This is a genomic window from Pseudorhodoferax aquiterrae, from assembly GCF_014652235.1.
In the GTDB taxonomy this organism is placed as follows: domain Bacteria; phylum Pseudomonadota; class Gammaproteobacteria; order Burkholderiales; family Burkholderiaceae_C; genus Pseudorhodoferax; species Pseudorhodoferax aquiterrae.
In genome coordinates this window covers 1-111,878 of the sequence record NZ_BMYK01000006.1, presented here as the reverse complement: position 1 = coordinate 111,878, position 111,878 = coordinate 1, and the positions used below count along the sequence as shown (strand labels likewise).

The following is a 111,878-nucleotide window of genomic DNA, read 5'->3' as shown; positions in this document are numbered from 1 at the left end:
CCATGACGAAAGCCGTTGAATCAGGCACCCGCCTGACGCCAGCCCGCGGCGCGCGTGCCGTACCCCGCAGCGTCTGGGCGCTGGGCTTCGTCTCCATGTTCATGGACATCTCCTCCGAGATGGTCCACGCCCTGTTGCCGCTCTACATGGTGGGCGTGCTCGGCACCTCGGTACTGGCCGTCGGCCTGATCGAAGGCATTGCCGAAGCCACCGCTTCCATCGTCAAGGTGTTCTCGGGCGCCATCAGCGACCGCTTCGGCAAGCGCAAGCTGCTGGCCGTGCTCGGCTACGGGCTGGGCGCGTTGACCAAGCCGGTGTTCCCGCTGGCCGGCACGCTGGATTGGCTGGTGGGCGCACGCTTCGTGGACCGCATCGGCAAAGGCATCCGCGGGGCGCCGCGCGATGCGCTCGTGGCCGACGTGACGCCGCCCGAACTGCGTGGCACGGCCTATGGCCTGCGCCAGACGCTGGACACCATCGGCGCCTTCACGGGCCCGCTGCTGGCCATGGGCCTGATGTGGTGGACGGCGAACAACTACCAGCGGGTGTTCTGGCTGGCCGTGCTGCCGGCCTTCGTGGCGGTGGCCGTGCTCGTGGTGTTCGTGCGCGAGCCCAAGCTGCCTGAGGCCACGCGGCCGCGCAAGCTGCCGCTGCGCAGGAGCGAGCTCGTGCGCCTGGGGCGGTCCTACTGGTGGGTGGTCGGCATCGGCCTGGTCTTCACGCTGGCGCGCTTCAGCGAGGCCTTCCTGATCCTGCGTGCCCAGGCGGTCGGCCTGGCGCCGATGTGGGCGCCGGCCGTGCTGGTGCTGATGGGCGTGGCTTACGCGCTGTCGGCCTACCCGGCCGGGGTGCTGTCGGACCGCCGGCCGCGCCAGGACGTGCTGCTCGCCGGCCTGGCGCTGCTGGTCGCTGCCGACCTCGTGCTGGCCTTCGTGCCGGGCCTGTGGGGGCTGGGACTGGGCGTGCTGCTCTGGGGCCTGCACATGGGTTTCACGCAGGGCGTGTTCAACACGCTCATCGCCGACAGCGCGCCGGCCGACCTGCGCGGCACGGCCTTCGGCATGTACAACCTGCTGACGGGCGTGGCCCTGTTGCTGGCCAGCGTGATCGCCGGCGCGCTCTGGGACCTCGTGGGCTTCGAGGGCACCTTCGCCTGCGGCGCGCTGTTCGCCGCGCTGACGGCCGTTGGCCTCGTGCTGCGGCGGCGCCAGACCGCATAGCGCGCGCCCATGAAAAAGCCACCTCGCAAGGTGGCTTCGTTCATCGGGCAACGGTGTCGGCTCAGGCCGCCAGACGCTTTTCGATCTGCTGCTTGATCTCGCCCATCTCCTTGGGCAGGTGGTAGGCCAGCTGCGTGAACAGCTCTTCGTGCAGCTTGAGCTCGGCTTGCCAGGCAGCCTTGTCGATGCTGGTCACGGTCTGGAACTGCTCGGCGCTGAAGTCGAGGCCAGTCCAGTTGAGTTGTTCATAGGACGGGCTCACGCCGAACACGTGCTCCTGGCCACCCTGGGCCTGGCCTTCCAGGCGGTCGATCATCCACTTCAGCACGCGCATGTTCTCGCCGTAGCCGGGCCAGACGAACTTGCCGTCGGCACCCTTGCGGAACCAGTTGGTGGTGTAGATGCGCGGCAGCGTGGCACCGGACTGCTGCAGCTTGGCGCCCAGGTTCAGCCAGTGCTGGAAGTAGTCGCTCATGTTGTAACCCATGAAGGGCAGCATCGCGAACGGGTCGCGGCGCACCACGCCCTGCTGGCCGAAGGCCGCGGCCGTGGTTTCCGAGCCCATGGTGGCGGCCATGTAGACGCCTTCGTTCCAGTTGCGTGCCTCGGTCACGAGCGGCACCGTGGTCGAACGGCGGCCGCCGAAGATGAAGGCGTCGATCTTCACGCCCTTGGGGTCGTCCCAGGCCGGGTCGAGTGCAGGGTTGTTGGTGGCGGCCACCGTGAAACGCGCGTTCGGATGCGCGGCCTTGGCGCCGGTTTCCTTGGCGATCTGCGGCGTCCAGTCCTTGCCCTGCCAGTCGATCAGGTGGGCGGGCAGTTGCTTGCCCGGCACGTCGTCTTCCATGCCTTCCCACCAGACGTCGCCGTCGTCCGTGAGCGCCACGTTCGTGAAGATCACGTTCTTGTCCAGGCTGCGCATGCAGTTGGGGTTGGTCTTGTAGTTCGTGCCCGGGGCCACGCCGAAGTAGCCGGCCTCGGGGTTGATCGCGCGCAGCGAGCCGTCGGCCTGGGGCTTGATCCAGGCGATGTCGTCGCCGATGGTCGTGACCTTCCAGCCTTCGAAGCCCGCGGGCGGCACCAGCATGGAGAAATTGGTCTTGCCGCAGGCACTCGGGAAGGCCGCGGCCACGTGGTACTTCTTGCCGTCGGGCTTGGTCACGCCCAGGATCAGCATGTGCTCGGCCAGCCAGCCCTGGTCGCGTCCCATGGTGGAGGCGATGCGCAGCGCGAAGCACTTCTTGCCCAGCAGCGCGTTGCCGCCGTAGCCCGAGCCGTACGACCAGATCTCGCGCGTGGCGGGGTAGTGCACGATGTACTTGGTCTTGTTGCAGGGCCACTTCACGTCGGCCTGGCCGGGCTCCAGCGGGGCGCCCACGGTGTGCACGCAGGGCACGAAGTCGCCGTCCACGCCCAGCACGTCGTAGACGGCCTTGCCCATGCGCGTCATGGTCTTCATGTTCACGGCCACGTAGGGGCTGTCGGACAGTTCCACGCCGATGTGGGCGATGTCCGAACCCAGCGGGCCCATGCTGAAGGGCACCACGTACATGGTGCGGCCCTTCATGGCGCCCTTGAACAGCGCGTTCTCGCCGGTCTGCAGCAGGGCGCGCATCTCGGCCGGGGCGGTCCAGTTGTTGGTCGGGCCGGCGTCTTCCTTCTTGTCGGTGCAGATGAAGGTGCGGTCTTCCACGCGGGCGACATCCGACGGATCGGACAGGGCCAGGAAAGAGTTCGGGCGCTTGGCCGGGTTGAGCTTCTTGAATGTGCCGGCATCGACCAGCTGCTGGCACAGGCGCTGGTATTCGGCGTCGCTGCCGTCGCACCAGTAGATGTCGGCCGGCTGCGTCAGCGCAGCGATGTCGGCGATCCAGGCGATCAGCTTGGCGTTCTTCACATATGCCGGGGGATTGATGTTCAGTCCCTGCATCGTGGGTGCGTTCATGGGCTAGCTCCTAAGTTGAAAAATCGTCTTTCACAAAGTCGCTCGCGATGCAAGCAGGCCTTGGACTTGGTGGAAGGCGACAGGTGCAGCCCGGCGCATCAGTCCGGCGCCGGTCGGGAGGCCAATTCTAGGGATGGGGTTTGCGCGTGGAGCCGCATTGGAGACAAAAATCATGCAAAACATGCATGGGGTTATGTCGGCGAAAGCACGGCCGTGACAAAGTTGTCGTCGCGCGGAAGCAACAAATGCTTACAGCGGGGCGCGATGGCGGATCGGAAGCGGGGAGTGCGGGGGAAAACGGCGCCGGCAGCGTGCCAACGCGCGGGAAAGCAACAGCAGGCCGCGTTGCACGGCCTGCGTGAGCCGCAAGGCTCAGGCCATCGAGACGGCGATGAAGGCCAGCAGGAACATCATCACGCCGCCGACGATGGGCAGCACGATGGGAATCATGGGCACCACGGCCTCGACCGGGTCCACCTCATGGGCGGCGACCTCGTGCGGGTTGGGGCTGGCGTGGGAGTCGGACATGTCTCTATTCCTCTCTATACCTTCGCTCTGGAAACGCGGGATTGTAGCGACGGGGTTTCAGCGCAATTCCTTGGCCTCGAAGCCGGCCCGGCCCAGCGCCTGCACGAGCTCGTCCAGATGGCTGCGTCCGCGCGTCTGCACCACGAGTTCGATGTCCACATTCTGTGCCGACAGCGCCGTGAACGCACGCTGGTGTTCCACCTGGTCGATGTTGGCGCCGGTGTCGGCCACCACCGTGGCGATGCGCGCCAGCGAGCCAGGGTGGTCGGCCGCGCTCACGCGCAGCCGGCCCAGCCGGCCCGAGCGCACCATGCCACGTTCGATGATGGCCGCCAGCAGCATCGGGTTGATGTTGCCGCCCGACAGCACCAGGCCCACCTTCTTGCCGCGAAAGCGCTCGGGCTCGCGCAGCAGCGCCGCGAGGCCGGCCGCGCCCGCGCCTTCGACCACGGTCTTCTCGATCTCCAGCAGCATCAGGATGGCCTGCTCGATGTCGCCCTCCTGCACCAGCATCAGCGCGTTCACGCTCTCGCGCACGATGGCCTGCGTGATCTGCCCCGGCGAGCCCACCGCAATGCCCTCGGCGATGGTGCTGGTGCCCTGCACATGCGCCGTGCCCTGCACGGCGTTGACCATGGCCGGAAAGCGCGCCGTCTGCACGCCGACGATCTCGATGCCGGGCTTCAGCGCGCGCGCCGCCGTGGCGATGCCGGCGATCAAGCCGCCGCCGCCGACCGAGACGACCAGCGTGTCCAGCGCCGGCACCTGCGCCAGCATCTCCAGGCCCACCGTGCCCTGGCCGGTGACGATGTCTTCGTCGTCGTAGGGGTGCACGAAGGCCAGGCCCTGGGCCTTGGCCAATTGCTGCGCATGGGCGCGCGCCGCGTCCAGCGAATCGCCGTGCAACACGATCTCGGCGCCGAAGCCGCGCGTGCGCTCCACCTTCACGGCCGGCGTGAAGCGCGGCATCACGATCACCGCGCGCAGGCCCAGGCGCTGCGCGTGGTACGCCACGCCCTGGGCGTGGTTGCCGGCGCTCATGGCGATCACGCCCTGCGCCGCACCGCCGGACTCCACCAGCCGCGCCAGCTTGTTGCAGGCGCCACGCTCCTTGAACGAGGCCGTGAACTGCAGGTTCTCGAATTTGAGGAAGACCTGGGCGCCGGTGATGTCCGACAAGGTGCGCGATTCCACGCAGGGCGTTTCCAGCACCTGGCCTTGCAGCCGGGCCGCGGCCTGGCGGATGTCGTCGAGGGTCAGCATGCGCGCATTGTGGGCCGCAACGACAGGCCTGCGCGCGTTTTTCAGGCGCTGTCTTCCAAACCCCCAAAGCCTGCGTTATCGTGGGCCATCCTTTCTTTGCTGATGGGAGATCTGTCCATGGTGAAGCGTTCGGTCCGTGATCCGGTAGCCGCCCAGGTGATTGCTTCGCCCGGGCTGGAGGCTGCGCCGGTCCTGGACTTGATGTGTTCGCACTTCGTGCTCACACTGGTCGCGCGGCAAGGCCCCAAGTTCAACGTGCGGCGCGACCTGAACAGCCTGCTCGCGATGGCCGGGCGCCACCTGGTGTGGCCGCAGCCCGTGCTGTTGCGCCTGCGCGAGTTCCTGGCCCGGCGCTGCAAGGACAACGAGTTCTGGCGCGGCCACACGCAGCTGTCCACGGCGGAGTTCATGGAGCGCCATGCGATCTGGCGCGGCCCCTACGAAGAAGGCACGCTGTTCTTCTACCTGGACGAGTACGCCAAGGACCAGCCCAAGGACCTGCTGGCCGCGCTCAAGGTCACCTGCGACTGGCTCACGCGTGCGCTCAAGAAGCAGTCCACGCTGGTCGAGAAGAACATCGACGCGCTCTCCGGCCTGCTGCAGCTCAACCGCGCCGAGCGCGCGCTGCTGCTGTACGGCACGCTCGCGCGCTACCAGCGCGATTTGCGCACCATCCTCGTGGAGGTGAAGGTCAACAACGCGCCCGAGGCCTATGCCGCCATCGCCGAGGTCGCCGGCGTCAGCGCCACCGAGGTCGGCGAGGCGCTGCGCGCGGGTTCGCGGCTCGAGCGCATCGGCCTCGTGGAGAACCTGATCTCCGAGCACAACATCACCGACCTGGCCGACCTCATGAAGGTCAGCGAGAAGCTGCCGCCCGTGCTCATGCGCGAGTACCGCGACCAGAGCGAACTCATGGCCGTGTTCACGCGGCCGGCCACCAAGAGCGCGCTGTCCATGGCCGACTTCGGCTTCGTCGCCGACGACGCCGAGGTCCTGGTGGCGCTGCTGCGCAACGCGGTGGCGCGCAAGGAGCCCGGCGTCAACATCCTGCTCTACGGCCCGCCCGGCACCGGCAAGACCGAGCTTGCGCGCGTCGTTGCGCAGGCCGCGGGGCTGGACCTGTTCGAGGTCGAGTACGCCGACCGCGACGGCAATTCGCTCTCGGGCCGCGACCGCTACCGCTCGCTGCAGATCGCCCAGGTGTTCCTCAAGGGAAGCGTGCAGGCGGCGCTGCTGTTCGACGAGGTCGAGGACGTGTTCCCGCCGATCAGCACCGAGGCCGCGCAACTCATGGCGCGCGCCGAGCAGATCGCCGCGCCGCCCACCGGTTCGGTCAGCGGCAAGGCCTGGGTCAACCAGATCCTGGAGAGCAACACCGTGCCCACGCTGTGGGTCACCAACCGCATCGAGCAGATCGATCCCGCCTTCCGTCGTCGCTTCGCCTACCACCTGGAGCTCAAGTCGCCGCCACCCGGTGCACGCGAAGGCCTGGTGCGCAAGACCCTCGAAGGCGTGGCCGTGTCCGATGCCTTCGTCGCCCGGCTGACCGAGCGCAAGGGCCTCACGCCCGCGCAGATCCGCACCGCAGTGCGCTTCGCCGGCCTGGCGCGCACCGACGAGGCTGGCACCGAGCAGCTCATCGAACGCCAGCTGCGCAACGCCGACAAGGCCCTGGGCCGGCACAGCGAGGAGCGCGGCGGCATTCCCGCCGCCACCACCTACGACCTGGAGATGCTCAACGTCGAGAGCCGCTTCGAGATCGGCCGCATCGTGCAGGCGCTGCAGGCGCGCGGCCACGGCAGCCTGTGCTTCTACGGTGCGCCCGGCACCGGCAAGACCGCGCTCGCCGAGCACATCGCACGCGCGCTCGACAAGCCGCTGATCGTCAAGCGTGCCAGCGACCTCATGAGCAAGTTCGTCGGCGAGACCGAGCAGCAGATGGCCGCCATGTTCCGCGAAGCCGAGGCCGAAAAGGCCGTGTTGCTGCTCGACGAAGCCGACAGCTTCCTGCAGGACCGGCGCGGCGCACAGCGCACCTACGAGGTCACCGAGGTCAACGAGATGCTGCAGGGCATGGAGCGGCACCGCGGCGTGTTCGTCTGCACCACCAACCTGATGGACCGCATCGACCAGGCCGCGCTGCGCCGCTTCACGTTCAAGATCCGCTTCAAGCCGCTGCTGCCGGCCCAGCGTGAACGCATGTTCGTGGTCGAGGCGCTGGGCGGCGATGCGGCACGGCTGGATGACGCGATGCGCGCGCGCTTGCAGCGGCTCGAGCACCTGTGCCCCGGCGACTTCGCGGCCGTGCGGCGCCAGGTCGACATCCTGGCTGCCGACATGGCGCCCACGGAATTCCTCGAACAGCTCGAGGCCGAGCACCGCATCAAGCCCGAGGTGCGCGAGGCGCGCGGCATCGGCTTCGTGCAGTAGTTCAGAGCAGCGCCAGCGTCTGCGCGTCGGGCTGCCCGCCGTAGTAGCGCGCGAGCACCGCGGCGAATTCGGGCTGTTGCGGCACCGCGGCCTGGAACAGCGTCATGCACGAACGCAGCTTGAGGTCGTCAGGCGAACCGAAGATCGCGTGCGCGCTGCGGCCTTGCACCGCCAGCACGAGGCCCGTGGCCTGCAGCAGTCGCGGCCCCAGCACCGGGTGCGCGGCATAGGCCTGGGCCTGCGCCAGCGAGGCCAGGCCGAAGCGCCGCGCCATGCCGCTGCGGCCCAGCGCCACGTGCTGCGGGAAGACGAACCACATCCAGTGGCTGGTCTTGTGCCCGGCCTGCAGTTCGGCGCAGACCTGCGACCAGACCGGCTCCTGGGCGTCAAGGAAGTGCGCGAAGTCGTCCATGGCGCCCTCAGCCCTGCTGGCACACGCGCAGCACGTCCTCTCCGTACTTCTCGAGCTTGGTCGCGCCCATGCCGCTGATGCCTTGCAGGTCGTCCAGCGTGTGCGGCGCGCGCTGCGCGATGGCGGCCAGCGTGGCGTCGTGGAAGATCACGTAGGCCGGCAGGTTGTGGGCCTTGGCGACCTCGGCACGCCAGCCCTTGAGCGCGGCGAACAGCGCCTGGCCCGGTGCGTCCAACGGCGCGGCGGCGGGCGCCACGCGGTCGCCGCGCGATTTGGACGCGCGCGGCTTGCGGCCGGCGGGTGCGGAAGCCGATTCGCGCAACCGCACCGGCACTTCGCCCTTGAGCACGGCACGCGAACCATCGGTCAGCTGCAGCGTGTTGAACTTCTCGGCATTGACGGCGATGGCGCCCGTGGCCACCAGCTGGCGCAGCACGCTGCGCAGCTGCGCTTCCGACAGCTCCGCGCCGATGCCGAAGGTGCTGACCTTCTCGTGCTGGAACTGCTGGACCTTCTCCGTCAGCTTGCCGCGCAGGATGTCCATGATGTGGCCGGCGCCGAAGCCGATGCCGCTGTGCTGCTGCACGCGGTAGACCGTGGACAGCAGCTTGCGCGCGGCGTCGGTGGCGTCCCAGACCTCCGGTGGCGCCAGGCAGTTGTCGCAGTTGCCGCAGGCGCTGCTGGCCTCGCCGAAGTAGTTGAGCAGCCGCACGCGCCGGCAGTCCGTCGCCTCGGCCAGCGCCAGCAGCGCGTCGAGCTTGCCGCGCATGACCTTCTTGAAGGTCTCGTCGGCCGGGCTCTCGTCGATCATGCGGCGCTGGTTCACCACGTCCTGCAGGCCGTACGCCATCCAGGCGTCGGCGGGCTCGCCGTCGCGGCCGCCGCGCCCGGTCTCCTGGTAGTAGCCCTCGATGTTCTTGGGCATGTCCAGGTGCGCGACGAAACGCACGTCGGGCTTGTCGATGCCCATGCCGAAGGCAATCGTCGCCACGACCACGATGCCGTCCTCGCGCAGGAAGCGGTCTTGGTGCTTCTGGCGCACGGCAGCGTCCAGGCCGGCGTGGTAGGGCAGGGCGTTCACGCCGGCCATGCACAGCGCATCGGCCACCTCTTCCACGCGCTTGCGCGACTGGCAGTACACCACGCCCGCTTCGCCATCGTGGTCGCGCTCGATGAAGCGCAGCAGCTGCGTCACCGGGTCCTTCTTCTCGACGATGGCGTAGCGGATGTTGGGCCGGTCGAAACTGCTGACGAACTGGCGTGCCTCTTCCAGCTGCAGCCGCTCGACGATGTCGGCGCGCGTCAGCGCGTCGGCCGTGGCCGTCAGCGCGATGCGCGGCACGCCGGGGTAGCGCTCGTGCAGCAGCGTGAGCTGGCGGTACTCTGGCCGGAAGTCGTGGCCCCACTGGCTCACGCAGTGCGCCTCGTCGATGGCGAACAGCGCCAGCTTGCCGCGCGCGGCCAGGCCGTCCAGCAGCTCGAGGAAACGCGGCGTCACCACACGCTCGGGCGCGGCGTAGACCAGCGTCACCTCGGCGCGGGCGAGGCGGCGCTCCAGGTCCTGGGTGGCAGCCCAGTCCAGCGTGGAGTTGAGGTAGGCCGCGGCGACGCCGGCTTCCTCCAGCGCGCCGACCTGGTCGTGCATGAGCGCGATCAGCGGCGAGACGACCACGGTCACGCCCAGGCCGGCGTTCTGCCGCGCGATCGCCGGGATCTGGTAGCACAGGGATTTGCCGCCGCCCGTGGGCATCAGCACCAGCGCGTCGCCGCCCTCGGCCACATGGTCGACGACGGCCTGCTGCTGGCCGCGGAACTGCGCATAGCCGAAAGTCTCGCGCAGGATGGAACCGGTCACTTCACGCATCTCGCCACACCTGCCTACATCTGCTCCCAGGGCAGGCCGTCGAAGCGCCAGCCGTTGGTGCGCGAGCGCTGCAAGTCCTCGTTCAGGTCACCCTCGAAACCGTGCACGACGGCCACCACGTCGCCGAAGCCCGCGGCCTCCAGTGCCTGGCCGGCATCGATGGCCCTCTTGCCGCTGCGGCAGATCAGCACCACGGTACGGTGGCGGCTGCCGGCGGCACGGTCGACGGCCGCGACGAACGCGGCCGGGTCCGGCGTCATGTCCGGATACTCGTACCAGGGGATGTTCTGGGCGCCCGGCGGATGGCCGACACAGCGGAACTCGACCTCCATGCGCACGTCCACGAACAGCGGCGGATCGCCGGCGCCCTCGGCCGCGTCCTGCGTGCGTTCCAGCAGCAGGTCCCAGGCCTGCTTGGGAAGGAGTTCTTGCATGGCGCGATTGTCACCCGGCCATGAGGCCGCTGGCGCGCAGCACACGCCGGCCGATGGCCTCGTTCAGCACCGCGCCATGCGCGCGGGCAGAACCCACCAGCGTGAACCAGCGCTTGGCCCGCGTGATGCCGGTGTAGACCAGCTCGCGCGTGAGCACCGGGCTGCCCTGGTCGGGCAGCACGAGCGCGGCGTGCTCGAATTCCGAGCCCTGCGACTTGTGCACCGTCATCGCGAACACGGTCTCCACCGCCTGCAGCCGGGCCGGCAGCACCCAGCGCACGGCGCCGCTGCCGTCGCCGGCCGGGAAGGCCACGCGGCGCACCGGGGCGGCACCCGGCTCGGGCGCAGGCAGGTCCAGCGTGAGGCCCACGTCGCCGTTCATGAGCGACAGGCCGTAGTCGTTGCGCGTGACGAGCACGGGCCGGCCCGCGAACCAGCCCTGCGTGCCCTGCAGCAGGCCGGCCTCACGCAGCAGTTCGGCCACGGTGGCGTTGAGCCCCGTGACACCCCAGGGACCTTCGCGCAGCGCGCAGAGCAGCTGGAAGCGCCCCAGCGCCTGCAGCAAATCTCCCGCCCAGGCATCCCAGGCCGCGGGCGCGGCATCGTCGGCCGGGCGCGTGGCGTGCATGCGGCGCAGGTAATGCGCGTGGCCGTAGGGCGCGGCGCGCTCGGCCAGCACCAGCGCGCGCAGCTTCGCATCTTGCGCGAGCAGCGCGGGTGGCTGGCTCAGTCTGCAGCTGCGCAGGTCGTCCAGCCCGGCGCGCCACAGGGCCTGGGCGGTGCGGCCGTCGCCCGCGTTGACGGCCTGGGCCAGCTGGCCGATGCCGCTGTCGGCCGTGAAGCGGTGGCTCACGCGCAGCATGGCGATCGCCTGGTCCAGCGGCTGGCCGGCGGCGTCCTGCAGCGCTGGCGGCGGCTGTTGGCCGGCGGCCTCCTGCAGCCATTGCGCGGTGGCGGCGTCGTAGTGGCCTTCCTGCGCGCGGCTGCACAGCTCACCGAGCACGGCGCCGGCCTCCACCGAGGCCAGCTGGTCCTTGTCGCCCAGCAACACCAGGCGCGCGCTGGGCGGCAGCGCCTGCAGCAGTCGGGCCATCATTTCGAGGTCGACCATGGAGGCTTCGTCGACGACCAGCACGTCCAGCGCGAGCGGGTTGCCCGCGTGGTGGCGGAAATGCCGGCTCTCGGGCTGGGGGCCCAGCAGCCGGTGCAGCGTGGTGGCGGCGCTGGGCACGTGGGGGCGCAACGCCTCGCCATGCGGCAGCGCGTCCCAGGGCAGACGGTCCAGCGCGCCGCGGATGGATTCGGCCAGCCGCGCCGCGGCCTTGCCGGTGGGCGCGGCCAGGCGGATGCGCAGCGGCTCGCCGCCGCCCTGCAGCGCCATGGACTGCAGCAGCGCGAGCAGGCGCACGACGGTGGTGGTCTTGCCGGTGCCGGGGCCGCCCGTGACGATGGCGAAGCGCTGGCGCAGGGCCAGCGCGCAGGCCAGCTTCTGCCAGTCCGGGGCCGGTGCCGTGAACAGCGCGTCGAGCACGGGCCGGATCTGCGCGGCCGGGGCCACCGGCTCGGGCGCCAGCCGCGCGCCGACCAGGGCACGCACCTCGCGCTCGTGCTGCCAGTAACGGCGCAGGTACAGGCGCGGACCCTGCAACACCAGCGGCGCGTTGCCGGGGCCGGCCTCGCAGAGCCGGCTGGCGCGCAGCGCGGCGCACCAGGCGTCCAGCCGCAGCGCCTGCAGCCACTGGCTGGGCGTGCGCTGCAGCGGCGCGTCGGGTGCGTGGGCGGGCGGCAGCGAGAGGCTGGTGCTGCTGTCGGCCAGTGCGGCCTGCAGGTCCAGGCAGACATGGCCGCGGCCCAGCTGGTGGCTGGCCAGCGCGGCGGCCAGCAGCAGCGGGGCGCCGGCACCGGGGTCGAGCTCCAGCAGGAACAGCGCGAAGCTGCGGTCCAGCTCGCGCAGCCAGCCATGCTCCACCCATTCGCCGAGGTCGGCCAGCAGCGTGGCGCAGTCGTCCAGCGGCGGGGCGGGGGCGTCGAACAGGTCAGGCTGGGTCATGGCGGAACAGGGTGTCGAGCGCTTCGATCAGCGCCCGCGGCGGCTTCGTCGCGAACACGCCCTGCGTGTCGGCTTCGGCGCCGCGCAGGAACAGGTACAGCGCGCCGCCCACATGGCGGTCGTAGTCGTAGTCGGGCAGCCGCGCGCCGAGCAGCCGGTGCAGCGCGAACACGTAGAGCAGCACCTGTACGTCGTAGCGGTGCGTGAGCAGCGCCTGCTGCATGGCGGCGGCGTCGTAGGCGCGCGCGTCGGGGCCGAGCCAGTTGGACTTGTAGTCGGCCACCCAGTAGCGGCCCTCGTGCTCGAACACCAGGTCCATGAAGCCCTTGAGCATGCCGGCCAGCCGCGTGCCGGCCAGGGCCGGGCGCGGCGCGGCGTCGAAGGTGTGGGCCGTGACCAGCGCGTCGATGGCGCGCGTGTCGGCGCGGTGGATGGGGAACCAGAACTCCAGCTCGGTCTGGTACTGGGCCAGGCCGTCCAGCGCCACGGGGGTGGCGTGGCCGGGCAGGGCGAGCGGCAGCTGCAGCCAGCGCGGCACCCAGTCGCACAGCGGGTCGATCCAGGCCTCCCAGCCGCGCACGGCGCAGCGGCGTGCGACAAGGTCGCGCAGCGCCTGCGGCTGCGCCACGACCCGGGCGAAGCCTTGCTGCGCGCACCATTCCAGCAGGCCGTGCAGGAAGCTGCCGGGCTCGGCGCCGCGCGGGAAGGCGTGCCAGCTGCCGGCGGCAGGTGGCCGCGGGCTCTCGGCGTCCTCGCCGGGCTCGGCCTCCTCCATGGCCTGGTCCTGGCGCGCGTCCTCCGGTTCGGCGGCTGCCGCACCGAGCTGCTGCACCAGCGCCGAATAGCTCGCGATCCACCAGGGCGCATGGCCCTGGCGCTGTGGCAGGCGTGCCGGGCCCACGGGCGGTGGTGCGGCGGCCTGCCAGGTGGCGTCGTCGGGTGGGGGTGCGGGTTCCAGCGCGATGTCGTCGCAGCCTGCGGCCAGGGACTGCAGCTGGGCGCGGTAGCTGGCCAGGTCGTCGATGGGCGCGCCGCCCGACAGCACATGGCCCAGCGCGCTGCGGTGCAATTGCGGCTTGCCGGCGTTGCCCGGGGCCAGCGGCGCCACGCCCAGCCACAGGCCGTGGCGCGCGCGCGTGAGCGCCACGTACAACAGGCGCAGGTCCTCGGCCAGCCGCTCTTCCTCCGCGAGGGCCCGGGCCTGGGTGTACTGGCCGTCCAGCTCGAGCACACGCGCATCGGCCGTGGTGTCGTGGAAGCCCAGCGTCTCCTGCTTGCCGCTCTTCGTCTCGCGCCAGGCGCTGATGAAGGGCAGCAGCACCAGCGGGTACTCCAGGCCCTTGGACTTGTGGATGGTGACGACCTTGATCAGCGCGGCATCGCTCTCCAGGCGCAGGATGTCCTCCTCGCCCTCGGGATGGGCCAGGCGCTCGGCCAGCGCACGCAGCAGCGCGTGTTCGCCGTCGAGTTCCACGGCGCGGCGCTGCAGCCATTCCGCCAGGTGCAGCACATTGGTCAGCCGGCGCTCGCCACCGGGCTCGGCGAGCCAGCGCGCGGGCAGGCCGAAGTCGTGCAGCAGCTGGTGCAGCATGGGCAGCACGCCGTGGCGCTGCCACAGCTCGCGCAGCGCGCGAAAGCGCAGCGCCAGGGCTTCCCAGGCCAGCTCGTCCTCGCGCAGGCGGGCCAGCTCGGCCAGCGGCATGTCGATGGTGCGGGTGGCCAGGGCGCTGCGCAGCAGGGCCTCGTCGGCCGGGGCGGCGCAGGCGCGCAGCCAGTGCAGCAGGTCCTGCGCCTCGGGCGTGGCGAACACCGAGGCGCGGTCGGACAGGTAGACGCTGCGCAGCCCGCGCGCCGCGAGCGCGGCACGCACGGCATCGGCCTCGCTGCCGCTGCGCACGAGCACGGCGATGTCGGCCGGGCGCAGCGGCTGCAGTTGGTCGCCGCGCACGAAGCCGGTGTGGCCCGCATCCGCGCCGCGCAGCCAGTGCACGACGGCGCTCGCGCTGGTCTCGGCCATGCGCTGGCGGTATTCGGCGCTGCCCACGCGCGGCTTGTCGGCGTCCGCCGGCGGCTCCAGCGACCACAGCGTGAGCGCCTTGGCCGGCGCGCCGTCGATCTGCAGCCATTCGGGCCGGCCGCGGGCGTGCACGGGCACGAAGGGCACCGGGTTGCCTGCGTCCTGCGCGAAGCGGAAGGCCGCGCGCGGCTGCTGCTCGGCGTGCAGGAACAGGTGGTTGACGGCGCGCACCACGGCTTCGGTGGAACGGTGGTTGGTGTCCAGCGCGTAGAGGGCATCGCCGGTGTCGCGGCTCGCGCGCAGGTAGGTGCGGATGTCGGCGCCGCGAAAGCCGTAGATGGCCTGCTTGGGGTCGCCGATCATGACCAGGCCGCAGCCCTCCACGGCGTAGATGCGGCGGAAGATGCGGTACTGCACCGGGTCCGTGTCCTGGAACTCGTCGATCAGCGCGAGCGGGAACTGCGCGCGGATGCGCGCGGCCAGCGCCGCGCCGCCTTCGCCCTGCAGCGCGCGGTCCAGCTGCTGCAGCAGGTCGTCGAAGCCGAGTTCGGCCCGGCGCTGCTTCTCGGCGGCCAGGGCCGCGCGCAGCGCATGGGCGGCCTGCGCGGCCAGGCGGGCGCGCAGTTCGTCGATGTCAATGCCCTCGCTGGCATGCAGCCATGCGTCGATGGCGTGCAGCGCGGGGTGCTCGGGCAGCTGCTGGTTCTTCTTGAGCCTGGCACCGGCCAGACCGAACAGGGCGATGTTCTTCGGCGCGGGCGCGCCCTGGCTCCAGTCGACCAGGGCCTGCAGCCAGCCGGCGAAGACGGCCTCGTCGTCCTTGTTGCGGTAGCTGGTGCCGCTCAGGTGGGGGCGGGCGGCATGCCACAGGCGTTCGAGGTCTTCGCGCGCGGCGGCCCAGGCGGCGCGCGCCGTTTGTTCCAGCGCATCGGCGCGCTGGCGCGTGGCGCCTGCGGCGTGCAGGGCGGCCAGGGCATCGTCGGACGCGGGCAGCGCGCTGCCTTGCAGTTGCAGCAGCGCATCCTCGCGGCGCAGCAGGGGCTCGACCGCTTTCCACAGCGCCTCGGGGTGGGCGAAGCACTGCAGCAGCATCTGCGCGGCCGGCGCCGCGAGCGGGTAGTAGTGCCGACGCCAATGGTCCTGCAGCACGCGCTGCTGCAGCGCGGCCAGGTCGGTCTGCAGGGTCTGGCGGAACAGGCTGCCGCTGTCGAAGGCGTGCTCGCGCAGCATGCGCCAGGCCCAGCCGTGGATGGTGGCCACGGCGGCTTCGTCCATCCACTGCGCAGCCACGCGCAGGCGGTGCGCGCAGGCCGGCCATTGCGCGGGCGGGTAGTCGGCACGCAACGCGTCCAGCACATCGCCGGGCGGGGCCTCGGCCTCGCCCGCGAACACGCGCGCGGCCTCGTCCAGCCGCGCGCGGATGCGCTCGCGCAGTTCCTGCGTGGCGGCCTCGGTGAAGGTCACGACCAGGATCTCGGGCGGCGTCAGCGCGCGCGCGAAGGCTGTGCCATCCGCGCCATGGCCCAGCACCAAGCGCAGGTACAGCAGCGCGATGGTCCAGGTCTTGCCGGTGCCGGCGCTGGCCTCGATCAGGCGCTGGCCGTGCAGCGGGAAGTGCAGGGGGTCGAGGGCTTGAACGGCGCTCATGCCGCGTCCTCTGCCGGCTGCCCGCGGTGTGCCCCGCCCAGCGCGCGCCACAGTGGCCCGTACAAGGCCTCGCTCCAGTCGCGCAGGCCACGGCCATCGGCCGTTCGCGCGGCCTGCAGCGCGTCGAAATCGGCGAACACGCGTGCGAGCGCCGGGCGCTGGCCTTCTCCGCTGGCATGCTGGCCGCCCTCGTAAAGCGCCTGCGCGGCGCGCAGTTCGCCGGCCAGCACCGCGAACGCGGTCTTGCAGGCCACCGGCAGCGGCTCGGCCAGGCCGGCGGCCCAGGCCTGCACGAGCGCGGACAGCGTGGCCGTGGCGGCCTCGGCATCGAGTGCGGGCAGGCGCAGCAGGCCCGACTCGCTGGCCAGCAGCGTGAGCGTGGGGCCGGCCGCGATCTGCAGCGCCAGGTGCTGGGGCCAGTGCCGCACGATGTGGTGCCAGGCCAGCGTGGGGCCCTTGTGCAGCCGGCCGTTGGCCAGCACCAGGCAGGCCGGCAACTGCTCGGCATCGGCAGGCAGGCGGCGCTGCGGCAGCGGGTCGTCGAAGGCGATGGCCGTGGCCGGATCGGCCCAGCGCAGCGCGTGGCGCTGGTCTTCCAGCGCTGGCCAGCCTTCGAGCGCGTCCAGGTAGTGGCCCAGCGTGCGCAGCAGCGGCTGGGCCAGCGCGCTTGCGGCGATGGGTCCGAAGGCCTGCAGCGGCAGCTGGCCGGCGCGCGCGAGCGCGGTGGTCTGCTCGGCCAGCGCCTCGGCCAGTCCCGCGCGTGCGGCGGCGGGGCTGGGCTGGGCGTCGCACCAGGGCTGCAGCGCGGCGCGCAGGTCGCGCTCCAGCGTCCATTGCTGTAGGCTGTCCAGGCCGAAGGCCTCGTCGTCCTGCGTGTCCTCGGCGTGCAGCGCCAGGCCGGTCTGCAGGCGCTGGCGGAAGAAGGCCTCCACGGGCTGGGCCAGGAAGTCGGCCAGCGGGCGCAGCGGCTGGGCGTTCTCGGGCTGCCAGGGCGGCAGCGGCGTGCCGGGGCCGCTGGCGGCGGGGGTCTCGGCATGGGCGGCCTGCCATTCGCGGCCGTAGCTGTAGAGCCCGTCGATGGCCGGCGCAGCCGGCGCACCGGGCGCGAAGTAGCGCGGACTGAAGGGCTGCAGCGGGTGCTCGGTGGTCAGGGCCTGGAGCAGGTCGGCGCCGCCTGCGGCCTGCCAGCCGGCCGCGAGGTGGTCGCGCAGCTGGCCGACCAGCACGCTGGGCGCGCGCGCGCTGTGGTCGCGCACGTTGCGGCCCACCCAGCTGATGTAGAGCTGCTCGCGCGCCGACAGCAGGGCTTCGAGCAGCAGGTAGCGGTCGTCGTCGCGGCGCGAGCGGTCGCCGGGGCGCCAGTCGCTCTGCATGAGGTCGAAGTCGGCGCGCACCATGGGACGCGGGAAGTCGCCGTCGTTCATGCCCAGCAGGCAGACCACGCGGAACGGGATGGCGCGCATGGGCATCAGCGTGCAAAAGCTCACGCCGCCCGTCATGAAGCGCTGCTGCAGCCCCTGCTGCTCGAGCACGGCCAGCCAGCGCTCGCGCACCACGGCCAGCGGCAGCGGATCGGCAAAGCCGGCGTCCGCGCACTCGTCCAGCCACTGGTCCAGCCCCTGCAGCAGCTGCTGCACGCGCAGCTGCTCGCGTGTGTCCACGGGCGCGAAGAAGCCCTGCAGCAGCGCGCGCAGGCGTTCGGCCCATTGCAGCGGCGGCGCCGGCTGCGTCAGGGTGGCCAGCGTCTCGCCGAGCGCGCGCAGCAGCGCGGCCAGCGGGCCCAGCGCGGCGGCGTCGAGCCCGCCGATCTCGTCGAAGGGCGCGATGCCTTCGAAGGCCTCCCCCTCGCCGACCGCGAAGCCCAGCAGCATGCGCTGCAACCCGAAGCGCCAGCTGTTGACCTCGCCGGCCGCGCCCAGCGATTGCTGCGCGCGCTGGGCGGCGTCCAGCCCCCAGCGCACGCCCGCGCCTTCGATCCAGCGCTTGAGCTGGGGCAGGGCTTCGTCATCGAGGCCGAAACGCACGCGCAATGCGCCGACCTCCAGCAGATCCAGCACGTCGCTGGCGGTAAAGCGGCTGTCGGGCAGCTGCAGCAGCAGTTCCAGCGCCACCAGCAGCGGCTCCTGGCCGCGCCGGCCCTGGTCGGCCACGGTGTAGGGAATGTGGCGGGCGTCGCTGCGCGGCAGCCGGCCGAAGACGGCCTCGATGTGCGGCGCGTACGCATCCACGTCGGGCAGCATCACGATCACGTCGCGCGGCTGCAGCGTGGGGTCGGCGTCGAAGCGGGCCAGCAGCTGGTCGTGCAGCACCTCCACCTCACGCTGGGCCGAGTGCGTGCTGTGAAAGCGCAGCGAGCGGTCCTGCGCCACATCGACCGCGGGCCAGCGCGCGCGCGTTTCGGCCAGCGGGCGCAGGTCCAGGATGTCGTCCTGCAGCTGCTGCAGCAGGCCGGCGGGGGCGGCGTCCTCGCTGAACAGGTCGATGCGGCCGCTGCCGATGCCGCTCCAGGCGGCGCGGTACTGGTCCGGCTGGTCGAAGCTGTCGATCAGGTGCAGGTAGTCGCGCCCCTGCTTGCCCCAGGCCGCCAGCAGCGGGTGGGCATGCTGGTGCAGCGCGGCCTCGTCGAGCTGGGCCGGCATGCCGGCGCGCCGGGCCTGGCGCCGGTAGGGGCCGCGCAGCAGGTCCTGGTCGGCCACGATGTCGGTCCAGTGGTGGCGGCAGGGGTTGTGCACGAACAGCATGACCTGGGCCACGCCCGCGATCGCGGCCAGGGCCTGCAGCGTCTGCGCGGGCAGGGTGGAGATGCCGAACACCACCACGCGGCGCGGCAGGCCGGCCGGGCCGCTGTGTCCTTCGAGAGCCGCGATGAAGCGCTGGTGCACGCCGGCGCGGCTGCCGGCTTGGCCGGCGGCGCCCGCGTCGGCGACCAGCGCGCGCCAGAGCAGGGCCTGCCAGCGCTGGTCGGCGGGCAGGGCGTGTTCGCCGCGGCGCAAATTGCGCACCACGTCGCGACCATCGGCCCAGTCGGCCAGCCAGTCGGCGCGGTAGACCTGGTACTGGTCGAACAGGTCGGCCAGGCGCTGGGCCAGCTGGTGGCGCTTGCGCAGGTCGGCGTCGTCGGCCAGGAAGCGGGCGAGCGGCGCAAAATCGTCCTGGTCCAGCAGCCCGGGCAGCAGGCGCATCAGGCGCCAGGTCAGTGGTGCCTCGTCCAGCGGCGAGCGCTCGGGCACAGTGCCCGGGCCCAGCACGGCGCGGTAGGCGCGCCACAGGAACTGCGCGGGCAGCTGCAGTTGCGTGGCGGCCGTGATGCCCAGGCCGCCGCCCCCGGGGTCGTCCGCGTCGGCCGCCAGCGCGAGCTTGAGCCACTGCGCGATGCCGTTGCTCTGCACCAGCACGACCTCGTTCTCCAGCGGCGCCAGCGGATGGCGGCGCAGCCAGGCCACGAGCAGCTGGCGCAGGTCCTCCGGCCGGTTGCCGTGCAGGACCATGAGGCCGGGTTGGAGGAGAGGCGTCACTTCAAAGGCGTGACGCCTCCGCGTCGCCCAAAGCCGAACGCAACACGGAACACATCCGGCATTTGGACACGTTTTCCCTCCATGCGCTGCACCATTCCGAGGGCTTCAAGATCCAACAAGATGCCGGAAGGGCCTTGTTCTAGATTCTGCGGAGGAAGGTTCACCGCTGCTTTCCCCCTCTTGAGGAGGGCTTCTAGCTGGTCCAACGTTTGATTCGCTTTCCAAAGCTTTTCAATTTCAGCAGCAGTGCAAGGGACTGTCAGGTTGCCGCGCAGTGGTTCCATGACTCGCCCCACCCATGGGTAGTCCTCGGTGATTTCTTGCACGCGAATCTGTGAGGCCTCCTGCACGCCGCGTTGAATACCTCGATAGTCCAGCGGAAGCGCGTAGTCCTCCTCGGTTTCGGACGCCGCCTTACCCAACGCGGCCAGAAAACTGCGTGGGCTGACTTGGTTGAGACCATCCTGCAGATGATTGACGAGCCAGGTGTAAGGTTTGCCGCGCTTCACGCTACTGCCCATAGCTTTGCCAGCAATCCTTTCAAACAACGCTTCCTGACGGTCTTCATCCTTGCGAAGGTTAGACGGAACCGCCCAGTCACCTGCTGCGGCAGTCGACTTTCCGCGCTCTGCCCACGCTGCGAAATGCTTGCGACTTACCGGTGCATTGCCAAGACACTGGTACAGCAGTGCATAGAGATCTGCCCGGTGCCAAACGAGAGACGCTTTGGTTGCTAGTAATTTGGAATAGTCCGCAAAACTCGTTACGGCGGGGTCTTGCAGCAAATCGGGGCGGACAAAGACCTTGCAGCGGATCGAACGCATAGAGCGCATGTTCAGCGCCTCCTGTAACAAACCTTTGGCCAGCTTGTTAATGTGCTGCCAGTCATCTGCCATGCGGTCCAGAGCATCGAACAGTACTAGAAGCGTTTCACCCTTCGCGCCCAACCGTTGATCAGCTGCTTCCAGCCCACGAGCAAATGCTTCTGGGTTCTGCTGCACCCAGTGCACCCGAGCCGTCCACTCCTTCAACTTTGCAAAAGGGCCGTCCACTTGAGCGTGATGCGCGATCACCGCGCGCCAGATGGATCTTTCGCGAAAGTTGTTGTCCATCAGGGCGGCTAAGGTGTCCGCGTCCGGCGCTTGCGCGATTGACAAGCCCATGCCAAATCCTTGCGCCACCTGCACGCTTTGCGGCAGCCGAGCCTCCGGAAAGCTGGCCCGTACAAACGAAAGATGTTTTGGGGACGCCAGCAGCGAGAACCAAAACGACTTACCTGCGCCCCGGATTCCCTCGATCAACGTCGCGTCTAGATCCAACGCTCTGGCATGCGTCGGGGGGACGTAGGTGAAAGCTTCGGGTCTGCTGGATGTGGCTTGATCCTGCGCCAAGACAGCTGCAGCTTGCCTGATCCCACTGCGGATCGCCTGCACGGCTGTCGTCATGCGTCATCTCCCTGGATGCGCTTGGACACCCACTCAATCAGCGCCCCAAAGGTTGCATCCACTTGCGCTTCGCTTGCGCCGCCATGTTCGGGTCGCAAACCAGGATCGAACTCCTGAAAGCGCTCGTCCCAGTCAACCAGAATGGGGAAGTGTGGGGCAGCTTCGTCCGTTTCGATCGGGTGAAAGTAGTCGGCCTCCGACTCCACGACGCCTATGGGAATCGCGTCGTACAGCGTCTCGGCGAACAGTTCATACGCTTTGCGTTGGAAGCGCTTCACGCCTCCTTCACGGTCACTCTTGGGCGTCAGTGCTCGCACGATGGCCAGACTCTCCCGCACCTTGCGCACCACTTTGAGCCGCTTCTGCCAATGACCGAAAAGTTGCCGATAGCCCTGCCACGTCTGCGCACTGTCCGTAGCGAACAGCAGGGTCGTGTCTGCGAGGCCCGTGATGGCGGCTGCCGCTAGGTCGTGCAGGCCCGCGCGGCTATCAATCAGTACCACGTCGGGCTGCTCGCGAACTTCCAATGCCTCTACCATCCTTCGCAGCCGTTCGCCGAGGCGTTGTGGTCCATGCGCCGACGGCACATCAGCATAGGCACGTGCCAGCTTGGCGAGGTAGTCGCTCTCCTGCGATCCCATCGCGGCAGCTACGCGCACGGCGCCTTGCGTGGTCTCGCCCAAGGGGCTTGCGGACACCATGCCCTGCAGGACGGTGTCTCCCTGACCGACTGCGTCTTCCACCAACCAGTCCATCACGCCGTACTCGGCAACTCGCTCAGTCGGCAAGATCAACCCCGACAGTCCTGGCGATTCAAGATCGAAATCCACTAGCAAGACTCGCTTGCCTTGGCGGGCCAAGCCCCACGCCACCATGCACAGCGCGGTGGATCTACCCACGCCCCCTTTGAGACCGAAGAACACGACGCGATGCGCATGCCTGCCATTGGTCTGCGCTGGTTGCAGCCAATCGTGGCCCGTCACCGTTCGATCTAGCAACAAAACTTCCGTTGCGGGCAGAGGTTCGCCGTCCTCATTGCTCCCCATGGGCACTATGGTTTGCAGCCAGTTCTGTTGGTAGAAAAACTTGTCCGGATAGGAGAAGCTTTCGCGAAACAACAGTTCGTCGCTGGTGGCATAAGGCCCCAGAGCGGCTTGGGCCTTTTGCAATTGTTCCCGCGCTTGCACCGGGTAGTCGGCCTGGGCGCTGTCCACCGCAAAGCGCAAACGGCCGTACAGGTCGCGTACCACACGCACAGGCGGTTCGGCCGGAAGTTCCAGATGCGCCAAGGCTTGGGCGGCCTGGCGCAATGCGTCATGAAATCGAATCGTCGCCATCACAGGATCCCATCTTCCTTAGCCTGGTCCAATGCCGCCATCACCTCGGCCGCAGCCACCTGCCAGTGCGCGACTGAGGTCAGTGGTAAAGCCGCATCGCGCCAGTATCGGTGGTCGATCAGCCAATCTGAAAAGTGCGCTAGGTTAGACAGTGTTGACAGATAGGTTGTCGCTGTTCGGCTGTCGGGAATCGCTCCGGCAAGGTCGATCAGCGTCTGGCCCAACTGCGGCCAATGAGCTTTGAAACCTTTGCCTTTCTGGCCCTGCATCCGGCCGATGGAGCCTTCATGATCGACGGGTACCTTGCTGGCGACCAGGATGGCCTTGATGCCGCATTCGGCTGCAATGCCGAAGAGCTGCCCCGCGTTTGCCAGCCTGCTGCTGCTCAGCAAGGTGCCTGCATCCGTGAAGTGCCGACGCGCCGACTCGAAGTAGCTGACCGAAGCCGCTCCCACTGCACTCATGCTTTGTTCCTTCCGGCGCTCGCGCCCACCGTCACTGGCGTCCATCCCTGCAGTTCCTCCTCCGGGTCGCCGCGCAGGGGCCAGAAGGCGGTTTTTGAAAAGTCCTTGACCTGGTCCCTGCGCGTCACGGGAGCCGTGTCGCCAAGGTGGGCCAACAGATCCTGGCCCGCTTCCCTGCAATGCGGCCTGTTCATGTGGCAAGGCGGCCGCGGAATGTGGGCTTCGATCACAAGGAGAGACGCAAAAACATTGGATTATTCCGTACGACACAGACAGCCGAAATGTGCAAGTCCGCTCTTTCCTGCCCTGGCTACTTCTTGCTGGCATCAGGTGCCGTGTCTTGTGGGTTGGCGGCCTTTCTAAAATCTCCCCCTATGTCCCATCTCGCCTACACCCGCGCCCAGCAACTGCCGGCCATCCTGGCCGAACGCATCGCCATCCTCGACGGCGCGATGGGCACCATGATCCAGCGCTTCAAGCTGACCGAAGCGCAGTACCGCGGCGAACGCTTCAAGGACTTCCACAAGGATGTCAAGGGCAACAACGAGCTGCTCTCGCTGACCCGACCCGATGTGATCACCGACATCCACGAGCGCTACCTCGCGGCCGGTGCCGACCTGATCGAGACCAACACCTTCGGCGCCACCACGGTGGCGCAGGAGGACTACGAGATGGCCCACCTGGCGCGCGAGATGAACTTGGAAAGCGCCAAGCTGGCCCGCGCGGCCTGCGACAAGTTCAGCACGCCCGACAAGCCCCGCTTCGTGGCCGGCGCGCTGGGGCCCACGCCCAAGACCGCCAGCATCAGCCCCGACGTGAACGACCCCGGCGCGCGCAACGTCGACTTCGAGACGCTGCGCCAGGCCTATTACGAGCAGACCGAAGCCCTGGTCGAGGGCGGGGCCGACGTGATCCTTGTGGAGACCATCTTCGACACGCTCAACGCCAAGGCCGCGCTGTTCGCCGTGGACGAGTACTTCGAGGCCAGCGGCCAGCGCCTGCCCATCCTGATCAGCGGCACCGTGACCGATGCATCCGGCCGCATCCTGTCGGGCCAGACCGTCACGGCCTTCTGGCACAGCGTGCGCCATGCCCAGCCGCTGGCCATAGGCCTGAACTGCGCGCTGGGCGCCGCGCTGATGCGGCCCTACATCCAGGAACTGAACCGCGTCGCGCCCGACACCTTCATCAGCTGCTACCCCAACGCCGGCCTGCCCAACCCAATGAGCGACACCGGCTTCGACGAGACGCCGGCCGACACCTCCAAGCTGCTGCACGAGTTCGCGGCCGAGGGTCTGGTCAACATCGTGGGCGGCTGCTGCGGCACCACGCCCGAGCACATCGCGGCCATCGGCCAGGCCGTGGCGCCGGTGGCCACGCGCGCGGTGCAGCGGCGTGCGGCGTTCTACGCCGCCGCGGCCTGAACGCGCCGCCATGGCCTTCGCGTTCCCCCACGGCTTCGCCGGCCAGCCGGAGATCGACGAGGCCTACGACCCGTTCCGCCGGGCCCACGATGCCGCGGCGTCGAACCGCCATTTCGCCGAGCGCAGCGAAGAGGCCCGGCGCCTGCTGCCGCACCGGCTCGGCGTGCCCTACGGCCCCACGCTGGCCGAGACGCTGGACATCTTCCCGGCCGCGCAGCCCGGCGCGCCCGTGTTCTTCTTCGTCCACGGTGGCTACTGGCGCGCGCGTGCGGCGCGTGATTTCCACTGCGTGGCCCTGGGCCCGCAGGCCATGGGCTTCACCACGGTGGTGATCGACTACGCGCTGTGCCCCACGGTCACGCTGGACGAGCTGGTGCGCCAGGTGCGTGCGGCCGCCGCGTGGACCGTGCGCCACATCGCCGAGTTCAACGGCGACCCGGGCCGCATCGTCATCGGCGGAAGCTCGGCCGGTGGCCACCTGGGCGCCATGCTCTTGACCACGCCCTGGCGTACCGACTACGGCCTGCCCGAGGACCCCTTCGCGGGTGCCGTGCTGCTCTCGGGCCTGTACGACATCGCGCCGCTGCGCTACAGCTACCTGCAGCCGCTGATCCAGCTGGATGAGGGCAGCGTGCGCCGCAACTCGCCCGTGCAGCATGTGCGGCCCTGCGCCACGCCGCTGCTGCTGGCCTGGGGCGACGTGGAACAGGCCGCCTTCGCGCAGCAGTCCCAGGGCCTGCACGCGGCCTGGCAGCAGGCCGGCAACCGCAGCGAACTGCTGGCGCTGCCCGGTGCCGACCACTTCGAGGCCATGGTGCCGCTGGAGCAGACCGACAGCGCGCTGTGCCGCGCGCTGCGCGGCTTCGTCGGCGGGTAGAGCAGGGCGGGCACGCGGCCTGCTAGACCCAGCCGCGCCCTTGTTGACCCGCCCACGCATGACCACCCCCCATTTCACCGAGCCGACCACCGGCTACTGGCAGCAGATCCTGCCTGCCACCGCGGCCGGCCCGGCCGACGGGCCCTGGCAATACGGTTACCCGGCGCGCCTGCCGGACGGCCGTGTGCTCGTGCTCCCGATCCGCCAGATGGCGGGCCAGCCGGACCACGCCGTGGCCTCGCTGATCTGCAACCAGGCCGCGCTCGACGTCATCGACGCGCTCGGCGAACTGCTGGCCGAGCGGCTCGCCCCGCTGCAGCCCGAGGTGGTGGTGGGCGTGCCCACCCTGGGCCTGTCCTTCGCGCCCATCGTGGCGCGCCGGCTCGGCCTGTCGCGCATGGTGCCGCTGGGCTACTCGCGCAAGTTCTGGTACGACGAGGCGCTCTCGGGCGCGGTGCAGTCCATCACCACGCCCACGGCCGGCAAGCGCGTCTACCTCGATCCCAACCTGCTGCCGCTGGTGCGCGGCAAGCGCGTGGTGCTGGTGGACGATGCGGTCAGCAGCGGCAGCACCATCGCCGCGCCTTGGAACCTGCTGGAGGCGGTGGGCGCCACCGTGCTGGGCGTGGGCGTGGCCATGTGCCAGGGCCGGCGCTGGGCCGAGGTGCTGGGGCCGCAGAGGGCGGCCCGGGTCTTCGGCGTGTTCGACAGCCCGCTGCTGCAGGCGGTGCCAGAGGGCTGGATCCGGCGGGCGTGAAGGCCGGGGGTAGGGCGTTTGGTACGCAACTTGCGTTTCAGGACATCGCCCGCAACGTATCGCAAATCGTATACGTTTTGGTGCATGGCCCGCCCCGGGTCGGTGCACTGCGGCCGCCATCCCCGTCCCCCGGAGCCGCCATGCCCTCTTCGTCGATTCCTTTCCGTTCCATGTCGCGCCGCCGCCTGCTGCAGGCTGCGGGTGCCGCCGCCTGCGGCGCCGTGGCCGCGCCGGTGTTCGCGCAGACGCGCGCCATCGCCATCACGCTGCCCTGGGTCGTGAACGGCTCCAACTACTGGCCCATGGTCGGCAAGGAACTGGGCTACTTCAAGAAGCGCGGCATCGACCTCACGGTCTCGCGCGGCAACGGCTCGGTTGCTGCGGCGCAGGCCGTGGCCAACAAGCAGTTCGATCTGGGCGTGGTGTTCTTCGGCGGCACGCTCGTCAACATGGCGCGCGGCCTGCCGCTGCAGGCCCTGGCCACCGTGGGCTACGACGCGCTCATGGGCAACCTGGTGCTGGCCGATTCGCCCATCCGCGCGCCCAAGGACTTCGAGGGCAAGCGCGTGGGCACGGTCACGACCTCGGCCGAGTCGCCGTACTGGACGGCCTACGCGGCCAAGACCGGCATCGACCTGTCCAAGGTCACGCGCCAGCAGCTGGACGCACGCCTGATCGAGCGCGCGCTGATGGACAAGCAGGTCGACGCCATCACGGCCATCGGCTCGTCCAGCATCCCGGTGCTGGACTCGCTGGGCGTGAAGACGCGCTTCATCCCCTGGGCCACGGCGGGCGTGCAGCTCTACGCGGCCCAGGTCATCGCCCGGCGCGAGACCATCGAGGCCGACCCTGGCCTGTGCCAGGCCATGGTCGACGGCATCCTGGAGTCGGTCGTCTACACACTCAAGAAGCCGGAGGAATCGCTGGAGATGCTCTACAAGGCCCAGCCCGAGATCGCCCTGGCCAAGGGCGGCAAGGAGAACGCCCGGATCGCGCAGGGCCTGGCCCAGGCCACCATGGTCGCGCCCGAGGCCGTCGAACATGGCATGGGCTGGAGCAGCATCCCCACGCTGGCCAGCATGATCTCGCTGGCCGCGCGTGCCGGCGCGCTGACGGCCGACGCCAAGCCGCTGGTGCCCGAAGACCTGGCCACCAACCGCTTCGTCGGCAGGATCAAGCTCAGCGCGGCCGAGTGGGACCAGATCCGCAAGAACGTGGCCCCCTACAACAAGATGCTGGGCCTGGCCTGATGCCCTTCACGCTGCCCACGCGGCCCGAACCGCTGGTGGCCGAGCGCGGCAAGACCGCCCTGGTCGCCATCGACATGCAGAACGGCTACCTCTCGCCGGGCGGCTATCTGGATCTGGCGGGCTTCGACATCACGGGCAGCCCGCCCGTGGTCGCGCGCGCCGCGCGCGTGCTGGCCGCCGCGCGCGCGGCCGGCCTCCTGGTCGTGCACGTGCGCAACGGCTGGACCGAGGGCCTGGCCGAGGCCGGCCCGGCCAGCTCGCCGATGTGGCACAAGTCCAACCCGCTCAAGTACATGCGCGCGCATCCGGGCGCGCAGCTGCTGATCCGTGGCAGCTGGGACCATGCCTTCGTCGAACCCATGCAGCCGTTGCCGGGCGAGCCCATCGTCGACAAGCCGCGCTACAGCGCCTTCGCCGGCACCCACCTGGAAATGATGCTGCGCGCCCACGGCATCACCACGCTGGTGTTCGTGGGCGTCAACACCAATGTCTGCGTGGAGACCGCCGTGCGCGACGCCTTCCACCGCGAGTTCTTCGCCGTGATGGTGGCCGATGCCACCTTGCAGGCAGGCAGCCCCGCCGTGTTCGAGGCCAGCGTGTTCAACATCGAGAAGTTCTTCGGCTGGACCCTGTCCACGGAGGACGCGGTGGCCTGCTTTGAAAGGCTGCCCGCGTGAACGACGGACTGGCACCGCGGCGCATCGTGCTGCCGCTGCTGTTCGCGCTGGCCACGCTGGCGCTGTGGGAGGGCGTGGTGCGCGGCTTCGGCATCCGCGAGGTGCTGCTACCCGCGCCCAGCGCGATCGCGCTGCGCCTGGGCGAGACCTTCCCGCTGCTCCTGCAGCACGCCTGGCCCACGGTGTGGGAAAGCGTGGCGGGTTTCGCCATCGCCTCGGTGCTGGGCGTGGCGCTGGCCGCGCTGCTCTCGACCTCGGCCCTGATGCGCGACATGCTCTACCCCAACGTCGTGCTGTTCCAGCTCATCCCCAAGATCGCGCTGGCGCCGCTGTTCATCGTCTGGCTGGGCATCGGCTTCTCTTCGCGGCTGACCTTCTCGGTCTTCATCAGCTTCTTCCCGGTCGTGATCGCCACGCTGGCGGGCCTGGACCATGTGGACAAGTCGCTGCTGCGCCTGTGCCGCGCGCTGACGGCCACGCCCTGGCAGGTGTTCACGTCGGTCCGGCTGCCGCACGCGCTGCCCTACGTGTTCAGCGGCATGAAGATCGCCACCACCTTCGCCATCATCGGCGTGATCGTGGGCGAGTTCATCACCTCGCAGGCCGGCCTGGGCTACCTCGTGCTGTTCGCGTCGGCCCAGGCCGACACGGCGCTGATCCTCGCGGCCATCCTCGTGTTGTGCGTGTTCGGGCTGGCGTTCTACGGCCTCGTCGCGGGGCTGGAGCGCTGGATGCAAAAGAAGTTCGGCGCCTGATGTCTTCCGTCACCCCTTCCTGGCTGCAGCCGCTCGTCACCCCGGCGGACCGCAGCGGCGCCTACGTGTCCGTGCAGGGCGTCCACAAGACCTACGCCACGCGCAACGGCGCCGTCCAGGCCGTGCAGCATGCCGACTTCGACGTGGCCGAGGGCGACTTCCTGAGCCTGGTCGGCCCCAGCGGCTGCGGCAAGAGCACGCTGATGTCCATGGTCGGCGGGCTGGAGAACCCGAGCGCGGGCCGCATCCTGGTCGGCGGCGCGCCCGTCACGGCGCCGCGCCGCGACTTCGGCTACGTGTTCCAGGACGCCACGCTGCTGCCGTGGAAGAGCGTGCTCGACAACGTGCTGTTTCCGATCCGCACGCAGAAGCGCGTGGTGGCCGACTACCGGGCCGAGGCCGAGCGGCTGCTGCGGGCCACGGGCCTGTGGGACTTCCGCGACAAGCGTCCTGCCGAACTTTCGGGCGGCATGCGCCAGCGCGTGGCGATCTGCCGCGGCCTCATCCACGACCCGCGCCTCTTGATGATGGACGAGCCCTTCTCCGCGCTGGACGCCATCACGCGCGACGACATGAACCTCCTGCTGGCCCAGCTGTGGGACCAGGTGCACAAGACGGCCGTGTTCATCACGCACAGCATCCGCGAGGCGGTCTACCTGTCCGACCGCGTGCTGGTCATGAACGCGCGGCCCTCGCGCATCGTGGCAGACATCCGCGTGCCCTTCGCGCGGCCACGCCGGCCCGAGATGCAGGAGGACCCGGTGTTCAACAGCATCTGCAGCTTCGTGCGCGAGACCATCCATGCCGGGCACGCGCACCGCACCGCCTGAAGCGCCCACGCCGCTGCAGCGTCTGGTGGCCGCGCAGCGTGCGGCGCTGGGCGGGCGCTTTTCCACCGACGACATCGTCGCCGTGCTGCACCAGGCCATCGTGCGCGGCATCTTCCATCCCGGCCAGGCGCTGCGCCAGGACGAACTCGCGGCCGAATTCCAGGTCAGCAAGATCCCGCTGCGCGAAGCCCTGCGCACGCTGCAGGCCCAGGGCTTCGTCGAGCTGCCGCTGAACCGCGGCGCCCTGGTGCAGGCGCCCACGCTGGACCAGCTCAAGGACGCCTTCGAGCTGCGTCTGCTGGTCGAGCCCAGCCTCATGCGCACGGCTGCGCCGCTGCTCACGCGTGCCGAGCTGGACGAGGCCGAGCGCCTGGTGCGCGCCATGGACAAGGCTGGCACCGCATGGGCGTTCAGCGAACTCAACGTGCGCTTCCACGACCTGCTCTACGGCCCGGCGCAGCGCCCGCTGTCCAAGCAGATCCTGGCCATGCTGCAGGGGCACATCCAGCGCATGTCCTTCATGCAGCTCTCGCTGGCCGGCTTCAACCGCAGCTCCAACGAGGACCACCGCGTGGTCCTGGCGGCCTGCCGCGCGGGCGACGCGGAGGCGGCGGCGCGCGCCGTGGCCGGGCATGTGAAGGGCGTGCGCAAGATCGTGCTGGAGCTGGTGGCGCAGCAGGGCCTGGGCTGAGCCACCCCGCCAGAACGGCCGGCATCACTCTTGCATTCAGCGGCACCGTCTTCCGAATGGAGGTGTCGCGATGAGAACAGGCAGATCTCGCTCTGCATCGCGGACCTGGGACGGTGAGCGCCCCCGGTCCGGCCCGGGTTCACGTGCTGACGCGTCAGAGGAGCGGCCGCTGGGCGGGCGCTCCGGCGGCGTGCCCCAGCAGGCGATTTCCGAACGCTGGGACGTGCTGTGCACCCATCTGTACCGCTGCCGGTGCGGTCTGGCGCGGAACTGAGGGCGAATCAATGCGGTGCATGGCGCACCGCTCTGGCGCTCACTCCGGCTCGATCCCGGCTGCCTTGGCCACCTTGCCCCATTTCACCATCTCGCTCGCGATGAAGGCCGCGAACTGCTCGGGCGTGCCACCCACGGGCTCCACGCCGGCCGCCAGCATGCGCTCGCGCACGTCGGGCAGCGCCAGGATGCGCGTGGTCTCAAGCGCGAGCTTCTGCACGGTCGCCTTGGGCGTGCCGGCCGGCGCCAGCAGGCCGCCCCAGGTGCTGGTCTCGTAGCCGGGCAGGCCGGCCTCGGCCACCGTGGGAACGTCGGGAAAGGCCGGCAGGCGCTTGGGCGTGGTCACGGCCAGGGCGCGCAGCTTGCCGGCCTTGATCTGGGCGCTGGTCGCGGCCAAGGTGTCGAACATGAGGGACACGCGGCCGCTCATGAGGTCCGGGTGCGCCAGCGTGCTGCCCTTGTAGGGAATGTGCTGCATCTGCAGGCCGGCCATGCTCTGGAACAGCTCGCCCGAGAAATGCGGCGCACCGCCGTTGCCGCTGGACGCGAAGCTGAGCTGCCCAGGGTTCTTCTTGCCGAAGGCGATCACGTCCTGCATGGTCTTGAACGGCGCGTCGGGTGCCACCACCAGCACCAGCGGCACCGTGTGCGTCTGCACCACGGGCTCGAAGCTCCTGACCGTGTCGAACGGCAACTTCTTGAACATGCTGGGGTTGATGGCATGGCTGCTGGCCACCAGCGCCAGCACATGGCCGTCGGGCGCGCTCTTGGCCACGAAGTCGGTGCCGATCACGCCGGTGGCGCCGGTCTTGTTCTCGATGACCACGGGCTGGCCCCAGGCCTCGGTGAACTTCTGGCCGATCAGGCGCGCGGCCAGGTCGATCGCGCCGCCGGGCGAGGCGGGCACGACGATGGTCATGGGCTTGGTCGGGAAGGTTTGGGCGAAAGCGGGGGCGGCCAGCGCCAGCGTGGCGGCCAGGGCGAATGTTCTGCGTTGCATGTCTCCTCCTCGGTGTTCAGCGGCCCTTGGCCTGGCGCCATGCGGCGAAGTCGGTGCGGCTCTGCTCGTCGGTCGGCGGGTACAGGCCCAGGATGCTGCGGCCCTCCATGACCTTCTCCTGCACGAAGTCCTCGAACACCGTCATCTCGGTGGCCTCCACCGCGATCTCGTCCGCCAGGTGCGCGGGGATCACGACCACGCCGTCGCCATCGCCCACGACCACATCGCCCGGGAAGACGGGTGCGTCGCCGCAGCCGATCGGGCCGTTGATCTCGATGGCCTCGTGCAGGGTCAGGTTGGTCGGCGCGCTGGGGCGCACGTGGTAGGCCGGCATGGCGTACCGCGCGATGTCGGGGCTGTCGCGGAAACCGCCGTCGGTCACCACGCCGGCCACGCCGCGCTGCATCAGCCGCGCCACGAGGATGCCGCCGGCGGAGGCGGCGCGCGCATCCTTGCGGCTGTCGATGACCATCACGGCGCCGGGCGGGCAGTCCTCCACGGCCTTGCGCTGCGGGTGCGCGCGGTTCTGGAAGACTTCGATGCCGTTGCGGTCCTCGCGCGCCGGCATGTAGCGCAGCGTGAAGGCCTCGCCGACCATGGTGGGGGCGGAGGGGTTGAGCGGGCGCACGTCCTGGATCACCTGGTTGCGCAGGCCGCGCTTGAAGAGGGCGGTGCACAGGGTGGCGGTGCTGACCTTCATCAGAAGGTCGCGGGTTTCTTGCTTCATGCGGTGGGTCTCCGGGTTCAGAAAATATCGGGCTCTGGGACGGGCTTGCCGAAGGTCGTCTCCAGAAAATCGAAGTCGCAGCCCTCGTTGGCCTGCTTGATGTGGCGGCCGAACATCCAGCCGTAGCCGCGCTCGTAGCGCGGGGGAGGCGGCGTCCACGCGGCCTTGCGCTGCGCCATCTCGTCGTCCGAGATTTCCAGGTGGATCGTGCGGGCCGGCACGTCGACCGTGATGCGGTCGCCGGTCTTGACCAGCGCCAGCGGGCCGCCGATGGCCGCCTCGGGCGAGCAGTGCAGCAGGCAGCCGCCGTAGCTGGTGCCGCTCATGCGTGCATCCGACAGGCGCAGCATGTCCTTGACGCCCTGCTTCAAGAGCTTGGTCGGGATCGGCAGCATGCCCCACTCGGGCATGCCGGCGCCCAGCGGGCCGGCGTTGCGCAGCACCAGGATGTCGTCGCCCGTCACGTCGAGCTCCGGATCGTCCACGGCCTTCTTGAGGCTGGGGTAGTCGTCGAACACCAGGGCGCGGCCGGTGTGGCGCAAGAGATGTGGCGCCACCGCGCTGGGCTTGATGACCACGCCGTCGGGCGCGAGGTTGCCGCGCAGCACGGCGAGTGCGCCCTCGGCATAGATCGGCTTGTCCAGCGGGCGGATCACGTCGTCGTTGTAGACCTCGGCGCCCGCGATGTTCTCGCCGATGGTCTTGCCGTTGACGGTCAGCGCCTCGGTCTGCAGGTGCGGGCGGATGCGTTCCAGCATCGCGCGCAGACCACCCGCGTAGAAGAAGTCTTCCATCAGGTAGGCGTCGCCGCTGGGCCGGATGTTGGCGATCACCTGCACGCGGCGGCTGAAGGCGTCGAAGTCGGCCAGGCTCACCGGGTGGCCGGCCCGGCGCGACATGGCGATCAGATGGATGATGGCGTTGGTCGAGCAGCCCATGGCCATGGCGCAGGCGATGCCGTTCTCGAAGTTGGCGCGGGTCAGCATCTTCGCGGGCGTGAGGTCGTCCCAGACCATGTCGACGATGCGGCGGCCGCATTCGGCGCTCATGCGCACATGGTTGGCGTCGGCCGCCGGGATGCTGCTGGCGCCGGGCAAGGTGAAGCCGATGGATTCGGCGATGCCCATCATGGTGGCCGCCGTGCCCATGGTCATGCAGGTGCCGTGGCTGCGCGCGATGCCGGCTTCCATCTCGAACCAGGCCTGGTCCGACAGGCGGCCGGCGCGGCGCTCGTCCCAGTACTTGAAGGCGTCCGAGCCCGAGCCCAGCACCTGGCCCTTCCAGTTGCCGCGCAGCATGGGGCCGGCCGGCAGGTAGATGAAGGGGATGCCCATGGACAGCGCGCCCATGGTCAGGCCCGGCGTGGTCTTGTCGCAGCCGCCCATCAGCACGGCGCCGTCCACCGGGTGGCTGCGCAGCAGCTCCTCGGTCTCCATCGCGAGGAAGTTGCGGTACAGCATGGTGGTGGGCTTGACCATGCTCTCCGACAGGCTGATGGCGGGCAGCTCCAGCGGGAAACCACCGGCCTGGAACACGCCGCGCTTGACGTCCTCCACACGCTGCTTGAAGTGCGTGTGGCACTGGTTGGCATCGCTCCAGGTGTTGACGATGGCGATGATGGGCTTGCCCTTCCAGTCTTCGTAGCCATAGCCCATCTGCAGCACGCGGGAGCGGTGGCCGAAGGAGCGGAAGTCGTCGGGGGCGAACCAGCGCGCGCTGCGCAGGCTGTCGTAGGTGCGTCTTGTCATGTGGCGTCTTCGTGGTCTGTGCGTCGCTGTGGGCTATGGCTCTGCAGTTGGTGGCACGCCGCGGTGCGAGTGGCCGCGGAGCAGGCCGTGCCAGCAGCCGCCGCGGAACGGGCTCCGCCCGGCCGCTGGCGGCGCCCCCTTGGGGGGTATCGGCCGCCTACACGCAGTGAGGCGGCCAAACGGGGGGAAGCCATTACTCAGCCTTGATGCCGGCGGCCTTGATCACCTTGGCCCATTTCTCGACTTCGGCCTTCTGGTACTCGCCGAGCTGGGCCGGTGTCATGTCCGAGGGCAGCATGCCGAAGCTCTTGAGCCGGGCCTGCACCTCGGGTGTGGCGACGATCTTCATGATCTCGGCGTGCAGCCGGTCGACGATGGGCTTGGGCGTGCCGGCCGGTGCGAACACGGCCTGCCAGGAGCCCATGTCGAAGCCCTTCTGGCCGGCCTCGGCAATGGTGGGCACGTCGGGCAGCGACTCCAGCCGCTTGGAACTGCTGACCGCGATCGGCCGCAGCTTGCCCGACTGGATGTGCGGACCCACGATCAGCGTGGTGTCGAACATCATGTCCACCTGGCCGCCGACCAGGTCCTGCACGGCCGGGCCGCTGCCCTTGTAGGGCACGTGCGTGAACGCCACGCCGGACTGGTAGCTCAGCAGCGCCAGCGCCATGTGCGGCGAGGTGCCGTTGCCCGGCGAGGCCGAGGACAGGCCGCCCGCCTTCGCCTTGCTGGCCGCCAGCACATCGTTCAGGGTCTTGTAGGGGCTGCTCGCGTTGACCACCAGCACCAGCGGGCCGGAGCCCAGCATCGCGACCGGTGCGAAGGACTTGACCGGGTCGTAGTCGAGCTTGGAGTACAGGCTTCCGTTGATGGAGTGCGAACTGATGGTGCCGCCCAGGATGGTGTAGCCGTCCGGCGCGGCGCGCGCCGCGAGGGTGGAGCCCACGCTGCCGCCCGCGCCGCCCTTGTTGTCGATGACCACGGGCGTGCCCAGCGCGGTGGACAGCGCCGGCGCGATCACGCGGGCCAGCGTGTCGGTGTTGCCCCCCGGCGGGAACGGGACGATGTAGGTGATCGCCTTGCCGGTCGGCCAACTGCCTTGTGCCAGCGCGGGCAGTGCCGCGGTCGCCATGGTGGACAGCGCGCCCTGGATCATCGTGCGACGGTGCATGTTCATCTCCTTGTCTTGTCGTGACTTGTCTTGCTGGCGCGGGATTGAAACACTAATATATTAGTACGTCAATGCAGAATCGCCCGCGATGAACGCCCTGCCCAAGATCCGCCTGGACCGCACGCGCCTGGCCGCGCCCCAGGTGCTGGAGCGCTTGCGCGAGGCCATCCTGGCGCTGGAGCTGGTTCCCGGCACGGTGCTGGCGCGCCAGGCCCTGGCCGAGCAGTTCGGCGTGAGCCAGACGCCCGTGCGCGAGGCGCTGCTGCGGCTGGCGGAAGAGGGCCTGGTCGACGTGTTCCCGCAGCACGCCACGCTGGTCAGCCGCATCGACCTGCGCGCGGCGCGGCAGGCGCATTTCCTGCGGCGATCGATCGAGCTGGAACTCGTGCGCGAACTGGCGCTGCGCCGACCTGCGGGACTGGTCGATGCCTTGCGCCGCCAGATCGCCTTGCAGCAGTCACTGGCCGAAGCCCGGCAGTACGGTGACTTCGTCGCGGCAGACCGGCAGTTCCACCAACTGCTCTACGCGGCGGCCGACATGGCGGCGCTGGTCGAGCTGGTCGGCCGCGTCTCGGGCCATGTGGACCGGTTGCGCCGGCTGCACCTGCCCACCGCGGGCAAGACCGCTTCCATCCTGCGCGACCACCGCGCCATCGTGGCCGCCATCGCCGCCGGCGACGCGGCGGCCGCGCAGGAGGCGCTGCGTGCGCACCTGTCGGGCACGCTGTCGGCTGTCGAGGAGATCCGGCAGCAGTTTCCGGATTACGTGGTCGAGCCGGAGTCCTGAGCCTTTCGGAGGAGTTCCAGCCCGCGCGCCTGCTGACCGGCACCGCGCGCCGCACGCAGCTGGAACCGCGTCTCCGCGTCGAATTCGGCCAGCATCAGCGTCGTCATCTCGTCGATGAGCTTGTTCACGCTGGTCTTGCGTTGCCGTGACAAGGCCTTGAGCCGCTGGTACTTGTCGTCGGGCAGGCGGATGGTCAGGGCGCTCATGGTGCGGGCTCCTTCAAGAATTGCTCGGGCGATTGCACATGGATGGTCGCGAAGCGCAGTTCGCCGCGCGCCAGATCACGCAGGTTGCGCGTGACGATGCAGTCGGCATTGCCGGCGACGGCCAGTTCCATCAAATGGTTGTCGCCTTCGTCGTGCAGATTCGGTCGCCACAGGTAGTAGATGCGCGTCCAGCGGCAGCAGGCGATGAAGATGTCGAGCAGTTCCTCGCGTTCCGCGGCGGCCAGGCGGCAGTTCTTGAACAGTGCCGGCCGGGCCAGCACATCCTCGTACTCGGCGAACAGGGCGGCACCCATCAAGGGCTGGTGCAGGCCACGCAGGCAATCCGACACGACACGTGCTGCCGCGCCGACCCCCAGGCAGGCGCCCACGAACACATTGGTGTCGACCACGACGATCATGCGCCATCGTACTACTGGTGGCAGATTCGCCACCACGATGTGGGCGCGTCGCGGCCTACAATCGCCGCCTCCCAAGGAGCGTTGCAGCGGGCCGAGCCACCGGCGCCCGTCAGGCTTGGGACCGCGCATCCGCAACGACGCTCACCTGTTCCTTGACCGGATGCCCAGGTGAGACCATGACCCCAGATTCCGCTGCCTCTTCTTCCGCTGCCGACCTTGCCGCGCCGCCGCCCATGCGCCTGTCGGGTCTGGAACCCGTGTCCATCGGCGCCGGCAGCCTGTTCGTCAACGTGGGCGAACGCACCAACGTGACGGGCTCCAAGGCCTTCGCGCGCATGATCCTGAACGGGCAGTTCGACCAGGCGCTGTCGGTCGCGCGCCAGCAGGTGGAGAACGGCGCGCAGGTCATCGACATCAACATGGACGAGGCCATGCTGGACAGCAAGGCCGCCATGGTGCGCTTTTTGAACCTGATCGCCAGCGAGCCCGACATCGCGCGCGTGCCCATCATGGTGGACAGCTCCAAGTGGGAGGTCATCGAGGCCGGACTGCGCTGCATCCAGGGCAAGGGCATCGTCAACTCGATCTCCATGAAGGAGGGCATCGAGAAGTTCAAGCACGAGGCGCGTCTCGTCAAGCGCTACGGCGCGGCGGCCGTGGTCATGGCCTTCGACGAGGCCGGCCAGGCCGACACCTTCGCGCGCAAGATCGAGATCTGCGAGCGCGCCTACCGCGTGCTGGTCGACGAAGTGGGCTTCCCGGCCGAAGACATCATCTTCGACCCCAACATCTTCGCGGTGGCCACCGGCATCGAGGAGCACAACAACTACGCGGTCGACTTCATCGAAGCCGTGCGCTGGATCAAGCAGAACCTGCCGGGCGCCAAGGTCTCGGGCGGCGTCTCCAACGTGAGCTTCTCGTTCCGCGGCAACGACCCGGTGCGCGAGGCCATCCACACCGTGTTCCTGTACCACGCGATCGCGGCCGGCATGGACATGGGCATCGTCAACGCCGGCATGGTCGGCGTCTACGACGACATCGAGCCCGTCCTGCGCGAACGCGTGGAAGACGTGGTGCTGAACCGCCGGCCCGACGCGGGCGAGCGTCTGGTGGAGATCGCCGAGAGCGCCAAGAGCGGCGCCAAGGACGAAAGCAAGAAGCTCGAATGGCGCGGCACGCCCGAGGCGCCGGTCAGCGTGGAGCAGCGCCTGGCGCATGCCATGGTGCACGGCATCACCGACTTCATCGTGGAGGACACCGAAGAGGCCTGGCAGGCCATCCTCGCCAAGGGCGGCCGGCCACTGCACGTGATCGAAGGCCCGCTCATGGACGGCATGAACATCGTGGGCGACCTGTTCGGCGCCGGCAAGATGTTCCTGCCCCAGGTGGTGAAGTCGGCACGCGTGATGAAGTCCGCCGTGGCGCACCTGATCCCCTACATCGAGGAGGAGAAGAAGCGCGACGAGGCCGCCGGCCGCGACGTGCGCAGCAAGGGCAAGATCGTCATCGCCACCGTGAAGGGCGACGTGCACGACATCGGCAAGAACATCGTGACCGTCGTGCTCCAGTGCAACAACTTCGAGGTCGTGAACATGGGCGTGATGGTCCCGTGCCACGAGATCCTGGCCAAGGCGAAGGTCGAGGGCGCGGACATCGTCGGCCTGTCGGGCCTGATCACGCCCAGCCTGGAAGAAATGCAGTACGTGGCCGGCGAGATGCAGAAGGATGAGCACTTCCGCATCAGGAAGATCCCGCTGCTGATCGGCGGCGCCACGACGAGCCGCGTGCACACGGCCGTGAAGATCGCGCCGCACTACGAGGGCCCGGTGGTCTACGTGCCCGACGCTTCGCGCAGCGTGGGCGTGGCGCAGAGCCTGCTGTCCGAGCAGGCGGCCCACTACATCGCCGAACTCAACGCCGACTACGACAAGGTGCGCCTGCAGCACGCCAACAAGAAGCAGGTGCCGATCTGGCCGCTGGCCAAGGCGCGCGCCAACAAGACGCCGATCGACTGGGCGGCCTACCAGCCGACCCGGCCCAAGTTCATCGGCCGGCGTGTGTTCAGGAATTTCGACCTCGCAGAACTGGCCCGGTACATCGACTGGGGCCCGTTCTTCCAGACCTGGGACCTGGCGGGGCCGTTCCCGGCCATCCTCCAGGACGAGGTCGTCGGGACCGAAGCGCAGCGCGTGTTCAGCGACGGCAAGCGCATGCTCCAGCGCATCATCGAGGGCCGCTGGCTCACGGCCAACGGCATCGTCGCGCTGTACCCGGCGGCCAGCGTGGCCGAGGACGACATCGCCTTCTACACCGACCAGACGCGCAGCGAGACCGCGCTGGTCTGGCATGGCCTGCGCCAGCAGACCGAAAAGCAGGTCATCGACGGCGTTGCGCGGCCCAGCCGCTGCCTGGCCGACTTCGTGGCGCCGGCGGAAAGCGGCGTGGCCGACTACGCCGGCATGTTCGCGGTGACGGCCGGCATCGGCGCCGAGGCGCGCGAGAAGCGCTTCGTGGACGATCTGGACGACTACTCCGCCATCATGTTCAAGGCGCTGGCGGACCGGCTGGCCGAGGCCTTCGCCGAATGCCTGCACCACCGCGTGCGCACCGACCTGTGGGGCTATGCGGCGGACGAAGCCCTGGACAACGAGCAGCTGATCCGCGAGCAATACCGCGGCATCCGGCCCGCGCCGGGTTATCCGGCCTGCCCTGAGCACAGCGTCAAGCGCGACATGTTCGACCTGTTGCAGTGCGCCGACATCGGCATGGGCCTGACCGACAGCCTGGCGATGACGCCTGCCGCGAGCGTGAGCGGTTTTTATATCGCCCACCCGCAGAGCACCTACTTCAACGTCGGCAAGATCGGCCAGGACCAGGTGGAAGACCTGGCGCGCCGGCGCGGCGTGCCGGTGGCTGCGCTGGAACGCGCGCTCGCACCGCAACTCTGACCGCCGCTGCGAGGGTTTTACGGTGTCTTACAAAAGAGACACCGAGCCGCGACGCGGGTTGCATAGCCTTGGCATCCATGGAGCGCGCCTGCGCTCCGCTTCGAGGAGTGTCCATGCAAGAACACCAAACGTCCCCTTCGATTCCCGCCCGTTCGGGCAACAAGCCGCTGTGGCTGGCGATCGGCGCACTGGCCGTCGCCGTGGCCGGCCTGGGCGGCACCCTGCTGGGCACGCAGTTGCCCCGCGGCGCGGCGGAGCCCACCGCCGGCCAGGCCGCAGGCCTGGTGCCCTTCGATGCCGCGCCCACGGCAAGTGCCAAGCCCGCGGCGCAGAGCGCACCGACGGCACCGGCGGCGCCCCGCGTCGCGCCGGCCGTCGTGCGTGCGCCAGCGGCTCCCGCAGCCGCCGCGCCGGTGGCGCGCTGCGACAGCTGCGGCACGGTCGTTTCCGTGACCGCCGTGCAGCGCGCCGGCCAGGGCAGCGGCGTGGGGGCCGTGGCCGGCGGCGTGGTCGGTGGTGTGCTGGGCAACCAGATCGGTGGCGGCAGTGGCCGCGCCGTGGCCACCGTGCTGGGGGCCGTGGGCGGGGGCTTTGCCGGCAACGAGGTCGAGAAGCGCGTACGCCAGACCACGCACTATGCGGTCCGTGTGCGCATGGACGATGGCAGCGAGCGCACCGTCGAGCAAGCCCAAGCCGTGGCGGTGGGCAGCCCCGTCGTGGTGCAGAACGGCACGGCCCGGTTGCGTGGCAGTGCCACGGCCTGGAACGGCTAGCGGCAAGGCACGGTCCCTCGTTCTGGAGAACGGCCGGGCGTCTCGGACGCCCGGCCTTTTTTTATCCGTGACCGGGACGCTGCGCGCGATTTTTCAGGCCCGTAACAAAAACGGAACAAAAAAAAGTTGTGATCCGAGGCTTGTCAAGGGAACTATTCACGTTCTCTGACATTTTGTAGCGCTGTTGGCCTACAAAAACCAATAGCATCTACCTACACCCGCTGAGCATGTCGCGCAACGCCAGATCACTTAAAAGTCATGAAAACATTCGCCACCTCGCCCGCCAGTGAGCGTTTTGGGCAATATTTCCGTATTGCACCAGCTTTGGACGCCGCGGCGAGAGACGAAGTGTATTTTGTGCGCCACGACGTGTATGCCCGGGAACTGGGTTTCGAACCCGTCCGACCGGAGCAGCGCGAAGTGGACGCCTACGACAGGCATGCGCTGCACTGCATTGTGCGGACCAATGACGACAATGTCCGACCGGTGGGCTGTGCCCGCGTGGTGTTGACCGACCCGCAGGACCGCAACGCCCCGTTGCCGTTCGAACAGTCCTGCCGCGACACGCTGGACCGCCGCATCATCGACCCGGCCGCGCTGCCGCGCGAACGCATCGCCGAGGTGTCGCGGCTGGCCGTCATGGGTGAATTCCGCCGTCGGCGCGGCGAACTGCACCGCCCGGTGGCCTTGTCTGCCCGCGACAGCGCAGGCGACCCGGTAGCGCGTTTTCCCAACATCCCGGTGAGCCTGTACTTCGGTGCCGTGGCGTTGGCCCAGCGCGCCGGCGTCGAATACCTCTTCACGTTGACGGAGCCACGCCTGGCCAAGCATTTCGCGCGTGGCGGGGTGCAGATCGAGACCGTCGGCGCGCCGATCGAGCACCGCGGCATCCGCATCCCTTCGCTCATGCGCGTCTCGCAGGTCTACAACAGCCTGCGTGCCATGGTGCGCCCGATCTGGCACGAGGTGCATGCCCAGATGGACACCTGCTACCTGTTGCACGAGGCCCTGGCGCAGCAGGCGCCGGAGCAGGCACCACTCCCGCAGCGCGTGCCGGCGAGCGTTTGAACAGGGCCTAGCCCGTTCCAGGGCTGCGCAATGCCCGGCGGTATTGCACCGCCTCGGCGATGTGGCTGGTGTCCAGCCGTTCGCTGCCTTGCAGATCCGCGATCGTGCGCGCCACGCGCAGCGCGCGGTGGATGCCGCGGGCCGACCATCCCAGCCGTGCCGCCGCATGGTTCAGGAAGCGGGCCGCTTCCTCCGTGCGCGGGGCATGGCGCTCCAGCTCCTGGCCGGCAAGAGCCTGGTTGCACTGGCCTTGGCGCTGCATGGCCAGCGCGCGGGCCGCGCTGCAGCGCGCGCGCACGGTGGCCGTGCTTTCGGCCGCGGGCGTGTCCAGCAGTTCCTGGGGCGACAGCGCGGCGATCTCCAGGTGCAGGTCGATCCGGTCCAGCAGCGGGCCGCTGAGCTTGGACTGGTAGCGCACCACTTGGTCCGGGCTGCAGCGGCAGGCGCGGTGCGTGGCACCGAAGTAGCCGCAGGGGCAGGGGTTCATGGCGGCGATGAGCAGGAAGCGCGCGGGAAACTCGGCACGCCGGGCCGCGCGGGCGATGGCGATGCGGCCCGTCTCCAGCGGCTCGCGCAGGGCCTCGAGGGCGGCACGCGGAAACTCGACGAGCTCGTCGAGGAACAGGACGCCGTGGTGGGCCAGCGAGATCTCGCCCGGCCGCGGCGGCGACCCGCCGCCCACCAGGGCCACGGCGCTCGCCGTGTGGTGCGGCGTGCGGGTCGGCCGGCGCATCCACTGCGCCAGCGAGAACTGGCCCGCCAGGCTGGCGACCGCGGCGCTTTGCAGTGCCTCCTCGGTGCGCATCGGTGGCAGCAGGTCGGCGAAGCGCTGGGCCAGCATGGATTTGCCGCTGCCCGGCGGGCCCACCAGCAGCACGCTGTGGCCGCCGGCGGCCGCGATCTCCAGGGCCCGCTTGGCCGCGGACTGCCCTTTGACATCGGCCAGGTCCAGGCCGGCTGGCGCGGCCGGTGGCAGGCCGGGCTCCAGCCGGGCCCAGCCCGCGCCGGGCGCCGCCGCAGGGCCGTTGCCCGGCGCGAACGCCGCCACCACATCCAGCAGATGCCGCGCGCGCACCACCCGCATGTCCGGCACCAGGGCCGCCTCTTCGGCGCTGCCCGGCGGCAGCACCAGGGTCACGGGCTCGGCCCGGTCGTGCAGCGCCAGGCTCAGGGCCAGCGCGCCGTGCACGGGCCGCAGTTCGCCGGACAGCGACAACTCGCCGGCGAATTCGTGGCCGGCCAGCCGCCCGGCGTCGACCTGTCCGCTCGCTGCCAGGATGCCCAGCGCGATCGGCAGGTCGAAGCGGCCGGAGTCTTTCGGAAGATCGGCCGGCGCCAGGTTGACCGTGATCCTCTTGTTGTGCGGGAACGCCAGCCCGGCGTTCTGGATGGCCGAGCGCACCCGCTCGCGTGCCTCCTTGACCTCGGTGTGCGCCAGACCCACCAGCGTGAAGCTGGGCAGGCCGTTGGCCAGATGCACCTCGACGGTGACGGCGGGTGCATCCAGGCCCATCAGCACGCGGCTTTGCACCAAAGACAGGCTCATCGCTGAAATCCTCCCCATTGCGGTGCTCTGCTGGCCAACATGGCGCGCACCGCTGCAGATCGCACCAAACCCGTGCATTTGCGGGAACTTGCGTGTACTGCACAACGCCCCAAACCCTTGCGCGGCGGCCGGGAAAGCCCGGTTTCGATTGGCACGCTCCGTGCATTGAGGAGCCGCGCCACCTTTTTACATCCCGGAGAACGACCCATGACCGTGTGCCTCACCAAGAGCCTGATCCTTGCCGGCCTCGCCCTCTCGGGCGCCGCATTCGCGCAGACCGCTGCCCCGGCTGCACCCGCGCCGGATTACACGCTGAGCTTCAACGCCGGTGTCGTGACCGATTACCGCTACCGCGGCCTGACGCAGACCCGCCACCAGGCCGCCGCGCAGGGCGGCATCGATTTCGCGCATTCCAGCGGGTTCTATGTCGGTACCTGGGCCTCCACGATCAAGTGGATCAAGGATGGTGGTGGCGATGCGCCGGTCGAGATCGACTTCTACGGCGGCTACAAGGGCACGGCCGGCGCCATCGGCTACGACGTGGGCGTGCTGCGCTACCAGTACCCCGGCCACGACTTGGAGAACAGCCCCAACACCACCGAGCTGTACGGCGCCGTCACCTACAGCATGTTCACGCTGAAGTATTCGCATGCCATCAGCGATCTGTTCGGCTTCGACGACAGCAAGAACAGCTACTACCTGGACCTGTCGGCCGCCTTCGACCTGGGCAACGGCTGGTCGCTGACGCCGCACATCGGCTACCAGAAGGTCAAGGTTTCCGGTGACTACTCGTACACCGACTACGCGCTGACGCTGGGCAAGGACCTCGGCAACGGCTGGTCGGCCTCTGCCGCGCTGATCGGCACCGACGCCAACAAGGCCAACTACCGCACCGTCAACGACAAGTTCGCCGGCAAGACCATGGTCGTGGTCGGCATCAAGTACGCATTTTGATTTTCGCGAGGAGCCAGCCATGAAACTCGTAACGGCGGTCATCAAACCGTTCAAGCTCGACGAGGTCCGCGAGGCCTTGTCCGGCATTGGTGTGCAAGGCATCACCGTGACCGAAGTCAAGGGATTCGGACGCCAGAAGGGCCACACCGAGCTGTACCGCGGTGCGGAGTACGTGGTCGACTTCCTGCCCAAGGTCAAGATCGAGGCGGCCGTGTCCGACGACCTCGTCGACCGCGTGATCGAGGCCGTCGAGAGCGCTGCGCGCACCGGCAAGATCGGCGACGGAAAGATCTTCGTCTACGACGTTGAGCAGGTCGTGCGCATCCGCACCGGCGAAACCGGCAAGGAGGCGCTGTAAACAGCGTGCTCCCATCCATCAGAGAACATCGGCAATGAAAAAACTATTTGCATCTTTCGTTCTAGGCCTGGGCATGTTGATCGGGGGATCGATGGCCCTGGCCCAAACGCCGGCCGCTGAGCCGGCATCCGCCTCAGCACCTGCGGCCGAGGCCCCTGCCGCAGCCGCCGCGCCGGCCGCAGCACCCGCCGCTGCCGAGGCCGCACCGGCCGCGGCACCGGCACCCAAGGTGGATTCGGGCGACACCGCCTGGATGCTGACCTCCACGCTGCTCGTCATCCTGATGACGCTGCCCGGCCTGGCGCTGTTCTACGGCGGCCTGGCCCGCTCCAAGAACATGCTGTCGGTGCTGATGCAGGTCTTCGTGATCTTCTCGCTGATCAGCATCCTGTGGGCCGTGTACGGCTACAGCCTGGCGTTCTCGGGCGAAGGCAACTTCTTCGGCGGGTTCGACAAGATCTTCCTGAAGGGCGTCACGACCGAAACCTTCGGCGCGCTGACGACCATCCCCGAGTACGTGTTCGTGGCCTTCCAGGGCACGTTCGCGGCCATCACCGTGGCGCTGATCGTCGGCTCCTTCGCCGAACGCATCAAGTTCGCCGGCGTGCTGGTGTTCGCCGTGCTGTGGTTCACCTTCAGCTACGTGCCCATGGCCCACATCGTCTGGGGCGGCGGCCTGCTGGCCAAGGACGGCGCGCTGGACTTCGCCGGCGGCACCGTGGTGCACATCAACGCCGGTATCGCCGGCCTGGTGGGCGCCTATGTGCTGGGCAAGCGCATCGGCTACGGCCGTGAAGCCTTCACGCCGCACTCGCTGACGCTGACCATGGTCGGTGCCTCGCTGCTGTGGGTGGGCTGGTTCGGCTTCAACGCCGGTTCCGCCGGTGCCGCCAACGCCGCGGCCGGCCTGGCCTTCGTCAACACCGTGCTGGCTACCGCTGCTGCCACGCTGTCCTGGATCCTGGGCGAGAGCCTGCACAAGGGCAAGGCCTCCATGCTGGGCGCCGCCTCCGGTGCCGTCGCCGGCCTGGTCGCCGTGACGCCCGCCGCCGGCTTCGTCGGCCCGATGGGCTCCATCGTGATGGGCCTGCTGGCCGGCCTGATCTGCCTGTGGGGCGTGGGTGGCTTGAAGCGCATGCTGGGCGCCGACGACTCGTTCGACGTGTTCGGCGTGCACGGCGTGGGCGGCATCATCGGCGCCATCCTGACCGGCGTGTTCGCAGCCCAGAGCCTGGGCGGCACCGGCGGCCTGACGCCCGACACCTTCGCCATGGGCGCCCAGGTCTGGATCCAGGTCAAGAGCGTGCTGTTCACCATCGTGTGGTCGGCCATCGTCGCCTACATCGCCTACAAGATCGCCGACATGACCGTGGGTCTGCGCGTCACGGAAGAGGAAGAGCGCGAAGGCCTGGACATCTCGTCGCACGGCGAGACGGCCTACAACCGCTGAGGGGAGTGGCGCGGCAGACCACCTGCCGCGCCGAACACGAGCGAGGTCTCCTGAAGAGGTTGGGCCCGCGGAGCGAAGGCTCTGCGGGCCTTTTTTTGTTCATGCCGCGGCTGAAAAAAGCTCAAGGCGCCGGTCGGCTCCGCGCCGTACCATCGCCCGCATGACAAGGACCCCCCTGGAGGAGACCACCCTGCGCGTGCGCGCCGCTGCCGCGCAAGGGCAGCCGTTGCGCATCGTGGGCGGCGGCAGCAAGGACGCTTACGGCCAGGCGCTGGTCGGCGAGCCGCTGGACCTGCGCGGCCTGGCCGGCATCGTGAGCTACGAGCCCAGCGAACTGGTCGTGACCGTGCGGCCCGGCACGCCGCTGGCCGAACTGGAGGCCGCGCTGGCCGAACGCGGCCAATGCCTGCCCTTCGAGCCGCCGCACCATTTACCGGGCAGCGACGCATCTGAAGCCAGCCGTGCCACCTGCGGGGGCATGCTGGCCGCCGGCCTGTCGGGCCCGGCGCGTGCGAGCAGCGGCGCCGTGCGCGACTTCGTGCTGGGCCTGGAAATGCTCAACGGCCGCGGCGAACTGCTGCGCTTCGGCGGCCAGGTCATGAAGAACGTGGCCGGCTACGACGTCTCGCGCCTCATGGCCGGCGCACTGGGCACGCTGGGCGTGGTCACGGAGATGAGCCTCAAGGTGTTGCCCGTGGCGCCGGCCGAGGCCACGCTGCGCTTCGCGCTGTCGCAGCACGAGGCGCTGCGCCAGCTCCATGCCTGGGGCGGCCAGCCGCTGCCCCTCAACGCGAGCTGCTGGCAGCAAGGCGTCGGCCTCACGCTGCGCCTGCGCGGCGCCGTGGCGGCCGTGGACGCCGCCTGCAGCCGGCTGGGCGGCGCGGTGCTCGCGGCCGACGAGGCCGCGCGGTTCTGGCAGGCGCGGCGCGACCTGCGCATGCCCTGGCCCGACATCGGCCGCACGCGCGACCTGTGGCGGCTGTCGGTCCCGCAGACCGCGCCCGTGCTGGACCTGCCGGACGATCCCCTTGTGGAATGGCATGGTGGCCAGCGCTGGCTCGCGGCCGCACCCGCGCAGGCCGAGGCTGTGCGCCAGGCCGCGCAGGCCGTGGGCGGTAGCGCCACGCTGTTCCTGGCCGCGTCCGCGGAGCGCAGCGGCGCGCGCGCCGCCTGCTTCGATCCGCTGCCGCCGGCGCTCGCGCGCATCCACGCAGCGCTCAAGGCCGCGTTCGACCCGGCCGGCATCTTCAACCGCGGCCGCCTGTACCAGCACCTCTGATGCAAACCAATCTCTCCCCCGAGTACCAGGGCACGCCCGACGGCATCGCGGCCGAGGCCATCCTGCGCAAGTGCGTGCACTGCGGCTTCTGTACCGCCACCTGCCCGACCTACCAGCTGCTGGGCGACGAATTGGACGGCCCGCGCGGACGCATCTACCTCATGAAGCAGGTGCTCGAAGGCGCCGAGCCCACGCGCGCCACGCAACTGCACCTGGACCGCTGCCTGACCTGCCGCAACTGCGAAAGCACCTGTCCCTCGGGTGTGGACTACGGCCACCTGGTCGACATCGGCCGCAAGCTCGTCGATGCCAAGGTGCCGCGCCCGGCCGGCGAACGCGCCGTGCGCTGGGCGCTCAAGGAAGGCCTGCCCTCGGGCGGCTTCGCGCCGGCCATGCGCATGGGCCAGGCCGTGCGTGGCCTCTTGCCCGGCAAGCTGCGCGCCAAGGTGCCCGAGCGCCGCGACCCGGGTGCCTGGCCGCAGCGCCGCCACACGCGCAAGGTGCTGCTGCCCGAAGGCTGCGTGCAGCCGTCCATGGCGCCCGGCATCGACCGTGCCACGGCGCGCGTGCTCGACGCGGTCGGCATCACGGCCCTGCGCGTGCCGGCCGGCGGCTGCTGCGGCGCCGTCAAGTTCCACCTCAACGACCAGGACGCCGCCAAGGTGCAGATGCGCGCCAACATCGACGCCTGGTGGCCCTATGTGCAGGGCGCGGGCGACACCGCCGTCGAGGCGATCGTCGTCAACGCCTCGGGCTGCAGCGTGATGGTCAAGGACTACGGCCATGTGCTGCGGGACGATCCGGCCTACGCCGAGAAGGCGCGCCGCGTGAGCGGCCTCGCGCGCGACCTGACCGAGCTGCTGCCGCAGATCTCCGCGGGCCTGGCATCGCGCTTCGAGGGAAAGAAGCCCTCGGGCGTCATCGCATTCCACCCGCCCTGCACGCTGCAGCACGGCCAGCAGCTGCGCGGCCTGGTCGAGCGCCACCTGGGCGAATTGGGCTTCGACGTGCAGGTCGCCGCCAACGAAGCGCACCTGTGCTGCGGCTCGGCCGGCACCTACTCGGTGCTGCAGCCCGAGATCGCGGTGCAGCTGCGCGACCGCAAGCTCGGCCACCTGCAGGCATTGGCGCCTGCGACCATCGCGTCGGCCAACATCGGCTGCATCACCCACCTGCAGGGCGGCTGCAGCACGCCCGTGCGGCACTGGGTCGAGGTGCTCGACGAAGCCCTCGCGGCTTGAGCCTCAGGCCGCCAGCGCTGCCTCGATGTCCTGGCCCAGGCTCTCGGGCTTGTCGGTCGGGGCATAGCGCTTGCGCACCTGGCCGTCCCTGCCCACGAGGAACTTGGTGAAGTTCCACTTGATGGCCTTGGTGCCCAGCAGGCCCGGCGCTTCGCGCGTGAGCCACTGGTACAGCGGGTGCGCGCCGTCACCGTTGACGTCGATCTTGGCCATCATGGGGAAGCTCACGCCGTAGTTCTTCTGGCAGAACGCACCGATCTCGTCGTTGCTGCCCGGGTCCTGCCGGCCGAACTGGTTGCACGGGAAACCCAGCACCACGAGGCCACGCGCGCCGTAGGTTTGGTGCAGTTGCTCCAGGCCCGCGAACTGCGGCGTGAAGCCGCAGGCGCTGGCGGTGTTGACGATCAGCAGCGGCCTGCCCTTGAACTGGGCCAGCGCGACCGGCCGGCCGGCGATGTCCAGGGCTTCGAAGTCGTAGACGGTGGCCATCGGCCCTCCCTCAATGCGTGTGGTCGTTGCGGGCGATTTCGAGCAGGTGTTCGACTTCGTCGGTGTGCACGCGGCAGTTGTGCTGGTGCCAGCGCTGGATCACGAACATGAAGCCGGCCACCACGATGCCGAAGGCCGTGATCGCGCCGAAGGCCGACAGGCCCAGCCCCGTCGACAGGCTGTAGAACGCGCCCAGGCCCAGGATGCAGGCCTGTTCGTTGAAGTTCTGCACGGCAATCGAGCGGCCGGCGCCCATGAGGTTGTGGCCGCGGTGCTGCAGCAGCGCGTTCATGGGCACCACCAGGAAGCCGCCCAGTCCGCCCAAGAGGATCAGGAACGGCGCGGCCACCCAGACGTTGTCGATGAAGTTCATGCCGATCACGAGCAGGCCCATGCCGATGCCCAGCGGCATCACGCGCGTGGCCATGTCCAGCTTCATGCGCATGGAGGCGATCACCGCGCCGGCCGCCGTGCCGATGGCCACCACGCCCACCAGCGACGAGGCCTGCGTGGTGCTGTAGCCCAGCGCGGCGGCGGCCCAGGCCAGCACGATGTAGCGCAGATTGCCCGAGACGCCCCAGAACAGCGTGGTGGTGGCCAGCGAGATCTGGCCGAGCCGGTCGTTCCACAGCCGCGAGTTGCAGCGCCAGAAGTCCGGCAGCAGCGCCAGCGGGTTGCGCGGCATGGGGCGCATCGGCACGCCGGTATCGGGAATGCGGGTGTTGATCCAGGCCGCGAGCGCGTAGATGAAGACCAGCACTGCGATCGCGGCTTCGGCCGGCGTGTCGATGCCGGTGTCCACGAACGGCAGGTCGATCGACAGCAGACGGTCGGAGATGGCATGGCCGACCAGCTGCCCCCCCAGCAGCACGCCGAGGATGATGGAGCCGATGGTCAGGCCTTCGATCCAGCCATTGGCCTTGACGAGTTGGGACGGTGGCAGCAGCTCGGTCAGGATGCCGTACTTGGCGGGCGAGTAGGCCGCGGCGCCCAGGCCCACGATGGCGTAGGCCATGAGCGGGTGGCTGCCGAACAGCATCATGAGGCAACCGACCACCTTGATCGCATTGCTCACGAACATCACCCGGCCCTTGGGCAAGGCGTCGGCGAAGGCGCCCACGAAGGGCGCGAGCACCACGTAGAACAGCGCGAACATCGGCACCAGGGCGGCGCGCTGCCAGTCGGGCGCACCGCTGGCGCGCAGCAGCTCGATCGCGGCAATGAAGATCGCGTTGTCGGCCAGCGACGAAAAGAACTGGGCCGACATGATGGTGAAAAAACCGCGCTTCATCGCATGTCGTGGGGGCGATCAGTTGAGCTGATGCAAAGTGATAAGAGCTTGTGTGTTCTAGTGGCCGGCGGTTATATCACGGGGCCAATGCGAGAATTCTTCAAGTCCTTGCCACCGTTGCGCGGTTGCACACCGCCGCCATTGCTGCCATGCCCCGTCCCATCCAGGCCACGATCCACCATGCTGCACTGCGCCACAACCTGCAGCGTGCGCGCCGCGCTGCGGGCGACGCCAAGGTCTGGGCCGTGGTCAAGGCCAATGCCTACGGCCATGGCATCGAGCGCGTGTTCGAAGCCCTGCGCGGTGCCGACGGCTTCGCGCTGCTGGACCTGGCCGAGGCCGAGCGCGTGCGCGCGCTGGGTTGGCGCGGCCCCGTCCTGCTGCTCGAAGGTGTGTTCGAGCCACGCGACCTGGAGCTGTGCTCGCGGCTGAACCTGTGGCATGCCGTGCACTGCGAAGCCCAGATCGACTGGCTCGCGGCGCACAAGACCCAGCAGGGGCACCGCGTGTTCTTGAAGCTCAACTCGGGCATGAACCGGTTGGGCTTCGCGCCGGCCAGCTTCCGCACGGCCTGGATGCGGCTCGATGCGCTGCCGCAGGTCGAGGAGATCTCGCTGATGACGCACTTCAGCGACGCCGACGGCGCCAAGGGCATCGCCGCGCAGATGGCCCTCTTCGAAGAGGCCACGCGCGACCTGCCGGGCGAACGCAGCGTGGCCAACAGCGCTGCCACGCTGCGCCACATCGACACCGCCGGCGTGCGCGGCGACTGGGTGCGTCCTGGCATCGCGGTCTACGGCGGCGCGCCCGACCACCCGGTCTTCAATGCCGCGCACTGGGAACTGCAGCCCGCCATGACGCTGGCCTCCAAGGTCATCGGCCTGCAGGACCTGCTGCCCGGCGACAGCGTGGGCTATGGCTCCAGCTTCGTCGCTGACACCCCCATGCGCATTGGCGTCGTGGCCTGCGGCTATGCCGACGGCTATCCGCGCCACTGCGGCACGGGCACGCCGGTGCTGGTCGACGGGGTGCGCACGCGCCTGGTCGGCCGCGTCAGCATGGACATGGTGACGGTGGATCTCACGCCCGTGCCGCAGGCCGGCCTGGGCAGCGAGGTCACGCTCTGGGGCCGTGCGGGGAGCGGCGCGGTGCTGCCCGTCGACGAGGTGGCCTTCGCGGCCGGCACCGTGGGCTACGAGCTCATGTGCGCGCTGGCGCCGCGCGTGCCGGTCGTGGTCGCCGAGGAGCCGCCAGCGTCTTCGTGAGATCGGGCGGGCTGCTCTTGACCCGCTCGTACAGGGCCTGCGCGGCCAGCGACAGGCTGCGCTCGCGCCGGCGCACGAGGTAGATGCGGCGCTTGAGGCCGCTCCAGACCAGCGGCCGCGTCACGAGGCCGGGTTGGGCGAAGTGGAACAGCGTCAGCGCCGGCATCATGCTCACGCCCAGGCCGGCGCGCACCATGCCCATGGCGGTGGCGAGCTGGTCGACCTCCATGAGCGTCTGCATCTGCAAGGGGTGCAGCGCGGCATCCAGGTACTGGCGCACGCTGGAGTTGCGGGCCATGTGCACGAAGGGGTAGGCCGCCACGTCGCGCGGGCGGATCTCGCGCAGCCGCGCGAGCGGGTGCTCGGCCGGGCACACCAGGTGGAAGTCGTCGCTGCAAAAGGGCTCGGCGCGCAGCTCCTGCGTGTCGGCGCGCACGGCCGCGAGCGCGAAGTCGGCCTGGCCCTGGCGCACGAGCTCCACGCAGGGTTCGGACAGCACGTCGGCCACGGCGATCTCCACGCCAGGATGCGCCGCACGGTAGTCGCGCAGGATGCCCGGCAGCCAGCCGGCCGCCAGCGAGGGCAGCAGCGCGATCGACACGCGGCCGCGCCGCAGCGCGCGCTGCTCCGAGACGCCGGCCAGCGCCGCGTCGAACTCGGCCAGCACGCGCCGCGCCGAGGCCTCGAACTCCAGCCCCTCGGGCGTGGGCGCCACATGGCGCGTGCTGCGGTCGAACAGGCGCAGGCCCAGGGCGGTCTCGAGCTGGCCGATCAGCGCGCTGAAGGCCGGCTGCGACAGATGGCATTGCGCAGCTGCGCGCGTGAAGCTGCGCAGATCGGCCAGCGCCACGAAGGCCTGCAGCTGGCGCATGGAGACGTTGGAGCGAGCCGGCTGATTCATTGGATTTACAGATGAATTGATCCGAACTTTCGAATTCACAGATGAAGGGCCGGACTCTACATTGCCGGGAACAGACAAGGAGACACGTGGACCAGAAGAACATCCTGCGCATCGGCTGCGCGGCCGGCTTCTCGGGCGACCGCACCGACGCGGCCGCGCCGGTCGTGCAGGCGCTCGTCGCCGCCGGTGGTCCCGCCTTCCTGATCTTCGAGACCCTGGCCGAGCGCACGCTGGCACTGGCCCAGCTGGCGCGCCGCGCCGACCCCGAGGCGGGCTACGAACCGCTGCTGCCTGAGCTGCTGCGGCCCGTGCTGGCCGACTGCCTGGCCCATGGCGTGCGCATCGTCAGCAACTTCGGTGCGGCCAACCCGGCCGCTGCGGCACACCGCATCCATGCGCTGGCGCGCGAACTCGGCCTGCCGGCGCCGCGCGTCGCCATCGTGGAGGGCGACGATGTCTCCGGCCCCGCCCACCGCCCGCTGCTGCAGGCGGCGCTGGGCCCCGTGCTCGACGGCCTGGACCTGGTCTCGGCCAACGCCTACCAGGGTGCCGAGGCCATCGCCGACGCGCTGCTGGCCGGCGCCGAGATCGTGGTCTGCGGCCGCGTGGCCGACCCCTCGCTGGCCGTGGGCCCGGCGCTGGCCCACTTCGGCTGGGCGCGCAACGACTGGACGCGCCTGGCCCGCGCCACCATGGCCGGCCACCTGCTGGAATGCGGCACCCAGGTCACGGGTGGCTACTACGCCGACCCGGGCTACAAGGACATCCCCGGCATGGCCACGCTGGGCTATCCCATCGCCGAGATCGATGCCGACGGGAACTGCACCATCACCAAGCCCGCCGGCACGGGCGGACGCATCGACGCGCACACCGTCAAGGAACAGCTGCTCTACGAGGTGCATGACCCGGCCGCCTACCTGACCCCCGACGTGGTGGCCGACATCACCGAGGCCGAGGTGGCGGAGATCGGCCCCGACCGTGTGCGCCTGACCGGCGTGCGTGGCCATGCCCGGCCGGCCTCGCTCAAGGTCAACGTCTGCCACGCCACGGGCTGGCTGGCCGAAGGCGAGATCTCTTACGCGGGCGCACGCGCCGAGGGCCGGGCCCGGCTCGCTGCGCAGATCCTGCGCGAGCGCCTGGCCGGCCTGGGCACGCTGCGCGCCGACCTGATCGGCGTGGCCAGCGTCTTCGCCGACGATGGCGGTGCCTGGCTGGACGGCCTGCCCGACCGCGGCGCGCAGGACGTGCGCCTGCGCGTGGCGATGAACCACCGCGAGCGCGCCAGCGCCGAGCGGCTGGCGCGCGAGGTCACGGCCCTGTACTGCTGCGGCCCGGCTGGCGGCGGCGGCGTGCGCACCGGGCTGCGCCAGCGCCTGGGCACGGTGTCCTGCGTGCTGCCGCGCGAACAGGCGCCCACCTCCTTTCGCTTCATCGAGGCCCTGACATGACCACCGTCCCGCTCTACCGCGCCGCCCACGGACGCACCGGCGACAAGGGCAACCGCTCCAACATCAGCGTGATCGCCTGGCACCCGGCGCTGTGGCCGCTGCTCGTCGAGCAGGTCACCGAGGCGGCGGTCGCCGCCCAGTTCGCGCACCGCAGGCCCACCCGTGTCACGCGCCACCTGCTGCCGCGGCTGCAGGCCATGAACTTCGTGCTCGACGAGGTGCTGGACGGCGGCGTCAACGATGCGCTGAACCTGGACAGCCACGGCAAGGCGCTGTCCTTCCTGCTGCTGGAGCTGCCCATCCAGGTGCCGGAGGCGCTTGCGCCGCTGCTGGCCGGCCCGCCGCCCGACCCATCCCACTGACCAACCCGCCATCCCCAGGAGACAAGACCGATGAACGAACGCTTCCGACCCCGCCGCACCTGGCTCGCCGCCGCCCTGGCCCTCACGGCCGGTGGGCTGCTGCCCCTGGCGGCGGCCGCGCAGGACTTCCCGAACAAGCCCATCACGTTCGTCGTGCCGTTCGCGGCCGGCAGCGCGACCGACCAGATCGCGCGGGCGCTGGGCCAGTCCGTCACCGACCAGACCAAGCAACCCGTGGTCGTGGACAACAAGGGCGGGGCCAGCGGCCAGATCGCCGCCAGCCAGGTGGCGCGCGCGCCGGCCGACGGCTACACCGTGCTGATCACCACCAACACCACGCACGCGGCCAACGAGCACCTGTACAAGAAGCTCAGCTACGACCCGGTGAAGGATTTCGCGCCTATCACCGGTCTGGGCAAGGGCGGCCAGGTGCTCGTGGTGCGTCCGGACGCACCGTACAAGAACGTCGCAGACCTCGTGGCCGCGGCCAGGAAGACGCCGGGCAAGCTCAGCTTCGGCAGCGGCAGCTCGTCCAGCCGCATGGCCGGCGAGATGTTCAAGCAGCTCTCGGGCACCGACATCCTGCACGTGCCCTACAAGAGCAACCCCAATGCGATCACCGACCTCATGGGCGGGCAGATCGACTTCATGATCACCGACACCTCCACGGGCGTGCCGCAGGTCAAGGGCGGCAAGCTCAAGGCGCTGGGCATCTCCACCGTCGAGCGCAACCCGCTGCTGCCCGAGGTGCCGACCATCGCCGAGGCGGGCGTCAAGGGCTACGACATGGGCTACTGGTTCGCGGCCTACGCGCCGGCCGGTACGCCGCCCGCCGTGGTCGCGCGCCTGAACGCGCTGCTGGCCAAGGCCGTGCAGAGCGCCGGCGCCAAGACCTTCTTCGACGGCAGCGGTTCCACCGCCTGGACCACCACGCCCGAGGGCCTGGCCAAGTTCCAGGCCGAAGAGACGGCCAAGTGGGGCCGCGTGATCAAGGCGGCGGGCATCGAGCCCGAGTAAGCCACACCGGCCGGCCAGGCGGCCGGCCTGCCTTGGGGCGCCAAGAAACCACTCGGCCCCACTTTCGCCAGCAGAACGGGTGCACGGCAGCGCAGTGCAGGGCGCAGCCATGCCCGGACGACAACGAGGAGACACAGCATGCATCCCATCTTCCTGCGCGGCCTGGTCGGCTGCGCCGCCCTGTCCATGCTCGCCGCCTGCGGCGGCGGCGGAGACGACGCCCCCGAGACCCCGGTGGCCACACCCAGGAGCTGCGAGCCCGCGGCACTGGCGAGCGTGCAACTGGCCGGTGCCACCGTGACCGGCGCCGCGCCCGTGGCCGCGGGCAGCTACACCCCCGCGGGCGGGCGGCCCATCGCCAACCTGCCGGCCTTTTGCCGCATCACAGCCCAGGCCACGCCCAGCAGCGACTCGCTCATCAACTTCGAGATCTGGGTGCCCGAAGGCACTGCCTGGAACGGCAAGCTGGTCGTCACCGGCAACGGCGGCTACAGCCCCGCGCTGAGCACGGGCGACATGGCCTACGCCATGCGCCAGGGTTATGCCGTCGTCGGCGGCGACACGGGCCACCAGTCCGCCGACCCGAACGAGATGTTCTGGGGCGTGGACCATCCCGAGAAGATCCGCGACTGGGGCACGCGCTCCATCCATGCCATCACGGCGCCCTCGCGCACGCTGGTCGAGGGCCTGCGCGCCCAGGCGCCCAGCCGGGCCTACTACTACGGCTGCTCCACCGGCGGGCACCAGGGCTACGCGCAGATGCAGCGTTACCCGACAGACTTCGACGGCGTGATCGCCGGCGCGCCCGGCAACAACCGCACGCGGCTCAACGTCGAGTTCCTGCACCGCTACCTCTCCAACCGCGCACCGGGCACCAGCGGCCCGGTGATCCTCACCGCCGCCAAGGCCAACCTGATCACACAGCGCGCGGTGGCCGCCTGCGACGGCCTGGACGGCGTGAGCGACGGCGTGGTGGAGAACCCGCTGGCCTGCACCAGCGACAGGTTCGACGTGGCCAACCTGCAATGCACTGGCGCCGACGCCGCCGACTGCCTGACGGCCGACCAGGTGGCCGTGGCGCAGAAGATCTACGCCGGCCCGAAGAACCCGCGCACCGGCGCGCAGATCTACCCGGGCCTGCCCGTGGGCACGGAATCGGGCTGGTCCGGCTACTGGGGTGGGGCCGAGCCCGTGCGCGCCGACTACTGGCGCCTGTGGGTCTTCGCCAACCCGCAGTGGGACTGGTGGACCTTCGACTACGACCGCGACATCGCCTACGCCGACGCGCGCGTCAGCCCGCTGGTCGACCAGACCAGCGCCGATCTGTCGGCCTTCAAGGCGGCCGGCGCCAAGGCCATCGTGTTCCAGGGCTGGCAGGACGCAGTGGTCAACCCGGTCGACACCATCGCCTATGCCGAGCGCGTGAAGGCGGCCCAGGGCACGCAGGCCGAGATGGAAAAGTTCTACCGCCTGTTCCTCGTGCCGGGCATGGGCCACTGCAGCGGCGGCAGCGGCGCCACCACTTTCGGCAACAGCGGCGGCCAGGTGCCCAACCCCACGGCCGACAACGACCTGCTGATGGCGCTGGACCGCTGGGTCGAACAGGGCCGGGCACCCGACAGCATCGTGGCCGCGCGCCTGAGCGGCGGCAACGTGGTGCGCACGCGACCGCTGTGCGTCCACCCCAGGACCGCCGTCTACAAGGGCAGCGGCAGCACCGACGACGCAGCCAACTTCAGCTGCCAATGACATTTGCGCACGGAGACAAGCCATGAGACACACCGCCATCCCCTCGGCCCTGCTGGCCGCTGCTCTGCTCGCCGCCTGCGGCGGCAGCGACAACGACGACACGCCAGCGCCGCCCGCGGCGACCCCGCAGCTCAAGCTCAGCATCACCGCCACCGAGGACTTCCCCGGCAGCTACGGCAGCGTGGGCGCCTACGAGAAGCTGACCGGCAGCATCAGCGGCGAGGTCGACCCCAAGGACCCCAAGAACGCCGTGATCCAGGATCTCGCGCTGGCGCCCGTCAACGCGCGCGGCATGGTCGAGTACAGCGCCGAGTTCGTGCTGCTCAAGCCCAAGGACATGGCCAAGGCCAGCGGCGTGCTGCGCTACGACGCGCCCAACCGCGGCAACATCCTCACGATGCTGAACCCCGCGGCCACGCCCAGCGACGCCGTCTACCTGGAGCGCGGCTACGTGGTGCTGTATTCGGCCTGGCAGGGCGACGTGCCCAAGAGCAACGCCGCCCGGCTCACGGCCACGGTGCCCGTGGCGAAGAACGCAGACGGCAGCAGCATCACGGGCACCTACCGCAGCGAGCTCGTGCCCTCGGCCGCCACGCCCGTCATGGCGCTGCCCGGCGGCGTGTTCAACGGCAGCATGATTCCGTACGCGCCCGCCAGCCTGGACAACACCTTGCCCGGCTACTCGCTCACGCGCCGCGTCAACGAGACCGATGCGCGCCAGCTGATCCCGGCCAGCGACTGGAAGTTCGCCGACTGCAGCGCCGCCAACGCCTTCCCGGGCACGCCCGACGGCAGCAAGGTCTGCCTCAAGGGCGGCTTCGATCCCAAGTACCTGTACGAGCTGGTCTACGTGGCCAAGGACCCCAAGGTCATGGGCGTGGGCCTGGCCGCGCTGCGTGACACGGTGAGCTTCTTCCGCAAGGCCCAGGTGGACAGTGCCGGCACGGCCAACCCGCTGGCCGGCCGCATCACGCACACCATCGGCCAGGGCACCTCGCAGTCGGGCAATGCCATGAAGACCTTCCTGCACCTGGGCTTCAACCAGGCGCTGGACGGCGGCAAGGTGTTCGACGGCCTATACGCCCACGTGGCGGCGCGCCAGACCAACATCAACACGCGCTTCGCCGTGCCGGGCGGTGGCGGCGGGCTGCGCACCGACCACACGGCCTTCGGCCAGACCGCACCGCGCGGCCTGGCGGCCGACTACCTGGACGACGTGAGCGGGCGCCAGGGCGGCGTGATGAAGCGCTGCGTGGCCAGCAACACCTGCCCCAGGTTCTTCCTGGGCCTGTCGGGCACGGAGTTCTGGCAGCTGCAGGGCTCGCCCGTGCTGACCGACGCCTACGGCCTGCGCGATCTGGCCCAGCCCGACAACGCGCGCATCTACTACTACGCCAGCACCCAGCACGGCGGCAGCGGCGGCACGGCCAGCATCGCCTACGCGCCCACGCGCAACGTCTACCCGGCCGGCACCGTGGTGCACTTCAACGACACCTTCCGCGCGCTGTTCGTCGCGCTGGAGGACTGGGTGGTGCGCGGCACCGAGCCCCCGGCCAGCCAGGTGCCCAAGCTCGCCGACGGCACGCTGGCGCGGCCGGACCAACTGGTGTTCCCGACCATGAAGGGCCTGAGCTGGCCCGTGTCCGGCACGGCCACCGCGATCCCCGATTTCAACTACCTCGCGCGCTACAACGGCTTCCCGCTGTTCGACTTCGGGCCGCAGTACATCCCGCAGGACGAATCGGGCATCGCCACGCTGCTGCCGCCCTACTACACGGGCCGCGACTACGCGATCCTCGTGCCGCAGGTGGACCCGACCACGGGCCTGACCCGCGCCGGCATCAAGAGCGTGGAGGCGCGCGCGCCGCTGGGCACCAGCATCGAGTTCAATTACGTGGCCACGCCGGGCATCGTCGACCTGTCCAACCTCACGGGCAGCTTCATCCCGTTCCACACCACCGAGGCGGCGCGCATCGCAGCCGGCGACACGCGGCCTTCGCTCGAGTCGCTGTACGGCACGCAGGCCGGCTACGTGGCGGCGGTGACCACGGCCGCCAACCAGCTGGTGGCCGAGCGCCTGCTGCTGCAGCGCGATGCGGACCTGCGCATCCAGCAGGCCCAGGCAGCGGCGGTGTTGCCCTGAATGGCGCACCGGCGTGCGCACCGCGGGCGCGCACGCCATGCACCAGCTTGAGATGCCGGCGCCGCCGGTCTGCGCCAAACTGAACCATTTGGTCAAAAAGTTTTGCACAGGTTCTTGTAAGTTATTGAATCGATGAAGATAAACAGACTGGCATGAACGCTGCATGGAGCGGCGGGTGACGCGGACCAGGGTGGTCCGCGTGCCAACACATCGCGAGGCCATCCATGAAAGTCGGCGTCTTCATCCCCATCGGCAACAACGGCTGGCTGCTGTCGGAGAACGCTCCGCAGTACAAGCCGTCGTTCGAACTGAACAAAGAGATCACGCTCTCGGCCGAGCGCTACGGCATGGACTTCGCGCTGTCCATGATCAAGCTGCGCGGCTTCGGCGGCAAGACCGAGTTCTGGGACCACAACCTGGAGTCGTTCACGCTCATGGCGGGCCTGGCGGCCGTCACCAGCAAGATCCAGCTGTTCGCCACCGCGGCCTCGCTCGTCATGCCGCCGGCCATCGTGGCGCGCATGGCCTCCACCATCGACTCCATCTCGAACGGCCGCTTCGGCCTGAACCTCGTGACCGGCTGGCAGCGTCCCGAGTACGCGCAGATGGGCATGTGGCCCGGCGACCAGTTCTTCGGCACACGCTACGCGTACCTGTCCGAGTACATCCAGGTGCTGCGCGACCTGTGGGGCACCGGGAAGTCCGACTTCAAGGGCGAGCACTTCCAGATGGACGACTGCCGCCTGAGCCCGCGCCCGCAGGCCGCCATGAAGGTCATCTGCGCGGGCCAGAGCGATGCGGGCATGGCCTTCTCGGCCCGGTACGCCGACTACAACTTCTGCTTCGGCAAGGGCGTCAACACGCCCACGGCCTTCAAGCCCGCGGCCGACAAGCTGATCGAGGCGACGAAGAAGACCGGCCGCCACCACGTCAAGTCCTACGTGCTGATGATGGTCATCGCCGCCGAGACCGACGAGGCGGCCCGCGCCAAGTGGGAGCACTACAAGGCCGGCGCCGACCAGGAGGCCATCGCCTGGCTGGGCGAGCAGGGCGCGGCCGACACCAAATCCGGCGCCGACACCAACGTGCGCCAGATGGCCGATCCGACCTCGGCCGTCAACATCAACATGGGCACGCTGGTGGGCTCCTTCGCCAGCGTGGCGCGCATGCTGGACGAGGTGGCCACGGTGCCCGGCACCGAGGGCGTGTTGCTGACCTTCGACGACTTCGTGCAGGGTGTGCGCGATTTCGGCGAGCACATCCAGCCGCTGATGGTCAGCCGTGTCGATGCCGACAGCCCGGTGCCGTCGCGCGTGGTCGCGCTGCAGGAGGCCGCATGAAGACCAACCAGACCCTGAGCTCGACCACGCCGGTCGGCATCCCCGCGCCGGCCGGCGCGCCGCCGGCCCTGGTGCTGCCGGCGCGGCCCGAGCCGCTGCTGCTGCAAGCGTGCAACACCGCGCTCATCGTGGTCGACATGCAGAACGCCTACGCTTCGCTGGGCGGCTACGTGGACTCGGCCGGTTTCGACATCTCGGGCGCGCAGGGCACCATCGCCAGCATCGCGCGCTGCATCGCGGCCGCGCGCCAGGCCGGCGTGCTCGTGGTGTTCCTGCAGAACGGCTGGGACGCGCAGTACGTAGAGGCCGGCGGCCCCGGCTCGCCCAACTACTACAAGTCCAACGCGCTCAAGACCATGCGTGCCAAGCCCGAGCTGGCCGGCAAGTTCCTGGCCAGGGGCGGCTGGGACTACGAACTCGTCGAAGCGCTGCAGCCCGCCCCCGGCGACATCGTCGTGCCCAAGACGCGCTACAGCGGCTTCTTCAACAGCCAGCTGGACAGCACCCTGCGCGCCCGCGGCATCCGCAACCTCGCCTTCACCGGCATCGCCACCAACGTGTGCGTGGAGTCCACGCTGCGCGACGCCTTCCACCTCGAGTACTTCGCCGTGCTGCTCGAAGAGGCCACGCACCAGCTGGGCTCCGCCGAGATCCAGCAGGGCGTGGTCTACAACGTGCAGACCTTCTTCGGCTGGGTCGCCAGCGTCGACGCCTTCTGCGCCACCCTGGCCGGCTGATCCCTTTTTTCCACAGGAGTTTTCCATGCCCCAAACCGCAGTGATCCCCCCCGGCACCGGCGTGCCGCTCGCCCCCTACGTGCCCGGCACGCTGGCCGACGGCATCCTGTACGTCTCCGGCACGCTGCCCTTTGACAAGCAGAACAACGTGGTCCACGTCGGTGACGCGGCCGCGCAGACCCGCCATGTGCTCACCACCATCCAGGGCGTGGTCGAGGCGGCCGGCGGCACCATGGCCGACGTGACCATGAACCACATCTTCCTGACGGACTGGGCCAACTACGGCGCCATCAACGCGGTCTATGCCGAGTTCTTCCCGGGCAGCAAGCCGGCGCGCTACTGCATCCAGTGTGGGCTCGTGAAGCCGGACGCTCTCGTGGAAATCGCCACCGTCGCCCACGTCGGCAAGAAGGCTTGAGCGCGATGGCCGTTGTCGCGCACGACGTCCACGGCCCGGCCGGTGCCCCCACCGTGCTGCTGTCCTCCGGCCTGGGCGGCGCGGCCGCCTTCTGGAAGCCGCAGACCGAGGCCCTGGTCGCGGCCGGCTGGCGCGTGATCGCCTACGACCAGCGCGGCACCGGGCGCACGGGCGGCACGCTGCCCACGCCCTACAGCATCGCCCACATGGCCGGCGACGTGCGCGAGCTGCTGGACGCGACGCAGACCGCGCGCTGCCACCTGGTCGGCCACGCGCTGGGCGGCCTGGTCGGCCTGCAGCTGGCATTGGACGCGCCGGGCCGCGTGGCCAGCCTGGCGCTCGTCAACGCCTGGTCGCAGCCCAATCCGCATTCGGCGCGCTGCTTCGACGCGCGGCTCGCGCTGCTGGCCGCCGGCGGCGCGCGCGCCTACTGCGAGGCCCAGCCCATCTTCCTGTACCCGGCCGACTGGTGCGCCGCGCACCCCGCGCGCGTGCAGGCCGAGGTCGACCATGCCGTCGCCCACTTTCCGGGCGCCGACACCATGCGCGCGCGCATCGCTGCGCTGCGCGCCTTCGACATCGATGCACAGCTCGCACGCATCGATGTGCCGGTCTGGGTCAGCGCCGCGCAGGACGACGCGCTCGTGCCCTGGACCTGCTCGCAGCGCCTGGCCGCGGGCCTGCCGCGCGCCGAACTGCACCGCCTGCCGCACGGCGGCCACGCGCACAGCGTGACCCGGTCCGAAGACTTCAACACCGCGCTGCTGGCCTTCCTGGCGCAGCACACCACACCATGAGTTCTTCCCTCGATGCGGCCGCCCTGGCCGCGCTGTTCCTCGACGCCCGCTCGCACAACGGCTGGACCGACGAACCCGTCTCCGACGCCTTGCTGCGCCAGCTCTACGACTTGGTGCGCATGGGGCCGACCTCGGCCAACTGCGCGCCCGCGCGCTTCGTCTTCGTACGCACGCCCGAAGGCAAGGCCAGGCTCGCACCCGCCCTGTCCAAGGGCAACCTGGACAAGACCATGGCCGCGCCCGTCACCGTGGTCGTGGCCTGGGACACGGCCTTCTACGAGCAGCTGCCGCGCCTGTTCCCGCATGCGGATGCGAAGAGCTGGTTCACGGGCAGCCCGGCCGCCGCGCACGAGACCGCATTGCGCAACGCCTCGCTGCAGGCCGGCTACCTGATCCTGGCCGCGCGCGCGCTCGGCCTGGACGCCGGCCCGATGTCCGGCTTCGACAAGGCGCAGGTCGATGCCGCCTTCCTCAAAGGCACGACCTGGACCACCAACCTCCTGGTCAACCTGGGGCATGGCGACGCATCCAAGCTGTTCGGCCGTCTGCCGCGGCTGGACTTCGAGGAAGCCTGCCAATTCGTCTGACCAGGGCCTGATAGGGCCGGAAGGAGCCGCCATGCAGCAGACCCCGATCGCCGTGCCGCGCAGCGACTACCGCGACGCGATGGCGCGCCTGGGCGCCGCCGTCAACATCATCACGACCGACGGCCCCGGTGGCCGCGCCGGCTTCACGGCCTCGGCCGTCTGCAGCGTGACCGACGAGCCGCCCACGCTGCTCGTCTGCCTGAACCGCAAGGCCTCGGTCTACGCCGCGTTCCAGGCCAACGGGGTGCTGTGCGTGAACGTGCTCGCGGCGGGCCAGCAGGCGCTGTCGGCCCTGTTCGGCGGCAAGACGCCGATGGACGAGCGCTTCGCGGCCAGCCGCTGGAGCGCCTTGGCCACGGGCGCGCCGGTGCTGGAGGCCGCGGCCGTTTCCTTCGACTGCCGCGTGGTGCGCAGCACCGCGGTCGGCACGCACGACGTGCTGTTCTGCGAGGCCGTCGCCATCCGCAGCGCCGACAAGGCGCAGGGCCTGGTCTACTTCGACCGCCGCTACCACGACCTGCTCGCAGCCTGAGACCGGTCAGGCCGCGCCGCCGGGCCTGCGCGCGATGCCGTCGAGCACGATGGCCTGCAGGTTGCGCACCGTCTCTTCGAAGAAGTCGGCATCAGCCAGCGTGCGCCCGGTCAGGGCCTCCACCTGCACCGCGAAGTCGGCGTAGTGCTGGGTCACGGCCCACAGCGCGAACACCAGGTGGTGCGGCTCCACCGGCGCGAGCCGGCCATCGGCCACCCAGGCGCGGATGACCTCGGACTTGCGTTCCACCAGGTCGCGCAGCTCGCGCGCGAGCGCGTCGCGCAGCAGCGGCGCGCCCTGCACCATCTCCAGGCAGAACAGGCGCGAGGCATCGGGCCGGTCGCGCGAGAGGGCCAGCTTGTTGCGGATGTAGCCGGCGATCGCCGTGCGTGGATCCTGCTCGGCGGCGAAGCCGCGCAAGGGCTCCAGCCAGACCTGCAGCAGCTCGCGCAGCACCGAGACGTAGAGCTCTTCCTTGTTGGCGAAGTGGTAGAGCAGGTTGCTCTTGGAGACCTCGGCGCGCGCGGCCACCTGGTCGACCGTGGTGCCATGCAGGCCGAAGCGCGAGAACAGGCCCAGCGCGGCGGAGAGGATCACGCTGCGCTTGTCCTCGATCTTGCGGCCGCGTTGCTTGCTGGCCGCTTGCGGCGGCTTGCGCGCCACCCGCTGGGCAACCGCCGGCGTGGCGCGTGGGCTGGTCTTCCTGCGGGGCGTGCTGCTGGTCTTGCGTGCGGGCGATGCGGGCATGGGCGGATCTCTCAGGGCTCCGATGATGCATGAAGCATGCGCGCCGTCTGCACCAGCGCGGCGCGCGCGCGCACCAGCCCAGCGCGGACGCGGTGCGCGGCAGGGTCGCGCAAGCCGATTTGTCCAACTGGTCCAAGTGGCATGGACGTTGCAAGCGGCACCGGATCGCACGTTCCTCCGGAGCCCCCATGCCCACGCTGAATGTTCCCGTGATCGATCTGCAACCCTGGTTCTCGGGCACGCCCGAGGGCAAGGCCGCAGTGGCCCGCGCCGTCGACGAGGCCTGCCGCGGCATCGGCTTCCTGGTCATCACGCACCACCGGATCGACCCGGCGCTGATCCGCCGCGTGTCCGAGGCCTCGCGCGCCTTCTTCGCCTTGCCGCTGGCCGAGAAGCGCAAGGTGGACCGGCCGCGCGACGATGCCGTGCGCGGCTACAGCGCGGTGGGCGAGGAGGGCTTGTCCTACAGCCTGGAGGAGGCCGCGCCGGGCGACCTCAAGGAGTCGTTCTCGATCGGCCCCAGCGGCGTGCCCGACGACGACTACCACCGCGGCCCCGCGGCAGGCGCGCACTTCGAGCCCAACGCCTGGCCCGTGGGCGTGCCCGGCTTCCAGGCGGCGTACGAGGAATACTTCGCCGCGATGAGCGGGCTCGCGCGCGAACTCATGTGCATGTTCGCGGTCGGCTTGCAACTGCCCGAGACCTTCTTCGACGACAAGATCGACAAGCACATCAGCATGTTCCGCGTGCTGAGCTACCCGGCGCAGACCGAGCCGCCGCTGCCGGGCCAGATGCGCGCCGGCGCGCACAGCGACTACGGCAGCCTCACCGTGGTGCTGCCCGACGGCCCGGGCCTGCAGGTCTTCAACAAGGCCGGCCAGTGGGTCGACGTGCCGCAAGTGGAAGGCAGCCTGGTCGTCAACATCGGCGACCTCATGATGCAATGGACCAACGACGAGTGGATCTCCACGCTGCACCGCGTGGTCAACCCGCCGTTCGACGACAGCATGAAGAACCAGCGCCGCCAGTCGCTGGTGTTCTTCCACCAGCCCAACTACGACACGCTGGTCGAATGCCTGCCGAGCTGCCTGGCGCCGGGCGCCGTGGCCAGGTACGCGCCCGTCACCTCGGGCGACCACCTCACGTCCAAGTTCGTCAAGCAGACCACCTTCGGCGGCACCAAGGCGACGGCATGACGGCGCACCTCTCGTACGTCAACGTCTTCGCCAGGGACGTGGTCGCGCTGAGCGGCTTCTACCAGCGCGTGTTCGGCTTTGCCGAGATCGAGGCCATCCGCTCGCCGATCTTCCGCGGCCTGGACACGGGCAAGTCCAGCCTCGGCTTCAACGCGCTGGACGCCTACGAACTGCTGCAGCTCTCCGACTTTTCGGACACGCGCGGCATCAAGTTCCTGCTCAACATCGACGTGGACAGCCAGGCCGAGGTGGACCGCATGGTGCCCATCGCGGTCGCGGCCGGCGCCACGCTGGTCAAGCCGCCCTACGTGACCTACTACGACTGGTACCAGGCGGTGCTGCTCGACCCCGAGGGCAATGTGTTCCGAATCAACTTCATGATGTCCTGAAAGGACCTGCTCCCATGCTGCGCACCCTGTTCTCCTTCACCGCGCTGGGCCTCGCGGCCGCCGCCGCCGTGCCCACCGTCGCGTCTGCCCAGGAGGGCTTCACGCTCAAGGGCAAGCCCGTCATCGCCATGCTGTACTACGGCCCCAAGAACGACGGCGGCTGGACCCAGGCCTTCGACGAGGCCCGCGTGAAGATCGAGAAGGAGCTGGGCCAGAAGATCCAGTTCGTCGAGAACATCACCGAAGACGCCTCGGTCATCAAGCCGGCCGCCGAACGCTTCATCTCGCGTGGCGCCAACATCGTGATCGGCACCGCCTTCGGCCACTCCGACGCGTTCAAGGACCTCGCGGCCAAGCACCCGACGGTGGCCTTCCTGAACGCGTCGGGCACCACCAACGGCCCCAACCTCGAGTCCTTCTACGGCCGCACCTACGAGAGCCAGTACCTGTGCGGCATGGCGGCCGGCGCGGCCTCCAAGAGCGGCAAGCTGGGCTTCGTCGCGGCCAACCCCTTCGGCGTGGTGAACTGGACCATCAACGCCTTCGCGCTGGGCGCGCAGAAGATGAACCCGGCCGCCACGGTCAACGTGATCTACACCGGCACCTGGAACGACCCGGTCAAGGAGCGTGCCGCGGCCTCTGCACTGATCGACCAGGGCGCCGACGTGATCGGCCAGCACGTGGACAGCCCCACGCCGCAGATCGTTGCGCAGGAGCGCGGTGTCTACGGCACCGGCCACCACCGCGACCTGCGCCAGTTCGCGCCCAAGGCCACGCTGTGCTCCTCGGTCTGGGTCTGGGACAAGTTCCTCGTGACCGAACTCAAGAAGGTCATTGCGGGCGGCTGGAAGCCCGCGCCGTACGGCGCCTTCATCCCCATGAGCGCGGGCGGCACCGACATCGCCGGTTTCGGCGCGGCCGTGCCGGCCGACAAGGTCAAGCTGATCCAGGCCGAGCGCGATGCGCTCATGAAGGGCAAGCAGATCTACGCCGGCCCGCTGGCCGACCGCGACGGCAAGGAACGCGTGGCTGCCGGCCAGGTGCTATCCGACGCGGACCTCTGGAAGATGGACTGGTTCGTCAAGGGCGTCACGACCCAAAAATGAGCGCAGCGCCGGGCCGCCCCAAGCAAGCGCGCTCCCGCTTGGCGGGACAGGCCGCAGGCCGAAGGGTGCACATGAGCAATGCGCTGGCCCTGACCGGCATCCGCAAGAGCTTCGACGGCTTCCTCGCCCTGAACGACGCGCACGTCACCGTGCGCTGGGGCGAGGTGCACGCCCTGCTCGGCGAGAACGGTGCCGGCAAATCCTCGCTCATGAACATCGCCGCGGGCCTGTACCGGCCCGAGGCGGGCGAGCTGCTGGTGGACGACAACCCCGTGCGATTGCAGGGCCCGCGCGATGCGGCGCACCACGGGATCGGCATGGTGCACCAGCACTTCAAGCTGGTGCGGCCCTTCACGGTGGCCGAGAACATCCTGCTGGGCCTGGCCGAGCCCGATCCGCCGCAGGGCTACCGGCAGCGGCTGGCCGAGGTGGCGCAGCGCGTGCGCGCGCAGGCCCAGGCGCTGGGCTTCGCGATCGACCCGCAGGCGCGCGTGGACAGCCTGTCCATCGCCGAGCAGCAGCGCGTGGAGATCCTGAAGGTGCTGCTGGCCGGCGCGCGCATCCTGATCCTGGACGAGCCCACGGCGGTGCTGACCGACCAGGAGGCCGCGAACCTGCTGGGAACCGTACGCGCGCTGTCGCGCCAGGGCGCGGCCGTGGTGCTGGTCACGCACAAGATGGCCGACGTGAAGGCCTATGCCGACCGCGTGACCGTGATGCGCGCCGGCCGCACCGTGGCCACCGTGGACCCCGCCGCCACGCCGGTGGCCGAGCTCGTGCGGCTGACGGTGGGCGAGGGCGTGCCGGCACCTGCGGCGCAGGCCGGAACGCGCACCCGCGGCGCGCCCATGCTGGTGGCGCGCGGCCTGGCCACGGGCCCCGGCGGAGCGCATCGCGCGCTCGATGGCGTGGACCTCACCGTGCACGCCGGCGAGATCTATGGCATCGCCGGTGTCGGCGGCAACGGCCAGGGTGAACTCGCCGGCGCCATCATGGGCCTGGTTGGTGGCCTGGCCGGCGAACTGCGCCTGCAGGACGTGGACCTTACGCGCGTGCCGCCCTCGGCGCGCCACGCGCTGCGCATCGCCGCGATCCCGGCCGACCGCTACGGCCAGGCGCTGGCCGGCCAGCTGTCGGTGGCCGAGAACTTCGGCATCGGCCAGGTGCCATCCGGCCGCTACGGCCCCTTCGCCTGGCTGCGCCAGCGCCGCATGGCAGCGGACGCACGCGAAGCCGTTGCCGCCTTCGACGTGCTGGGCGTGCGCTCGGTCGCGCAGAAGGCCGCGCTGCTGTCCGGCGGCAATGCGCAAAAGCTCGTGATCGCGCGCGAATTCGGCCGCCAGCCGCGGCTGGTGCTCGCGCACAGCCCCAGCCGCGGGCTGGACGTGCGCGCCAGCGCCCAGGTGCATGCGCGGCTGCGTGCCGCGCGCGACGCGGGTGCTGCCGTGCTGCTGATCAGCGAAGACCTGGACGAGGTGCTGGCGCTGGCCGACCGCATCGGCGTGATGGCGCGCGGGCGCATCGTGGCCGAGTTCGACGCACCCGCCGACCGCCAATCCGTCGGTCAAGCGATGACCCACCATGACTGACACCGTTCTCCCCACGCCGGCCGCGCGCCGCTTCGAGCCCCTGGCCAGCCGCCGCTACACGCTGGAGATCCGTCAGCAGATGCCCTGGCCGCAGCAGGCCCTGGTGCTGGCGCTCGCGGTGCTGGTCGGCCTGGCCATCTCGGGCGCCATCCTGGTCGCGGCCGGCGTGCCGGCGGACGAGCTGTTCCAGGAGTTCGTCGTCGCCACCGTGTTCGATGCGCAAAGCCTGCAGGCCGTGCTGTTCCAGGCCGCGCCCATGATCATGGTGGGCCTGGCCGCGTCCATCGCGTTCCGGGCGCGTTTCTGGAACCTGGGGCTGGAAGGCCAGATGTTCTGGGGCGCCATCGGCGCCACGGCCGTGTCGATCTTCGAACTCGGCCCGCCCGGTGTGCGCCTGCCGCTCATGCTGGCCGTGGCGGCAGGCTGCGGCCTGCTGTGGGCGCTGGGGCCGGCGCTGCTCAAGCTCAGGCTGGGCGTCAACGAGATCATCGCCACGCTGATGCTGAACTACGTGGCTGGCAACTTCCTGCTGCACCTGCTGTACGGTGCCTGGAAGGATCCGCAGAGCGCCTTTCCGCATTCACCGCAGTTCCGCGCCTTCGAGCGGCTGCCGGAGTTCCTCGGTCCCTCGGGCGCGGCCGTGGCGCTGGCGCTGGCGGCCATGGTGCTGGCCTGGTGGTTCGTCAACGCGAGCCGTGCCGGGCTGTACCTGCGCTTCGTGCATGCCAACCCGACCATGGCCGACGCGGCCGGCGTGCCCGTGGCGCGCATGGTGCTGGCAGCGGTGCTGGTGTCGGGCGCGCTGGCCGGCGTCGCGGGCTTCCTCGTCGCGGCGGGGCAGGAGGGGCGGCTCACGCAGGCCTTCCACCACGGCTACGGCTTCTCGGGCATCCTGATCGCCTTTCTCGCGCGCAACCATCCGGTGGCGGCCACGCTGGTGGCCGTGCTGATCGCCCTGCTGTTCGTGGCCGGCCGCAGCCTGCAGGTCTTCTACCAGATCCCGTTCGCCATGGTGCAGCTAATCCAGGCCATCGTGGTCATCAGCGTGGCCTCGTCGGACTTCTTCATCCGCCATCGCCTGCGGCGCATGCAATGACATATTCCAAGACGGCGCACCAAGGCCGAGCGAAGCAATGGCCCGAACGCCAGGCCGAGCGCAGCGATGGCCCGAATAGCTTGATCCCCTGTGCCCCTGCCGAGGAGCGCAGCGCCATGGGCTGCGCAAGGGCACCTTGCGCATCAATGACTGACTCATTGCGCTTGTTTGAGCGAAGTGAACGCAGTGAACGAAGCGAGTTGCGCAATGCAGCCCATGGCGTGAGCACCGCAGGTTGCCCGGAGCGAAGCGGAGGGACAGGGGCACCGGGGTCGCCTTCTTTTGCCTACTTTTCTTGGCGAAGCAAGAAAAGTAGGTCGTCGTGCGGGGGCGAAAACCCCGCCTCCTCACTTCGATCAGACGTAGTGATCGCACGAGCACCAGAGGCCGGGATATGCGCCCGGCGGCGCAGTCACTTTCTCTTGTTTCGCCAAGAGAAAGTAACCAAAGAGAAGGCGACCCCGGTGCCCCCGACCCTCCGCTGGCGCTCCGGGCAACCTGCGGTGCTCGCGGCCTGGGCGCATCGTGCAACTTGCTTCGTTCACTGCGTTCACTTCGCTCAAACAAGCACGATGAGTCAGATGTTGAAGCGCAAGGTGCCCTTGCGCCGCCCAGGCCACTGCGCTCCTCGGCGTGGGCACAGGGGCCCCGGGAGCGGGGTCACACACGGGCCATCGCTTCGCTTGGCCGCGGGAGTGTTGGCATGGACTTGATCGGCCACTGGCTGGGCAGCGTCCCCGACTTCGCCGTGCCCTACGCGCTCGCCGCGCTGGGCCTGATCCTGACCGAGCGCGCGGGCGTGCTGGCCCTCGGCGCCGAGGGCCTGATGCTGGTCGGCGCGCTCGTCGCCATCGGCGCGCAGCTGGCCTTCGGCGCCACCGGCATCTCGCTGCTGCTGGCGATGGCGGCCGCCAGCGCGGTCTCCGTGCTGTTCGCGGTCATGGTGGTGTGGCTGCGCATCCACCAGGTCATCGCCGGACTGGCGCTGGTGTTCTTCTGCCAGGGGCTGTCCAGCCTGCTCGGCACGCTGCTGGGCTGGACCAACCAGCCCGTCACGGCCCAGGGCGCGGTGGCGTTGTGGCCGCTGTCCGCGCTGCCGGTGGTGGGCGGGTTGTTCCACCAGAACCCCGTCGCCTTCCTCACGCCCTTCATCTTCGCTGCGGTGGTGCTGTTCCTGAACCGCACGGCCACGGGCCTCAAGCTGCGCGCCGTGGGCGAGAACCCGCAGGCCGCCGATGCGGCCGGCATTTCGGTCGGCGGCATGCGCTTCCTGGCCATCCTGGCCGGCGCGGCGCTGGTGGGCCTGGCCGGGGCCACCATCTCGCTGCTGTCGACCAAGCTCTGGATCGCCGGCATGACGGGCGGCCGCGGCTGGATCGCCGTGGGCCTGGTCATCTTCGCGCGCTGGTCGCCCTGGAAAGCGCTGGCCGGCGCCGTGCTGTTCGGCTGCATCGAGGCACTGATCCCGCAGCTGGCCGCGGCCGGCGTGCAGCTGCCGCAGTACTTCGTGCTCATGACGCCCTACCTGGTGACGCTGGGCGTGATGATCTGGGTGGCCGTCGGCAGGCGTGGCGGCGACACCAGCCAGCCCGGCGCGCTGGGCGAACCCTATGTCCGTGAGGAGCGTTGATGCAGATCCATGTCTATGAGCAAGTCCGCGAGGTCACGCCCGCGGACTTCGCCGACTACCTCGATCCGGCGAGCACCGCCGTCATCTCGATCGACATGCACCGCGGCCACCTGGACGACAGCCCCGACTGCCCCTGTCCTGCGCCACGGGCGCGCGACGTGGTGGCGCCCATCGACGCCTTCCACCGCGCGGCGCGCGCGCTGGCCGTGCCCATCGTGCACGTCAAGTCGGTGCTGCGTCCCGGCGGCGCCGACGACCTGGCCGGCATCCCCGCGGCCTGGCGCCGCACCTTCCCGCTGCACGTGGGCGCGATCCCGAACGCCGACGCGCACGCCATCGAAGGCAGCCGCTGGACCGAGTGGGTCACCGAGGTGCTGCCGCAGGACCTGCGCGTGGAGAACAAGCGCAGGCTGTCGGCCTTCTACCCGACCGACCTCGATTTCCTGCTGCGCAACCAGCGCATCACCACCGTGGTGCTGGACGGCGGCTTCACCGATTGCTGCGTGCTGAACACGGCCTTCGACGCCAACAACCACAACTACCGCGTGATCGTGCTGCGCGACCTGGTGCGCGGCACCGACGACCACCTGGAGGCCGCGGCGCTCAGCATGGTCTCGCTGCACCTGGGGCTGGTCATGGATTCGGCGGCGCTGCTGGCGCAATGGAGCGTCGGTTCTCGCGCAGGCCGCTGAGAAAAATTGCGTGGCATGGCGCGCTTCTTGCGCCGGGCAGGGCTCCGCTGACCTCACCCCAAGGGCCTTGCCGATGACCGCTTCCACCCGCCGCACCTTCCTCGCCGCAGGCGCCGCCACGCTCGCCACCGGGCTGCATGCGCAGGACGCCTATCCGGCCCGCCCGATCCGGTTGGTGGTGCCGTTTCCGCCCGCCGGCGCGGCCGACTTCCTGGGCCGCACCGTGGGCGAGAAGCTCGCGCAGTCGCTGGGCCAGCAGGTGCTGGTGGACAACCGCGCCGGTGCGGGCGGCAACATCGGCACGCAGGCTGCGGCCCAGGGCGACCGCGAGGGCTACACGCTGCTGTTGACCGGCGTGCCGCTGGCGGTCAACCGCTTCCTCTTCCGCACGCTGCCCTTCGATCCCGAGCGCGACTTCGAGCCGGTCGCGCTGATCGCCACCGTGCCCAACCTCATGATCGTGCCGGCCGACTCGCCCGCCAGCACGGTCGAGGAGTTCATCGCCTACGCACGCAAGAAGCCCGGCGGTGCGACCTTCGCGTCCATCGGCAACGGCACCTCGCTGCACCTGGCCGGCGCGCAGTTCAGCAGCACCGCCAGGCTCGACATGGTGCACGTGCCCTACAAGGAGACCGGCACGGCCAACACCGACCTCATGGCGGGGCGCGTGGACGTGATGTTCCAGACCATCTCGGCGGCCGCCGGCCTGGCGCGCGGTGGCAAGGTCAAGGCCCTGGCCGTGACCAGCGACGTGCGCGTGCCGGCCTTCGCCAACGTGCCCACGCTGCGCGAGGCCGGCACCGATCTGGTCTCAGTGGGCTGGTTCGGCCTACTGCTGCCGGCCAACGTGCCGCCGGCCCGCAAGGCCCTGCTGGAAGCCCAGGCGCTGGCCGCCGTGCGCGACCCGGCCGTCGCGGCGCGCATCGCCGACAGCGGCTGCATCCCGCGGCCCTTGGCCGGCAAGGAGTTCGCGGCCTTCATCGCCGAGGAGACGGGCCGCCTCGGCGAGGTGGTGCGCAAGGCCGGCATCGTGGCCAGCTGAGAGCAGGCTTCAGTACAGCCCGCGCGCCCGCGCATGCAGCCGGGCCAGGCCGAACAGCGCGTCGGTGAACGGCGTCGGCGTCTGCGTGATCTGGCCCAGTTCGCGCACGGCGCCGACCAGCGCGTCCAGTTCCACCGCACGGCCGGCTTCCACGTCCTGCAGCATCGAGGTCTTGAACGCGCCGAGCTTGCGTGTGACCGCGTGTCGGTCCTCGGGCTGCTGCGCGATCGGGATGCCGATGCGCGCGCCGATGGCCTTGGCCTCCAGCATGACCTGGGTGACCAGGCCGCGCACGAGATCGTCGTCCATGATCTGGTCGGTGGTCACGCCGGTGATCGCGCTGATCGGGTTCACGGTCATGTTGCCCCAGAGCTTGTACCAGCAGTCCTTCTGGATCTGCGCGGACACCTGGGTGTCGATGCCTGCGCGGGTCAGCAAGGCGGCCAGGTCCTGCACGCGTTCGGTGGCACCGCCGGCCGGCTCGCCCAGGATCAGCTGGTTGCCGAAATGGTGCTTGACGAAGCCAGGCCCGTGCAGCGCGCAGCTGGCATGCACGATGCAGCCCAGCACGCTCTCGGCCGGGATCGCCGCGGCGATGCGGCCGCCCGGGTCCACGCTCTCGAGGCTGCGGCCCGCGTAGTCGCCGCCGAAGCCCTGGAAGAACCACCAGGGCACGCCGTTCATGGCCGTCAGCACCACCGTCTGGGGGCCCAGCAGCGGCGCGATGCGCGCGGCCACCTGGGCCATGGCCGGCGCCTTCACGGCCACCAGCACGAGGTCCTGCACACCCAGGTCGGCCGGGTCGGCGCTGGCGCGCACGGGGGCGGTCAGCACCTGGCCACCCTGGTCCAGCCGCAGCCCGTGGGTCTGCAGCGCGGCCAGCGTCTCGCCGCGCGCCACGGCGCTCAGCGTGCAGCCGGCCTGGCCCAGGCGCGCGCCGATCCAGCCGCCGATGGCGCCGGCGCCGAACACGCAGACGCGTTGGAAGCGCGCCGCCATCAGCCTTCGGCCGTGAAGCCCACGGCCTTCACGATCGGGCCCCACTTGGCCGTGTCGCGTGCCACCAGGTCGGCGAGTTCGGCTGGCGAGGACGACATGGCTTCCAGGCCGAAAGTGGCCAGGCCGTCCACCACGTCCTTGTTGGCCAGCGCGGTCTTCATCGCGGCGTTGAGGTGGTTGACGGTGTCGGCCGGCGTCTTGGCCGGCAGGAAGAAGGCGAACCACTCGCTGTGCGTGCCCTCCTTGATGCCCTGCTCTTCGTAGGTGGGCACATCGGGCGCGAAGCGGTTGCGCTTGCTGCCCGAGGTTCCCAGGATGCGCACCTTGCCGCTGGCCAGGTGCTGCGTGAGATCGCCGACCGGGCCGGACACGGCCGAGACGTTGCCGCCCAGCAGGTCCAGCATGGCCGGCTGGGTGCCGCGGTAGGCCGCGTGCTTCAAGTCCACACCGGCGCTCTTGCCCAGCAGCGCGCCGATGAAGTGCGGCGTGGAACCGGCCGCCGGCGAGCCGAAGTTGGCGCCGGCCGGATTGGCCTTGGCCCAGGCCAGGAACTCGGGCACGCTCTTCACGCTGGCCGGCACGGCCGGGCCCACGGCCAGGCCGAAGTCGAACACGCAGCCCAGCGAGACGGGCGCCAGGTCGGCCTTGGGGTCGTACGGCAGCTTCTTGTAGATGTGCGGATAGATCGTCAGCATGGACGTGGGCGTCTGCAGCAGCGTGCCGCCGTCGGGCGCGGCCGACTTGACGAACTGGATCGCGATCTGGCCGCCCGCGCCGGTGCGGTTCTCCACCACGGCGGTCTTGGCGTAGCTGGGCGCCAGCTGGGTCGCGACGCGCCGGCAGATGGTGTCCGAGGTGCCGCCGGCGGCGAAGCCGGTGACGATGCGCAGCAGCTCGGGGTGGGCCTGGGCCAGGGCGTGCTGGCCGATGGCCGACAGCAGGGCGCCGGCGCTAGCGGACTGCAGCAGTTGGCGGCGGTTCATGGGCATTTTGTACTCCTCGGGTGGACAAGTTGTGCGCGGCATTGGCGCCGCTGGGCGCGCCATTGTGGGCGCGCGCCGGTGCCGCCGACCCCCGTGTTTTCTAGTATGTTGCAGTGCGCCATCGCCGGCGCCCCCGGTTCAGGCCGGGGGGCCGAACAGCGGATGCAGGTTGCTGTGCTTGGCGTCGAAGACCTCGTGGCCTTCGTCGATCTGCAACGTGACGCCGATGTGCCGGCTCCCGAACACCGGCGCCAGCTGCTCGCGCACGGCGGCGATCAATGCCTCGCCGATGCGCTGCTGCAGCGCCGCGGGCCGGCCCCTGGCCATGCGCAGGTTCAGGTAGATGAAGGCGTAGTCGCCCTGGTGGTCGGCCACGGCGTAGTGCGTGGCGGCGAAGGCCAGCACGCGCGTGCCGCCGGTCGGGAACACCTGTCTGCCGGCATCGTCGCGCTGCGCCAGCATGGTGTCGGACAACTGGCGGCACAGCGCGCCCATGTCGGTGCCCGGTTCCACATTGGGGCTGTACAGCACGACGAGGTGGGGCATGGCGCGGTCTCCGGGCGGTGAAAGCCGGGCATTGTGCCGCTGTCGTCCCATGGCCTACACGTCCGCTGGCTGGGGGCCGACGGTGCGCACGGGCCCGCCTTCGCAGAATGCGTTTGTGCGGGCCGGTGGCCCGCCCCATCCCTCGGGAGCCGCCCCATGCCCGAACACCACCTGCCCGCCACGCGCCCCGCGCCCAGCCTGCGCCAGGCGCGGCTGATCAGGCGCCTGCGCGAGACGCTGTTCGAGCTGCAGTGCGACCTGGAGCCCGATCCGGTGGCCATCGACCGGCTCATGCGCCGGCTCGCGCGCGTGCGCGGCCACGACAGCCGCAGCTTCCTGCGCGCCTGAGCACAAGCCACGCCATTCCTGTGTGCGGGGCCGTACCCCGGCAGCGCCATGGGCGTTGTCGAAACCGTGGACAATCGCCCGCTTTCGCCTTTCCTTGTCTGTTGTCCGACTTCCCAGGAGATTGCCATGACCTACCCCAGCACCCAACTTTTCATCGCCGGTGAATGGCAGGACGCCGCCGACGGCCGCACGCTGGCCGTGTTCAATCCCTCCACGGGCAAGGAAATCGGCCGCGTCGCGCATGCCGGCACCAAGGACCTGGACCGCGCCCTGGAAGCCGCGCAGAAGGGCTTCGAGGTCTGGCGCGACATCCCCGCCATCGAGCGTGCCAAGACCATGCGCCGCGCCGCTGCGCTGATGCGCGAGCGCGCCGGCGAGATCGCCGCCATCCTGACCCAGGAGAACGGCAAGCCGCTGGCCGAAGCCAAGGTCGAGGCCATGGCGTCCGCCGACATCATCGAATGGTTCGCCGACGAAGGCATGCGCGTGTACGGCCGCATCGTGCCCTCGCGCAACCTGGCCGTGCGCCAGCTGGTCGTGAAGGACCCGGTCGGCCCGGTCGCCGCCTTCACGCCCTGGAACTTCCCGATCAACCAGGTGGTGCGCAAGCTGTCGGCCGCGCTGGCCAGCGGCTGCTCCATGCTGGTCAAGGCACCGGAAGAGACGCCGGCCTCGCCCGCCGCGCTGATCAAGGCCTTCGCCGACGCCGGCGTGCCGGCCGGCGTGGTCGGCCTGGTCTACGGCAACCCGGCCGAGATCTCCAACTACCTGATCCCGCACCCCATCATCCGCAAGGTCACGTTCACGGGCTCCACGCCGGTCGGCAAGATGCTGGCCGGCCTGGCTGGCCAGCACATGAAGCGCGTGACCATGGAGCTGGGCGGCCACGCCCCCGTGATCGTCTGCGAGGACGCCGACATCCAGCTCGCCGTGAAGGCCGCCGGTGCCGCCAAGTTCCGCAACGCGGGCCAGGTCTGCATCTCGCCCACGCGCTTCCTGGTGCACAGCAGCGTGCAGAAGGAATTCGCCGAGACCCTGGCCACCTACGCGCGCGGCCTCAAGGTCGGCGACGGCCTGGCCGAGGGCACCACCATGGGCCCGCTGGCCAACCCGCGCCGCCTGACGGCCATGGCCGAGTTCACGCAAGACGCCGTCAAGCAGGGCGCCAAGCTGCTGGTCGGCGGCGAGCGCATCGGCGATGCGGGCAACTTCTGGCAGCCCACCATCCTGAACGACGTGCCGCTGTCGGCCAAGGTCTTCAACGACGAGCCCTTCGGCCCCATGGCCGCGATCCGCCCGTTCGACAGGATCGAGGACGCCATCAGCGAGGCCAACCGCCTGTCGTTCGGCCTGGCCGGCTATGCCTTCACCAGCTCGCTCAAGAACGCGCACATCCTGTCGCAGCGCGTGGAAGTCGGCATGCTGTGGGTCAACCAGCCCGCCACGCCCTCGGCGGAACTGCCGTTCGGCGGCATCAAGGATTCGGGCTACGGCTCCGAAGGCGGCCCGGAGGCCATGGAGGCCTACCTGAACACGCGTTCGGTGTCGATCACCAACGTCTGAGCGTCCGCGCGCTGCCCCATACCCACAAGGAGACTTCGATGTTCCGCCGCACCTTCTGCAGCGCGCTGGCCGCCAGCGCGCTGGCCCCGGGCCTGGCGCTCGCACAGGCCTACCCGAGCAAGCCGATCCGCCTGATCGTGCCGTTCCCGCCAGGCGGCGGCACCGACATCCTGTCGCGCCTGGTGGCGGCCAAGCTGACCGAGGTCACCAAGTGGACCGTGGTGGCCGAGAACCGCGCCGGTGCCGGTGGCACCGTGGGCATCGGCGAGGCCGTGCGCGGCGCGCCCACGGGCTACGACATGGTCATGGGCCAGAAGGACAACCTGGTGGTCGGCCCCTGGCTGTACAAGAACCTGCCCTGGGATCCCACGCGCGACCTGGTCGCGGTGTCCCACATCGCCTACACGCCGGTGGTGATCGTCACGTCCAGCACCTCGCGCTTCAGGACCCTGGGCGACGTGGTGGCCGCGGCGCGCAATGCGCCCGACACCATCACCTACGGCTCGCCCGGCAACGGCACCACCATCCACCTGGCCGGCGAGATCTTCAAGACCGCGGCCGGCATCAACATCCGCCATGTGCCGTACAAGGGTTCCAACCCGGCCATGATGGACGTGCTGGCCGGCAACGTGGACCTGATGGTGTCCTCGCTGCCCTCGGCCATCGGCCAACTCAAGTCCGGCAAGCTGCGCGCCCTGGCCGTGACCTCGGCCAAGCGCAGTTCCACCGCGCCCGAAATCCCGACCGTCGCGGAGCTCGGCTACAAGGACTTCGACGTCAGCACCTGGTATGGCCTGTTCCTGCCGGCGGGCACGCCCAAGGAGATCGTCGCCACCGTGCACAACGAGGTCGACAAGCTGCTGGCCATGCCCGACATGGTGGCCGCGGTCCAGGCCCAGGGCGCGGAGGTGCAGCGCATGACGGCCGAGCAGTTCGCCACGCTGGTCAAGAGCGACTACCAGAAGTGGAAGGGCATCGTCGAAGCGTCGGGCGCCAAGATCGAATAATCGACCACCCCGTTTGGACTTCTCACTGCGTGTAGAAGTCCCATCCCCCTCCAGGGGCCGAGCCCGGACACATCAGATCCGGGGGATCTGATGTGCCTGGCGAGGGGCCGAGCCTCTGGCTCGGCGCGGCCTGCAAGGCCTCCCCAGCGGTCCGGCAGAGCCGGTCCCGCGGGTGCACTGGCATGGCCTGCTCCGCGGCCGTTCGACCAGTTCCTTGCAAGCCGATGCTGTGCGATGCGGGTGGTGTGTCGTCTCAGGCCGCATCGCGCACCGGCCCGGCCGCGTGCTGCGCGCAGACGATCTCGCCCAGGCGCTGCAGCGCGGCCTCCAGCGCCGGCGTCCACGGCAGGCCGCAGTTGATGCGCACGTAGTGGTCGCAGCGCGTGGTGTTGGAGAACAGCGTGCCCGGCGCCACCAGAATGTGCTCGCGCAAGGCAGCATCGAACACCGCCACCGAAGACAGCTGCCGGGGCAGCTCCACCCACAGCTGCAGTCCGCCGGGCGGCAGGTTCAGCCGCGTGCCGGGCGGGAAGTGCTGGGCGATGGCCTCGGCAGTGCGCTCGCGCTGCGTGCGCAGGTGGGCGCGCAGTTGCTTGAGGTGCCGGTCGTAGGCGCCCGAGGCCATGAAGCCGCCGGCCGCCCACTGCGCCAGCGCCTCGTTGCTGCGCGACTGCGCGTACTTGAGCATCTCCACGCGCGCCTGCCAGCGGCCCGCGCTGATCCAGCCCAGCCGCAGCCCAGGCGCCAGCACCTTGTGCAGCGAGGCGCAGTGGATGATGTTGCCGCTGCGGTCGAAGGACTTGAGCGCACGCGCCGGCGCCGGCGCGTCCAGCAGTTCGCTGTAGGTGTCGTCCTCGATCAGCGCGATGCCCTGCTGCTCGCACAGCGCCGCGAGCCGCGCCTTGTGCGCATCGGGCATCACGCTGCCGAGCGGGTTTTGCAGATGCGGCACCACCACCACGGCCTTGATGTCGCGGTAGGCCGCGATCGCCAACTCCAGCGCCTCGATCGACAAACCGGTCTGCGGGCTCGTGGGGATCTCCAGCGCGCGCATGCCCAGCGTTTCCAGCACCTGCAGCAGGCCGTAGAAGGTGGGCGACTCCACGGCCACGGTGTCGCCGGGCTGGGCCACGGCGCGCAGCGCCAGGTTCAGCGCCTCGATGCAGCCGTGCGTGGGCAGCACCTCCTCGGGCGACAGCGCCATGCCCACGCGCACCGCGCGTTGGGCCACGGCCTCGCGGAACGGCGTGCGCTCGCGCGAGGGCGTCGCCTGGGTCAGCAGCTCGGGATGCTGGCGCAGCGCGCGCGTGACGGCGTTGCGCATGGCCTCGGCCGGGTACAGCGCGGGCGCGCCGCGCGCCGTCGACAGGTTCAGGTGCACCGCGTGCGAACGCCGCTGCGTGACGAAGGCCGACACCTTCTCATGGATGCCGACGAACTGCGCCGGGTCCGGCGCGCGGTCGGTGGCCGGCTCGTCCATGGGCACGATCTTCAGGCGCCGCGGCCGCGTCACGAAGTAGCCCGAGCGCTCGCGTGCCTCCGCCCAGCCCTCGGCCTCGAGGCTGCGGCAGACCTGCAGCGCGGTGGACAGGCTCACGCCATGCAACTGCATGAGCTCGCGCAGCGAGGGCAGGCGGTCGCCCGTCTGCAGCGCGTCGGCGCGGATGGCCTGCAGGTAGTGCTCGGCGATCTGGCGGTAGCGGGGCGTGGAGGGCATGGCGCGTGGGAACTGCCGTCCGATCTTGCGCCGGGGCCTGGCGGCTGAACAGATGCAGATGGCGCGGAGCGGGACCATAACAGATGGTGTTCCGGCGGCGCTGTTCCGGTGCAGATGGGCGGCGGCTGTGCCTGTTCCGGGAGCGGCGCCGTTCCTACGATCCACAGCATGTGTTGAACCTTATCCGGAGCCTGCCATGGACCACCTCGCCCCTTCCTCCACCAGAACGCTTGCCGCGGGCGAGCAACTGCATGTCCACCTGCCGGCCGGCAGCATGCTCATCGCGCTGCATGGCCTGCTCCAGGTGCAGGGGCCCGCGGACTGGCTCGCCGAGCGCATGGTGGCGGGGCGCCATGACGTGCCCGAGGGCCAGGCCTGGACGGCCACGCAGACCGGCTGGCATGCGGTGCAGGCCTGCGGCGCCGCAGCGCAGTTCGTCTGCCTGGCGTCCACCAGCCACCCGAACGGCGGAGACCGCTGGTGGCGGCGTGTGTGGCGGGCATGGTGGCGGCGCCCGCGTGCCGCCGCCTGCTGAAAGGCGCATGCGCCGGCGCCGTGAGGCCCCGCGCGGTAACGGCCCTGGGTCGATGCGGCCGTGGCGGGTTCCGTCACTTGTGCTTGTCCTTGGCGCCGAAGGGGTAGGCGCCGCCGCCAGCGGCGGCCGGCTCCTTGGGCGGCAGCACGAGCGAGAGCACCATGGTCACCGCCAGCACCAGCACCGTGAAGCCCAGTGAGTAGCCCACCGGGATCTTGTAGAGGTCGATCAGCAGCATCTTGGCGCCGATGAAGACCAGGATGATCGCCAAGCCGTAGCTCAGCAGGTGGAAGCGCTCGTGCATGCTGGCCAGCAGGAAGTACATCGCGCGCAGGCCCAGGATGGCGAACACGTTGGAGGTCAGCACGATGAACGGGTCGGTCGTGATGGCGAAGATGGCGGGGATCGAATCCACCGCGAACACCACGTCGACGATGCCGATCAGCGCGATGACGACCAGCATGGGCGTGGCCATCTTCACGCCGTTCACCACGGTGAAGAACTTCTCGCCGTCGTAGTCCGGCGCGATCTTGAAGCGCCTGCGCATCCACTTGAGCGCGGGGTTGTTGTCCAGGTCCGGCTCCTGCCCGGCGGCCCACCACATCTTGATACCCGTGAACAGCAGGAACGCGCCGAACACGTACAGCACCCAGTGGAACTGCGTGATCAGCCAGGCGCCCACGAGGATCATGCCCGCGCGCAGCACCAGCGCGCCCAGGATGCCGATCATCAGCACGCGCTTCTGGTACTCCGGCGGCACGGCGAAGTAGGTGAACAGCATCAGGAACACGAAGATGTTGTCGACCGCCAGCGCCTTCTCGATCAGGTAGCCGGTGACGAACTCCAGCGCCTTGTCGCCCGCGAGCGCACGTGCGGCGGCGTCCGTTCCCGTGCCGCCCAGGTACCACCACATCCAGCCCATGAAGACGAAGGAGACGCCCACCCACACCAGCGACCAGATGGCGGCCTCCTTGGTGCTGACGCGGTGGGCGCCTTGTTTGCGCATGGCGAAAAAGTCGACCAGCAAGGCCACGACGACGAACGCAGCGAACAGGGACCACATGAGTGGTGAACCGATGGTTTGCATGACAGCCTTCAAAAAGAGTCGCAACGATCCACCCGGCGGCCCTTTGCAGAGCGCGCCGAGGTGGCTTCCCGAACCCAAGACTGGTCTTGCCGTGCCGACGGTGACGCGGTGCGAGACCGGTGCCGTGGCTGACAGCGCCGGGCCGCGGTGCAGGGCACCCCGGCCGTACTGACGACGCTGCTCCGGGACGACGTGCTGGCCTGCAGACGCATCCCGGTGGCTACTCCCCAATAAGAGCGGGCGCAGTCTAGCGAGGCGCGAAGTGCCCGCAGGGCAAGCGGGGAAATGGCATGCGGGCCTTGATCGGCGAAGGGGTGGACATCGGTGTCCTCGCGCGAGACGCAGGATCGGACGGCGCTGCCGGTGTCGCAGCCGCCCCAGCTTCGCTGGCGACAACATCAGCGGTGAAGTGGACTATGTGCCTCAAGCGAGCAGCGCCAGAAGCAGCCTGAGGGGATCTGCCGCCGGTCGACCGCGCGGATCACGCCGTCCACCATCTCGTCGAACAAACCCGGCCCCTGGCTCGGCATCGGCCAGGATGTCCCAGCGCTGCGGCGTGGCGCTCTGGATGGTGTCCAGCCGCCAGTCCTTGGTTTCCAGGATCAGCAGGCCGCGCCGCGGGTGCAGGACGACGAAGTCCGGGTGCGTCTGCTTTGGGCCGATGGGCACGTCGTACCAGAGCAGGTGGTCCTCATCGAGTTGCTGCTCCAGGCGTTTGGCGAGGCGGCGCTCGCCGCTGGTCATGCGGGGTTTGCACGAGGCTAGGGAGGGATGAGGACCGCCATGGCGGGAAACTACACGATCCGCCTCCAGCTGAGCATGAGGGTTTTTCGATCTCGAAGGTGAGTTCAGGTGTTCACGACGACGGGCACGACCGCCTGCGCAGCGATCTGTTGGGCGATAGGGGTATAGAGGTCCACGTCGGTCTCCGGCGTGCGGATGGAGACGATGAGGCTATAGCGGGCAGGCAGGTTGTAGCGCTCTTGCGCCGGTCGCGTGCGCCACCAGCCTTTGGCCGGGTACACAGCGATGAAACCACGGTTGGCCAGTTCGGCAGCGGTGCCGCGCCAGATGTCTTTGTGCAGCGATCCCCGGTGGCGTTGCCTGTCGCCCAGCAGCCAGTTCGGGTCGCGTGGGTCGATGGGGTCGCCGTCGTCTTCCCGCTCAGCCGCAGCATTGATGCGCGCGACGAAGTCGTCGGTCGTTGCGTCGAGCGGGCGCTGCACATCGAAGCGCAGCCGATGTGACGGGTAGTGGAACTTCGATGATGTGCCGCGGGCCGAGGGGTTGGGCTCGATGAAGTACGACAGGGTGACGCACAACTCGACCTGGGTGTCTGGCGGCAGGGCAAGCAGTTGCTCCTTCGGCCAAGGCAGCGCATGCAGGTTCATGTCGCGGCTGACGACGCCTTTGCCGGTGACCTTCTGGAAGGGGCGCACTATGTCCTCGACAACCAGCGTCAAGGAGTTGCCTGCGCTCCAGAGCGCGCGCTCCAGACTGGGCACGCCCCAACCGCAGTGACGGATCAAGTTCACATGGTCGGCTTTGCTGGCGTGGCCGTGCGCGGGCAGATAGGCCGCCCGCATGGCGGTGGTCCATTCGGCCGAATGGACGATCAGCGCCCGGATCGTCTCGGGCCGAAACGTTGGGTAGGCCGCCATCACTTGCGCCGCCATGCGTGCACCGAGTGCTGACGCAGCGCTGGTCGCATTGGTTGTCGTGAACAGGCGTTCCAGTGGCAGGTTGTGGACGGTCAGCAGGTTCAGGCTGTTGATGCCGATGGCGCTGAGCGCATCCTTGCCGGCGTTGCCCCCTTCGAAGACCACGTCGGGCTTCAAGGGCCATGCCGTGTGCCAACCGTTCGACGTGCGCGTGTACGGGCTGAGGCCGCCACTCGGCGCAACCGGTACGAGGCCTTGTGCGTCATGTTCGGTGATGGTGACCTTTTCTGTGCAGGCGCCGACCGTCAACGCATTCCAGGACTGGCCCGGGTCGCGAATGCCGCGTGAACCCAGGCTGGTGGGATAGGTCCTCCAAGACTGCTCGTCTTCGGTATTGCCAGCGCACAAAACGAAGAGCCGAGGAAACTGGCCGTTGCCGTCGTAGTCACTGGCAAGTCGATCCACGGTCGCCGACCAGGCCGAAGGACGGCCTTGGTCGCGGTCATCGTCGGAAGTGACTGCTGACGTGAACATCCGTGGTCGATGGGGGGCCGTAACCTCGGGCCGCGAGACAGCCTCGGCAAACAGGTAGCCGTGCTGCCGCGAGTCACCAGGATTCGCGCCCTGCTCTGGCGTGAGTTTCACCGACTCAAGGCGGTGCGCCACCGCCAGCGGGCCGTCCGTGGCCAGGGCCGCCGACAGGTCACCCAGCGCCACGAGCCCGGCAAGGCCGGTGCCGTGGTTGGCAGTGTCGTCAACGCCCCAGACTGGATCCACCGTGTGCAAGTCTGCGCTGGCGATGAATGAGGAAAGCAGCGGGTGACCTCGGTTGACGCCCGAGTCCAGCAGGCACACCCGTGGCGTCGAGTCGTCGTCAGTCGCCACGGTCAGGCGCGCAAGAGTTTCGTCCACCCACTCCTGCTGTTCGGGCGGCGTCATGCCGTCGAAGAAGTGGGCTGTTTCCTTGGCGCGACGCAGCTCTGCCACGCAGTTGAGCGTCATGACCGAGGTCGAGAACTGCTGTTCCGAGCCGAACATTAGGACGACAGTGCGCTCTGGAAAACTGATGTAGTGTTCGCTGACCTGGCACTGGGCCAGCGCCGCCAGCTTTCGGAAGTCCGCGAGCACGGCCAGGCGGTCGCCGCGCACAGGCAGCCAGACCTCCCACCAAATGGCTTCGGCCGTGTTCTGCGGTAACAGGGCTGGATCGTCGGTCCACAGTGCGCGGACCTCGGCACGACGAATTGCGGAGACTGTGTTCAACAGCGCATGGTGATCGAGCGCATGGCCTTTGACGTTCTTGCGCTCGGCAAGATAGTCCTCGACGTACTTCTCGAAGTGCGCCAGCTTGCCGTCTGGCACGAAGACGTTGGCAGAGGTTATGTCGCCGTCGACACGTACGCTCAGTACCTCGATCTTCTTCTGCGCGTCCTTGCCAAGCTCGTAGCCCAGGCTCTCGAAGGCCAGCGCCGCGTCGGGTCGCCCAACAAACTGAACTTGCAGGCCAAGCCCGCTTTCCAGCCCTTGCTCTTGTTGGGCAGCGACGGCCTGTCGGGCCACGGGCCGCAGCGCGACCAGCTGGGCCTTCAGTGCGTTGCCGTGTTGGGCGCGGTCGAGCACCGGAACAAGGCTCGCGCCTCCGCCTGATGACGGCGCCGTGAACGCCTGCGCGGTTGATGTGTTCGCGAGAACGAGGTGTGGGCGTCTATCGAGTGGTTGATCCGGCATGGGCGGACAAGTGCTTCGAGTTTTGTGTCAGCCTTGCACTGATCAGGCGGCGTTCCCCTAACGCCTGCGCCAGCTCTGCTGGTTGCACTTTCGTCTGGTCATGCAGGATCGCGTCTTTGATGGACGCATCGACTGCGCGACATATTTCAGCGTGGCTCAGGCCTTCGGCCCGCCCCTGCAGCGCTTCCTTTCGGAAAGGCTTTGGCGCAAAGCGGCCCAGACGGGACCGCATGAGTTCGAGCGCCTGGACTGGCGATGGCAAGTGGTACTCCACCACATCGTCAAATCGGCGAAAGAGCGCGTAATCCAGGATTTCCGCGTGGTTGGTGGCGGCGATGATCAAACTGTTCGACGTGTCCTGCTCGATCATTTGCAGGAAGCTGTTCAAGACCCGGCGAATCTCGCCCACGTCATTCGCCATCCCGCGCTGCGAACCAATGGCGTCAAACTCATCGAAGAAGTAAACGCCACGAATATCCGTGATGGCGTCAAAGACCTGCCGGAGCTTGGAAGCCGTCTCGCCCATGAATTTGGTGATGAGCGAATCCAGGCGGACCAGGAAGAGGGGAATGCCCAGTTCTCCCGCCAAGGCAGCGGCGGTCAGGGTCTTGCCGGTCCCCGGCGGCCCAACCAGTAGCAGCTTGCGCCGAGGCGCCAGCCCGTGCTCTTTGATTCGGGCAAGCTGGCGCTGTTCCTTGATCACGCGATGGAGCTGGGTCGCAGCCACTTCGTCCAGCACCATGTCCCCCAGGCGGTTGGCGGGCTGCGACACCGCCAACAGGCTGGCCAGTTCGCCCCGTGGCTTGGCGGCGCTGCCAATCGCGACCAGCTTTCCCGATGCGTCCTGGCCGACACGGACCTTGGCCGCATCGATCATGTCGCGCAGTTCCTGGGCCAGCTTGCCGTGCCCGAGCTTCGCCTCGTGCGCGGCCACCTGCATGGCGACCGACAAGAACTGTCCCTCATCGCGACTGATGTGCGACTTGATGAGCGCCTTGAGTTGGTCTGAACTGGCCACGGGGGAGGTACGGTGTGTGTGTGCGGGGAGGTAGGAGGCATTGTGCCCGTTGAATACGAGTCCGCCACCGGCAGGGAATACGTTATCGGGGAGCGCAAGCTCACCCCCCAAACATCCCCTCGATCTCCCCCGCATACGCCTTGTAAACACTCGCCCGCCGCACCTTCATCGTCGCCGTCACTTCCCCATCGTCGTGGTCCAGCGCCTTGGTCAGCAGGTGGAAGCGCCGGATCTGCGCCACCTGCGCCAGCCGGGCATTGCCGCGGTCGATCTCGCCCTGCACCAGATCCCGGACCTGCGGCAGCTCCACCAGCGACCGAAAGTGCGTGAACGCCAGCCGCTGCGCCTCGGCCCACTTGCCCACGGTCTCCTCGTCGATCTGCACCAGCGCCGCCACGAACTTGCGGCCGTCGGCCACCACGATGCATTCCTTGATGTAGGGGCTGCCCTTCATCTGGTTCTCGATCTCCGACGGCGTGAGGTTCTTGCCGCCGGCCGTGATCATGATGTCCTTGAGCCGGTCGACGATGCGGATGTGGCCGTCGGCATCCTGTTGCACCACGTCGCCCGTGTGCAGCCAGCCGTCCTGCACGGCGGCGGCCGTGGCCTCGGGGCTCTTGTAGTAGCCCGCGAACACCATGTCGCCGCGGATCTGCAACTCGCCTTGTTCGCCGATGCGTGCCTGCACGCCCCGCGTGGGCGGGCCCACGGTGCCGGTGCGCAGCTGGTCCACGGACTGGCCCGTCACCATGCCGCTGGATTCGGTCAGGCCGTAGACCTCCACCAGCGGCACGCCCAGCGTGCGGAAGAAGCGCACCACGTCGGGCGGGATGGGCGCCGCGCCCGTCAGCGCCACCTTGGCGGCGCGCAGGCCGATGAAGTTCTGCAGCGCGCGCAGCACCGTCCAGTAGGCCAGCGCAAAGCGCAGCCGGTCGCCGAGCGTCCACCGGCTGCGCGGCTTTTCGGCCAGCGGCGCGCCGGCGGCCATGGCGCGCGCATAGAGCGCGCGCTGCAGCGGGCCGGCGTCCTGCATCTTGATCGTGATGGCCGCGTGCAGCTTCTCCCAGATGCGGGGCACGCCCAGGAACATGCTGGGCGCCACCTCGCGCAGGTCTTCCTGCACGGTGCGGATGGATTCGCCGAAGTGCACCTGCGAGCCCAGGTACAGCGGCACGAAGCAGCTCAGCATCTGCTCGGCCACGTGGCACAGCGGCAGGTACGACAAATGCGTGGTGGAGCCGTCCAGGCCCAGCCGGTCCACGATGCCGGGCACCACGCCGCGGATGTTGCGCCACGACAGCATGGCGCCCTTGGGCGCGCCCGTGGAGCCCGAGGTGTAGATCATGAGCCCGATGTCGTCCAGCGTCTGCGCCGCCAGCGCCGCGTCGATGCGGGCCAGGCCCTCGCGCGCCTGCACTTCGGCGCCGATGCGTTCCAGCTCGGCGAAGGAGACGATGCGTTCGCGCACGTCGGCCGGGTAGCTGGCCAGGCCCTTGGTCTCCACCACCACGATGCGCTGCAGGCGTGGCAGCTGCGCCTGCGCATCGAGGATCTTGTCGAGCTGTTCCTGGTCTTCGCAGACCACCACCTCCACGTCGGCATGGCCCACCACGTAGGCCACCTCGTTGCTGGGGCTGGTGGGGTACACGCCTACCGTCACCGCGCCGACCAGGCCCGCGCCCATCTGCGCCAGCACCCATTCCACGCGGTTCTCGGAGACCACGCCCAGGTGGCCGCCCGCGGGCAGGCCCAGCGCCGCCAGGCCCAGGCCCACATGGCCGGCGCGGCGCAGGTAGTCGGCCCAGGTGATGGGCTGCCAGATGCCGAAGTCCTTCTGCCGGATGGCCACGCGCGCGCCCTGGCGTTGCGCCTGTTCGCGCAGCATCTGGGGCAGCGTCTTGCTGGGAAGATCAGGCCCGGTCATGACAACCATCTCTTCCTGCGCTTGTAGTGCTTCAGGTCTTTGAAGCTGCGGCTCTCGCCGCTGCCGCCCACGCCCAGGTAGAACTCGCGCACGTCGGGGTCGGCCGCCAGCCGCTCGGCGCTGCCGTCGATCACGATCTTGCCGTTCTCCATGATGTAGCCCGCGTCGGCCACGGCCAGCGCGATGCTCGCGTTCTGCTCCACCAGCAGCATGGAGGTGCCGCGCTCGGCGTTGATGCGCGCAATGATGGTGAAGATCTCTTCCACGAGTTTGGGCGACAGGCCCAGCGAGGGCTCGTCCAGCAGCATCAGCTGCGGCTCGGCCACCAGCGCACGGCCGATGGCCAGCATCTGCTGCTCACCGCCCGACAGGTACCCGGCCAGGCCCTTGCGGCGCTCGTGCAGGCGTGGGAAGTAGGCGTACACCGCGTCGAAGTCGCGCGGCACGCTCTTGCGGCCGGTCAGCGCGTAGGTGGCGGCCACGAGGTTCTCGTGCACCGTGAGGTCCTCGAACACGCGGCGGCCCTCCATCACATGGGCCAGGCCGCGGCGCACCAGCACGTGCGGCTCCAGGCCCGCGGTGGCCGTGCCGTCGAAGGCGATGCGGCCGGCCTGCAGTTCGCCGTCCTCCAGTGGCAGCAGGCCGCAGATGGCCTTGAGCGTGGTCGACTTGCCGGCCCCGTTGCCGCCCAGCAGCGCCACGATCTGCCCGCGCGGCACGGCCAGCGACAGGCCGCGCAGCACCTGCACGGCCTTGTTGTAGACCACCTCGATGTTGTTGACTTCGAGGATCGCGCCGCTGGCGGTCATGGGATCAGAGCTTGATCCAGTCGCTGGCGGAGACCATCTTCTGCGCCTTCATGTCTGCGCGGTAGACGCGGCCCACGGGAATCGAGTTGCCGCTGATCGTGATCGGCACGCCGATCAGCCCGCCCGTGTCGAAGTCCTTGATGGTGTTCAGCGCCGCCTTGAGGCTCTTGCCGTCCAGCGGCTTGCCGGCGTCCAGCGTGCGCTTGGCCGCCTCGGCGAACAGCATGGCCGTCAGAAAACCCTGGATGTAGGCCGTGCTCTGGTACTCGGGCCGCATGGCACGGATCTTCTCCAGCATGGGCGCCTTCTCGGTGTCGTAGTAGTAGCGGAAGGGCATCACGCCCATGAAGCCGTCGCCGGCCTCTCCCATCTTCATGACGGTGGAGCTGTCCATGGTCCAGAAGGTGCCCATCCACTTGCTGGTCATGCCCTGCTGCTTGCCCTGCTGGATGAACTCGGGGATGGGCGCGAGGATGTAGCCGTGGAAGATGGTGTAGTCCGGCGCGGCGCGGCGCAGCTTGATGACCTCGGTCGACACGTCCACGCTGCCGGGCGGCGTCATGATCTTGATCGGCACGGTCAGGCCCAGCTTCTTGGCCGCCGCCTCGCTGGCCTCGATCGGATCGCGGCCGAACTCCGAATCGCTGTAGACGAAGGCCACCTTGGCACCGGGCTTTTCCTTGGCGATGTGCTGCAGCAGGATGCCGAACATCTCGGTGTAGTCCGGCCCCACGAGGAACTGGTGCGGGTACTTCTGCGGGTTGTTGAGTTCGCTGGCGAAGGAGGCGCCGGCCATCAGGATCTGGCCGCTGCGGTCCAGCTCGGCGTTGATGGTCTTGGCGAAGCCCGTGGAGTCGCCGTAGTACAGGTTGACCTTGTTCTGGCTCGTGATCTTCTTGTAGGCGGCCACCGAGACGTCGACCTTGTAGCCCGTGTCCTCGGGCACGTAGCGCAGCTTGCGGCCCTTGATGCCGCCCGCGTCGTTGGCGATCTTCACGTAGTCGGCGATGCCGGCGTTGATGCCGATGCCGGCGAAGGCGAACACGCCTGTCATCGGGATGGAGCCGCCGATCACGACGTCCTCGCCCTGGGCGCGCACCGCGCGCGGCAGCGCAGCGGCTGCCAGCGCAGCACTGCCGCCGAGCACCAGGGCGCGGCGACGGTCGGAGGTGGGTTTCTGGGTGGCAGCACGCATGGCAGTCTCCTTGTCAGTTCCTGAAAGGCCAGAGATGGAAAAAGCGGCGGATCCGCCGCCACACTTCGGCGAGCCCGTGCGGCTCGAACACCAGGAAGCCCACGATCAGCAGGCCGAACACGACCGTGCGCACCGGCGAGAGGAAGACCGTCGTCTCGGTACCGCCCGGCAGCAGGTCGAAGACGAGCTTGAGCACCTCGGGCACCAGCGTCATGAACACGGCGCCGAGGATGCCCCCGAGGATGGTGCCCATGCCGCCGACGATGATGGCGGCGAGGAAGAAGATCGACATCAACAGCGGAAAGCTCTCGGGCGTGACCACGCGGAAGAAGTAGGCCCACAGCCCGCCCGCCACGCCGGCGTAGAACGAGGACAGCGCGAACGACAGCAGCTTGGTGCGCAGCAGCGGGATGCCCAGCACCTCGGCCGAGATGTCGCGGTCGCGGATGGCGATGAAGGCGCGGCCCACGCGCGTGCGGAACAGGTTGGCCGCGCCCAGCACCATGAGCAGCATGGCGGGCACGATCAGCCAGTAGATGCGGAACGAGGTGTCCAGCGGCAGCCCGAACACCTCCGCGGGCCGCAGCGACAGGCCCGTGGTGCCGCCCGTGATCTTCAGGTTGGCGAACAGGAAGTGCGCGATGAACGAGGCCGCGATGGTCGCGATCGCCAGGTACAGCCCCTTCACGCGCAGCGAGGGCAGACCCACGAGCACACCGCCCAGCATGGCCACCACGCCGCCCGCGGGAATGGCCGCCCAGAACGGCAGGCCATAGCGCAGCTGGCCGATCGCCACCGTGTAGGCGCCCAGGCCCATGAAGGCGGCCTGGCCCAGGCTCACGAGGCCGGTGTAGCCCGTGAGGATGTTCAGGCCCGTGGCGCTGGCGACGTTGATGGCCACCAGGCAGGCCAGGTAGAGCCAGTAGTCGCTCGCGACGAAGGGGAACAGCACGAGCACGGCCGCACCCCCGGCCAGCCAGGCCTTCTGCGTGCGCGAGTCGAACAGCGCCGCGTCGGCGGTGTAGCTTTCCTTGAGGGTGCCGATGCGCATGGCAGGTGGTGGTCAGAGGCGTTCGATCTCGTGCGTGCCGAACAGGCCGTAGGGCCGGATCAGCAGCACGCACACGAGCACGATGAAGGTGGCCAGCAGCTTGTATTCGCCGCCCAGGTAGGCGCCGGCCAGCGCTTCGACGAGGCCGATGAACAGGCCGCCGACCAGGGCGCCCAGCACGCTGTCGAGCCCGCCCACGATCACCACCACCAGCACCGACAGGCCGAACACGCCCATCGACGAGGAGATGCCGCCGATGGCGCCGACGACGATGCCGGCCACCGCCGCGATCATGGCCGAGGCCACCCAGGCCAGCGAGAACACGCGCGGCACGCGGATGCCCATCATGTACGCCGCGCCCTGGTCGGAGGCCGTGGCGCGCAGCGCCACGCCGCCGCGCCAGAAGCGGAACAGCAGCAGCACCAGCGCGATCAGCACCAGCGCGGCCAGCGCGCCGTAGGCCACTTTGGGCGCGAGGAAGGCGTCGCCGATCACCACGGGCTGGCTGGGGAAGAACTCGGGCAGCCGGCGCTGGTCTGCGGTCCAGATGATCTCCACCAACCCCACCAGGATCGAGGCCAGGCCCACCGTGACCATGAAGGCCGAGATCGGCGGCTCGCCCAGCAGCGGGCGGATCATGGTGCGCTCGACCACCGCGCCCAGCAGCCCGGTGCCCAGCACCGCGCCCAGGATGGCAAGCCACACGGGCAGCGCCATGCTGGCTGCGAACGCGAAGAACAGGTAGGCGCCCGCCATCAGCATCTCGCCGATGGCGATGTTGACCACGCGCGTGGCCTTGTAGACGAGCACGAAGGCCAGCGCCGCGAAGGCATAGAGCCCGCCGCTGGCCAGCCCGGTCAGCGCGATCTCGAAGAGGTAGGCCCAGTCCAAGCTCATGGCGTGACGGCCTCCCTGCGCAGCTTGCGCCGCAGCTCGCCCACGTCGCCCGCGCCCAGGTAGGCGCGCACCACCTCGGGATCGGCCTGCACCTGCTGCGGCGTGCCCTGCGCGATGACCTGGCCGAAGTTGAGCACCACCACGTGGTCCGACAGGTCCATCACCATGCCCATGTCGTGCTCCACCATCAGCACGGTGATGCCCCACTCGCGCCGCACGTCGAGGATGAAGCGCGCCATGTCCTCGGTCTCCTCGCGGTTCATGCCGGCCACGGGTTCGTCCAGCATCAGCACCTTGGGCTGCATGGCCAAGGCCCGTGCCATCTCCACGCGCTTTTGCAGGCCGTAGGGCAGGGCGGCCACGCTGGCGTGGCGGATGTGGTCGATCTCCAGGAAATCGATGATGCGCTCCTCCACGTCGCGGCGCAGTTCGGCCTCCTCGCGGCGCGCGCGGCCCAGATAGAACAGCGCGTCGAACACGTTGGTCTTCAGGTGCGCATGGCGGCCGAGCTTGATGTTGTCCAGCACCGTCATGCCGCGGAACAGCGCGATGTTCTGGAAGCTGCGCGCCAGGCCCATGGCCGCGCGGCGCGGCGCCGGCACGCGCGTGATGTCTGCGCCCTCGAAGCGCACGCGCCCGGCGCTGGGGCGGTAGAAGCCCGAGATGGTGTTGAACAGCGAGGTCTTGCCCGCGCCGTTGGGGCCGATCACCGCGGTGATGGAGCCGGGCTGCGCCGCGAAGCCCACGCCCGCCAGGGCCTTCACGCCGCCGAAAGCCAGCGTCAGCTCCTCCACCCGCAGGACGGGGGCAGCGCTGGTGGGTGGCAGGTCGGACGGCATGGACGTACGGGTTTGTTCCTACGTGCGGTGGAGGCTACTGGTTCGTAGACTTTCTACCCGCCAGTAACGCCGCGATCTTCGATACAAGCTGTCACGCGTTGCATCGGGAAATACCCTGCGCACCATGAGCACCACGCCCCGCCGCCGCGCCGCCAAGGCCATCGCCTCGCCCTGGCTGGCCGCGGGTGCCCGGGGAGACCAGCGCGAGAAGAAGCGCCAGGCCGTGCTGCAGACGGCCGCACGGCTGTTCAACGAGCGCGGCTTTCACGCTACCTCGCTGGACGACATCGCCGAGCGCTTGCACGTGAGCAAGCCCACGCTGTACTACTACGTCAAGAGCAAGGACGACATCCTGCTCGAGTGCGTGCGCACGGCGCTGGCCACCATGCAGCAGGGCATCGCCGAGGTGCGCCAGCAGGGCGGCCGCGCGCTGGACCAGCTGCGCGCCTGCATGCGCAGCTATGCCGCCATCGTGATGGACGACTTCGGCCAGTGCGTGATCCGCATCGGCGAGGACCCGCTGCCGCCGCCGCTGCGCAAGGAACTGCGCCGGCTCAAGGCCGGCATCGACCACGAGTTCCGCCGCCTCGTTACCGAAGGCATGGCGGAAGGCTCGCTGCAGCCCTGCGACCCCAAGCTGGCCGCCTTCATGCTGGCCGGCGCGCTGAGCTGGATCGGCCGCTGGTACCGGCCCGACGGCGCGATGACGCCCGAGCAGATCGCCGACCAGGGCATCGCGCTGCTGCTGGGCGGCGTGCTGGCCCCGGTGCCATCCCCACCATCCTCCGCGCCACGCCGGCGCGCACCCCGAAAGAGCACCCCATGACCCCAGACGACGCCCCCCTGCTGATCGGCCGCGAAGGCGCGGTCGCCACGCTGCGCTTCAACCGCCCGGCCGCGCTCAACGCGCTGGACGTGCCCATGGCCCAGGCCTTTCTGGCCGCAGCCCGGGACATCGCCGCCGACCCGAGCGTGCGTGCCGTGCTGCTCTCGGGCAGCGGCAAGGGCTTCATGGCCGGCGGCGACCTCGCGGTGCTGCAGGCCGATCCGCAGGGCGGTGCCCGGGCCCTGATCGGCCCGCTGCACGAAGCCCTGGTGGTGCTGGCCGGCATCGACGCGCCCATCGTGGCGCAGGTGCACGGCGTGGCCGCCGGCGCCGGGCTGTCGCTGATGCTGCAGGCCGACTTCGTGCTCGCGGCCGAGGGCACGCGCTTCAACCTGGCCTACGTGAACATCGGCGCGAGCTGCGACGTGGGTGCCTCCTGGGCGCTGCCGCGCTGGGTCGGCCTGCGCCGGGCGCTGGAGATCGCCATGCTGGGCGACATGCTGGACGCCGCGGCGGCCGAGCGCATGGGCCTGGTCAACCAGGTGCTGCCCGCCGATGGCCTGCCCGAAGCCGCGATGGCGCTGGCCCAGCGGCTCGCCAACGGGCCCACGGTGGCGCTGGGCCAGCTGCGCCGGCTCATGCGTTCGAGCTTCGACCGCGCGCTGCCCGCGCAGCTCGATGCCGAATCCGCGGCGTTCCAGGTGTGCGCCGCCACCGAGGACTTCCGCACGGGGGTGGACGCCTTCTTCGCGCGCGGCAAGCCGCAGTTCCAGGGCCGTTGAGCGCAGCCGCGTGCAGCGGTTCAGGCCGCCGGCGGCGCGCCGTCGTACGCGGCCTGCAGCAAGGCCCGCAGCGGCGCGGCCTCGATCGGCCGCGGATTCGGATACGCGTCGCGCAAGGCCAGGGCGCAGGCTTGGTCCAGGTCCTGTGCGCGCATGCCGATGTCCCGCAGCGCGACAGGCGCGCCCAGCCGGCGCGCAAGGGCCTGAACACCCTGCGCCGCGTCCACCGTGCCCAAGGCGCTGGCGATGCGCTGCATGGCCTGCGGCGCCGCGACCGCGTTGTAGGCCAGCACGTGCGGCAGGACCACGGTGTGCAGCTCGGCGTGGGGCAGGTTGAAGCTGCCGCCCAGCGTGTGGCACAGCTTGTGGTGCAGCGCCATGGCCACGCTGCCCAGCACCAGGCCGCACAGCCAGGCGCCGTACAGCGCGTCGCTGCGGGCGGCCCGGTCGCGCGGGTCGGCGTGCAGGGCCGGCAGCGCGCGGCCCAGCGCGGCGATGCCTTCGGCCGCCATGAGGCTGGTGACGGGGTTGCCGTCGGCCGCGTACAGGCCCTCGGCCGCATGCGCGATGGCGTTGATGCCGCTCACCACCGACAGACCCACCGGCAGCGCCAGCGTGAGGTCGGGGTCGTACAGCACGGTGCGCGGCAGCACGCGTGCGTCGCGGCCCGTGCGCTTCAAGCCGTTCTCGGTGAGCCCGTAGATGGGCGTCATCTCCGAGCCGGCGTAGGTGATCGGGATGGCCAGCACCGGCAGCGGCGCGACCAGCGCGATGGCCTTGGCCAGGCCCACCGTGGAGCCGCCACCCACGGCCACCAGGGCGTCGGCGCCGGCGTCTCGCGCCGCAGCGCGTGCGGCCTCGGCGCTGGCCAGCGGCACGTGCATCACGGCACCGTCGAAGATGCCGGCGGCGCGCGGTCCGAGCAGTGCCGCGACCTGCTCGGCCTGGCCGCGCTGCGGCGCCGTGCTGAGCACCAGGGCCTTGCGCGCGCCGAGCCGGTCCAGCTCGTCGGGCGCCTGCGCCAGCGTGCCGGCGCCGAACAGCACCCGCTGCGCGCGGCTCTCGTAGGTGAAGGGGCGGTCGGGCATGGTGCTCACTCCACGCTGATCTTGCGCTTGGCGATGAGCTGGCCCCAGCGTTGGCTCTCGCGCTGCACGAGCTTGTCCATGGCGGCGCGGTCGCCGGCCACGACTTCGAAGCCGTTGTCGGCCATGCGGCGTGCCAGCGCGGGCTCGCGCAGCGTGGCCGTCATGGCGGCCGAGAGCTTGTCCAGCGCCGGCGCAGGCGTTTTCGCGGGCGCGACCATGCCGACCCAGGAGTAGATCTCGAAACCCGGGTGCGTCTCGGCGACGGCCGGCACCTGCGGCAGCGGCGCGCTGCGCGCCGGCGAGGTGACCGCCAGCGCGCGCAGCTTGCCGGCCTGCACGTGCGGCAGCACCAGCGGCAGGCTGGCGATCATCGAATCCACGTGGCCACCCAGCAGATCGGCGATGGCCGGGCCGCCGCCCTTGTAGGGAACATGCAGGCCGCGGCTGCCGGCCGTCTCGTGGAACAGCTCGGCAGCCAGGTGGTTGGAACTGCCGGCGCCCACCGATGCGTAGGTGACGTCGCGCTGGCGCGCCGCCGCCACGTAGTCCTGCACGGTCTTGTACGGCGAGGCGGCAGGCACCACCAGCACCATCGGCGAGCGCACGGCGTAGGAGACGCCGGCGAAATCGCGCAGCGTCTCGTAAGGCAGCTTGCGGTGGATGTGCTGCTCGGTCGCATAGGAGTCGAACACCATGGCCACCGTGTACCCATCGGGTGCGCTCTTGGCGAGCTGGGCCATGCCGATGGTGCCGCCGGCCCCGCCGCGGTTGTCCACCAGCACCTGCTGGCCCAGCCGCTCGCGCAGCGGTTCCTGCAGCAGGCGGGCCACCTTGTCCACCGTGCCACCGGCGGCGAACGGCACGATCAGGGTCAGCATGCGGTCCGGGTACGGCTCCGCGCGCGCTGCCCCGGCGCCGGCCAGCAGCAGGGCCAGGCCGGTCGCCAGCCAGGCATGGCGTCGGCGCAGGGTGGGGGCGGCGGCGGGTGGGGTCTCGTGGGGATGCATGGCGCGTCTTGTCTCGTCTGGATGAGGCGGCCGATGCTATTCTTTGCGTGCCATGGGCGGAATGCTGCTCCAGGGCCAAACGCCTTTGCGCGAGGTGCACAGATGAATCCCCTGGGTTTTGCCGAGAGCCTGTCGCTGTTCGTGGACGTGGTGCAGGACGGGAGCTTTTCCGCGGCAGCGCGGCGCCGCGGCCTGGCGGCCTCGTCGGTGGCGCGCCAGATCGACGCGCTGGAGCGCGAGATGCAGGTGCCGCTGTTCAAGCGCTCCACGCGCGCGCTGGCGCTGACCGAGGCCGGCACGCTGCTGTACGAGCCCGCGCTGAAGATCCTGCACGACCTGATGGACACGCGCAGCGAGGTGGTGGCGCTGGACGGCAGCGTGCAGGGCCTGCTGCGCGTGAGTTGCGTGCCGGCCTTCGGCCGCCGGCATGTGGCCCCGCACCTGCCGGCGCTGTTCGAGCGCCATCCGGCGCTGAACGTGGAGCTGGAGCTGACCGAGCGCGTGGTCGACCCCGTGGCCGAGCGCTTCGACCTCGTCATCCGCATCGGCGACCAGCCCGACAGCGCCCTGGTGGGCCGGCGCATCGGCAGCCAGCGCTATGTGATGGGCGCCTCGCCGGCCTATCTGCGCCGCCACGGCACGCCGCGCCGCATGGCCGACCTGGGCGCGCACCGGCTGATCGACCGGCAACACAGCACCAGCGTGCGCGGTTGGCGCGAGCTGCCCGGCATCGACTGGCGCCAGCCGCCCCAGTTCGCGCTGGAGAGCAACGACTGCGATACGCGGCGCCTGTGCGCGGCGCGCGGGCTGGGCATCGCGCTGATGCCCAACTGGGCCATCGGCGAAGACCTGGCGGCCGGGCGCATCGTCGAACTGCAGCTGCAAGACGCGCCGCCTGCGGAGGTCAGTGGCATCCACCTGCTGCGCCCGCGCGGCCGGGCCAACGCCAAGGTGCGTGCCTTCACCGACCACCTGCTGGACAGCATCGGCACGGCGGCGGGCTGGGTCGGCGCGGCGGCGCCGCTGGCGCGTGGACCGGCGCCGCAGGCGGACCCCGTGCCGGCGTGATGTCGGGCCCGGCGCGGGCTCTGGCTCAGGCGGTCCACAGGCGCTCGTAGCCCTGCTGCGCGAAGCGGTCGATCATGGCCTGCATGAACAGCCGCACCTTGGCCGGCAGGTGGCGCCGGCTCTGGAACGCGAAGTTGATCGTCAGGCGCGGCAGGTCCCAGTCGTCCAGCACCGGCACCAGCCGGCCCGCGGCCAGGTGCTCCTGCACGATGTACTTGGGCTGCACCAGGATGCCCATGCCCGCGAGCGCGGCCTGCACCACGATCTGCCCGTCGTTGGCTTCCAGCAGCGGCTTGACCAGCACCTCCTCGCGCGCATCGCCGCGGCGCAGGTCCAGGCGGTGCGGGTCGATGGCATGGCTGTAGATCAGCATGCGGTGCGCGGCCAGCTCGCCGGGCATGCGCGGCATGCCGTGCTCTGCCAGGTAGGCGGGCGCCGCGGCGAGGATGCGCCGCGTGGCGGCCAGGCGGCGGATCGTGATGTTGGAATCCGCCTCGAACTGGCGCGTGCGGATGGCCAGGTCGATGTTGTTGTCGATGATGTCGTAGTAGCGGTTCGCGGCCACCACCTCCACAGAGATCGCCGGGTAGCTGCGCGTGAAGTCGGGCAGCAGCGGCGCGATGTGCAGCAGGCAGAACGACAGGGAGGCCGTCACGCGCAGCACGCCCGTGGGATTGGCGGTGGATTCGGTGACGGCCTCCTCGGCTTCGCGCAGTTCGGTGACGAGCGAGCGCGTGCGCCGGTAGAACTCCGTGCCCGCGTCCGTGAGCTGGAGCCGGCGGGTGGTGCGCTGCACCAGCCGCACGCCCAGGTGCTCCTCCAGCGCGAACAGGTGGCGGCTGGCCGCCGAGGTCGACATGCCCAGCGCTTCGGCCGCACGGGTCAGGCTGCCGGTTTCGGCGACCTGCACGAACAGGCCCACCGAAGCAAAACGGTCCATGGATGACTTTCCCGGTCTGCGGGAAAGAATTTCCCGAAGTTGCTATTTTTTGCCGCCGTGCGCGAATCTACCATCCGCCCATGATCAAGCACATCGTCATGTGGAAAATGCGCGGCGACACCCCGGCCGATCGGCAGCAGGCCGCGCTGTTCCTCAAAAGCCGCTTCGAAAGCCTGGTCGGTGCCATCCCCGGCATGGCGCGCCTGGAGATCGGGCTGGACAGCAGCGGCGTGGACTACGCCTGCGACGTGGTGCTGTATTCCGAGTTCGAGTCGCAGCAGGCGCTGGACGCCTATGCCTCCCATCCCGCGCACCTGCGCGTGCGCCAGGAACTGGAAGGCCTGCGCATCGCGCGCCACCAGGTCGACTACGCCATCGGCGCGGCCGGTTGACCCGGCACGCCATCGCTCCGCCGCACGGTCGTCAGCCCCTTCACACCACACGAGAGACAAGCATGACCCATCCCACCCTTCGCGCCATCCAGTGCCCCCTCGTGGCGCTGGCCCTGCTCGCCACCGGCAGCGCCGCGCTCGCGCAGGAGCGCTACCCGAGCAAGCCGATCCGCGTCATCGTGCCGTTCCCGGCTGGCACGGCGCCCGACGTGATGGCGCGCTACTGGGGCGACCGCGTGTCGCGGCAGCTGCAGCAGCCCGTGCTGGTGGAGAACAAGGCGGGGGCATCGACCATCGTCGGTACGCAGGCCGTGGCCGCGGCGCCGGCCGATGGCTACACGCTGCTCTACACGGCGAGCGGCACGGTCACGATCAACCCCTTCGTCTACAAGAAGCTGCCCTACCAGGCCCAGGACCTCGTGCCCGTCACGCGCATGCTGTCGATCCCGTTGGTGATCTCCGTGTCGAGCCAGTCGCCCTACAAGACCGTGGCCGACCTGATCAAGGACGCCAAGGCCCGCCCCGGCAGCGTGAGCTATGCCTCCTACGGCGTGGGCACGGTGCCGCACATGTCCATGGCCTACTTCGCCAACAGCGCGGGCCTGAAGCTCAACCACGTGCCCTACCGCGACGGCGGCGTGACCGATCTCATCGCCGGGCGGGTGGACGTGGCCTTCTCGCCCATCGCCGACGTGCTGCAGCACATCCGTTCGGGCAAGATCCGGCCGCTCGCCGTCTCCAGCGCGCACCGGCTCGAATCACTGCCGCAGGTGCCCACGGTGGCCGAGGCCTTCCCCGGTTTCGAAGGCGACTCCTGGCACGGCCTGTTCGCGCTCAAGGGCACGCCGCAGTCGGTGATCGAGGTGCTGGGCAACGTGTCGCGGCAGATCGCCGCGTCCGACGACTACCGCCGCTTCCTGGCCGAGCAGGGCCTGGTGCCCGTGGGCGGCTCGTCGGCCGATTTCGTGCAGACCATCGGCGCAGAATCCGTGCGCTGGGCCAAGGTCGTGAAGGACAACGACATCACGCTCGAATGAACATCTCTTCCCATCCATCCGCTCCAAGATCCATGAAGAAACTCGACGTCGTCGCGCTCTGCGGCAGCCTGCGCCGTGCCTCCCTCAACCGCCAAGCGATCCGGCTCGCGCAAGAGGTCGCGCCGGCCCACATGGCCATCGAGGAACTCGATTGGCGCGCGGTCCCCGTCCTCGATGCCGACGAACTGGCGCACGGATTTCCGGCGCCGGTGGCGGCGCTGCGCACGCGCGTCCGCGCGGCCGACGCCGTGCTGATCGCCACGCCGGAGTACAACTTCAGCATCCCCGGTGGCCTCAAGAATGTGATCGACTGGCTCAGCCGCGGGGAGGACCAGCCCCTGGACGGCAAGCCCGTCGCCATCGTGAGCGCCTCGCCGGGGCCGCTCGGCGGCGCGCGCGTGCAGTACGACCTGCGCAAGGTGCTGCTGTTCGTCAACGCCATGCCGCTGGTCAAGCCCGAGGTGTTCATCGGCGGCGCGGCCGGGAAGTTCGACGCCCCGACCGGCGCCTGCACCGATGCCACCACGCGCGACTTCGTCACCAGGCAGATGGCCGCCTTCGCGGACTGGATCGCGGGCGTGCAGAGAATGCGGGGCAGCGCGGCCGCGCAGTCCTGTCCATCCCAGCAGGCAAGCGCGGCGCGGGCGACGAACGAACAGGAGACTCCATGGCACAGCCCCCATCCGACCGTGGCCCCGCGGGCCTCGCGTACTTCGACGAAGACCGCTCGGCCGAGGTCGTCAACGCCCGCATGGGCCAGGACGTCTCGCCGCGCCTGAAGCAGGTCATGGCCGCGCTGGTGCGGCACCTGCATGCGGCGGTCAAGGAGATCGAGCCCACGCACGAGGAATGGCTGGCCGCGATCCGCTTCCTGACCGAGACCGGCCAGATGTGCAACGCCTGGCGCCAGGAATACATCCTGCTGTCGGACGTGCTGGGCGTCTCCATGCTGGTGGATTCCATCAACAACCGCCGCCCCAGCGGCGCCACGCCCAACACCATCCTCGGACCCTTCTTCGTGGATGGCGCGCCGCGCTACCCGCTGGGCGCCGACATCTGCCGCGACGGCAAGGGCGAGCCCATGGTCGTGCGCGGCCGGGTGGTGGACACCCAGGGCCAGCCGGTGGCGGGCGCGATGCTGGACGTGTGGCAGACCAACGACGACGGCTTCTACGACGTGCAGCAGCAGGGCGTCCAGCCCGAGGGCAACCTGCGCGGCGTGTTCGAGGCCGATGCTGACGGCCGCTACTGGTTCAAGTCCGTCAAGCCGCGCCACTACCCCATCCCGTCGGACGGTCCGGTGGGCCAGCTGCTGGGCCGGCTGGGGCGGCACCCGAACCGTGCGGCGCACCTGCACGTCATCGTGACGGCGCCCGGTCACGCGCCCGTCATCACGCACATCTTCACGCCCGACTGTCCCTACCTGGGCGAGGACGCGGTGTTCGGCGTCAAGCAGGCGCTCGTTGCCGACTTCCAGAAGGTGGACGATCCCGAAGAGGCGCGCCGCCATGGCCTGCAGGCGCCGTTCTGGCGCGTGGACTGGGACTTCGTGCTGGCGCCCGCCGCCGGCGCGGCTTCGCGCGAGGAACTGCTCGGGCGCATCACGGCGGGCTGAGACCGTCCACGGCGCTCAGCCCCCGCTTTACTCCGCCGTGATGTTCGCCGCCTGGATGATCTGCGCCCACTTCTGCGTTTCCGCGGCGATGAAGGCGCTGAACGCCGCAGCCGTGCCGCCGCGCAGCTGCAGGCCCGAGGCTTCTGCCTTGCGGCGCACCTCGGGGTCGGCGATGGCGGCGTTGATGGCGCCGTTCAGCCGCTCGACGACATCGGCCGGCGTGCCGGCCGGCGCCATCATCCCGTACCAGCCGTAGCCGACGACCGAAGCCAGGCCCTGCTCGCGCAGCGTGGGTGCGTCCAGGTAGAGCGGCGAGCGCTCCTCGTTGGCCACGCCCAGCACGCGCAGCTTGCCGGCCTGCACGTGCGGGATGGCGGTGGAGATGGCCGTGAGCGTGGCGTCGATGCGCCCGGCCAGCAGTTCGGTGTAGGCCGGCGCGTCGCCGCGGTACTGCACGACGATGCCCTTGGCGCCCGCGGCGCGCAGCAGTAGTTCGGCCGTGAGGTGCGGTGCGGAGCCCGCGCCCGGCGAGCCGAAGGTCGCGCCCTTGGGGTTGGCCTTGATGTGGGCGACGAACTCCTGCACGGTCTTGTAGGGCGCCGCGGCGTTGACGACCAGGAACAGCGGTGCGATGGCCGTGCTGGCGATCGGCGCGAAGCTCTTGTGCACGTTGTAGGGCAGGTCCTTGTAGAGCGCCTCGCCGATGGCGATGGGCGCGGCCGCGTGCAGCAGCGTGTAGCCGTCGGGGGCGGCCTTGGCCACGAAGTCGTTGGCGATGCGTGTGCCGGCACCGGCCTTGTTCTCCACCACGATGGCCTGGCCCAGCCGGCGCGAGAGGTCGTCGCCGAGCACGCGCGTGAGGATGTCGTTGGAGCCGCCGGCGCCGTACGGCGCGATCAGCCGGATCGGCCGGGCGGGCCACGCCTGCGCGCGTGCGGCAAGTGTCCAGGGCAGGGCCAGGGCGGCGGTGCCCGCCAGGAAGTGACGTCGGTTCGAGCGCATCGTTGTCTCCAATCTGCTTTGTGCGGCCTCAGACGGGCCGGATGGGGGGATAGGTGAAGCGCTGCTCCAGGTGCTCGGCATGGGGCTGGTACAGCCGCAGCACGACGTAGAAGGGTTCGTCGCGTGGCGCGGGCAGCCAGTTGGCATCCGGACCCGGGTCGTCGGCCTGCAGCCGGACCGTAAGGCTGCCGTCGGGCGCATGGCGCAGGGCGGGCGTGCGGTCGCCGATGGAGTAGCGCGCGATCGGGTTGGCCACGAACAGGCAGTCGCTGCGGCGGTACATGGTCAGCGACCAGAAAGCGCCCACGCGCGGGCCCGCGCCGGGCGCGAAGGTCAGTGCGTAGCGGCGTGCGCCGTGCAGTGGCGCGCCGTCCACATCGACCTCGGCCGTGGGGTACATCGCCTCGTCCATGCCCAGCGCGCCGATGAAGTTGCGGGCGGTGCGGGCGCGGCTGCGCAGGTCGTCGCCCCAGTGCGTGCGCACCAGCACCGGGATCGCCCAGCCGGCGCCCAGCGCATGCGGCTGCTGGTCGGCGCGCAGCCGCGCATAGACGGCGGGCAAAGCACCGGCCAGCGCCTCGGCGGTGGCGGGCGGCCACATCAGCCGCTCGCCGGGCGGTGGCGGGTTCCGCTGCAGTGCCGCGTCGACGAGCGACCGGTACAGTTGCGGGTCGGGCGCGCCGCCGTCGCCCATACTGGCCGTATCGAACACCGTGTCCACGCGCACCGCGGCATCGTTACCGTCCAGTCGTTCCATGCGCAGCCGGGCCTGCAGGCCGCGCACCTGCGCGGCGTCGGGGCCGTCGTCGTCGATCAGGATGCGGCCGATCAGCCAGACGTCTTCGCCCGGCGCGGCGATCACCTGCGTGATGCCGGCCGGGACCGTGCCGCGCCACGACCGGCCGTGCACCAGCGTGCGCTGCGGGCGGTTGCCCGTGGTGCGGCGGCCCACGTAGGCGAAGGGGTTGGTCCAGGCGTCGAGCAGTCCCAGCGTCCAGTAGCGCTCGCCCATGTCGGGCGAATCGATCACTACCGGGCCGGCGGACAGGTCCAGCCAGCTGTTGCTGTAGACGGTGTCGTTGTTGGGGCTGACGACCTCGCGGTCGTCCGGTCCCAGCCGGCGGTGGGTGTGGGTGAACTGGTTGACCCAGCGCATGGCCGAGTCGCGGCCTTCGCCGGCGAAGCCGTGCACGGGGTGGCGCCGTGCGGTGGTGGCGGCACGCATGCGCATCATCTCGAACAGCGGCAAGGTCTGGACAACGGCGGCGGCGGCGCCATCGCTGGCGTAGGGCAGTGAGGTGGTCATGGTGGGCGTTCGGGTGGGATTCAGCCGACGGCGCCGGCGCGCCGCAGTGCGGCGATGTCGTCGGCGCCGTAGCCGCAGGCGGCCAGCACGCCGTCGGTGTCGGCGCCGCAGGCCGGTGCAGCCGGCGGCGCGGCGCGCGGTGCATCGCCCAGGCGGTAGGGCAGGGCCAGCGCGCGGTAGTGGCTGCCGTCGGCGGCCACGGCGTCCACCAGCATGCCGCTGGCGTGCAGGTCGGCGCTGTCCAGCACCTGGCGGTAGCTGCGCACTGCGCCGGCCACGATCTGGTGGCGGCCCAGCAGTGCCACGCACTCCTCGCTGCTGAGGTCCGACAGGCTTTCGCGCAGCACGTCGCGCAGTGCCTCGCGGTGCAGAACGCGCTGCGCGTTGCTGCAAAAGCGCGCGTCGGTGGCCAGCGCCGGCCGCTGGACGGCGTGGCAGAAGCGGACCCAGTGTGCATCGGCGTATGCCGACAGCACGATGTGGCCGTCGCGCGTGGGCACCACCTCGGCGGCCGGTGCGTTGTTCGGCTGGCCGGCGCCGATGCGCGTGGGCTCCGGCGCGCCGCCCAGGTAGTCGCACCAAGTGGTGGCCTGCAGGTGCAGCGCGACCTCCAGCAGCGAGGTGTGCAGCGTCTCGCCGACGCCGGTCTTCTCGCGGCCGTACAGCGCCGCCAGAACGGCCTGGGCGCCCAGGTGCGCTGCCGCGGCGTCGATGATGGGCACACCCACCTTCTGCGGCAGGCCGTCGGGCTCGCCCGTCACCGACATCAGCCCGCTCTCGGCCTGGGCGGCCACGTCGTAGCCGGGCCGTTCGCGCGAAGGCCCGTGCTCGCCGAAGCCGGTGATCGACAGGTAGACCACCCGCGGGTGGCGGCTGCGCACCGCCTGTGCGCCCAGGCCCAGCGCCTCGGCAGCACCCGGGCGCAGGTTCTGGATGACGACGTCGCTGCCGGCGATCAGCCGCCATGCCACTTCGCGGCCGGCTTCGCTCTTGAGGTCCAGCGCGATCGACTGCTTGCCGCGGCTGTAGCTGCGCAGCATGGACTGGCCGTAGCGGCCGATGTGGCGGGCCTGGTCGCCGCCCAGCGGCTCGATCTTGACCACGCTGGCGCCGAGTTCGCCCAGCACCATGGCGGCGCCGGGGCCCGCGATGTACTGGCCCATGTCCAGCACGCGCACGCCGGCGAGCGGGGTGGCGGGGCGGGCTGTCTCCGGTGGCTTGTCGTTCTGCTTCATCGCCAGCGACGTTATCCTTGCTGGCGATTCTTGAAAATTCGCAATTCGTGAGGCTTCGATCACGGATCATGATCACATGGACGCCAAGACCGACCACCTCGTGCGCAAGCTGCGGTTGCGCCACCTCGAACTGCTGGTGGCGCTGGCCGATGTGTCCACCATGCGCGGCGCGGCGGCTCGGCTGCACTTGAGCCAGCCGGCCATCAGCAAGATGCTGGGCGAGGTCGAGGAGTGCTTCGGTGCGCGGCTGTTCGAGCGCGGCCACCAGGGCATCCATGCCAACGCGTTGGGGCACGGGGCCATCTACCGCGCGCGCGCAGTGCTGCACGAACTGGCCCGGGCCACGGAGGACGTGGACGCCATGCGCGGCGGCGCCACGGCCGTGCTGCGCGTGGGCGCGCCCTCGGTCACGGCCACGGTGCCGGCCGCCATCGCCCGGCTGCGCGAGCGCCTGCCGGGCACCGCGGTGCACGTGCGCGAGGGCCGCGTGCAGGAGCTGTTCCAGCGACTGTTGGACGGCGAGCTCGACTGCGTGTTCGGCGCGATCACGCCGCAGCTGCAGTCCGGCGACCTGCTGCCGCGTGTGCGGCCCGAGGTGGTGCTGGACGATGCGCTGTGCGTGCTGGTGGCGCAGGCCAACAGCCTGGGCGCGCGGCGCCGCCTGCGCTGGGCCGAGCTGCGCGGTGCGGCCTGGGTGGTACCGCCGCGCGAGACCCTGGTGCGCCAGGCCTTCATGACGGCCTTCCTCAACGACGGCGTGACGCCGCCCGAGCCGGTGGTCGAGGCGATGTCCTCGGTCACGGTGGGCGCCGTGCTGCGGCTGGACGCCAGCTTGCTGTGCGCCGTGCGGCGCGAGCAGGCCGTCGACGAGATCGCACGCGGCGGTGTGCGGCAGCTGGCGGTGGAGCCGGTCATCGCGCTACCGTCGTTCGGCCTGTTCACGCGCAGCGAGCGGGTGGAGCAGCCGGCCGTGCTGCAGGCCTTCGTGCAGGCCGTGCGCGAGGTCGGCGGGCGCGCGGCGCGTGGCACGCAGATGGCGCCGCGGCGTGCGCGCGTCAGTCCAGCAGCTTGAGCCGCTGCACCTTGCCCGAAGGCCCGCGGGGCAGCCCGGCCACGAAGCGGAACTGCGCCGGTGTCTTGTAGCGGCCCAGCTTGTCCAGGCAGAACGCGCGCAGCGTTGTCTCGTCGCAGGTCATGCCCTCGCGCAGCACCACGCAGGCCAGGATCTCCTGGCCGTAGTGTTTGTCGGGCACGCCCACGGCCGCGGCCTCGAGCACGGCCGGGTGCTGCAGCAGGGCCTCGTCGATCTCGCGCGGCGCGATGTTCTCGCCGCCCTTGATGATCAGCTCCTTGATGCGGCCGGTGACGAAGAAGAAGCCGTCGGCGTCGCGGTGGCCCAGGTCGCCCGTGCGCAGCCAGCCGTCCGGCGTGAAGGCCGCGGCCGTGGCCTCGGGGTTCTTGTAGTAGCCCCGCATCACGTTGGGCCCGCGGATCGCGATTTCGCCGCTGCTGCCATCGGCCACCGGCTGCAGATCCGCGTCGATCACACGCGCCTCGCAGCCCGAGGCACGGCCGACCGCGCCCGGCTTGCGCTTCGCCGGCTCCAGCGGATTGGAGAAGGCCGGCGCGACGGTCTCGGTCAGCCCCATGGTTTCGATGATGCCGATGCCGAACTTGTGCTCGAAAGCGCGCAGGTGCTCCGGTGGCAGCGCCGCCGAGGCCGAGCGGCAGAAGCGGATGGCGCTCGTGGCCGCGCGCGGCGGCGCCTCGCCCTCCAGCAGGAACGAGATGATGGTGGGCACCACGTTGATCCAGGTGCAGGCATGCGCCAATGCCAGCGGCCAGAAGGTGCTGGCGGAGAACCTGGGGCAGATGACCACGCTGCCGCCGTGCGCCAGCGGGGCCAGCATGGTGACCGCGAAGGCATTGATGTGGTAGAGCGGCAGCACGCCCAGCACCCGGTCCAGCGTGCCCAGCGCGTGCTCGGTGCCGATGGCCTGGGCGTTCGCGGCCAGGTTGGCCTGGGTCAGCACCACGCCCTTGGGCCGGCCCGTGGTACCCGATGTGTACATCAGCAGAGCCATGGCGTCGGTGGCCGGCGGGGAGACCTCGGCCCCGGCCGGTGCGTCCGCGATGCGGTCCGACACCGGATCGACCACGCGCAACATGATCGGTCGCGCGATGCCGGCGAGCAGTGCGCGCACGCGGTCCTCCCAATCGGGCGAGACGAACACCAGCCGGCAGTCGGAGTGCTTCAGCACGTACTGCATCTGGTCGGGCTGCGAGAGCAGGTTGACCGGGTTGACGCAGCGTCCACCGTACATCGTGCCGAGCAGCAGCAGCAGCGTCTGCAAGCCGTTCGGCATCACGAACGACACCGTTTCGCCCGGCGCCACGCCGGCCTGCTCCAGCAGCGCCGCGACTTCCCGGCAGCGCGCGCGCAGCGTGGCGAAGCCGACCTGCCGGCCGTCCTCGCTGCCCAGCGCGTAGACGGCCGCCGGACAGGCCGCCGCCTGTACCTCGACCAGCGCATGGACCGTGCCTGGCGCGGCCATCATGCGGTCCCGTACTTGTCGAAGAAGGAGCCGAAGATCTCGCGCTCGCTTGGCACTTGCTCGGGGATGGGCTGCGACACGCGCGTGACGTTCAGGTAGTGGCGGTAGTTCAGGTTGTCCGAGAAGTTGTTGCCGCCCCAGGTGCCGCAACCCATGGACAGCGAGAACGGCAGGCCGTTGTCGAAGCTGCCGCCCGTGGCGATGCAGTGGGGCTGGTTCAGGATCACGCGCGAGACCGGCAACCGCAGGCCCAGCGCCAGCGCGCGCTCGGGCCGCGCGCTGTGCAGGCCCACCGAATGGCCCGCACCCTGGTAGGCGTAGAGCTGGCGCACGGTGTCGGCCGCCTGCGCGAAGTCGGCCACGCGGTACAGCGCGATCACCGGGCTGAGCTTCTCGCCCGAGTAGGGGTGGTCCTCGCCGAAGTCGTCCTCCTCGACGATCAGCATGCTCGGCCGCGCCGTGGCGATGGCCTGCCACTCTGGGCGGCCGGCGCCCTCGCGCGCAGCCATCTTCTCGGCGATGCGTGTGGCCGACTGGCCGATGACGGCCGGCGACAGCCGCCCCTCTGGCCACATGAGCTGCGCCAGCTCGGCCTTGCGGGCCGCGCCGAGCAGCCAGGCGCCGCGTGCGCACAGCGCGGCCAGCAAGGGCTCGGCCGCGCTGGCTACCGCCACCAGGCTGTTCTCGGACGAGCAGCTGGTGGCGTTGTCGAAGGTCTTGGACAGCACGATGCGCTCGGCCGCCAGCTCCGCGTCGGCGGTCTCGTCGACGATGCTGGCCACGTTGCCCGCGCCCACGCCGAAGGCCGGCGTGCCGCAGGTGTAGGCGGCGCGCACATTGGCCTGCGAGCCCGTGGCCACGACCAGGTCGCACTGGCGCATGAGCTCGTGGGTGGAGGCCTTGTCCACCGGCGCCGGCAGGCACTGCACGAGGTCGCGCGGCGCGCCGATGCGGTCGAACTGGGCGTGGATGTGCGCGATCAGCTGCGCGCAGGTGCTCCAGCCCTTGGGCGAGGGCGCCACGATGACGGCATTGCTGCCCTTGAGCGCGTTGATGATCTTGTTGGCCGGCGTGGCCGCGGGGTTGGTCGAGGGCGTGACGGCGCAGACCACGCCCACGGGCCGCGCGATCTCGGTGATGCCCTTGTCGGCATCCTCATGGATCACGCCCACCGAGCGCGCGCCCTGCAGGTCGCGCAGCAGGCCCAGCGTCTTGCGGTGGTTCTTGCGGACCTTGTCGTCCACGTTGCCGATGCCGGTATCGGCCACCGCCAGCTCGGCCAGCGCGCGGTTGCGCGCCGGCTCCATGATGGCCCAGCCGGCCGCGGCGACGAGCTCGTCCACGCGCTGCTGGTCGTAGCCCTCTGCCACCTGCTGTGCCGCGCGTGCGCGGGCCACGAGCGCGGCCACCGTGCGGGCTGCGGGGGAATCCTTCTCTTCGTTCATCTGCATGTCACTCCACCTTGATGCTGGCGTCGCGGGCGAGGCGGGCCCATTTGCCGAGTTCGCTGTCCACCGTCTGCGCCAGCGCGGCCGGCGTGCCGCCCACGCCCTCGCTGCCTTGTTCCAGCAGCTTGGCCTTGATCTCCGGCTCCTGCACGATGTCGTTCAGCAGCCGGTTGAGCTTCTCCGTCACGGCCTTGGGCGTCTTGCTCGGCACGAACATGGCGTACCAGGAGTCGACCTCGAAGTCCGCCACGCCGGCCTCCTGCATGGTCGGCACGTCGGGGAAAGCAGCGCTGCGTTTGAGCGTGGACACGGCAAGAGCCTTGAGCTTGCCGGCCTTCACGTGTGCGGCCGCGGCCGGGATCGAGACCCACAGCAACGGCACCTGCCCACCCAGCACGTCGGTCACGGCCGGGCCGCCGCCACGGTACGGGATGTGCGTCATCTGGATGCCGGTGCGCAGCTTCATGAGCTCGCCCGCCAGATGGCCCGGCGAGCCGTTGCCCACGGTGGCGTACGACAGGGTGCCGGGCTTGGTCTTGGCCAGCGCGACGAGTTCGGCCACCGTGGCGGCGCCGAACTGCGGGTGGGCCACGAGGATCTGCGGCAGCGAGGCCACGGTGCCGACAGGATCGAAGTCACGCGCGGTGTCGAACGGGATCTGCTGTAGATGGAAGGGTTGATGGTGTGCGAGGACAGCGTGAACAGCACCGTGTAGCCGTCGGCCGGCGCCTTCGCCACGATCTCGGTGCCAACCAGGCCGGCTGCTCCGCCGCGGTTGTCGATCACCACGGGCTGGCCCAGCAGGGCCTGGAAGCGCGGCTGCACGATGCGCGCGATCACATCGGTGCCGCCGCCGGGCGGGTAGGGGACGAGGAACCTGACGGGCTTGTCGGGGTAGGCGTTCGGTCCCTGGGCGCGCGCGGCCCGGAACAGCAGCGCCATTGCGGCGCTCCCTGCGAGGCTCAGGCAGCAGGCGCGTCGGCCGCGTTGGATGGTTTCCATGCTGTTTGTCTCCGATGTGTCTCTGACGGACGTTGGAATGGCGGCGTACCTGCCGCCTGCGGGTAGCCCAGCATGTGGCTCGCTTCGCGGGCACACGCCAGAAGCATCTCGGACAAGGCACGCGATTGCGCGCGCGCAAAACGGATCGAAGGCACGCTCATGCCCACCGCCACCACGGCCTGGCCGCGCGCATCGAACACCGGCGCGCCCAGTCCGCACACGCCGGTGCGCCATTCCTCGCGGTTCTCGGCAACGCCGCGTGCACGCACGCGGGCCAGCTCGGCCAGCAGCGCCTCATGCGCGGTGATGGACCTGGGTGTGTGCGCCACGAGCGGCCCCAGCAGCGCGCGCAGGCCTTCGCCATCGATCTGGCGCGCGGCCAGCAAGGCCTTGCCCGAAGCCACGCAATAGGCCGGCGCGCGGCCGCCGATGCGCGAGTAGGCGGCCACGGGCAGCGGGCTGTCGAACTTGTCCAGATACAGGATCTCGGCGCCGTCCAGCGCTGCCAGGTGGATGGTCTCGCCGCTGGCCTGGGCCAGCCGCGCCAGCAGCGGGCGCAGCAGGCCCGGGATGTCGGCTGCCGCGCCGGCCTGGGCGCCGAGCTCGAACAGCTTCATGCTGGCGCGGTAGCAGCTCGTGGCGGCGTCCTGCGTGGCCCAGCCGCATTCGACCAGCGTCTGCAGCGTGCGGTGTGCATTGCTGCGCGGCACGCCGAAGGCCTGGGCCACCTCGGTCACGCGGCATGCGCGCCTGGCGCGTGCGAGCCATTCGAGCACGGCCAGACCCTTCGCAAGTGTGGAATCCATGCGTTCTAATATGTGGAACATCGTTTGAAAAGATGGAACAATGTAGGCCTGTGCACCGGCCCCGTCAAGCCGCGGCGGGTGTGGGCCGCTGGCTATAGTCGCCAGATGGCCAAAGAGAAGTCGATCTACGTCTGCAGCGAATGCGGTGGCACCAGCCCCAAGTGGCTGGGCAAGTGCCCGCACTGCGAAGCCTGGAACACGCTGGTGGAATCCGTGGCGCAACCGGCCGGCGCGAGCCGCAACCGTTTCGCCGCGCTGGCGCCCGCGGCCGAACTGCAGGTGCTGGCCGACATCGAGGCCAGCGAGGTCGCGCGCACGCCCACCGGCCAGGAGGAGCTGGACCGCGTGCTGGGCGGCGGCATCGTCGACGGCGGCGTGGTGCTGATCGGCGGCGACCCCGGCATCGGCAAGTCCACGCTGCTGCTGCAGGCGCTGGATGCGCTGCAGCGCGCCGGCATGCCCACGCTGTACGTGACGGGCGAGGAGAGCGGCGCCCAGGTCGCGCTGCGTTCGCGCCGGCTCGGGCTGGACCACAGCCAGGTGCCGGTGCTGGCCGAGACCCAGCTCGAGAAGATCCTCGCCACGCTGGAGGCGCGCAAGCCCGGCGTGGCCGTGATCGACTCCATCCAGACCGTCTACAGTGAGCAGCTGACCTCGGCACCGGGGTCGGTGGCCCAGGTGCGCGAGTGCGCGGCGCACCTCACGCGCGCGGCCAAGGCTGGCGGCAGCGCCATCATCCTCGTGGGCCACGTGACCAAGGAGGGCGCCCTGGCCGGGCCGCGCGTGCTCGAGCACATGGTCGACACGGTGCTGTACTTCGAGGGCGACACGCACAGCAGCTTCCGCCTCGTGCGCGCGATCAAGAACCGCTTCGGCGCGGTCAACGAGATCGGCGTGTTCGCGATGACCGAGAAGGGGCTCAAGGGCGTCAGCAACCCGAGCGCGATCTTCCTGTCGCAGCACAGCGAGCCGGTGCCTGGCAGCTGCGTGCTGGTCACGCTGGAGGGCACGCGGCCCATGCTGGTGGAGATCCAGGCCCTGGTGGACGACGGCGGCCCCAGCCCGCGCCGGCTCTCGGTCGGCCTGGACCGGGATCGCCTGGCCATGCTGCTGGCCGTGCTGCACCGCCATGCCGGCGTGGCCTGCCTGGACCAGGACGTGTTCGTCAACGCGGTCGGCGGCGTGCGCATCGGCGAGCCCGCGGCCGACCTCGCGGTGCTGCTGGCCATCACGAGCAGCCTGCGCGGCAAGCCGCTGCCCAAGGGCTTCGTGGCCTTCGGCGAGGTCGGCCTGGCCGGCGAGGTGCGGCCCGCGCCGCGCGGCCAGGAGCGGCTGCGCGAGGCGGCCAAGCTGGGCTTCTCCGTGGCCGTGGTGCCCAAAGCCAACGCGCCCAAGAAGCCCATCGAGGGGCTGACCATCCATGCCGTGGACCGGGTGGACGAGGCGGTGGCGGTGTTGCGCTCGGCCTAGCCCGGATCTTTCGTGAAGGCAGCGCCGAGGCGGCCACGTGGCTGCGGGG

Annotated in this window: 97 protein-coding genes, 2 pseudogenes and 1 riboswitch; of the genes and pseudogenes, 52 read left to right on the top strand and 47 right to left on the bottom strand. The window is 69.9% G+C overall.

Annotated features, from left to right (window positions below; translation table 11 throughout):
- Positions 1–2: 2 nt before the first annotated feature.
- The gene (locus IE209_RS12340) at positions 3–1,220 is read left to right on the top strand and encodes an MFS transporter (RefSeq protein WP_229882823.1); all 1,218 of its coding nucleotides are present in this window, start codon (positions 3–5) and stop codon (positions 1,218–1,220) included.
- A 61-nt stretch (positions 1,221–1,281) separates the two neighbouring features.
- On the opposite strand, the gene IE209_RS12335 is transcribed toward IE209_RS12340, so the two are convergent.
- From IE209_RS12335 to IE209_RS12325, 3 genes are all read right to left on the bottom strand, one after another.
- The gene (locus IE209_RS12335; RefSeq protein WP_189687253.1) at positions 1,282–3,165 is read right to left on the bottom strand and encodes a phosphoenolpyruvate carboxykinase (GTP); all 1,884 of its coding nucleotides are present in this window, start codon (positions 3,163–3,165) and stop codon (positions 1,282–1,284) included.
- A 372-nt stretch (positions 3,166–3,537) separates the two neighbouring features.
- Positions 3,538–3,693 (bottom strand): hypothetical protein, encoded by a 156-nt coding sequence (locus IE209_RS12330; RefSeq protein ID WP_170168323.1) that lies wholly within the window; start codon positions 3,691–3,693, stop codon positions 3,538–3,540.
- A gap of 57 nt (positions 3,694–3,750) precedes the next feature.
- Positions 3,751–5,001: a threonine ammonia-lyase gene (locus IE209_RS12325; protein ID WP_268245962.1), complete on the bottom strand. Its 1,251-nt coding sequence runs from the start codon at positions 4,999–5,001 to the stop codon at positions 3,751–3,753.
- Positions 5,002–5,073: 72 nt separating this feature from the next.
- On the opposite strand from IE209_RS12325, the gene IE209_RS12320 reads away from it, so the two are divergent.
- Positions 5,074–7,386 carry an ATP-binding protein gene (locus IE209_RS12320; RefSeq protein WP_189687251.1) on the top strand — a complete coding sequence of 771 codons (2,313 nt, stop codon included), beginning with the start codon at positions 5,074–5,076 and terminating at the stop codon, positions 7,384–7,386.
- Between the two features lies 1 nt (position 7,387).
- On the opposite strand, the gene IE209_RS12315 is transcribed toward IE209_RS12320, so the two are convergent.
- From IE209_RS12315 to IE209_RS12275, 9 genes are read right to left on the bottom strand one after another with little or no spacing between them, the layout of a single operon-like run.
- Entirely contained in the window at positions 7,388–7,798 is a 411-nt protein-coding gene (locus IE209_RS12315) for a DUF1810 domain-containing protein (RefSeq protein WP_189687250.1), read from the bottom strand.
- Between the two features lie 7 nt (positions 7,799–7,805).
- On the bottom strand, positions 7,806–9,662 hold the full coding sequence (recQ, locus tag IE209_RS12310) for a DNA helicase RecQ (protein WP_189687249.1): 1,857 nt from the start codon (positions 9,660–9,662) through the stop codon (positions 7,806–7,808).
- Positions 9,663–9,676: 14 nt separating this feature from the next.
- Positions 9,677–10,096: a rhodanese-like domain-containing protein gene (locus IE209_RS12305; RefSeq protein WP_189687248.1), complete on the bottom strand. Its 420-nt coding sequence runs from the start codon at positions 10,094–10,096 to the stop codon at positions 9,677–9,679.
- 10 nt (positions 10,097–10,106) lie between these two features.
- Positions 10,107–12,146 (bottom strand): exodeoxyribonuclease V subunit alpha, encoded by a 2,040-nt coding sequence (gene recD / locus IE209_RS12300; protein WP_189687247.1) that lies wholly within the window; start codon positions 12,144–12,146, stop codon positions 10,107–10,109.
- The gene (gene recB / locus IE209_RS12295) at positions 12,133–15,810 is read right to left on the bottom strand and encodes an exodeoxyribonuclease V subunit beta (protein WP_189687246.1); all 3,678 of its coding nucleotides are present in this window, start codon (positions 15,808–15,810) and stop codon (positions 12,133–12,135) included. The genes recD and recB overlap by 14 nt, the downstream gene beginning before the upstream one ends.
- Entirely contained in the window at positions 15,807–19,325 is a 3,519-nt protein-coding gene (gene recC, locus IE209_RS12290; RefSeq protein WP_229882822.1) for an exodeoxyribonuclease V subunit gamma, read from the bottom strand. Before recC ends, recB begins: the two co-directional genes overlap by 4 nt.
- On the bottom strand, positions 19,322–20,770 hold the full coding sequence (locus tag IE209_RS12285; RefSeq protein ID WP_189687245.1) for a hypothetical protein: 1,449 nt from the start codon (positions 20,768–20,770) through the stop codon (positions 19,322–19,324). The genes recC and IE209_RS12285 overlap by 4 nt, the downstream gene beginning before the upstream one ends.
- Complete coding sequence (locus tag IE209_RS12280; RefSeq protein ID WP_189687244.1) at positions 20,767–22,107, bottom strand: ParA family protein; 1,341 nt, start codon at positions 22,105–22,107, stop codon at positions 20,767–20,769. Before IE209_RS12280 ends, IE209_RS12285 begins: the two co-directional genes overlap by 4 nt.
- Positions 22,107–22,616 carry a hypothetical protein gene (locus IE209_RS12275; RefSeq protein WP_189687243.1) on the bottom strand — a complete coding sequence of 170 codons (510 nt, stop codon included), beginning with the start codon at positions 22,614–22,616 and terminating at the stop codon, positions 22,107–22,109. The genes IE209_RS12280 and IE209_RS12275 overlap by 1 nt, the downstream gene beginning before the upstream one ends.
- 329 nt (positions 22,617–22,945) lie before the next feature.
- Between IE209_RS12275 and IE209_RS12270 the strand changes: the two genes are divergently transcribed.
- The 8 genes from IE209_RS12270 to IE209_RS12235 all read left to right on the top strand — a co-directional run bounded on the left by IE209_RS12270 (position 22,946) and on the right by IE209_RS12235 (position 29,832).
- Positions 22,946–23,995: a homocysteine S-methyltransferase family protein gene (locus IE209_RS12270; RefSeq protein ID WP_189687242.1), complete on the top strand. Its 1,050-nt coding sequence runs from the start codon at positions 22,946–22,948 to the stop codon at positions 23,993–23,995.
- A 10-nt stretch (positions 23,996–24,005) separates the two neighbouring features.
- On the top strand, positions 24,006–24,872 hold the full coding sequence (locus tag IE209_RS12265) for an alpha/beta hydrolase (RefSeq protein WP_189687241.1): 867 nt from the start codon (positions 24,006–24,008) through the stop codon (positions 24,870–24,872).
- Positions 24,873–24,930: 58 nt separating this feature from the next.
- Positions 24,931–25,629, top strand: coding sequence for a phosphoribosyltransferase (locus tag IE209_RS12260; protein ID WP_189687240.1), 699 nt, complete (start codon positions 24,931–24,933; stop codon positions 25,627–25,629).
- A 170-nt stretch (positions 25,630–25,799) separates the two neighbouring features.
- Positions 25,800–26,879, top strand: coding sequence for an ABC transporter substrate-binding protein (locus IE209_RS12255; RefSeq protein ID WP_189687239.1), 1,080 nt, complete (start codon positions 25,800–25,802; stop codon positions 26,877–26,879).
- Positions 26,879–27,556: an isochorismatase family protein gene (locus IE209_RS12250; protein WP_189687238.1), complete on the top strand. Its 678-nt coding sequence runs from the start codon at positions 26,879–26,881 to the stop codon at positions 27,554–27,556. The genes IE209_RS12255 and IE209_RS12250 overlap by 1 nt, the downstream gene beginning before the upstream one ends.
- On the top strand, positions 27,553–28,311 hold the full coding sequence (locus tag IE209_RS12245) for an ABC transporter permease (protein WP_189687237.1): 759 nt from the start codon (positions 27,553–27,555) through the stop codon (positions 28,309–28,311). Before IE209_RS12250 ends, IE209_RS12245 begins: the two co-directional genes overlap by 4 nt.
- Positions 28,311–29,141 carry an ABC transporter ATP-binding protein gene (locus IE209_RS12240; protein ID WP_189687236.1) on the top strand — a complete coding sequence of 277 codons (831 nt, stop codon included), beginning with the start codon at positions 28,311–28,313 and terminating at the stop codon, positions 29,139–29,141. Before IE209_RS12245 ends, IE209_RS12240 begins: the two co-directional genes overlap by 1 nt.
- Entirely contained in the window at positions 29,113–29,832 is a 720-nt protein-coding gene (locus IE209_RS12235; RefSeq protein ID WP_189687235.1) for a GntR family transcriptional regulator, read from the top strand. The genes IE209_RS12240 and IE209_RS12235 overlap by 29 nt, the downstream gene beginning before the upstream one ends.
- Positions 29,833–30,145: 313 nt before the next feature.
- Here the strand turns inward: IE209_RS12235 and IE209_RS12230 are convergent, their stop codons facing one another.
- The 4 genes from IE209_RS12230 to IE209_RS12215 form a co-directional block, all read right to left on the bottom strand.
- Complete coding sequence (locus IE209_RS12230; protein ID WP_189687234.1) at positions 30,146–31,105, bottom strand: tripartite tricarboxylate transporter substrate binding protein; 960 nt, start codon at positions 31,103–31,105, stop codon at positions 30,146–30,148.
- Positions 31,106–31,121: 16 nt separating this feature from the next.
- Positions 31,122–31,832 (bottom strand): ribonuclease activity regulator RraA, encoded by a 711-nt coding sequence (locus tag IE209_RS12225; protein ID WP_189687233.1) that lies wholly within the window; start codon positions 31,830–31,832, stop codon positions 31,122–31,124.
- 17 nt (positions 31,833–31,849) lie between these two features.
- Entirely contained in the window at positions 31,850–33,580 is a 1,731-nt protein-coding gene (araD, locus tag IE209_RS12220) for an L-arabinonate dehydratase (RefSeq protein ID WP_189687232.1), read from the bottom strand.
- 193 nt (positions 33,581–33,773) lie between these two features.
- Positions 33,774–34,751: a Bug family tripartite tricarboxylate transporter substrate binding protein gene (locus IE209_RS12215; protein ID WP_189687231.1), complete on the bottom strand. Its 978-nt coding sequence runs from the start codon at positions 34,749–34,751 to the stop codon at positions 33,774–33,776.
- Between the two features lie 88 nt (positions 34,752–34,839).
- Between IE209_RS12215 and IE209_RS12210 the strand changes: the two genes are divergently transcribed.
- Positions 34,840–35,538 carry a GntR family transcriptional regulator gene (locus tag IE209_RS12210; protein WP_189687230.1) on the top strand — a complete coding sequence of 233 codons (699 nt, stop codon included), beginning with the start codon at positions 34,840–34,842 and terminating at the stop codon, positions 35,536–35,538.
- Here IE209_RS12210 and IE209_RS12205 read toward each other — a convergent pair.
- Positions 35,514–35,744, bottom strand: a complete 231-nt coding sequence (locus tag IE209_RS12205; RefSeq protein WP_189687229.1) for a ribbon-helix-helix domain-containing protein — start codon at positions 35,742–35,744, stop codon at positions 35,514–35,516. The genes IE209_RS12210 and IE209_RS12205 overlap by 25 nt on opposite strands.
- The gene (locus tag IE209_RS12200) at positions 35,741–36,163 is read right to left on the bottom strand and encodes a putative toxin-antitoxin system toxin component, PIN family (protein ID WP_189687228.1); all 423 of its coding nucleotides are present in this window, start codon (positions 36,161–36,163) and stop codon (positions 35,741–35,743) included. Before IE209_RS12200 ends, IE209_RS12205 begins: the two co-directional genes overlap by 4 nt.
- 67 nt (positions 36,164–36,230) lie before the next feature.
- Positions 36,231–36,313: riboswitch (S-adenosyl-L-homocysteine riboswitch) on the top strand.
- A 26-nt stretch (positions 36,314–36,339) separates the two neighbouring features.
- Between IE209_RS12200 and metH the strand changes: the two genes are divergently transcribed.
- The 3 genes from metH to IE209_RS12185 all read left to right on the top strand — a co-directional run bounded on the left by metH (position 36,340) and on the right by IE209_RS12185 (position 40,952).
- Complete coding sequence (gene metH, locus IE209_RS12195) at positions 36,340–39,111, top strand: methionine synthase (RefSeq protein ID WP_268245961.1); 2,772 nt, start codon at positions 36,340–36,342, stop codon at positions 39,109–39,111.
- Positions 39,112–39,224: 113 nt separating this feature from the next.
- The gene (locus IE209_RS12190; protein WP_189687227.1) at positions 39,225–39,884 is read left to right on the top strand and encodes an outer membrane lipoprotein; all 660 of its coding nucleotides are present in this window, start codon (positions 39,225–39,227) and stop codon (positions 39,882–39,884) included.
- Positions 39,885–40,142: 258 nt separating this feature from the next.
- Positions 40,143–40,952: a PEP-CTERM/exosortase system-associated acyltransferase gene (locus IE209_RS12185; protein WP_189687226.1), complete on the top strand. Its 810-nt coding sequence runs from the start codon at positions 40,143–40,145 to the stop codon at positions 40,950–40,952.
- Between the two features lie 7 nt (positions 40,953–40,959).
- On the opposite strand, the gene IE209_RS12180 is transcribed toward IE209_RS12185, so the two are convergent.
- Positions 40,960–42,498 (bottom strand): YifB family Mg chelatase-like AAA ATPase, encoded by a 1,539-nt coding sequence (locus tag IE209_RS12180; protein WP_189687225.1) that lies wholly within the window; start codon positions 42,496–42,498, stop codon positions 40,960–40,962.
- Between the two features lie 207 nt (positions 42,499–42,705).
- Here IE209_RS12180 and IE209_RS12175 point away from each other — a divergent pair, with 207 nt between their 5' ends.
- From IE209_RS12175 to glcF, 5 genes are all read left to right on the top strand, one after another.
- The gene (locus tag IE209_RS12175; RefSeq protein WP_189687224.1) at positions 42,706–43,452 is read left to right on the top strand and encodes a TorF family putative porin; all 747 of its coding nucleotides are present in this window, start codon (positions 42,706–42,708) and stop codon (positions 43,450–43,452) included.
- Positions 43,453–43,471: 19 nt separating this feature from the next.
- The gene (gene glnK, locus IE209_RS12170) at positions 43,472–43,810 is read left to right on the top strand and encodes a P-II family nitrogen regulator (protein WP_056671108.1); all 339 of its coding nucleotides are present in this window, start codon (positions 43,472–43,474) and stop codon (positions 43,808–43,810) included.
- A gap of 34 nt (positions 43,811–43,844) precedes the next feature.
- Positions 43,845–45,260: an ammonium transporter gene (amt, locus tag IE209_RS12165; protein ID WP_189687223.1), complete on the top strand. Its 1,416-nt coding sequence runs from the start codon at positions 43,845–43,847 to the stop codon at positions 45,258–45,260.
- Between the two features lie 160 nt (positions 45,261–45,420).
- Entirely contained in the window at positions 45,421–46,539 is a 1,119-nt protein-coding gene (gene glcE / locus IE209_RS12160; RefSeq protein WP_189687222.1) for a glycolate oxidase subunit GlcE, read from the top strand.
- Positions 46,539–47,780 (top strand): glycolate oxidase subunit GlcF, encoded by a 1,242-nt coding sequence (gene glcF, locus IE209_RS12155; protein ID WP_189687221.1) that lies wholly within the window; start codon positions 46,539–46,541, stop codon positions 47,778–47,780. Before glcE ends, glcF begins: the two co-directional genes overlap by 1 nt.
- Positions 47,781–47,783: 3 nt before the next feature.
- Here glcF and IE209_RS12150 read toward each other — a convergent pair whose 3' ends face one another.
- Together IE209_RS12150 and lplT are read right to left on the bottom strand one after the other, a co-directional pair.
- Positions 47,784–48,269, bottom strand: coding sequence for a glutathione peroxidase (locus tag IE209_RS12150; protein WP_189687220.1), 486 nt, complete (start codon positions 48,267–48,269; stop codon positions 47,784–47,786).
- Between the two features lie 10 nt (positions 48,270–48,279).
- Entirely contained in the window at positions 48,280–49,560 is a 1,281-nt protein-coding gene (gene lplT, locus IE209_RS12145; RefSeq protein ID WP_189687219.1) for a lysophospholipid transporter LplT, read from the bottom strand.
- Positions 49,561–49,709: 149 nt separating this feature from the next.
- Here lplT and alr point away from each other — a divergent pair, with 149 nt between their 5' ends.
- A complete protein-coding gene (alr, locus tag IE209_RS12140) occupies positions 49,710–50,825 on the top strand; it encodes an alanine racemase (protein WP_189687218.1) in 1,116 nt (371 codons plus the stop codon).
- Here the strand turns inward: alr and IE209_RS12135 are convergent.
- On the bottom strand, positions 50,761–51,726 hold the full coding sequence (locus tag IE209_RS12135; RefSeq protein ID WP_189687217.1) for a LysR family transcriptional regulator: 966 nt from the start codon (positions 51,724–51,726) through the stop codon (positions 50,761–50,763). The genes alr and IE209_RS12135 overlap by 65 nt on opposite strands.
- Before the next feature lie 86 nt (positions 51,727–51,812).
- Between IE209_RS12135 and IE209_RS12130 the strand changes: the two genes are divergently transcribed.
- The 11 genes from IE209_RS12130 (at position 51,813) to rutF (ending at position 62,856) form a co-directional block, all read left to right on the top strand.
- The gene (locus IE209_RS12130; protein WP_229882821.1) at positions 51,813–53,174 is read left to right on the top strand and encodes an acyclic terpene utilization AtuA family protein; all 1,362 of its coding nucleotides are present in this window, start codon (positions 51,813–51,815) and stop codon (positions 53,172–53,174) included.
- Positions 53,171–53,536, top strand: coding sequence for an AtuA-related protein (locus tag IE209_RS12125; RefSeq protein WP_189687215.1), 366 nt, complete (start codon positions 53,171–53,173; stop codon positions 53,534–53,536). The genes IE209_RS12130 and IE209_RS12125 overlap by 4 nt, the downstream gene beginning before the upstream one ends.
- A 30-nt stretch (positions 53,537–53,566) precedes the next feature.
- A complete protein-coding gene (locus IE209_RS12120; RefSeq protein WP_189687214.1) occupies positions 53,567–54,553 on the top strand; it encodes a Bug family tripartite tricarboxylate transporter substrate binding protein in 987 nt (328 codons plus the stop codon).
- Between the two features lie 138 nt (positions 54,554–54,691).
- Complete coding sequence (locus tag IE209_RS12115; RefSeq protein WP_189687213.1) at positions 54,692–56,302, top strand: tannase/feruloyl esterase family alpha/beta hydrolase; 1,611 nt, start codon at positions 54,692–54,694, stop codon at positions 56,300–56,302.
- Between the two features lie 22 nt (positions 56,303–56,324).
- Entirely contained in the window at positions 56,325–58,445 is a 2,121-nt protein-coding gene (locus tag IE209_RS12110; RefSeq protein WP_189687212.1) for an alpha/beta hydrolase domain-containing protein, read from the top strand.
- A 224-nt stretch (positions 58,446–58,669) separates the two neighbouring features.
- A complete protein-coding gene (rutA, locus tag IE209_RS12105; RefSeq protein WP_189687211.1) occupies positions 58,670–59,785 on the top strand; it encodes a pyrimidine utilization protein A in 1,116 nt (371 codons plus the stop codon).
- Positions 59,782–60,522, top strand: a complete 741-nt coding sequence (rutB, locus tag IE209_RS12100) for a pyrimidine utilization protein B (protein ID WP_229882820.1) — start codon at positions 59,782–59,784, stop codon at positions 60,520–60,522. Before rutA ends, rutB begins: the two co-directional genes overlap by 4 nt.
- Before the next feature lie 25 nt (positions 60,523–60,547).
- Positions 60,548–60,940 carry a pyrimidine utilization protein C gene (gene rutC, locus IE209_RS12095; RefSeq protein ID WP_189687210.1) on the top strand — a complete coding sequence of 131 codons (393 nt, stop codon included), beginning with the start codon at positions 60,548–60,550 and terminating at the stop codon, positions 60,938–60,940.
- A 5-nt stretch (positions 60,941–60,945) separates the two neighbouring features.
- The gene (gene rutD, locus IE209_RS12090; protein ID WP_189687209.1) at positions 60,946–61,737 is read left to right on the top strand and encodes a pyrimidine utilization protein D; all 792 of its coding nucleotides are present in this window, start codon (positions 60,946–60,948) and stop codon (positions 61,735–61,737) included.
- Positions 61,734–62,324, top strand: a complete 591-nt coding sequence (locus IE209_RS12085) for a malonic semialdehyde reductase (RefSeq protein WP_189687208.1) — start codon at positions 61,734–61,736, stop codon at positions 62,322–62,324. Before rutD ends, IE209_RS12085 begins: the two co-directional genes overlap by 4 nt.
- Before the next feature lie 31 nt (positions 62,325–62,355).
- The gene (rutF, locus tag IE209_RS12080; protein ID WP_189687207.1) at positions 62,356–62,856 is read left to right on the top strand and encodes an NADH-dependent FMN reductase RutF; all 501 of its coding nucleotides are present in this window, start codon (positions 62,356–62,358) and stop codon (positions 62,854–62,856) included.
- A gap of 6 nt (positions 62,857–62,862) precedes the next feature.
- On the opposite strand, the gene rutR is transcribed toward rutF, so the two are convergent.
- Positions 62,863–63,603: an HTH-type transcriptional regulator RutR gene (rutR, locus tag IE209_RS12075; RefSeq protein WP_189687206.1), complete on the bottom strand. Its 741-nt coding sequence runs from the start codon at positions 63,601–63,603 to the stop codon at positions 62,863–62,865.
- 188 nt (positions 63,604–63,791) lie between these two features.
- Between rutR and IE209_RS12070 the strand changes: the two genes are divergently transcribed.
- The 8 genes from IE209_RS12070 (at position 63,792) to IE209_RS12035 (ending at position 72,343) form a co-directional block, all read left to right on the top strand.
- Positions 63,792–64,799 (top strand): isopenicillin N synthase family dioxygenase, encoded by a 1,008-nt coding sequence (locus IE209_RS12070; protein WP_189687205.1) that lies wholly within the window; start codon positions 63,792–63,794, stop codon positions 64,797–64,799.
- Complete coding sequence (locus IE209_RS12065) at positions 64,796–65,188, top strand: VOC family protein (RefSeq protein WP_189687204.1); 393 nt, start codon at positions 64,796–64,798, stop codon at positions 65,186–65,188. The genes IE209_RS12070 and IE209_RS12065 overlap by 4 nt, the downstream gene beginning before the upstream one ends.
- Before the next feature lie 14 nt (positions 65,189–65,202).
- The gene (locus tag IE209_RS12060; RefSeq protein ID WP_189687203.1) at positions 65,203–66,294 is read left to right on the top strand and encodes a BMP family ABC transporter substrate-binding protein; all 1,092 of its coding nucleotides are present in this window, start codon (positions 65,203–65,205) and stop codon (positions 66,292–66,294) included.
- A gap of 71 nt (positions 66,295–66,365) precedes the next feature.
- Positions 66,366–67,883: an ABC transporter ATP-binding protein gene (locus IE209_RS12055; RefSeq protein WP_189687202.1), complete on the top strand. Its 1,518-nt coding sequence runs from the start codon at positions 66,366–66,368 to the stop codon at positions 67,881–67,883.
- Complete coding sequence (locus tag IE209_RS12050; RefSeq protein WP_189687201.1) at positions 67,876–68,979, top strand: ABC transporter permease; 1,104 nt, start codon at positions 67,876–67,878, stop codon at positions 68,977–68,979. Before IE209_RS12055 ends, IE209_RS12050 begins: the two co-directional genes overlap by 8 nt.
- Positions 68,980–69,682: 703 nt before the next feature.
- Complete coding sequence (locus tag IE209_RS12045) at positions 69,683–70,609, top strand: ABC transporter permease (protein ID WP_189687200.1); 927 nt, start codon at positions 69,683–69,685, stop codon at positions 70,607–70,609.
- Entirely contained in the window at positions 70,609–71,301 is a 693-nt protein-coding gene (locus IE209_RS12040; protein ID WP_189687199.1) for a cysteine hydrolase family protein, read from the top strand. Before IE209_RS12045 ends, IE209_RS12040 begins: the two co-directional genes overlap by 1 nt.
- Positions 71,302–71,374: 73 nt before the next feature.
- Positions 71,375–72,343, top strand: a complete 969-nt coding sequence (locus tag IE209_RS12035; protein ID WP_189687198.1) for a Bug family tripartite tricarboxylate transporter substrate binding protein — start codon at positions 71,375–71,377, stop codon at positions 72,341–72,343.
- Between the two features lie 9 nt (positions 72,344–72,352).
- Here the strand turns inward: IE209_RS12035 and IE209_RS12030 are convergent, their stop codons facing one another.
- The 3 genes from IE209_RS12030 to IE209_RS12020 all read right to left on the bottom strand — a co-directional run bounded on the left by IE209_RS12030 (position 72,353) and on the right by IE209_RS12020 (position 74,871).
- A complete protein-coding gene (locus IE209_RS12030; protein ID WP_189687197.1) occupies positions 72,353–73,342 on the bottom strand; it encodes a 2-dehydropantoate 2-reductase in 990 nt (329 codons plus the stop codon).
- On the bottom strand, positions 73,342–74,331 hold the full coding sequence (locus IE209_RS12025) for a Bug family tripartite tricarboxylate transporter substrate binding protein (RefSeq protein WP_189687196.1): 990 nt from the start codon (positions 74,329–74,331) through the stop codon (positions 73,342–73,344). The genes IE209_RS12030 and IE209_RS12025 overlap by 1 nt, the downstream gene beginning before the upstream one ends.
- A 132-nt stretch (positions 74,332–74,463) precedes the next feature.
- Positions 74,464–74,871 (bottom strand): 5-carboxymethyl-2-hydroxymuconate isomerase, encoded by a 408-nt coding sequence (locus IE209_RS12020; protein ID WP_189687195.1) that lies wholly within the window; start codon positions 74,869–74,871, stop codon positions 74,464–74,466.
- 156 nt (positions 74,872–75,027) lie between these two features.
- On the opposite strand from IE209_RS12020, the gene IE209_RS12015 reads away from it, so the two are divergent.
- The 3 genes from IE209_RS12015 (at position 75,028) to IE209_RS12005 (ending at position 77,789) form a co-directional block, all read left to right on the top strand.
- Positions 75,028–75,219, top strand: coding sequence for a hypothetical protein (locus tag IE209_RS12015; protein ID WP_189687194.1), 192 nt, complete (start codon positions 75,028–75,030; stop codon positions 75,217–75,219).
- Between the two features lie 126 nt (positions 75,220–75,345).
- Entirely contained in the window at positions 75,346–76,782 is a 1,437-nt protein-coding gene (locus tag IE209_RS12010; RefSeq protein ID WP_189687193.1) for an NAD-dependent succinate-semialdehyde dehydrogenase, read from the top strand.
- 38 nt (positions 76,783–76,820) lie between these two features.
- Positions 76,821–77,789 carry a Bug family tripartite tricarboxylate transporter substrate binding protein gene (locus IE209_RS12005; protein ID WP_189687192.1) on the top strand — a complete coding sequence of 323 codons (969 nt, stop codon included), beginning with the start codon at positions 76,821–76,823 and terminating at the stop codon, positions 77,787–77,789.
- 253 nt (positions 77,790–78,042) lie between these two features.
- Here IE209_RS12005 and IE209_RS12000 read toward each other — a convergent pair whose 3' ends face one another.
- Complete coding sequence (locus tag IE209_RS12000; protein WP_189687191.1) at positions 78,043–79,506, bottom strand: aminotransferase-like domain-containing protein; 1,464 nt, start codon at positions 79,504–79,506, stop codon at positions 78,043–78,045.
- Positions 79,507–79,702: 196 nt separating this feature from the next.
- Between IE209_RS12000 and IE209_RS11995 the strand changes: the two genes are divergently transcribed.
- Complete coding sequence (locus IE209_RS11995) at positions 79,703–80,041, top strand: hypothetical protein (RefSeq protein WP_189687190.1); 339 nt, start codon at positions 79,703–79,705, stop codon at positions 80,039–80,041.
- Between the two features lie 73 nt (positions 80,042–80,114).
- Here IE209_RS11995 and IE209_RS11990 read toward each other — a convergent pair whose 3' ends face one another.
- The 10 genes and pseudogenes from IE209_RS11990 to IE209_RS11945 all read right to left on the bottom strand — a co-directional run bounded on the left by IE209_RS11990 (position 80,115) and on the right by IE209_RS11945 (position 92,250).
- On the bottom strand, positions 80,115–81,128 hold the full coding sequence (locus tag IE209_RS11990; protein ID WP_189687189.1) for a TerC family protein: 1,014 nt from the start codon (positions 81,126–81,128) through the stop codon (positions 80,115–80,117).
- 528 nt (positions 81,129–81,656) lie between these two features.
- Positions 81,657–81,872, bottom strand: a pseudogene (locus IE209_RS11985) (nuclease-related domain-containing protein); the annotation flags it as partial.
- A 104-nt stretch (positions 81,873–81,976) separates the two neighbouring features.
- A complete protein-coding gene (locus IE209_RS11980) occupies positions 81,977–84,409 on the bottom strand; it encodes a S8 family peptidase (RefSeq protein WP_229882819.1) in 2,433 nt (810 codons plus the stop codon).
- A gap of 85 nt (positions 84,410–84,494) precedes the next feature.
- Positions 84,495–85,535 (bottom strand): AAA family ATPase, encoded by a 1,041-nt coding sequence (locus IE209_RS11975; protein WP_189687187.1) that lies wholly within the window; start codon positions 85,533–85,535, stop codon positions 84,495–84,497.
- A 100-nt stretch (positions 85,536–85,635) separates the two neighbouring features.
- Positions 85,636–87,459: an AMP-dependent synthetase/ligase gene (locus IE209_RS11970; RefSeq protein ID WP_189687186.1), complete on the bottom strand. Its 1,824-nt coding sequence runs from the start codon at positions 87,457–87,459 to the stop codon at positions 85,636–85,638.
- A complete protein-coding gene (locus tag IE209_RS11965) occupies positions 87,456–88,268 on the bottom strand; it encodes an ABC transporter ATP-binding protein (protein WP_189687185.1) in 813 nt (270 codons plus the stop codon). The genes IE209_RS11970 and IE209_RS11965 overlap by 4 nt, the downstream gene beginning before the upstream one ends.
- 4 nt (positions 88,269–88,272) lie before the next feature.
- Complete coding sequence (locus tag IE209_RS11960) at positions 88,273–89,463, bottom strand: ABC transporter substrate-binding protein (RefSeq protein WP_189687184.1); 1,191 nt, start codon at positions 89,461–89,463, stop codon at positions 88,273–88,275.
- Between the two features lie 13 nt (positions 89,464–89,476).
- Positions 89,477–90,514, bottom strand: a complete 1,038-nt coding sequence (locus IE209_RS11955) for a branched-chain amino acid ABC transporter permease (protein WP_189687183.1) — start codon at positions 90,512–90,514, stop codon at positions 89,477–89,479.
- Between the two features lie 12 nt (positions 90,515–90,526).
- Positions 90,527–91,411 (bottom strand): branched-chain amino acid ABC transporter permease, encoded by an 885-nt coding sequence (locus IE209_RS11950; protein ID WP_189687182.1) that lies wholly within the window; start codon positions 91,409–91,411, stop codon positions 90,527–90,529.
- Positions 91,408–92,250 (bottom strand): ABC transporter ATP-binding protein, encoded by an 843-nt coding sequence (locus IE209_RS11945; protein ID WP_189687181.1) that lies wholly within the window; start codon positions 92,248–92,250, stop codon positions 91,408–91,410. The genes IE209_RS11950 and IE209_RS11945 overlap by 4 nt, the downstream gene beginning before the upstream one ends.
- Positions 92,251–92,374: 124 nt before the next feature.
- Between IE209_RS11945 and IE209_RS11940 the strand changes: the two genes are divergently transcribed.
- Together IE209_RS11940 and IE209_RS11935 are read left to right on the top strand one after the other, a co-directional pair.
- The gene (locus tag IE209_RS11940) at positions 92,375–93,076 is read left to right on the top strand and encodes a TetR/AcrR family transcriptional regulator (RefSeq protein ID WP_189687180.1); all 702 of its coding nucleotides are present in this window, start codon (positions 92,375–92,377) and stop codon (positions 93,074–93,076) included.
- Positions 93,073–93,858 carry an enoyl-CoA hydratase/isomerase family protein gene (locus tag IE209_RS11935; protein WP_189687179.1) on the top strand — a complete coding sequence of 262 codons (786 nt, stop codon included), beginning with the start codon at positions 93,073–93,075 and terminating at the stop codon, positions 93,856–93,858. Before IE209_RS11940 ends, IE209_RS11935 begins: the two co-directional genes overlap by 4 nt.
- Before the next feature lie 20 nt (positions 93,859–93,878).
- On the opposite strand, the gene IE209_RS11930 is transcribed toward IE209_RS11935, so the two are convergent.
- A complete protein-coding gene (locus IE209_RS11930; protein ID WP_189687178.1) occupies positions 93,879–94,946 on the bottom strand; it encodes a maleylacetate reductase in 1,068 nt (355 codons plus the stop codon).
- A gap of 5 nt (positions 94,947–94,951) precedes the next feature.
- The gene (locus IE209_RS11925) at positions 94,952–95,953 is read right to left on the bottom strand and encodes a tripartite tricarboxylate transporter substrate binding protein (protein ID WP_189687177.1); all 1,002 of its coding nucleotides are present in this window, start codon (positions 95,951–95,953) and stop codon (positions 94,952–94,954) included.
- 102 nt (positions 95,954–96,055) lie between these two features.
- On the opposite strand from IE209_RS11925, the gene IE209_RS11920 reads away from it, so the two are divergent.
- Entirely contained in the window at positions 96,056–97,021 is a 966-nt protein-coding gene (locus IE209_RS11920) for a LysR family transcriptional regulator (protein WP_189687176.1), read from the top strand.
- Between the two features lie 25 nt (positions 97,022–97,046).
- Here IE209_RS11920 and IE209_RS11915 read toward each other — a convergent pair whose 3' ends face one another.
- A complete protein-coding gene (locus tag IE209_RS11915) occupies positions 97,047–97,961 on the bottom strand; it encodes a LysR family transcriptional regulator (RefSeq protein ID WP_189687175.1) in 915 nt (304 codons plus the stop codon).
- Between the two features lie 80 nt (positions 97,962–98,041).
- On the opposite strand from IE209_RS11915, the gene IE209_RS11910 reads away from it, so the two are divergent.
- The 4 genes from IE209_RS11910 to IE209_RS11895 all read left to right on the top strand — a co-directional run bounded on the left by IE209_RS11910 (position 98,042) and on the right by IE209_RS11895 (position 101,005).
- Positions 98,042–98,353: a Dabb family protein gene (locus IE209_RS11910; RefSeq protein WP_189687174.1), complete on the top strand. Its 312-nt coding sequence runs from the start codon at positions 98,042–98,044 to the stop codon at positions 98,351–98,353.
- A gap of 62 nt (positions 98,354–98,415) precedes the next feature.
- Positions 98,416–99,390, top strand: coding sequence for a Bug family tripartite tricarboxylate transporter substrate binding protein (locus IE209_RS11905; protein WP_189687173.1), 975 nt, complete (start codon positions 98,416–98,418; stop codon positions 99,388–99,390).
- A gap of 32 nt (positions 99,391–99,422) precedes the next feature.
- Complete coding sequence (locus tag IE209_RS11900; protein ID WP_189687172.1) at positions 99,423–100,169, top strand: NADPH-dependent FMN reductase; 747 nt, start codon at positions 99,423–99,425, stop codon at positions 100,167–100,169.
- Positions 100,058–101,005 (top strand): intradiol ring-cleavage dioxygenase, encoded by a 948-nt coding sequence (locus IE209_RS11895; protein ID WP_189687171.1) that lies wholly within the window; start codon positions 100,058–100,060, stop codon positions 101,003–101,005. The genes IE209_RS11900 and IE209_RS11895 overlap by 112 nt, the downstream gene beginning before the upstream one ends.
- Positions 101,006–101,032: 27 nt before the next feature.
- Here IE209_RS11895 and IE209_RS11890 read toward each other — a convergent pair whose 3' ends face one another.
- From IE209_RS11890 to IE209_RS11880, 3 genes are read right to left on the bottom strand one after another with little or no spacing between them, the layout of a single operon-like run.
- Complete coding sequence (locus IE209_RS11890; RefSeq protein ID WP_189687170.1) at positions 101,033–102,007, bottom strand: Bug family tripartite tricarboxylate transporter substrate binding protein; 975 nt, start codon at positions 102,005–102,007, stop codon at positions 101,033–101,035.
- A 28-nt stretch (positions 102,008–102,035) separates the two neighbouring features.
- Complete coding sequence (locus IE209_RS11885; RefSeq protein ID WP_189687169.1) at positions 102,036–103,313, bottom strand: DUF1254 domain-containing protein; 1,278 nt, start codon at positions 103,311–103,313, stop codon at positions 102,036–102,038.
- Between the two features lie 20 nt (positions 103,314–103,333).
- Positions 103,334–104,548, bottom strand: a complete 1,215-nt coding sequence (locus IE209_RS11880) for a CaiB/BaiF CoA transferase family protein (protein ID WP_189687168.1) — start codon at positions 104,546–104,548, stop codon at positions 103,334–103,336.
- A gap of 76 nt (positions 104,549–104,624) precedes the next feature.
- Here IE209_RS11880 and IE209_RS11875 point away from each other — a divergent pair, with 76 nt between their 5' ends.
- Positions 104,625–105,620, top strand: a complete 996-nt coding sequence (locus IE209_RS11875) for a LysR substrate-binding domain-containing protein (RefSeq protein ID WP_189687167.1) — start codon at positions 104,625–104,627, stop codon at positions 105,618–105,620.
- On the opposite strand, the gene IE209_RS11870 is transcribed toward IE209_RS11875, so the two are convergent.
- The 4 genes and pseudogenes from IE209_RS11870 to IE209_RS11855 all read right to left on the bottom strand — a co-directional run bounded on the left by IE209_RS11870 (position 105,604) and on the right by IE209_RS11855 (position 110,359).
- Positions 105,604–107,106 carry an AMP-binding protein gene (locus tag IE209_RS11870; protein ID WP_189687166.1) on the bottom strand — a complete coding sequence of 501 codons (1,503 nt, stop codon included), beginning with the start codon at positions 107,104–107,106 and terminating at the stop codon, positions 105,604–105,606. The two genes, IE209_RS11875 and IE209_RS11870, sit on opposite strands and share 17 nt — an antisense overlap.
- On the bottom strand, positions 107,103–108,548 hold the full coding sequence (sauS, locus tag IE209_RS11865) for an acylating sulfoacetaldehyde dehydrogenase (RefSeq protein WP_189687453.1): 1,446 nt from the start codon (positions 108,546–108,548) through the stop codon (positions 107,103–107,105). The genes IE209_RS11870 and sauS overlap by 4 nt, the downstream gene beginning before the upstream one ends.
- A 7-nt stretch (positions 108,549–108,555) precedes the next feature.
- Positions 108,556–109,493 (bottom strand): annotated as a pseudogene (locus tag IE209_RS11860) (tripartite tricarboxylate transporter substrate binding protein).
- 20 nt (positions 109,494–109,513) lie between these two features.
- Positions 109,514–110,359 carry an IclR family transcriptional regulator gene (locus IE209_RS11855; protein ID WP_189687165.1) on the bottom strand — a complete coding sequence of 282 codons (846 nt, stop codon included), beginning with the start codon at positions 110,357–110,359 and terminating at the stop codon, positions 109,514–109,516.
- A gap of 105 nt (positions 110,360–110,464) precedes the next feature.
- Between IE209_RS11855 and radA the strand changes: the two genes are divergently transcribed.
- Positions 110,465–111,829: a DNA repair protein RadA gene (gene radA / locus IE209_RS11850; protein WP_189687164.1), complete on the top strand. Its 1,365-nt coding sequence runs from the start codon at positions 110,465–110,467 to the stop codon at positions 111,827–111,829.
- The last annotated feature ends 49 nt before the right edge of the window (positions 111,830–111,878 follow it).

What these genes read in the sequence shown, in the direction of transcription:
- sauS (WP_189687453.1), bottom strand. Translation starts at nt 108,548, where the DNA reads ATGAACGAAGAGAAGGATTCCCCCGCAGCCCGCACGGTGGCCGCGCTC.
- IE209_RS12205 (WP_189687229.1), bottom strand. Translation starts at nt 35,744, where the DNA reads ATGAGCGCCCTGACCATCCGCCTGCCCGACGACAAGTACCAGCGGCTC.
- IE209_RS12270 (WP_189687242.1), top strand. Translation starts at nt 22,946, where the DNA reads ATGTCCCATCTCGCCTACACCCGCGCCCAGCAACTGCCGGCCATCCTG.
- IE209_RS12015 (WP_189687194.1), top strand. Translation starts at nt 75,028, where the DNA reads ATGCCCGAACACCACCTGCCCGCCACGCGCCCCGCGCCCAGCCTGCGC.
- IE209_RS12330 (WP_170168323.1), bottom strand. Translation starts at nt 3,693, where the DNA reads ATGTCCGACTCCCACGCCAGCCCCAACCCGCACGAGGTCGCCGCCCAT.
- IE209_RS12340 (WP_229882823.1), top strand. Translation starts at nt 3, where the DNA reads ATGACGAAAGCCGTTGAATCAGGCACCCGCCTGACGCCAGCCCGCGGC.
- IE209_RS11885 (WP_189687169.1), bottom strand. Translation starts at nt 103,313, where the DNA reads ATGACCACCTCACTGCCCTACGCCAGCGATGGCGCCGCCGCCGCCGTT.
- IE209_RS12285 (WP_189687245.1), bottom strand. Translation starts at nt 20,770, where the DNA reads ATGACGACAGCCGTGCAGGCGATCCGCAGTGGGATCAGGCAAGCTGCA.
- IE209_RS12005 (WP_189687192.1), top strand. Translation starts at nt 76,821, where the DNA reads ATGTTCCGCCGCACCTTCTGCAGCGCGCTGGCCGCCAGCGCGCTGGCC.
- IE209_RS12055 (WP_189687202.1), top strand. Translation starts at nt 66,366, where the DNA reads ATGAGCAATGCGCTGGCCCTGACCGGCATCCGCAAGAGCTTCGACGGC.
- IE209_RS11880 (WP_189687168.1), bottom strand. Translation starts at nt 104,548, where the DNA reads ATGAAGCAGAACGACAAGCCACCGGAGACAGCCCGCCCCGCCACCCCG.
- metH (WP_268245961.1), top strand. Translation starts at nt 36,340, where the DNA reads ATGACCCCAGATTCCGCTGCCTCTTCTTCCGCTGCCGACCTTGCCGCG.
- IE209_RS12255 (WP_189687239.1), top strand. Translation starts at nt 25,800, where the DNA reads ATGTCGCGCCGCCGCCTGCTGCAGGCTGCGGGTGCCGCCGCCTGCGGC.
- IE209_RS11875 (WP_189687167.1), top strand. Translation starts at nt 104,625, where the DNA reads ATGGACGCCAAGACCGACCACCTCGTGCGCAAGCTGCGGTTGCGCCAC.
- rutF (WP_189687207.1), top strand. Translation starts at nt 62,356, where the DNA reads ATGCAGCAGACCCCGATCGCCGTGCCGCGCAGCGACTACCGCGACGCG.
- IE209_RS12110 (WP_189687212.1), top strand. Translation starts at nt 56,325, where the DNA reads ATGAGACACACCGCCATCCCCTCGGCCCTGCTGGCCGCTGCTCTGCTC.
- IE209_RS11935 (WP_189687179.1), top strand. Translation starts at nt 93,073, where the DNA reads ATGACCCCAGACGACGCCCCCCTGCTGATCGGCCGCGAAGGCGCGGTC.
- rutA (WP_189687211.1), top strand. Translation starts at nt 58,670, where the DNA reads ATGAAAGTCGGCGTCTTCATCCCCATCGGCAACAACGGCTGGCTGCTG.
- IE209_RS12175 (WP_189687224.1), top strand. Translation starts at nt 42,706, where the DNA reads ATGACCGTGTGCCTCACCAAGAGCCTGATCCTTGCCGGCCTCGCCCTC.
- IE209_RS12180 (WP_189687225.1), bottom strand. Translation starts at nt 42,498, where the DNA reads ATGAGCCTGTCTTTGGTGCAAAGCCGCGTGCTGATGGGCCTGGATGCA.
- rutC (WP_189687210.1), top strand. Translation starts at nt 60,548, where the DNA reads ATGCCCCAAACCGCAGTGATCCCCCCCGGCACCGGCGTGCCGCTCGCC.
- IE209_RS12275 (WP_189687243.1), bottom strand. Translation starts at nt 22,616, where the DNA reads ATGGACGCCAGTGACGGTGGGCGCGAGCGCCGGAAGGAACAAAGCATG.
- IE209_RS11870 (WP_189687166.1), bottom strand. Translation starts at nt 107,106, where the DNA reads ATGATGGCCGCGCCAGGCACGGTCCATGCGCTGGTCGAGGTACAGGCG.
- IE209_RS12320 (WP_189687251.1), top strand. Translation starts at nt 5,074, where the DNA reads ATGGTGAAGCGTTCGGTCCGTGATCCGGTAGCCGCCCAGGTGATTGCT.
- IE209_RS12120 (WP_189687214.1), top strand. Translation starts at nt 53,567, where the DNA reads ATGAACGAACGCTTCCGACCCCGCCGCACCTGGCTCGCCGCCGCCCTG.
- IE209_RS11965 (WP_189687185.1), bottom strand. Translation starts at nt 88,268, where the DNA reads ATGACCGCCAGCGGCGCGATCCTCGAAGTCAACAACATCGAGGTGGTC.
- IE209_RS11925 (WP_189687177.1), bottom strand. Translation starts at nt 95,953, where the DNA reads ATGCATCCCCACGAGACCCCACCCGCCGCCGCCCCCACCCTGCGCCGA.
- IE209_RS12335 (WP_189687253.1), bottom strand. Translation starts at nt 3,165, where the DNA reads ATGAACGCACCCACGATGCAGGGACTGAACATCAATCCCCCGGCATAT.
- IE209_RS12035 (WP_189687198.1), top strand. Translation starts at nt 71,375, where the DNA reads ATGACCGCTTCCACCCGCCGCACCTTCCTCGCCGCAGGCGCCGCCACG.
- IE209_RS12215 (WP_189687231.1), bottom strand. Translation starts at nt 34,751, where the DNA reads ATGCACCGTCGCACGATGATCCAGGGCGCGCTGTCCACCATGGCGACC.
- IE209_RS12065 (WP_189687204.1), top strand. Translation starts at nt 64,796, where the DNA reads ATGACGGCGCACCTCTCGTACGTCAACGTCTTCGCCAGGGACGTGGTC.
- IE209_RS11995 (WP_189687190.1), top strand. Translation starts at nt 79,703, where the DNA reads ATGGACCACCTCGCCCCTTCCTCCACCAGAACGCTTGCCGCGGGCGAG.
- IE209_RS11970 (WP_189687186.1), bottom strand. Translation starts at nt 87,459, where the DNA reads ATGACCGGGCCTGATCTTCCCAGCAAGACGCTGCCCCAGATGCTGCGC.
- IE209_RS12230 (WP_189687234.1), bottom strand. Translation starts at nt 31,105, where the DNA reads ATGCAACGCAGAACATTCGCCCTGGCCGCCACGCTGGCGCTGGCCGCC.
- amt (WP_189687223.1), top strand. Translation starts at nt 43,845, where the DNA reads ATGAAAAAACTATTTGCATCTTTCGTTCTAGGCCTGGGCATGTTGATC.
- IE209_RS11910 (WP_189687174.1), top strand. Translation starts at nt 98,042, where the DNA reads ATGATCAAGCACATCGTCATGTGGAAAATGCGCGGCGACACCCCGGCC.
- IE209_RS12085 (WP_189687208.1), top strand. Translation starts at nt 61,734, where the DNA reads ATGAGTTCTTCCCTCGATGCGGCCGCCCTGGCCGCGCTGTTCCTCGAC.
- rutR (WP_189687206.1), bottom strand. Translation starts at nt 63,603, where the DNA reads ATGCCCGCATCGCCCGCACGCAAGACCAGCAGCACGCCCCGCAGGAAG.
- IE209_RS11950 (WP_189687182.1), bottom strand. Translation starts at nt 91,411, where the DNA reads ATGAGCTTGGACTGGGCCTACCTCTTCGAGATCGCGCTGACCGGGCTG.
- IE209_RS12040 (WP_189687199.1), top strand. Translation starts at nt 70,609, where the DNA reads ATGCAGATCCATGTCTATGAGCAAGTCCGCGAGGTCACGCCCGCGGAC.
- IE209_RS11895 (WP_189687171.1), top strand. Translation starts at nt 100,058, where the DNA reads ATGGCACAGCCCCCATCCGACCGTGGCCCCGCGGGCCTCGCGTACTTC.
- IE209_RS11855 (WP_189687165.1), bottom strand. Translation starts at nt 110,359, where the DNA reads ATGGATTCCACACTTGCGAAGGGTCTGGCCGTGCTCGAATGGCTCGCA.
- alr (WP_189687218.1), top strand. Translation starts at nt 49,710, where the DNA reads ATGCCCCGTCCCATCCAGGCCACGATCCACCATGCTGCACTGCGCCAC.
- IE209_RS12050 (WP_189687201.1), top strand. Translation starts at nt 67,876, where the DNA reads ATGACTGACACCGTTCTCCCCACGCCGGCCGCGCGCCGCTTCGAGCCC.
- araD (WP_189687232.1), bottom strand. Translation starts at nt 33,580, where the DNA reads ATGACAAGACGCACCTACGACAGCCTGCGCAGCGCGCGCTGGTTCGCC.
- recB (WP_189687246.1), bottom strand. Translation starts at nt 15,810, where the DNA reads ATGAGCGCCGTTCAAGCCCTCGACCCCCTGCACTTCCCGCTGCACGGC.
- IE209_RS12030 (WP_189687197.1), bottom strand. Translation starts at nt 73,342, where the DNA reads ATGGCGGCGCGCTTCCAACGCGTCTGCGTGTTCGGCGCCGGCGCCATC.
- IE209_RS12070 (WP_189687205.1), top strand. Translation starts at nt 63,792, where the DNA reads ATGCCCACGCTGAATGTTCCCGTGATCGATCTGCAACCCTGGTTCTCG.
- IE209_RS11990 (WP_189687189.1), bottom strand. Translation starts at nt 81,128, where the DNA reads ATGCAAACCATCGGTTCACCACTCATGTGGTCCCTGTTCGCTGCGTTC.
- IE209_RS12060 (WP_189687203.1), top strand. Translation starts at nt 65,203, where the DNA reads ATGCTGCGCACCCTGTTCTCCTTCACCGCGCTGGGCCTCGCGGCCGCC.
- IE209_RS12315 (WP_189687250.1), bottom strand. Translation starts at nt 7,798, where the DNA reads ATGGACGACTTCGCGCACTTCCTTGACGCCCAGGAGCCGGTCTGGTCG.
- IE209_RS12115 (WP_189687213.1), top strand. Translation starts at nt 54,692, where the DNA reads ATGCATCCCATCTTCCTGCGCGGCCTGGTCGGCTGCGCCGCCCTGTCC.
- IE209_RS11960 (WP_189687184.1), bottom strand. Translation starts at nt 89,463, where the DNA reads ATGCGTGCTGCCACCCAGAAACCCACCTCCGACCGTCGCCGCGCCCTG.
- IE209_RS12010 (WP_189687193.1), top strand. Translation starts at nt 75,346, where the DNA reads ATGACCTACCCCAGCACCCAACTTTTCATCGCCGGTGAATGGCAGGAC.
- IE209_RS12235 (WP_189687235.1), top strand. Translation starts at nt 29,113, where the DNA reads ATGCCGGGCACGCGCACCGCACCGCCTGAAGCGCCCACGCCGCTGCAG.
- IE209_RS11940 (WP_189687180.1), top strand. Translation starts at nt 92,375, where the DNA reads ATGAGCACCACGCCCCGCCGCCGCGCCGCCAAGGCCATCGCCTCGCCC.
- IE209_RS12135 (WP_189687217.1), bottom strand. Translation starts at nt 51,726, where the DNA reads ATGAATCAGCCGGCTCGCTCCAACGTCTCCATGCGCCAGCTGCAGGCC.
- IE209_RS12125 (WP_189687215.1), top strand. Translation starts at nt 53,171, where the DNA reads ATGACCACCGTCCCGCTCTACCGCGCCGCCCACGGACGCACCGGCGAC.
- IE209_RS12260 (WP_189687240.1), top strand. Translation starts at nt 24,931, where the DNA reads ATGACCACCCCCCATTTCACCGAGCCGACCACCGGCTACTGGCAGCAG.
- recD (WP_189687247.1), bottom strand. Translation starts at nt 12,146, where the DNA reads ATGACCCAGCCTGACCTGTTCGACGCCCCCGCCCCGCCGCTGGACGAC.
- IE209_RS11915 (WP_189687175.1), bottom strand. Translation starts at nt 97,961, where the DNA reads ATGGACCGTTTTGCTTCGGTGGGCCTGTTCGTGCAGGTCGCCGAAACC.
- IE209_RS11890 (WP_189687170.1), bottom strand. Translation starts at nt 102,007, where the DNA reads ATGCGCTCGAACCGACGTCACTTCCTGGCGGGCACCGCCGCCCTGGCC.
- IE209_RS12265 (WP_189687241.1), top strand. Translation starts at nt 24,006, where the DNA reads ATGGCCTTCGCGTTCCCCCACGGCTTCGCCGGCCAGCCGGAGATCGAC.
- IE209_RS12240 (WP_189687236.1), top strand. Translation starts at nt 28,311, where the DNA reads ATGTCTTCCGTCACCCCTTCCTGGCTGCAGCCGCTCGTCACCCCGGCG.
- IE209_RS12200 (WP_189687228.1), bottom strand. Translation starts at nt 36,163, where the DNA reads ATGATCGTCGTGGTCGACACCAATGTGTTCGTGGGCGCCTGCCTGGGG.
- IE209_RS12280 (WP_189687244.1), bottom strand. Translation starts at nt 22,107, where the DNA reads ATGGCGACGATTCGATTTCATGACGCATTGCGCCAGGCCGCCCAAGCC.
- IE209_RS11920 (WP_189687176.1), top strand. Translation starts at nt 96,056, where the DNA reads ATGAATCCCCTGGGTTTTGCCGAGAGCCTGTCGCTGTTCGTGGACGTG.
- IE209_RS12150 (WP_189687220.1), bottom strand. Translation starts at nt 48,269, where the DNA reads ATGGCCACCGTCTACGACTTCGAAGCCCTGGACATCGCCGGCCGGCCG.
- glcF (WP_189687221.1), top strand. Translation starts at nt 46,539, where the DNA reads ATGCAAACCAATCTCTCCCCCGAGTACCAGGGCACGCCCGACGGCATC.
- radA (WP_189687164.1), top strand. Translation starts at nt 110,465, where the DNA reads ATGGCCAAAGAGAAGTCGATCTACGTCTGCAGCGAATGCGGTGGCACC.
- IE209_RS12305 (WP_189687248.1), bottom strand. Translation starts at nt 10,096, where the DNA reads ATGCAAGAACTCCTTCCCAAGCAGGCCTGGGACCTGCTGCTGGAACGC.
- IE209_RS12210 (WP_189687230.1), top strand. Translation starts at nt 34,840, where the DNA reads ATGAACGCCCTGCCCAAGATCCGCCTGGACCGCACGCGCCTGGCCGCG.
- IE209_RS11945 (WP_189687181.1), bottom strand. Translation starts at nt 92,250, where the DNA reads ATGCCGTCCGACCTGCCACCCACCAGCGCTGCCCCCGTCCTGCGGGTG.
- IE209_RS12020 (WP_189687195.1), bottom strand. Translation starts at nt 74,871, where the DNA reads ATGCCCCACCTCGTCGTGCTGTACAGCCCCAATGTGGAACCGGGCACC.
- recQ (WP_189687249.1), bottom strand. Translation starts at nt 9,662, where the DNA reads ATGCGTGAAGTGACCGGTTCCATCCTGCGCGAGACTTTCGGCTATGCG.
- glcE (WP_189687222.1), top strand. Translation starts at nt 45,421, where the DNA reads ATGACAAGGACCCCCCTGGAGGAGACCACCCTGCGCGTGCGCGCCGCT.
- lplT (WP_189687219.1), bottom strand. Translation starts at nt 49,560, where the DNA reads ATGAAGCGCGGTTTTTTCACCATCATGTCGGCCCAGTTCTTTTCGTCG.
- IE209_RS12045 (WP_189687200.1), top strand. Translation starts at nt 69,683, where the DNA reads ATGGACTTGATCGGCCACTGGCTGGGCAGCGTCCCCGACTTCGCCGTG.
- rutB (WP_229882820.1), top strand. Translation starts at nt 59,782, where the DNA reads ATGAAGACCAACCAGACCCTGAGCTCGACCACGCCGGTCGGCATCCCC.
- IE209_RS12000 (WP_189687191.1), bottom strand. Translation starts at nt 79,506, where the DNA reads ATGCCCTCCACGCCCCGCTACCGCCAGATCGCCGAGCACTACCTGCAG.
- IE209_RS12250 (WP_189687238.1), top strand. Translation starts at nt 26,879, where the DNA reads ATGCCCTTCACGCTGCCCACGCGGCCCGAACCGCTGGTGGCCGAGCGC.
- IE209_RS12190 (WP_189687227.1), top strand. Translation starts at nt 39,225, where the DNA reads ATGCAAGAACACCAAACGTCCCCTTCGATTCCCGCCCGTTCGGGCAAC.
- IE209_RS11900 (WP_189687172.1), top strand. Translation starts at nt 99,423, where the DNA reads ATGAAGAAACTCGACGTCGTCGCGCTCTGCGGCAGCCTGCGCCGTGCC.
- glnK (WP_056671108.1), top strand. Translation starts at nt 43,472, where the DNA reads ATGAAACTCGTAACGGCGGTCATCAAACCGTTCAAGCTCGACGAGGTC.
- IE209_RS11955 (WP_189687183.1), bottom strand. Translation starts at nt 90,514, where the DNA reads ATGCGCATCGGCACCCTCAAGGAAAGCTACACCGCCGACGCGGCGCTG.
- rutD (WP_189687209.1), top strand. Translation starts at nt 60,946, where the DNA reads ATGGCCGTTGTCGCGCACGACGTCCACGGCCCGGCCGGTGCCCCCACC.
- IE209_RS12225 (WP_189687233.1), bottom strand. Translation starts at nt 31,832, where the DNA reads ATGAAGCAAGAAACCCGCGACCTTCTGATGAAGGTCAGCACCGCCACC.
- IE209_RS12185 (WP_189687226.1), top strand. Translation starts at nt 40,143, where the DNA reads ATGAAAACATTCGCCACCTCGCCCGCCAGTGAGCGTTTTGGGCAATAT.
- IE209_RS11905 (WP_189687173.1), top strand. Translation starts at nt 98,416, where the DNA reads ATGACCCATCCCACCCTTCGCGCCATCCAGTGCCCCCTCGTGGCGCTG.
- IE209_RS12025 (WP_189687196.1), bottom strand. Translation starts at nt 74,331, where the DNA reads ATGCCCATGAACCGCCGCCAACTGCTGCAGTCCGCTAGCGCCGGCGCC.
- IE209_RS11930 (WP_189687178.1), bottom strand. Translation starts at nt 94,946, where the DNA reads ATGCCCGACCGCCCCTTCACCTACGAGAGCCGCGCGCAGCGGGTGCTG.